The sequence below is a fragment of the Sphaerisporangium rubeum genome (genome assembly GCF_014207705.1).
In the GTDB taxonomy this organism is placed as follows: Bacteria; Actinomycetota; Actinomycetes; order Streptosporangiales; family Streptosporangiaceae; genus Sphaerisporangium; species Sphaerisporangium rubeum.
The window spans coordinates 4517940-4633282 of sequence record NZ_JACHIU010000001.1 but is presented as its reverse complement, the minus strand read 5'-3'; the positions used below and the strand labels follow the sequence as shown (position 1 = coordinate 4633282).

102 protein-coding genes, 1 tRNA gene and 1 riboswitch (2 of these 104 cut by a window edge) are annotated in these 115343 nt (G+C 72.4%); of the genes, 80 read left to right on the top strand and 23 right to left on the bottom strand.

Annotated elements, in window-relative coordinates:
• From BJ992_RS19895 to rpe, 7 genes are all read left to right on the top strand, one after another.
• A protein-coding gene (locus tag BJ992_RS19895) for a hypothetical protein (protein ID WP_184983174.1) crosses the window boundary here: on the top strand, positions 1–18 show its 3' end. It extends 1698 nt beyond the left edge of the window; the window shows 18 of its 1716 coding nt (coding positions 1699–1716); its start codon lies off the left edge, out of view; its stop codon occupies positions 16–18.
• Between the two features lie 81 nt (positions 19–99).
• Positions 100–1461 carry a hypothetical protein gene (locus tag BJ992_RS19890; protein WP_184983172.1) on the top strand — a complete coding sequence of 454 codons (1362 nt, stop codon included), beginning with the start codon at positions 100–102 and terminating at the stop codon, positions 1459–1461.
• 205 nt (positions 1462–1666) lie between these two features.
• A complete protein-coding gene (gene def / locus BJ992_RS19885) occupies positions 1667–2215 on the top strand; it encodes a peptide deformylase (RefSeq protein ID WP_184983170.1) in 549 nt (182 codons plus the stop codon).
• A gap of 4 nt (positions 2216–2219) precedes the next feature.
• The gene (fmt, locus tag BJ992_RS19880) at positions 2220–3155 is read left to right on the top strand and encodes a methionyl-tRNA formyltransferase (RefSeq protein WP_184983168.1); all 936 of its coding nucleotides are present in this window, start codon (positions 2220–2222) and stop codon (positions 3153–3155) included.
• Positions 3156–3252: 97 nt separating this feature from the next.
• On the top strand, positions 3253–4701 hold the full coding sequence (locus BJ992_RS19875) for an RsmB/NOP family class I SAM-dependent RNA methyltransferase (RefSeq protein WP_184983166.1): 1449 nt from the start codon (positions 3253–3255) through the stop codon (positions 4699–4701).
• 233 nt (positions 4702–4934) lie between these two features.
• On the top strand, positions 4935–5429 hold the full coding sequence (locus BJ992_RS19870) for a cupin domain-containing protein (RefSeq protein ID WP_184983164.1): 495 nt from the start codon (positions 4935–4937) through the stop codon (positions 5427–5429).
• Positions 5430–5728: 299 nt separating this feature from the next.
• Positions 5729–6391, top strand: a complete 663-nt coding sequence (gene rpe, locus BJ992_RS19865; protein ID WP_184983163.1) for a ribulose-phosphate 3-epimerase — start codon at positions 5729–5731, stop codon at positions 6389–6391.
• Positions 6392–6482: 91 nt separating this feature from the next.
• Here rpe and BJ992_RS19860 read toward each other — a convergent pair whose 3' ends face one another.
• From BJ992_RS19860 to BJ992_RS19840, 5 genes are all read right to left on the bottom strand, one after another.
• Positions 6483–7517: a dipeptide ABC transporter ATP-binding protein gene (locus BJ992_RS19860; protein ID WP_184983161.1), complete on the bottom strand. Its 1035-nt coding sequence runs from the start codon at positions 7515–7517 to the stop codon at positions 6483–6485.
• Positions 7514–8578 carry an oligopeptide/dipeptide ABC transporter ATP-binding protein gene (locus BJ992_RS19855; protein WP_184983159.1) on the bottom strand — a complete coding sequence of 355 codons (1065 nt, stop codon included), beginning with the start codon at positions 8576–8578 and terminating at the stop codon, positions 7514–7516. Before BJ992_RS19855 ends, BJ992_RS19860 begins: the two co-directional genes overlap by 4 nt.
• A gap of 33 nt (positions 8579–8611) precedes the next feature.
• Positions 8612–9592: an ABC transporter permease gene (locus BJ992_RS19850; protein WP_184983156.1), complete on the bottom strand. Its 981-nt coding sequence runs from the start codon at positions 9590–9592 to the stop codon at positions 8612–8614.
• A gap of 111 nt (positions 9593–9703) precedes the next feature.
• Positions 9704–11488 (bottom strand): ABC transporter substrate-binding protein, encoded by a 1785-nt coding sequence (locus tag BJ992_RS19845; RefSeq protein WP_184983155.1) that lies wholly within the window; start codon positions 11486–11488, stop codon positions 9704–9706.
• A 61-nt stretch (positions 11489–11549) separates the two neighbouring features.
• Positions 11550–12572: an ABC transporter permease gene (locus BJ992_RS19840; protein WP_184983153.1), complete on the bottom strand. Its 1023-nt coding sequence runs from the start codon at positions 12570–12572 to the stop codon at positions 11550–11552.
• Between the two features lie 417 nt (positions 12573–12989).
• Positions 12990–13120, top strand: a riboswitch (FMN riboswitch).
• 115 nt (positions 13121–13235) lie between these two features.
• Here BJ992_RS19840 and BJ992_RS19835 point away from each other — a divergent pair.
• The 5 genes from BJ992_RS19835 (at position 13236) to BJ992_RS19815 (ending at position 16849) form a co-directional block, all read left to right on the top strand.
• Complete coding sequence (locus tag BJ992_RS19835) at positions 13236–13844, top strand: riboflavin synthase (protein ID WP_184983151.1); 609 nt, start codon at positions 13236–13238, stop codon at positions 13842–13844.
• Positions 13841–14461 (top strand): nicotinamide mononucleotide transporter family protein, encoded by a 621-nt coding sequence (locus tag BJ992_RS19830; protein ID WP_184983149.1) that lies wholly within the window; start codon positions 13841–13843, stop codon positions 14459–14461. Before BJ992_RS19835 ends, BJ992_RS19830 begins: the two co-directional genes overlap by 4 nt.
• The gene (locus tag BJ992_RS19825; RefSeq protein ID WP_184983147.1) at positions 14458–15810 is read left to right on the top strand and encodes a bifunctional 3,4-dihydroxy-2-butanone-4-phosphate synthase/GTP cyclohydrolase II; all 1353 of its coding nucleotides are present in this window, start codon (positions 14458–14460) and stop codon (positions 15808–15810) included. The genes BJ992_RS19830 and BJ992_RS19825 overlap by 4 nt, the downstream gene beginning before the upstream one ends.
• A complete protein-coding gene (ribH, locus tag BJ992_RS19820) occupies positions 15807–16298 on the top strand; it encodes a 6,7-dimethyl-8-ribityllumazine synthase (protein ID WP_184983145.1) in 492 nt (163 codons plus the stop codon). The genes BJ992_RS19825 and ribH overlap by 4 nt, the downstream gene beginning before the upstream one ends.
• A gap of 95 nt (positions 16299–16393) precedes the next feature.
• Complete coding sequence (locus tag BJ992_RS19815; RefSeq protein WP_184983144.1) at positions 16394–16849, top strand: PH domain-containing protein; 456 nt, start codon at positions 16394–16396, stop codon at positions 16847–16849.
• 26 nt (positions 16850–16875) lie between these two features.
• Here the strand turns inward: BJ992_RS19815 and BJ992_RS19810 are convergent, their stop codons facing one another.
• Positions 16876–17106: a hypothetical protein gene (locus BJ992_RS19810; RefSeq protein ID WP_184983142.1), complete on the bottom strand. Its 231-nt coding sequence runs from the start codon at positions 17104–17106 to the stop codon at positions 16876–16878.
• 209 nt (positions 17107–17315) lie between these two features.
• Between BJ992_RS19810 and BJ992_RS19805 the strand changes: the two genes are divergently transcribed.
• The 5 genes from BJ992_RS19805 to BJ992_RS19785 are packed head-to-tail and all read left to right on the top strand — an operon-like array spanning position 17316 to position 22214.
• The gene (locus BJ992_RS19805) at positions 17316–18206 is read left to right on the top strand and encodes an AAA family ATPase (RefSeq protein ID WP_184983140.1); all 891 of its coding nucleotides are present in this window, start codon (positions 17316–17318) and stop codon (positions 18204–18206) included.
• Positions 18199–19365, top strand: coding sequence for a vWA domain-containing protein (locus tag BJ992_RS19800; RefSeq protein WP_343072766.1), 1167 nt, complete (start codon positions 18199–18201; stop codon positions 19363–19365). Before BJ992_RS19805 ends, BJ992_RS19800 begins: the two co-directional genes overlap by 8 nt.
• On the top strand, positions 19358–20479 hold the full coding sequence (locus BJ992_RS19795; RefSeq protein ID WP_184983138.1) for an XdhC family protein: 1122 nt from the start codon (positions 19358–19360) through the stop codon (positions 20477–20479). Before BJ992_RS19800 ends, BJ992_RS19795 begins: the two co-directional genes overlap by 8 nt.
• Positions 20442–21122, top strand: coding sequence for a nucleotidyltransferase family protein (locus tag BJ992_RS19790; RefSeq protein WP_184983136.1), 681 nt, complete (start codon positions 20442–20444; stop codon positions 21120–21122). Before BJ992_RS19795 ends, BJ992_RS19790 begins: the two co-directional genes overlap by 38 nt.
• Before the next feature lie 51 nt (positions 21123–21173).
• A complete protein-coding gene (locus BJ992_RS19785) occupies positions 21174–22214 on the top strand; it encodes an LLM class F420-dependent oxidoreductase (RefSeq protein WP_184983134.1) in 1041 nt (346 codons plus the stop codon).
• Here BJ992_RS19785 and BJ992_RS34360 read toward each other — a convergent pair.
• The gene (locus tag BJ992_RS34360) at positions 22195–22839 is read right to left on the bottom strand and encodes a TetR/AcrR family transcriptional regulator (protein WP_343072765.1); all 645 of its coding nucleotides are present in this window, start codon (positions 22837–22839) and stop codon (positions 22195–22197) included. The genes BJ992_RS19785 and BJ992_RS34360 overlap by 20 nt on opposite strands.
• A gap of 107 nt (positions 22840–22946) precedes the next feature.
• Between BJ992_RS34360 and BJ992_RS19775 the strand changes: the two genes are divergently transcribed.
• The 7 genes from BJ992_RS19775 to BJ992_RS19745 all read left to right on the top strand — a co-directional run bounded on the left by BJ992_RS19775 (position 22947) and on the right by BJ992_RS19745 (position 29583).
• Positions 22947–24572 carry an MDR family MFS transporter gene (locus BJ992_RS19775; RefSeq protein ID WP_343072764.1) on the top strand — a complete coding sequence of 542 codons (1626 nt, stop codon included), beginning with the start codon at positions 22947–22949 and terminating at the stop codon, positions 24570–24572.
• A 98-nt stretch (positions 24573–24670) separates the two neighbouring features.
• Positions 24671–25720, top strand: coding sequence for a M24 family metallopeptidase (locus tag BJ992_RS19770; RefSeq protein ID WP_184983132.1), 1050 nt, complete (start codon positions 24671–24673; stop codon positions 25718–25720).
• A gap of 45 nt (positions 25721–25765) precedes the next feature.
• Positions 25766–26326 carry an elongation factor P gene (gene efp, locus BJ992_RS19765; RefSeq protein WP_184983130.1) on the top strand — a complete coding sequence of 187 codons (561 nt, stop codon included), beginning with the start codon at positions 25766–25768 and terminating at the stop codon, positions 26324–26326.
• 1 nt (position 26327) lies between these two features.
• Complete coding sequence (nusB, locus tag BJ992_RS19760) at positions 26328–26738, top strand: transcription antitermination factor NusB (protein ID WP_184983128.1); 411 nt, start codon at positions 26328–26330, stop codon at positions 26736–26738.
• 233 nt (positions 26739–26971) lie between these two features.
• Positions 26972–27721, top strand: a complete 750-nt coding sequence (locus BJ992_RS19755) for a methyltransferase domain-containing protein (protein WP_343072763.1) — start codon at positions 26972–26974, stop codon at positions 27719–27721.
• Positions 27722–27792: 71 nt separating this feature from the next.
• A complete protein-coding gene (dinB, locus tag BJ992_RS19750; protein ID WP_184983126.1) occupies positions 27793–29037 on the top strand; it encodes a DNA polymerase IV in 1245 nt (414 codons plus the stop codon).
• 147 nt (positions 29038–29184) lie between these two features.
• The gene (locus BJ992_RS19745; protein WP_184983119.1) at positions 29185–29583 is read left to right on the top strand and encodes a DUF3040 domain-containing protein; all 399 of its coding nucleotides are present in this window, start codon (positions 29185–29187) and stop codon (positions 29581–29583) included.
• Positions 29584–29734: 151 nt separating this feature from the next.
• Here the strand turns inward: BJ992_RS19745 and BJ992_RS19740 are convergent, their stop codons facing one another.
• Genes BJ992_RS19740 through BJ992_RS19730 form a run of 3 tightly spaced genes read right to left on the bottom strand, consistent with a single transcriptional unit; the run spans position 29735 to position 34523 of the window.
• Entirely contained in the window at positions 29735–32230 is a 2496-nt protein-coding gene (locus tag BJ992_RS19740; protein WP_184983117.1) for a transglutaminase TgpA family protein, read from the bottom strand.
• The gene (locus BJ992_RS19735) at positions 32227–33528 is read right to left on the bottom strand and encodes a DUF58 domain-containing protein (RefSeq protein WP_184983116.1); all 1302 of its coding nucleotides are present in this window, start codon (positions 33526–33528) and stop codon (positions 32227–32229) included. The genes BJ992_RS19740 and BJ992_RS19735 overlap by 4 nt, the downstream gene beginning before the upstream one ends.
• A complete protein-coding gene (locus tag BJ992_RS19730) occupies positions 33525–34523 on the bottom strand; it encodes an AAA family ATPase (RefSeq protein WP_343072762.1) in 999 nt (332 codons plus the stop codon). The genes BJ992_RS19735 and BJ992_RS19730 overlap by 4 nt, the downstream gene beginning before the upstream one ends.
• A gap of 537 nt (positions 34524–35060) precedes the next feature.
• Between BJ992_RS19730 and mraZ the strand changes: the two genes are divergently transcribed.
• The 25 genes from mraZ to egtD all read left to right on the top strand — a co-directional run bounded on the left by mraZ (position 35061) and on the right by egtD (position 64006).
• Positions 35061–35492 carry a division/cell wall cluster transcriptional repressor MraZ gene (gene mraZ / locus BJ992_RS19725; protein WP_184983112.1) on the top strand — a complete coding sequence of 144 codons (432 nt, stop codon included), beginning with the start codon at positions 35061–35063 and terminating at the stop codon, positions 35490–35492.
• Positions 35493–35786: 294 nt separating this feature from the next.
• Positions 35787–36755 carry a 16S rRNA (cytosine(1402)-N(4))-methyltransferase RsmH gene (rsmH, locus tag BJ992_RS19720; protein WP_184983110.1) on the top strand — a complete coding sequence of 323 codons (969 nt, stop codon included), beginning with the start codon at positions 35787–35789 and terminating at the stop codon, positions 36753–36755.
• Positions 36752–37444, top strand: a complete 693-nt coding sequence (gene ftsL / locus BJ992_RS19715) for a cell division protein FtsL (protein WP_184983108.1) — start codon at positions 36752–36754, stop codon at positions 37442–37444. The genes rsmH and ftsL overlap by 4 nt, the downstream gene beginning before the upstream one ends.
• Before the next feature lie 401 nt (positions 37445–37845).
• Entirely contained in the window at positions 37846–39528 is a 1683-nt protein-coding gene (locus tag BJ992_RS19710; protein WP_484592962.1) for a peptidoglycan D,D-transpeptidase FtsI family protein, read from the top strand.
• A gap of 22 nt (positions 39529–39550) precedes the next feature.
• Complete coding sequence (locus tag BJ992_RS19705; RefSeq protein ID WP_484592955.1) at positions 39551–41095, top strand: UDP-N-acetylmuramoyl-L-alanyl-D-glutamate--2,6-diaminopimelate ligase; 1545 nt, start codon at positions 39551–39553, stop codon at positions 41093–41095.
• Positions 41096–41194: 99 nt separating this feature from the next.
• Positions 41195–42571: a UDP-N-acetylmuramoyl-tripeptide--D-alanyl-D-alanine ligase gene (locus BJ992_RS19700; RefSeq protein WP_184983104.1), complete on the top strand. Its 1377-nt coding sequence runs from the start codon at positions 41195–41197 to the stop codon at positions 42569–42571.
• Positions 42568–43626, top strand: coding sequence for a phospho-N-acetylmuramoyl-pentapeptide-transferase (mraY, locus tag BJ992_RS19695; RefSeq protein ID WP_184983102.1), 1059 nt, complete (start codon positions 42568–42570; stop codon positions 43624–43626). The genes BJ992_RS19700 and mraY overlap by 4 nt, the downstream gene beginning before the upstream one ends.
• The gene (gene murD / locus BJ992_RS19690; RefSeq protein WP_184983100.1) at positions 43608–45071 is read left to right on the top strand and encodes a UDP-N-acetylmuramoyl-L-alanine--D-glutamate ligase; all 1464 of its coding nucleotides are present in this window, start codon (positions 43608–43610) and stop codon (positions 45069–45071) included. Before mraY ends, murD begins: the two co-directional genes overlap by 19 nt.
• 5 nt (positions 45072–45076) lie before the next feature.
• Positions 45077–46459 carry a putative lipid II flippase FtsW gene (ftsW, locus tag BJ992_RS19685; RefSeq protein WP_343072761.1) on the top strand — a complete coding sequence of 461 codons (1383 nt, stop codon included), beginning with the start codon at positions 45077–45079 and terminating at the stop codon, positions 46457–46459.
• Entirely contained in the window at positions 46456–47544 is a 1089-nt protein-coding gene (gene murG / locus BJ992_RS19680; RefSeq protein ID WP_184983098.1) for an undecaprenyldiphospho-muramoylpentapeptide beta-N-acetylglucosaminyltransferase, read from the top strand. Before ftsW ends, murG begins: the two co-directional genes overlap by 4 nt.
• Positions 47541–48950 carry a UDP-N-acetylmuramate--L-alanine ligase gene (gene murC, locus BJ992_RS19675; RefSeq protein WP_184983096.1) on the top strand — a complete coding sequence of 470 codons (1410 nt, stop codon included), beginning with the start codon at positions 47541–47543 and terminating at the stop codon, positions 48948–48950. The genes murG and murC overlap by 4 nt, the downstream gene beginning before the upstream one ends.
• Positions 48947–49615, top strand: coding sequence for a cell division protein FtsQ/DivIB (locus BJ992_RS19670; RefSeq protein ID WP_184983094.1), 669 nt, complete (start codon positions 48947–48949; stop codon positions 49613–49615). The genes murC and BJ992_RS19670 overlap by 4 nt, the downstream gene beginning before the upstream one ends.
• Positions 49616–49876: 261 nt before the next feature.
• A complete protein-coding gene (ftsZ, locus tag BJ992_RS19665) occupies positions 49877–51346 on the top strand; it encodes a cell division protein FtsZ (protein ID WP_184983092.1) in 1470 nt (489 codons plus the stop codon).
• Positions 51347–51460: 114 nt separating this feature from the next.
• Positions 51461–52171 carry a YggS family pyridoxal phosphate-dependent enzyme gene (locus BJ992_RS19660; protein WP_184983090.1) on the top strand — a complete coding sequence of 237 codons (711 nt, stop codon included), beginning with the start codon at positions 51461–51463 and terminating at the stop codon, positions 52169–52171.
• A gap of 106 nt (positions 52172–52277) precedes the next feature.
• Positions 52278–52784 carry a cell division protein SepF gene (locus BJ992_RS19655; RefSeq protein WP_184983088.1) on the top strand — a complete coding sequence of 169 codons (507 nt, stop codon included), beginning with the start codon at positions 52278–52280 and terminating at the stop codon, positions 52782–52784.
• An 83-nt stretch (positions 52785–52867) separates the two neighbouring features.
• A complete protein-coding gene (locus BJ992_RS19650; RefSeq protein WP_184988541.1) occupies positions 52868–53155 on the top strand; it encodes a YggT family protein in 288 nt (95 codons plus the stop codon).
• A 50-nt stretch (positions 53156–53205) separates the two neighbouring features.
• A complete protein-coding gene (locus tag BJ992_RS19645; RefSeq protein WP_184983087.1) occupies positions 53206–54075 on the top strand; it encodes a DivIVA domain-containing protein in 870 nt (289 codons plus the stop codon).
• Between the two features lie 45 nt (positions 54076–54120).
• On the top strand, positions 54121–56595 hold the full coding sequence (locus BJ992_RS19640) for a hypothetical protein (protein WP_184983085.1): 2475 nt from the start codon (positions 54121–54123) through the stop codon (positions 56593–56595).
• Between the two features lie 674 nt (positions 56596–57269).
• Positions 57270–57872, top strand: coding sequence for an RNA polymerase sigma factor (locus BJ992_RS19635; protein WP_343072760.1), 603 nt, complete (start codon positions 57270–57272; stop codon positions 57870–57872).
• A 34-nt stretch (positions 57873–57906) separates the two neighbouring features.
• Positions 57907–58182, top strand: a complete 276-nt coding sequence (locus BJ992_RS19630; RefSeq protein WP_184983083.1) for a zf-HC2 domain-containing protein — start codon at positions 57907–57909, stop codon at positions 58180–58182.
• Positions 58183–58352: 170 nt separating this feature from the next.
• On the top strand, positions 58353–59636 hold the full coding sequence (locus tag BJ992_RS19625; RefSeq protein ID WP_184983081.1) for a DUF4142 domain-containing protein: 1284 nt from the start codon (positions 58353–58355) through the stop codon (positions 59634–59636).
• 98 nt (positions 59637–59734) lie between these two features.
• Entirely contained in the window at positions 59735–60940 is a 1206-nt protein-coding gene (locus BJ992_RS19620; RefSeq protein ID WP_184983079.1) for a glutamate-cysteine ligase family protein, read from the top strand.
• The gene (egtB, locus tag BJ992_RS19615; protein WP_184983077.1) at positions 60937–62238 is read left to right on the top strand and encodes an ergothioneine biosynthesis protein EgtB; all 1302 of its coding nucleotides are present in this window, start codon (positions 60937–60939) and stop codon (positions 62236–62238) included. The genes BJ992_RS19620 and egtB overlap by 4 nt, the downstream gene beginning before the upstream one ends.
• A 44-nt stretch (positions 62239–62282) precedes the next feature.
• Positions 62283–62990: an ergothioneine biosynthesis protein EgtC gene (gene egtC / locus BJ992_RS19610; protein ID WP_184983075.1), complete on the top strand. Its 708-nt coding sequence runs from the start codon at positions 62283–62285 to the stop codon at positions 62988–62990.
• A gap of 29 nt (positions 62991–63019) precedes the next feature.
• Positions 63020–64006, top strand: a complete 987-nt coding sequence (gene egtD / locus BJ992_RS19605; RefSeq protein WP_184983073.1) for an L-histidine N(alpha)-methyltransferase — start codon at positions 63020–63022, stop codon at positions 64004–64006.
• A 53-nt stretch (positions 64007–64059) separates the two neighbouring features.
• Here egtD and ileS read toward each other — a convergent pair whose 3' ends face one another.
• Positions 64060–67215, bottom strand: a complete 3156-nt coding sequence (gene ileS, locus BJ992_RS19600; protein WP_184983071.1) for an isoleucine--tRNA ligase — start codon at positions 67213–67215, stop codon at positions 64060–64062.
• Positions 67216–67531: 316 nt separating this feature from the next.
• On the opposite strand from ileS, the gene BJ992_RS19595 reads away from it, so the two are divergent.
• The 4 genes from BJ992_RS19595 to BJ992_RS19580 all read left to right on the top strand — a co-directional run bounded on the left by BJ992_RS19595 (position 67532) and on the right by BJ992_RS19580 (position 69869).
• On the top strand, positions 67532–67801 hold the full coding sequence (locus BJ992_RS19595) for a DUF167 domain-containing protein (RefSeq protein WP_184983069.1): 270 nt from the start codon (positions 67532–67534) through the stop codon (positions 67799–67801).
• A gap of 85 nt (positions 67802–67886) precedes the next feature.
• Positions 67887–68294, top strand: a complete 408-nt coding sequence (locus BJ992_RS19590; protein WP_184988535.1) for a TraR/DksA family transcriptional regulator — start codon at positions 67887–67889, stop codon at positions 68292–68294.
• Entirely contained in the window at positions 68267–68947 is a 681-nt protein-coding gene (gene lspA, locus BJ992_RS19585) for a signal peptidase II (protein WP_343072759.1), read from the top strand. The genes BJ992_RS19590 and lspA overlap by 28 nt, the downstream gene beginning before the upstream one ends.
• Positions 68940–69869, top strand: coding sequence for an RluA family pseudouridine synthase (locus BJ992_RS19580; protein WP_184983065.1), 930 nt, complete (start codon positions 68940–68942; stop codon positions 69867–69869). Before lspA ends, BJ992_RS19580 begins: the two co-directional genes overlap by 8 nt.
• Positions 69870–69890: 21 nt before the next feature.
• Here the strand turns inward: BJ992_RS19580 and BJ992_RS19575 are convergent, their stop codons facing one another.
• From BJ992_RS19575 to murA, 5 genes are all read right to left on the bottom strand, one after another.
• On the bottom strand, positions 69891–71513 hold the full coding sequence (locus BJ992_RS19575) for a serine/threonine-protein kinase (protein ID WP_184983063.1): 1623 nt from the start codon (positions 71511–71513) through the stop codon (positions 69891–69893).
• Positions 71514–71551: 38 nt separating this feature from the next.
• Complete coding sequence (locus tag BJ992_RS19570; RefSeq protein ID WP_184983061.1) at positions 71552–73312, bottom strand: protein kinase domain-containing protein; 1761 nt, start codon at positions 73310–73312, stop codon at positions 71552–71554.
• A 199-nt stretch (positions 73313–73511) separates the two neighbouring features.
• Complete coding sequence (locus tag BJ992_RS33860; RefSeq protein ID WP_184983059.1) at positions 73512–76085, bottom strand: serine/threonine-protein kinase; 2574 nt, start codon at positions 76083–76085, stop codon at positions 73512–73514.
• Positions 76086–76362: 277 nt separating this feature from the next.
• On the bottom strand, positions 76363–78879 hold the full coding sequence (locus tag BJ992_RS19560; RefSeq protein ID WP_343072758.1) for a transglycosylase domain-containing protein: 2517 nt from the start codon (positions 78877–78879) through the stop codon (positions 76363–76365).
• Between the two features lie 53 nt (positions 78880–78932).
• Positions 78933–80237 (bottom strand): UDP-N-acetylglucosamine 1-carboxyvinyltransferase, encoded by a 1305-nt coding sequence (gene murA, locus BJ992_RS19555; protein ID WP_184983057.1) that lies wholly within the window; start codon positions 80235–80237, stop codon positions 78933–78935.
• 262 nt (positions 80238–80499) lie between these two features.
• On the opposite strand from murA, the gene BJ992_RS19550 reads away from it, so the two are divergent.
• Complete coding sequence (locus BJ992_RS19550) at positions 80500–81171, top strand: hypothetical protein (RefSeq protein ID WP_184983056.1); 672 nt, start codon at positions 80500–80502, stop codon at positions 81169–81171.
• On the opposite strand, the gene BJ992_RS19545 is transcribed toward BJ992_RS19550, so the two are convergent.
• Both BJ992_RS19545 and ybaK read right to left on the bottom strand, forming a co-directional pair.
• The gene (locus BJ992_RS19545; protein WP_184983054.1) at positions 81168–82568 is read right to left on the bottom strand and encodes an amidase; all 1401 of its coding nucleotides are present in this window, start codon (positions 82566–82568) and stop codon (positions 81168–81170) included. The genes BJ992_RS19550 and BJ992_RS19545 overlap by 4 nt on opposite strands.
• Positions 82565–83068, bottom strand: a complete 504-nt coding sequence (gene ybaK / locus BJ992_RS19540) for a Cys-tRNA(Pro) deacylase (RefSeq protein WP_184983052.1) — start codon at positions 83066–83068, stop codon at positions 82565–82567. Before ybaK ends, BJ992_RS19545 begins: the two co-directional genes overlap by 4 nt.
• Before the next feature lie 100 nt (positions 83069–83168).
• Here ybaK and hisD point away from each other — a divergent pair, with 100 nt between their 5' ends.
• Genes hisD through hisF form a run of 8 tightly spaced genes read left to right on the top strand, consistent with a single transcriptional unit; the run spans position 83169 to position 88913 of the window.
• Positions 83169–84473, top strand: coding sequence for a histidinol dehydrogenase (gene hisD, locus BJ992_RS19535; protein WP_184983043.1), 1305 nt, complete (start codon positions 83169–83171; stop codon positions 84471–84473).
• Positions 84470–85630, top strand: a complete 1161-nt coding sequence (locus BJ992_RS19530; protein WP_184983040.1) for a histidinol-phosphate transaminase — start codon at positions 84470–84472, stop codon at positions 85628–85630. The genes hisD and BJ992_RS19530 overlap by 4 nt, the downstream gene beginning before the upstream one ends.
• Complete coding sequence (hisB, locus tag BJ992_RS19525; RefSeq protein WP_184983039.1) at positions 85627–86247, top strand: imidazoleglycerol-phosphate dehydratase HisB; 621 nt, start codon at positions 85627–85629, stop codon at positions 86245–86247. The genes BJ992_RS19530 and hisB overlap by 4 nt, the downstream gene beginning before the upstream one ends.
• Positions 86244–86399 carry a hypothetical protein gene (locus tag BJ992_RS33010; RefSeq protein ID WP_184989481.1) on the top strand — a complete coding sequence of 52 codons (156 nt, stop codon included), beginning with the start codon at positions 86244–86246 and terminating at the stop codon, positions 86397–86399. Before hisB ends, BJ992_RS33010 begins: the two co-directional genes overlap by 4 nt.
• Positions 86390–87022, top strand: coding sequence for an imidazole glycerol phosphate synthase subunit HisH (gene hisH, locus BJ992_RS19515; protein WP_184983037.1), 633 nt, complete (start codon positions 86390–86392; stop codon positions 87020–87022). The genes BJ992_RS33010 and hisH overlap by 10 nt, the downstream gene beginning before the upstream one ends.
• A gap of 59 nt (positions 87023–87081) precedes the next feature.
• Positions 87082–87420 (top strand): hypothetical protein, encoded by a 339-nt coding sequence (locus tag BJ992_RS19510; RefSeq protein WP_184983035.1) that lies wholly within the window; start codon positions 87082–87084, stop codon positions 87418–87420.
• A gap of 3 nt (positions 87421–87423) precedes the next feature.
• Positions 87424–88146 (top strand): bifunctional 1-(5-phosphoribosyl)-5-((5-phosphoribosylamino)methylideneamino)imidazole-4-carboxamide isomerase/phosphoribosylanthranilate isomerase PriA, encoded by a 723-nt coding sequence (gene priA, locus BJ992_RS19505; RefSeq protein ID WP_184983033.1) that lies wholly within the window; start codon positions 87424–87426, stop codon positions 88144–88146.
• Positions 88143–88913 (top strand): imidazole glycerol phosphate synthase subunit HisF, encoded by a 771-nt coding sequence (gene hisF, locus BJ992_RS19500; protein WP_184983031.1) that lies wholly within the window; start codon positions 88143–88145, stop codon positions 88911–88913. Before priA ends, hisF begins: the two co-directional genes overlap by 4 nt.
• Before the next feature lie 18 nt (positions 88914–88931).
• On the opposite strand, the gene BJ992_RS19495 is transcribed toward hisF, so the two are convergent.
• Together BJ992_RS19495 and BJ992_RS19490 are read right to left on the bottom strand one after the other, a co-directional pair.
• Positions 88932–89093, bottom strand: a complete 162-nt coding sequence (locus BJ992_RS19495) for a hypothetical protein (RefSeq protein WP_184983029.1) — start codon at positions 89091–89093, stop codon at positions 88932–88934.
• A 321-nt stretch (positions 89094–89414) separates the two neighbouring features.
• Complete coding sequence (locus tag BJ992_RS19490; protein WP_184983027.1) at positions 89415–90050, bottom strand: TIGR03085 family metal-binding protein; 636 nt, start codon at positions 90048–90050, stop codon at positions 89415–89417.
• A gap of 191 nt (positions 90051–90241) precedes the next feature.
• Between BJ992_RS19490 and BJ992_RS19485 the strand changes: the two genes are divergently transcribed.
• Together BJ992_RS19485 and BJ992_RS19480 are read left to right on the top strand one after the other, a co-directional pair.
• Positions 90242–92050: an ABC transporter ATP-binding protein gene (locus tag BJ992_RS19485; protein ID WP_246497395.1), complete on the top strand. Its 1809-nt coding sequence runs from the start codon at positions 90242–90244 to the stop codon at positions 92048–92050.
• Positions 92047–93822 (top strand): ABC transporter transmembrane domain-containing protein, encoded by a 1776-nt coding sequence (locus BJ992_RS19480; RefSeq protein WP_184983023.1) that lies wholly within the window; start codon positions 92047–92049, stop codon positions 93820–93822. The genes BJ992_RS19485 and BJ992_RS19480 overlap by 4 nt, the downstream gene beginning before the upstream one ends.
• Before the next feature lie 70 nt (positions 93823–93892).
• On the opposite strand, the gene BJ992_RS19475 is transcribed toward BJ992_RS19480, so the two are convergent.
• Positions 93893–94192 (bottom strand): hypothetical protein, encoded by a 300-nt coding sequence (locus BJ992_RS19475; protein ID WP_184983021.1) that lies wholly within the window; start codon positions 94190–94192, stop codon positions 93893–93895.
• A gap of 108 nt (positions 94193–94300) precedes the next feature.
• A complete protein-coding gene (locus tag BJ992_RS19470; protein WP_184983019.1) occupies positions 94301–95152 on the bottom strand; it encodes a helix-turn-helix domain-containing protein in 852 nt (283 codons plus the stop codon).
• A 285-nt stretch (positions 95153–95437) separates the two neighbouring features.
• On the opposite strand from BJ992_RS19470, the gene hisI reads away from it, so the two are divergent.
• The 15 genes from hisI (at position 95438) to pyk (ending at position 114636) form a co-directional block, all read left to right on the top strand.
• Positions 95438–95782 (top strand): phosphoribosyl-AMP cyclohydrolase, encoded by a 345-nt coding sequence (hisI, locus tag BJ992_RS19465; protein WP_184983017.1) that lies wholly within the window; start codon positions 95438–95440, stop codon positions 95780–95782.
• A gap of 33 nt (positions 95783–95815) precedes the next feature.
• Positions 95816–96466 (top strand): TIGR02234 family membrane protein, encoded by a 651-nt coding sequence (locus BJ992_RS19460; protein WP_184983016.1) that lies wholly within the window; start codon positions 95816–95818, stop codon positions 96464–96466.
• A gap of 327 nt (positions 96467–96793) precedes the next feature.
• Positions 96794–97216 (top strand): DUF2752 domain-containing protein, encoded by a 423-nt coding sequence (locus BJ992_RS19455; RefSeq protein ID WP_343072757.1) that lies wholly within the window; start codon positions 96794–96796, stop codon positions 97214–97216.
• A 187-nt stretch (positions 97217–97403) separates the two neighbouring features.
• The gene (trpC, locus tag BJ992_RS19450) at positions 97404–98234 is read left to right on the top strand and encodes an indole-3-glycerol phosphate synthase TrpC (RefSeq protein WP_184983014.1); all 831 of its coding nucleotides are present in this window, start codon (positions 97404–97406) and stop codon (positions 98232–98234) included.
• A 2-nt stretch (positions 98235–98236) separates the two neighbouring features.
• Entirely contained in the window at positions 98237–99472 is a 1236-nt protein-coding gene (trpB, locus tag BJ992_RS19445) for a tryptophan synthase subunit beta (protein WP_425503733.1), read from the top strand.
• A 37-nt stretch (positions 99473–99509) separates the two neighbouring features.
• Positions 99510–100316, top strand: coding sequence for a tryptophan synthase subunit alpha (gene trpA, locus BJ992_RS19440; protein ID WP_184983009.1), 807 nt, complete (start codon positions 99510–99512; stop codon positions 100314–100316).
• Between the two features lie 292 nt (positions 100317–100608).
• Complete coding sequence (locus tag BJ992_RS19435) at positions 100609–101172, top strand: DoxX family protein (protein ID WP_221474896.1); 564 nt, start codon at positions 100609–100611, stop codon at positions 101170–101172.
• A gap of 13 nt (positions 101173–101185) precedes the next feature.
• Positions 101186–101953 (top strand): DsbA family protein, encoded by a 768-nt coding sequence (locus BJ992_RS19430; protein WP_184983007.1) that lies wholly within the window; start codon positions 101186–101188, stop codon positions 101951–101953.
• An 11-nt stretch (positions 101954–101964) separates the two neighbouring features.
• Positions 101965–103161, top strand: coding sequence for a prolipoprotein diacylglyceryl transferase (gene lgt / locus BJ992_RS19425; RefSeq protein ID WP_184983005.1), 1197 nt, complete (start codon positions 101965–101967; stop codon positions 103159–103161).
• Positions 103162–103261: 100 nt separating this feature from the next.
• Positions 103262–104002: a hypothetical protein gene (locus BJ992_RS19420; RefSeq protein ID WP_184983003.1), complete on the top strand. Its 741-nt coding sequence runs from the start codon at positions 103262–103264 to the stop codon at positions 104000–104002.
• A gap of 29 nt (positions 104003–104031) precedes the next feature.
• The gene (locus BJ992_RS19415) at positions 104032–104685 is read left to right on the top strand and encodes a hypothetical protein (protein WP_184983001.1); all 654 of its coding nucleotides are present in this window, start codon (positions 104032–104034) and stop codon (positions 104683–104685) included.
• A gap of 272 nt (positions 104686–104957) precedes the next feature.
• A complete protein-coding gene (gene gltB, locus BJ992_RS19410; RefSeq protein WP_184982999.1) occupies positions 104958–109472 on the top strand; it encodes a glutamate synthase large subunit in 4515 nt (1504 codons plus the stop codon).
• A 16-nt stretch (positions 109473–109488) separates the two neighbouring features.
• The gene (locus BJ992_RS19405; protein WP_184982997.1) at positions 109489–110973 is read left to right on the top strand and encodes a glutamate synthase subunit beta; all 1485 of its coding nucleotides are present in this window, start codon (positions 109489–109491) and stop codon (positions 110971–110973) included.
• Positions 110974–111133: 160 nt separating this feature from the next.
• Complete coding sequence (locus BJ992_RS19400) at positions 111134–112885, top strand: S8 family peptidase (RefSeq protein ID WP_184982995.1); 1752 nt, start codon at positions 111134–111136, stop codon at positions 112883–112885.
• 317 nt (positions 112886–113202) lie between these two features.
• The gene (gene pyk / locus BJ992_RS19395) at positions 113203–114636 is read left to right on the top strand and encodes a pyruvate kinase (RefSeq protein ID WP_184982993.1); all 1434 of its coding nucleotides are present in this window, start codon (positions 113203–113205) and stop codon (positions 114634–114636) included.
• A gap of 58 nt (positions 114637–114694) precedes the next feature.
• Here the strand turns inward: pyk and BJ992_RS19390 are convergent.
• A tRNA-Leu gene (locus tag BJ992_RS19390) sits at positions 114695–114770 on the bottom strand.
• A 49-nt stretch (positions 114771–114819) separates the two neighbouring features.
• Between BJ992_RS19390 and BJ992_RS19385 the strand changes: the two genes are divergently transcribed.
• A protein-coding gene (locus BJ992_RS19385) for an ANTAR domain-containing response regulator (RefSeq protein WP_343072756.1) crosses the window boundary here: on the top strand, positions 114820–115343 show its 5' portion. The gene runs 67 nt beyond the window's last position; 524 of the gene's 591 nt are visible here — the first part of the coding sequence; its start codon is at positions 114820–114822; the stop codon falls past the right edge of the window.

Genomic DNA, 115343 nt, shown 5'->3' with positions numbered 1-115343 from the left:
TCCCGCGGCATCCACTGATCCGCCGGCCCTGCCTGAACGGTCTTGGTCAACGTCGGGCATGCGTCTTCGCGTGGGGCTGGTGTGGAGTAAGTTGCCTGAATGGCGAACAGCGGGGACGGCGGCATCTTCGATCTCGGTGAGTTGCGCAATCTCATCGACGAGCTGGGAAACGTGCCTGGTGAGGAGCGCGAGCACATGCTCGCGGAGCTGTCCGGCGGCGACGCCGGCGACGACCGTCCCGGCTCCCCGGCCGACGTCCTCAGCTTCCCCCCGGTGGAGCTCGCCGACCCGTCGCGGCTCGCCGCCGCGGTCCCGGACGTCCCGCTGGTCCGCGACGCCGTCCGCCTCGCCTCCTGGGCCGGCACACGTGAGGTGACCCCCGAGGGCCTGCTGCCGCCGCGCGACGCCGACCGCGCCATCGCCGAGCTCGGCATCGAACGCGGACGACTGCGCCTGGTGTGGATCGTCGCCGTCAACACCGGCCTGCTGCGTGTCACCCGCGCGGGGACGTCCCCCGGCGGAGGGCTGCCGCCGGAGCCGCTGGACTTCTGGGACGGCGTCGTCATGGACGTGCTCGACCGCACCGAGGAGGGCCTGACCGGTTCGGCGGTGGTCGACGAGCACCTGACCGAGATGCTCGCCACCATTTACGCCACCACCGACGGCATCACCTACGGCGCGCTGGTCGAGGGCATGCTCCAGGCGCACGAGATCGCCTGCCAGGCCCGGCCCGGTGAGATGCGGCGGCTGCGCGAGATCCTGCCGGGAGAGCTGGACGCCGCGCTCGGCCTGCTGAGGTACTGCGGCCTGTTCGAGCAGGAGGACGACGCGGTGCGCCTGTCGCCGCTCGGGGTGTGGGCCGTCCGGCAGGACCTGCTGCGTGAGGGCCACGACGCGCCGCTGCTGTCGGAGGTCGCCGAGTTCGCCGAGCTCAGCGCGGTCGAGCTGGTCGAGGCCATGCTGTCGGGCCGCGCGCCGTCCAGCGCTCCGACGCTGTGGGTGGAGCGGCGTGCCGCCGAGGACGCCGCACGCGAGCTGATCAAGGTCGCGGCGTCCGGCACCGCCGGCCAGCGCGGCGTCATCGGCACCGTGCTGGAGGAGATGGGCCCCGAGGCCGAGCCCGCCGTGCGCGAAGCCCTCGCCGAGCCCGCCATGTGGCGCCACGCGGCCGTGTGGCTCGGCGTGCGCGACCTCGACGCACCCGCGCTCACCGAGGAGGACGGCACCTGGCTCGCCGTCGACACGCTCGCCACCTTGCTGTACATCCCCGACGTGCAGGAGGCCATGGGTGAGTTCGAGGCCCTGGAGCCGGGGGAGGAACTGCTGCGTCTCATCGAGGACGTCAGCCGCAGCCCGCACCCCGACGCCGTCGCCGTCCTCGACCTGCTCGGCGCACGCCACCCCGACCCCGCCACCGCCAAGGCCGCACGCAAGGCGGCCATGAAGTCCCGCTCCCGCTGACCCGGGCCGTCCGCGTGCGACGTCCCGTCTCCCGGTCTCCCGGTGAGGTGGCCCTCCTGAGTGGAGCCCTAAGCGTGGCCGGACCGGCGGGGGCCCGGCCGGAGGGGCCTTTCCCGCGCGGAAGCCGCCGGAGCGCGACCGGGGTGGCGGCGATGACCCATAAACTGGTGGAGCCTTCCCCGTCCCGTCTGAAACGGAGTCGTCCGTGGCCATTCAGTCGATCCGCCTGTTCGGCGACCCGGTGCTGCGCACCCCAGCGGAGCCGGTCACGGAGTTCGACAAGGAGCTGCGCAAGCTCGTCAAGGACCTCACCGACACCATGATGGACGCGCCGGGGGCAGGTCTCGCCGCGCCGCAGATCGGTGTGGGGCTGCGTGTGTTCACCTACTACGTCGACGACGTGCTCGGCCACCTGATCAACCCGACCCTCGACCTCGGTGAGGACATCGACGAGGAAGGCGAGGAGGGCTGCCTGTCGTTCCCGGGCCTGGCCTTCCCGACGCCGCGTGCCATCAGGGCCGTCGCCAAGGGCTTCGACATGCACGGCGAGCCCGTCACCATCGAGGGCACCGACCTGCTGGCCCGCTGCGTGCAGCACGAGACCGACCACCTGGACGGCGTGCTGTTCATCGACCGCCTGGACGCCAAGCAGCGCAAGCTCGCGATGAAGGCGATCCGTGAGGCCGAGTGGAGCGGCCTGTCGGCCCCCGTGGTGAAGGTCTCCCCGCACGCCACTCAAGGCAAGGCCCTGTAGAGCCGTGCGCCTCGTCTTCGCCGGAACCCCGGAGACCGCGCTGCCGTCCCTGCGCGCGCTGCTGGAGTCGCCACGCCACGAGGTCGTGGCCGTGGTGACCCGTCCCGACGCGCAGTCCGGCCGGGGCCGCAAGGTGCACCCGAGCCCGGTCGCCGAGCTGGCCGCGTCCGCCGGCGTCGAGGTGCTGAAGCCCGCCAAGGCGGGGGACCCGGAGTTCCTGGCCCGGCTCGCGGCCATCGGCCCCGACTGCTGCCCCGTCGTCGCCTACGGCGCGCTGCTGCCGCAGCGCACGCTGGACGTCCCGAAGCTCGGATGGGTCAACCTGCACTTCTCCCTGCTGCCGGCGTGGCGTGGCGCGGCCCCCGTGCAGCACGCCGTGCTGCACGGTGACGCCATCACCGGCGCGGCGACGTTCCAGATCGTCAAGGAGCTCGACGCCGGCCCGGTGTTCGGCGTCGTGACCGAGGAGATCCGTCCCACCGACACCAGCGGCGAACTGCTCGCGCGTCTCGCCGAGTCCGGTGCCGGCCTGCTCGCCGCGACGCTCGACGGCATCGAGGACGGCACGCTCCAGGCGCGGCCCCAGCCCGCCGAGGGGGTGAGCCACGCGCCGAAGCTCGAGGCGGCCGACGCCAGGGTCGACTGGACGGCCCCGGCGATGCGGGTCGACCGGCTGGTCCGCGCCTGCACCCCGGCCCCCGGCGCGTGGACCGAGTTCCGCGGCACACGCCTCAAGCTCGGCCCCGTGCGGCCGGCCCCCGAGGCTGGCCCGCTTGCTCCCGGCGAGATCGCCGCGGTCAAGGACACGGTGCTGGCCGGCACCGCCACCCACCCGGTGCTGCTCGGCGACGTGCAGCCACAAGGCAAGCGCCTCATGACCGCCGGGGAGTGGGCCCGCGGCGTGCGCCCCTCCGCCGGGGAACGGCTCGGCCAGGCATGAGCACGACCACGACCGGGGGTGCGGGCTCGCGGGGTGTGCCGCTTCGCCGGGGGACGGCCCGGCCGGCCACGAGCACGATCACGACCTTGGGGGAACGTTGACCAGGGGGTCCCGGGCCGGCCGTGGCGCCGGTGCGCCGTCCGGACGTCAGAGCGGCCCGTCCCGTGGTTCCGGCCAGGGCCGTCAGAGCGGCGGCAGGCGCGGGCCGGTGCGGGACGAGGCGCGTAACGCGGCGTTCGACCTGCTGCGCGCCGTGGACGAGCGCGACGCCTACGCCAACCTGCTGCTCCCGACCTTGCTGCGTGAGCGCGGCCTGTCCGGCCGGGACGCGGCCCTGGCGACCGAGCTGGCGTACGGCTCGCTGCGCGGGCTCGGCACCTACGACGCGATCATCGGCGCGTGCAGCGACCGTCCGCCGGACGAGATCGACCCGCCGCTGCTCGACGCGCTGCGGCTCGGCGCGCACCAGCTGCTGCGCACACGGATCCCGCCGCACGCCGCGGTCAGCGCCACCGTCGACCTCGTGCGCCTGCGTGTCGGCGCCGGCGCCTCGCGCTTCGCCAACGCCGTGCTGCGCAAGATCGCGAGCAGGGACCACGACCAGTGGATGCCGATCGTCGCGCCGGACGCCGAGGAGGACCCGCTCGGTCACCTCGCCGTCGTGCACAGCCACCCCCGATGGATCGTCTCGGCGTTCCGTGACGCGCTCGGCGGCGACCTGCGCGAGACGGCCGAGCTGCTCGCCGCCGACAACGAGCGGCCGGGGGTGACCCTGGTGGCGTGGCCGGGCCGCAGCTCGGTGGGTGAACTGGTGGACGCCGGCGCCGTGTCCTCCCGTTTCTCGCCGTACGCCGCCTACCTTCCCGAGGGGGACCCCGGGTCGATCCAGGCGGTCGCCGACGGCAGGGCCGCCGTGCAGGACGAGGCCAGCCAGCTCGTCGCGCTCGCGCTGACCCGCGTGCCGGTGAACGGGTCCGACCGCGCCTGGCTGGACATGTGCGCCGGCCCCGGCGGCAAGGCGGGCCTGCTCGACGCGCTCGCCGTGCAGGAGGGCCGCAACCTGCTCGCCGCCGACCTGCGCTTCCACCGGTCGCGCCTGGTCTGGCGCGCCACCCGCCGCGCCGCCGTGATCACCGCGGACGGCACGGCCCCCGCGTGGCGCACCGGAGCGTTCGACCGCGTGCTGGTGGACGCGCCGTGCACCGGTCTCGGCGCGCTGCGCCGCCGCCCCGAGTCCCGCTGGCGGCGCGACCCGGCCAGTGTGCCGGAGTTCACCGCTCTCCAGCGCCGCCTGCTGACCTCCGCGCTCGACTCGGCACGTCCCGGCGGCGTCGTGGCGTACGTCACGTGCTCCCCCCACCTGGCCGAGACGGCCGCCGTCGTGGACGACGTCGTGCGCCGCACCGGCGCCGCCGAGGTCCTCCCGGCCCGCCGCTACCTGGACGAGGCCGGCGGCCTCGGCGACGGCCCCCACGCGCAGTTCTGGCCCCACCGGCACGGCACCGACGCCATGTTCCTGTCCCTGCTGCGCAAGCTCCCCGACTGACCGGTCCCTGAGAGGGGTCTCCCCGGCGTCCCCTCGTGACGTGATCGGCCGGAGGTGACTCGGTACGGGCCGGGGAGCCGTCCGGTGTTCCCCTCGCCATGATCGGCCGGGGTCCGGCATGACATGATCGGTGCTGGAGGGGTGAGCGGGCCGCGTGGCCCCGGGGACGGCCCAGCGGCCGTTCACGCGCGCCGGACGGCGCGGGTGTCACTCCGGTGAGCCAAGGGGGCGTGATGTCGTATCCAGCGGCGCTGTACTTCGGGGAGCGGGGGCTGCCGACGGCCGGGTACCGGCCCGCGGGGCAGGAGCCCGAGTTGCGCATCGGCGAGGGCGGCACCGAGGTGAGCTATTTGGCGACCGGTGCCACCACCGGTGGCCTGTTCGGGCTGTACCGGTGGGACATGGGGTCGCGGCCGAGTGGCCCGTCGGCGCACTACCACCGCACCATGGCCGAGTCGTTCTACGTGCTCACCGGCACGGTGCGCCTGTTCGACGGCGCGACCTGGATCGACGCGCGGCCGGGTGACTTCCTGCATGTGCCGCCGGGTGGCGTGCACGCCTTCCGCAACGAGTCCGGTGAGCCGGTGTCGATGCTGCTGCACTTCGCACCGGGTGCGCCACGCGAAGGGTACTTCGAGGAGCTGGCCGAGATCGCCGAGTCGGGCCGCACCCTCACCGCCGAGGAGTGGACCGAGCTGTACCGCCGCCACGACCAGTACATGGTCTGACCTGCCACACCGGTGTCACCACGCGTGCAGACAGGCAACTCCGGCCGGCCGGCAAGCCTCAACCCCGGCCTCGATCCCGTCCCAATCCACCCCCCAACTCCCGGCCGGCCTCCTGTTCCTCTTCACCGACCGCCTTCTTCACCCCACCATCGTGATGTGCTGAGGCGACACGGCGAGCGATGGGCCGTGACCGACACGGCACGTGAGGTAGGGGGTGTGCTTGGAGACGTGTCTCGGCGGTGTCGCTGCATACGGAACAGTGGGGGATGACCTGGCCAGGGTCGTAGACTGGCGGGATCATGCCTGCACAGATCTCTCCCAGCATTCTGACCGCCGACTTCGCGCGGCTTGCCGACGAGGTGGCCAAGGTCGCGCGTGTGGCCGACTGGCTGCATGTCGATGTGATGGACAACCACTTCGTGCCGAACCTCACGCTCGGGCTGCCGGTGGTGGAGTCCCTGTTGAAGGCCACCACGTTGCCGGTCGACTGTCACCTCATGATCGAGGACCCGGACCGCTGGGCCCCGGCGTACGCCGAGGCCGGCGCCGGCAGTGTGACCATCCACGCGGAGGCCGCCAAGGCGCCGGTGCGCACCCTGCGCCGCATCCGTGAGGCGGGGGCCCGGGCCGGGTTCGCGCTCAACCCCGGCACGGCGGTGCAGGACTACGAGGGGCTGCTCGGCGAGATCGACATGCTGCTGGTGATGACCGTGGAGCCCGGCTTCGGCGGTCAGTCGTTCCTCGACATCATGCTTCCCAAGATCCGCAAGGCCCGTGAGCTGATCCGCAAGCACGGCGGCGAGATCTGGCTCCAGGTCGACGGCGGTGTCTCGGCGGCCACCATCGAGCGCTGCGCGGAGGCCGGCGCGGACGTGTTCGTCGCCGGCAACGCCGTGTACGGCGCCGACGACCCCGCCGAGGCGGTCAGGTCCCTGCGGGCCCAGGCGGACCGCCTGCTGTGACCCTCGGTCCCGCACGGCAGGCGGCCGGCCTGCTGTGACCGTCCGGCCCGCGCAGCAGGGGTCCGCCTGCGCCGGCCGGAAGTGGCTGTGCTCAGGCGAGCGCGGGGTCGAGGATGACGTCCTCGCCGTGGGTGGTGGGGGCCTCGGGGAAGTGGCAGGCGGTGAGATGGCCCTCGTGGTTGCCGTCGAGGCGGACCAGCGGCGGCTCCTCCTGCGCGCACTTGTCCTGGGCCTTCCAGCAGCGGGTGCGGAAACGGCAGCCGGACGGCGGGTCGATGGGGGAGGGGACGTCGCCGGTGAGGCGGATGCGCTCGGTGGCGGGCTTGTCCTCGATGTCCACCTCGGGGACGGCGGACAGCAGCGCGTGGGTGTAGGGGTGGCGGGGACGTTCGTAGATGGACGTCCGGTCACCCACCTCGACGATCTTGCCGAGGTACATCACGGCGACCCGCTGCGAGAAGTGCCGCACCACGGCCAGGTCGTGCGCGATGAACAGGAACGCGATGCCGAGGTCACGCTGGAGCTGCTGGAGCAGGTTGACCACCTGCGCCTGGATGGACACGTCCAGCGCGGACACCGGCTCGTCGGCCACGATGAGCTTCGGCTCCAGCGCGAGGGCCCGCGCGACGCCGATGCGCTGCCGCTGGCCGCCGGAGAACTCGTGCGGGAACCGGTTGTAGTGCTCGGGGTTGAGCCCGACGATCTCCAGCAGTTCACGCACGCGCTTCTGCCGGCCGCCTGGCGGGTCGATGCCGTTGACCTCCATGGGCCCGCTGATGATGCCGCCGACGGTGTGCCGGGGGTTCAGCGACGAGTACGGGTCCTGGAAGATCATCTGGATCTCGGACCTGATCGGCTTGAGCTGCCGCCGGCTGGAGTGCGCGATGTCCCGGCCCCGGTAGAGGATCTTCCCCGCGGTGGGTTCGAGCAGCCGGGCCACCAGCCGTCCCGTGGTCGACTTGCCGCAGCCGGACTCCCCGACCAGGCCGAGGGTCTCCCCGGCCGCCACGGTCAGGTCGACGCCGTCCACCGCGTGCACCCGGCCGATCTGCCGTTTGACGATCAGCCCGCCGGTCACGGGGAAGTGCTTGGTCAGGCCGGACAGCTCCAGCAGCGTGTCACTCACAGGCGTTCCTTGATCTGGCCGTCGAAGATCTCCCGCTTCTGCGCGAGCGTCAGGTAGCAGGCGTCCCGGTGTCCTCCGGCGGGGGACAGCTCGGGCCGGTCGGTCGCGCACATGTCGCCGGGGACGAGGTCGCGGTAGTCGCAGCGGGGGTGGAAGGGGCAGCCGGACGGCGGGTTGAGCAGGCTCGGCGGGGTGCCGCGCACCGGCAGCAGCGGCAGGTCGACGTTGGAGTTCAGCCGCGGCATGGAGCCGAGCAGCCCCCAGGTGTACGGGTGGCGCGGCTCGCGCAGCACCTCGCGCACACTCCCTTGCTCGATGGCCCTGCCGGCGTACATCACGAGCACGTCGTGCGCGGTGCGCGCGACCACGCCGAGGTCGTGGGTGATCAGGATGATCGACGTGCCGAACTGCTGCTGCAGGTCCTTGAGCAGGTCGAGGATCTGCGCCTGCACGGTCACGTCCAGCGCGGTGGTCGGTTCGTCGGCGATGAGCAGGTCGGGGTCGCAGACCAGCGCCATGGCGATCATGACGCGCTGGCGCATGCCGCCGGAGAACTGGTGGGGGTAGTCGTCCACCCGGGTCTGCGCGTGCGGGATGCCGACCCGCCGCAGCATCTCGATCGCGCGGTCCCGCGCCTCGCGCTTGCTCGCGCCTTTGTGCTTGCGGTACGTCTCACTGATCTGCCGGCCCACCGTGTGGTACGGCGACAGCGACGTCAGCGGGTCCTGGAAGATCATCGCGATGCGGTCGCCGCGCAGCTTCTCCAGCGTGGCGCGCGGCGCGCCGACGAGCTGGCGGTCCTCCAGCCAGATCTCCCCGCCGATCGTGGTGACGGCGGGGTCGTGCAGCCCGAGGATGGTGAGCGTGGACACCGACTTGCCGGACCCCGACTCGCCGACGATGCCGAGAGTGGTGCCTTTCTCCAGGTCGTACGACAGCCGGTCGACGGCGTGCACGACGCCGTCCTCGGTGCCGAACTGGACCGACAGGTCCCGGACCGACAGGAACGGCCCGGGGCCGCGCGGCGCGGCCGGTTCGCGTTCCCAGGTCGCCGTGGTCACTCGGAGCTCCTTGAGGTGGTTCGCGGGGCCATGTCAGCTCAGCCGTACGCGGGGGTCGATGAAGGCGTACAGGACGTCCACCACGATGTTCAGTACCACGATGGCGAACGCACCGACCAGTGTCACGCCGAGCAGCATGGGAAGGTCGGTGTTCTGCACGGCGCGCACGGCGAGCTCGCCGATGCCGTGCAGGGTGAACGTCTGCTCGGTGATGATCGCGCCGCCGAGCAGGGTGGCGAGGTCCACTCCGAAGATCGTGACGATGGGGATCATCGCGCCGCGCCAGGCGAACCGCAGGAACACCGTGCGGCTGGACATGCCCTTGGCGCGCGCGGTCCGCACGTAGTCCTCGGCGAGCTGTTCCACCATGACCGACCGGGTCATGCGGGTGTAGTTGGCGGTGAAGATGATCGACAGCACCACCCACGGGATCAGCAGGTGCACGAACCAGCCGAACGGATCTTCGGTGAAGGGGATGTAGCTGGGCCGCGGCAGCAGGCCCATGCTGTCCACGATGAAGAACACCAGCAGCGGCCCCACGAAGTAGATCTGCAGCGACGCGCCGATCACCGACGACGTGCTGGCGATCTTGTCGAGTGGCTTGCCCTGCTGCCACGCCGCGATCATGCCGGTGATCACGCCGAACGACAGGATGACCACGGCCGCGCCGGCGGTCACCGACAGGGTGACGGGGAAGCGGTCCAGGATCGCCGAGAACACCGGCTCCTGCGTGGCGAAGGAGTAGCCGAGGCACGGCGCGTCGCACGTGCCGAACTGCACGAGGTCGCGGCCGGTGAAGATGCCCGCCAGCCAGTGCCAGTACTGCACGAACAACGGCTCGTCCATGCCCAGGTTGTGACGGATCAGCTCGAGGTTCTGCGGAGGGCAGATCTTGCCGCAGAACGCGCGGGCCGGGTCGCGGGGCACGGCGTAGAAGAGGAAGAACGTGACGGCACTGATGATCACCAGGATCACCGCGGCGCCGATGACACGGCGGAGGAAAAACCGGAACATTGGCCTCGGACTGCTTCTCCAGCCGGTGGGACCGGTGGTCGGAAGGGACAGGTGGCCTGCGGGCCGCCGTACCAGGCACGAGGCAGAGTGCGGCGGCCCGCGGACGCGGGACTACTTGACGTAGACGTTCAGCGGGTACTGCTCACCCGAGTTGGGGTCGAACTCGACACCGCCGAGCCCGGAGCCGTACAGGCCGAAGTACGTCTGGTAGTACTCGGGGACGATGGCCGCCTGCTCCATGATCATCTTGTCGATCGCGGCCCACGCCTTGCCGGCCTCGGTGGCGTCGGTGATGGCGTTGGCCTTGTCGATCGCGTCGTTGATCTCCGGCACGTTCAGGTGGCTGTAGTTGGAGCCGTTGTCGACGATCTGCCGGCCGTCGAACAGCGGCTGGATGGCGGTCGAGCCGGTCGGCCAGTCGGCGGCCCAGCCGCCCCAGTAGATGTCGAACTTGTTGTCCACCGGGCCGATGGCGTCGTAGTACGTCGCCGGGTTCAGCGGCTTGGCCACGACCTTGAAGCCGGCCTTGGTCAGCGCGTCCTTGATGGCGACGGTGATCTTCTCCTGGGTCGGCGTCTGGTTGTAGGCGTAGACCACCGTCGGGTTGGTCTGACCGGCCTCCTGGAGCAGCTTCTTGGCCCCCTCGGGGTCACCGGTCGGCTTCTCCCGCATGCCGTACAGGTCGAACGCCTCGTAACCGAGCACCGTCGGGCTCAGCACGGTCGTGGCGATCTGGCCGGTGTTGACCTCACCGCCGGCGATGAGCTGCACCTGCTTGGACGGCCAGGCCTTGATGATCGCCTGGCGGACCTTCACGTCGGTGATGCGCTTGGTGTTGATGTTGTAGAACGTGGTGAACGGCGTGAGGCCGCGCACCGAGCGCTTCATCACCTCGGCGTTGTTCAGCACCTCCTGCACCCGCTCGGCCGCCACCGCGTTGTGGAACGTCATCGCGGTCTTGTCCGGGCCGCTGTCGGCGAGGAACCGCTCGGTGGAGTTCTGCGCCTGCACGCCGAACTCCATGTGCCACTTGTCGGGGAAGGCGTTGCGGATCGGGTCGGTGTTGGGGTCCCAGTTCGGGTTGCGCTCCAGGTCCAGCGACTTGTCGGTGACGTGGCTCACGATCTGGTACGGCCCGGAGGAGAAGGGCTTCCTGTCGTACTTCTCCTTGGTGTCCTGCGCCTTCGGCACCGCGCCGTAACCGGTCATGGCCACGGTGAAGTTGAAGTCCGGGTGCGGCGCGGTCAGGGTGAACTCGACCGTCTTGTCGTCGGGGGTCTTGATGGCGTCCAGCGACTTGCCGCCGTACGGCCCCTCGTAGGCCTTGCGGTAGTCACCCTCGACCAGCCACTGCTGGACATAGGTCGGGCCCTCGGTGATGAACGGCGCGAACAGCCGCTCGAAGCTGTACTTGATGTCACCGGAGGTGATCGGCGTGCCGTCCTGCCACTTCAGCCCGTCCTTGAGGGTGAACTTCCAGGTCTTGCCGCCGTCGGTCGTGGTGCCGGTGTCGGTGGCGAGGTCGCCGACCAGCGTCATCTTGCCGTTCTCCTGCCGGTAGCCGGTGAGCTGCCGGGTGAACAGCAGGGAGACGGTGGAGTTGTAGTTCAGGTAGATGCGTCCGGGGTCGAGGTGCGAGAAGTCGTCCCGGTCGATCATGTTGACCGTGCCGCCGCGCTTGCTGCCGGGGACCTCAGGCGCGGGGCCCTTGGAGTCCTCGGCGGTGCCGACGGTGATGGCGCTGACCGCCTTGTTCTCCAGCGGCGTGCTGGAGGCGCCGGCGCCACCCTGCGAGGCCGCGGGGCCGCCGCCCCCACCCTTGGCGCAGCCGGACAGCGTGAGCGCACCGGTCGTGAGGATCACCACCGCGGCGGTGCTCCTGCGTGAGATTCTCATATCGCCCTTCCTGATTCCTTGGTTGCGCGGCCGTCCGGGGGGAGGACGGCGGGTAAGCGGCTCATCGCCGGGTCTTGGGGTCGAAGGCGTCCCGCAGGGAGTCGCCGAGCAGGTTGAAGGCGACCACGAAGATCACCATGGAGACGCCGGGGAACACCAGGTAGGTGATGTCCTGGTGGTAGACGTTGGAGCCGACCAGGAACATGCGTCCCCAGTCGGGGGTCGGCTCGGTCATGCCGACGCCGAGGAACCCGAGGCCGGCCTCGGCGCCGACGTACAGCGGGAGCGCGAGGGTGGACTGGATGATGATCGGCGTCCACAGGTTCGGCAGCAGTTCCTTGAAGATGACGCGCCTCGGGGAGGCCCCGGTGACCCGCGCCGCCTCGATGAACTCGCGTTCGCGCAGCGACAGCACCTGCGAGCGCAGCAGCCGCGAGATCGTGGCCCAGCCGAGCACGGTGAGCACCAGGCAGATGGACACGTACCGCAGCCAGACCGGCGTCTCCTCCTCGGGGGAGACGAACGCCGCCTCGATCACCGGCAGGAACACGATCAGGAACAGCTGGGACGGGAACGCCAGCAGTGTGTCGATGATCCGGCCGATGACGTAGTCGGTCTTGCCGCCGGCGTAGCCCGACCAGATGCCCATGACCACACCGATGAGCGTGGTGACGATGGTGACGATCACCGCGATGGACAGCGAGGTGCGGATGCCGTACACGAGCTGCATGAACACGTCGCGGCCGAGGCCGGGCTCCAGGCCGAACCAGAAGTCGCCGCTGACGCCGCCGTTCGGCAGGATCGGGTAGCCGTAGTCGTTGAGCAGCCCGGGGGTGTTCTGGCCGTAGGTCGTGTACGGGTCCTTGCCGTACAGCCACGAGATCACCGGCGCGAGGATCGCGACGAGGAAGAAGAAGGCCACGACGACGGCCGACGCGACGCCGGTGCGGTCGCGTCGGAAGCGCCGCCACATCAGCTGGGACGGCGAGCGTCCCACCGCTGGGGCGGTGCCTGTGCCTGGGGGAGGGGCCGCGCCGGTGAGCGCGGAGTCCGCCTCCGGCGTGGCGGGTGAGGGGAGAGTCATCGTGTGGCTGCCACCAGAAGATCGACCAGCAGGAAATCCTGACTTGAGGGAACCTTGGCAATTTATTACCCGCCGGTCAATGTTCTCGCCAACTCGCCTCAGCCTTTTCGAGGTTCGTTGTGGAATGTCAATCAGTTCGTGTCCGCATGCCTCTTGACCTGCGTTGATGCCGTGAGCGACACTACACATCGCTCATATTCGGCCTTGTCACGATTTTGTGACACAAGCATGACGCGGCCATGACGAAAACGCACGAATTTGACCATGGTTCGCATAACGGTAGCCGGATGGCGGCTGTTCGAACACAGGTGTGCATAAGGGGTGGCACCCCAGTCTTCGTGCCGGTCGCCGCCGTGCCGCTCACAGGGGTGTGGGGTTACGAGCTCTTTGCCGGGCGTGGCACACTGAGGTGCAGAGCAGCGTGCTCCGGGGTCGGTGTAATTCCGAACCGGCGGTGACAGTCCGCGACCCGGCCGAGTCCATCGGCCGGTTGACCTGGTGGAACTCCAGGACCGACGGTGAAAGTCCGGATGGGAGGAAGCGCGCGAGCGTCCGGCGACCCGTCGCCGGACGTGCACGTGGTGCGTCGCCGCACCCCGATCACCCCGGGGCTCGCCGTGGCTTTGAAGCTACTGGCGAGTAGAAGGGGCCGGGTGGGGCTGAATGTTCACCGGGATCGTCGAAGAGCTCGGGGAGCTCACCGAACTGCGCGCGCTGGACGGCGCGGCGCGGCTGTCCATCCGCGGCGCGGCCGTCGCCGAGGGCACCCGGCACGGCGACTCCATCGCGGTCAACGGCGTCTGCCTGACCGTCGCCGGGATCGACGGCGACGTCTTCACCGCGGACGTCATGAAGGAGACCCTCGACCGCACCGCGCTCGGCTCCCTGGCACCCGGCGCGCGGGTCAACCTGGAACGCGCCGTCCGCGCCGACCAGCGACTCGGTGGCCACATCGTGCAGGGCCACGTGGACGGCACCGGCGTCGTCGCCGGCCGCGAACCCTCCGAGCACTGGGAGACCGTGCGGTTCACCCTGCCGCCGGGCCTCGCGCGCTACGTCGTCGAGAAGGGCTCCATCGCCGTGGACGGCGTCAGCCTGACCGTCGCCGCGCTGCACGACGACGGCTTCTCCGTCGGCCTCATCCCCACCACCCTCAGCCTCACCACACTCGGCCGGCGCGCACCGGGGGACCTCGTGAACCTCGAGGTCGACGTGATCGCCAAGTACGTCGAGCGGCTCACCGAGGCCCACCGCACGCGGGCCGCCTCATGAACTGGACGCAGGCCGGGATCACCCTCCTCGGGCAGAAGGTCCTGTGGATCGACCTCGCCGGCAACGTCTGCGCGCTCGCCACCGTGTGGCTCGCCATCCGACGCACCATCTGGACCTGGCCGGTGCAGCTCGCCGGCTCGGTCCTGCTGTTCGCCGCCTCGGTGCAGGCCCACATCACCGGCAACGCGCTGAAGCAGGCGATGTTCGGCGCGCTCGCCGTGTACGGCTGGCTGCGGTGGCGGCGCGGCGCCAAGGACCCCGAAGGATTGGCCGTACGGCCCGGCGGGGCCCGCGAGCGCGTCGTCCTCGTCGCCGTCATGGTGGCCGCCACCGCGGCCGTCGCCGCGTTCTTCACCGCCACCGGCTGGTCGTGGGCCCCGCTCCCCGACGCCTACATCTTCGTCGGCAGCGCCGTCGCCACCTACGCGCAGGGCAAGGCCCTGATCGACTTCTGGTGGATCTGGGTCGCGGTCGACCTGGTGGGGGTCCCCCTGGCGTTCGCCTCCGGGCTGGTGGTGTCCGGCGTGGTGTACGGCATCTTCTTCGTCCTGGTCCTGCTGGGATTCCGTGAATGGCGCCGGCAGTACATGAGCCGGCTGGAGGTCGCGACCATATGAACGACATCAGGTTCGACTCGATCGAGCGGGCCGTGGAGGACATCCGCCGCGGGCTTCCCGTGGTGGTCGTCGACGACGAGAACCGCGAGAACGAAGGCGACATCATCTTCGCCGCGGCCAAGGCCACCCCCGAGCTGCTGGCCTTCACCATCCGCTACACCAGCGGCGTGATCTGCGTCCCCATGCTCGGCGCGCACCTGGACCGCCTCGGGCTGCCGCTGATGGTGCAGCACAACCGCGAACGGCTGCGCACCGCGTACACCATCAGCGTGGACGCCAGGGACGGCGTGACGACCGGCATCTCGGCCGCCGACCGCGCGCGGACCATCCGCACCCTCGCCGACTCCGCAACCGAGCCGTTCGAGCTGGTGCGGCCCGGCCACATCTTCCCGCTGCGCTACCACGAAGGCGGCGTGCTCGCCAGGCGCGGCCACACCGAGGCCGCGGTGGACCTGTCGCGGCTCGCCGGGCTCACCCCCGCCGGGGTGCTCGCCGAGGTCGTCAACGACGACGGCACCATGGCCCGGCTGCCGCAGCTGCGCCTGTTCGCCGACGAGCACGGCCTGGCGCTGGTGTCCATCGAGCAGCTCGTCGAGTACCGCCGCCGCAGCGAGCGCGTGGTCAGCCGGATCGCGGTCACCGACCTGCCGAACAAGTACGGCATGTGGCGCGCGTACGGCTACGCCAGCGGCATCGACGGCGGCGAGCACGTCGCGCTGGTGTTCGGCGACCTCGGCGATGGCGAGGACGTCCTCGTGCGCGCGCACTCCGAGTGCCTCACCGGCGACGTGCTCGGCTCGCTGCGCTGCGACTGCGGCGTGCAGCTCGACCACGCCATGCGGGCCGTCGCGAACGAGGGCCGCGGCGTCGTGGTGTACCTGCGGGGCCACGAGGGCCGCGGCATCGGGCTGATGGCCAAGCTCAAGGCCTACAGCCTGCAGGACGGCGGCAGCGACACCGTGGACGCCAACCTGCAGCTCGGCCTGCCGGTGGACGCGCGCGAGTTCTCCAACGCCGGCCAGATGCTCGCCGACCTCGGCGTCCGATCGGTCCGCGTGCTCACCAACAACCCGGCCAAGCTGCGCGGCCTGGACGGCTACGGCATCAGGGTCCTCGGCCGCGAGCCCATGCCGGTGGCCTTCAACGAGTTCAACATCCGCTACCTCACCGCCAAGCGCGACCGCCTCGGACACCACATGGAGGAACCGGCGATGGACGACGGACCGGCGAGGCCCGCGACGGCCGGCACGGTGAACGGGACCGGAGCGCCGGACGGGACCGTCCCCGAGGACGAGGCCGGCACGGTCGGCACGGCCGGCGACGTCGCGCACGCGGGAGGGAAGCGATGAGCGGGGAGGGACGGCCGGACGCCGCGCCGCTCGAAGCCGCCGGGCTCACCGTCGGCATCGTCGCGGCCCGCTGGCACCACGAGATCACCGACCGGATGGTCGGCCGCGCCGAGGCGGCCGTACGCGAGTGCGGGGCCGCGGCGGTCACGGTGCGGGTCGCGGGCTCACTGGAGATCCCCGTCGTGGCCCAGGCGCTGGCCAGGCGCTGCGACGCGGTCGTCGCGCTCGGCACGGTGATCCGCGGCGAGACGGCGCACTTCGAGTACGTCTGCGATTCGGTCACCTCCGGCCTCACCAGGGTGTCGCTGGACGAATCCACCCCCGTGGGCAACGGGGTGCTCACATGTGACAACCTTGATCAGGCCATCGACCGCTCCGGCGTGCCGGGGGGCCACGAGGACAAGGGCTACGAAGCCGCCCTCGCGGCCGTCGAGACGGCCCTGCTCCTGCGCGACCTCAAGGCCCGCGACGCCGGCGACCTCCCCTGACGGCCCGGGTCCCGGGGCCGCCGCCACCAGTGACCCGAAGGGAAAGACGCCAGTGCCGCGCCGAACGACCCGCCGCGCACGCGGGGGAGCCCTCCATGTCTGACCACGAGCCCCTGCCGGCGCTCCCCGTGGTCTGGCGTCCCCGCCGAGCCCGTGTCCTCGCCTACGGTTTCGCCGCCGTGATGGTCGCCGGCGCCGTGGTGCTGGCCGTCGTGCTGCCGCCTCCCTTCGGCCTCCCCGACAAGATCGGTGTGGTCCTGTTCGGCTGCCTGATCGCCGGCATCCTCCACCTGCTCGGCCGCCTGCGGGTGGAGGCCGACACCCGAGGAGTCACCGTGGTGAACGCCGTACGCGTCCACCGCTACGAATGGCCGGAGATCCTCGGCGTGACCCTCCCCGAAGGGGAACCCTGGCCGCGGATCGACCTCGCCGACGGATCCAGCGTCGGCGCCATGGGCATCCAGGGCACGGAGAGGACCCGCTCCCGGCAGGCCGTCGCGGAGCTGCGCTCCCTGATCCACCGTTACGGCGAGGCCCCGGACCGTTCCTGACCCCGGTCCCGGTGCCGGCGGTGGCGTCAGGACGGGGGGTAGCGGCTCTTGCGCCGGGACTCGGCCTGGTTCTGCTCGTCGAGCTGGCGCGCCAGGTCGTCCAGGTTGTCGGCGCCGACGACGTTGGAGACGCCGAAGCGGACGGCGGCCGACGACCAGGGCTGGCGGCGGTAGGCGATCCAGCCGCCGTAGAAGTCCATGATCTCCCAGCGCCTGCCGTGCAGCTCCTTCACCTGCGCGAGGCTGACGGTGGTCATGATCTCTCCCTCGCCGTGTGGGTGGCCATGCAACTTCCCTTCGCCGCGCGGGAGTTCTGTCAGCCTCGCACTTACCTGAAGTCAGGTCCATGTTCAAGGGTTCATTCGCATAGTTGCGCCGATTCGATGGACGACAGGGTGTCCAGGTGCGGCCAATCGGATGGGACGCGACGGGACGCGTGGGGGCGGAGTGGACGTAACCTGAGGGGGTGCCGCACAGGACAACCCGGTCGTCCGACGTCGGATCGCCGGCGGAGCTCGCCGCGCTGCTCGGTGAGCGCGGCTATCTGGCCGACGACGGGCTGACGACGGCGTGCTACCTCGCGCTGCGCATGGGAAGGCCGTTGTTCCTCGAAGGCGAGGCGGGGGTCGGCAAGACCGAGCTGGCCAAGACCCTGGCCGCCGTCCTCGGCGCGCCGCTGATCCGGCTCCAGTGCTACGAGGGCCTCGACGCCTCGCAGGCGCTGTACGACTGGGACTTCGCGCGGCAGTTGCTCCACCTCAAGGCCGCCGAGGCCACCGGCGCGACGGACGCCGCCACGCTTGAGGGGGAGCTGTACGACCGGCGGTTCCTGATCGCGAGGCCGCTGCTGCGCGCGCTGGAGACGCAGCCGAGTGTGCTGCTGGTCGACGAGATCGACCGGGCCGACGACGAGTTCGAGGCGTTCCTGCTCGAAGTGCTGTCCGACTTCACCATCTCGGTCCCCGAGCTCGGCACGATCAGCGCGCCGGTGCCGCCGGTGGTGGTCGTCACCTCCAACCGCACCCGCGACGTGCACGACGCGCTCAAGCGGCGCTGCCTGTACCACTGGCTCGAGCACCCGTCGTTCGAGCGCGAGGTCGCCATCCTGCTGCGCCGCCTTCCCGGCTGCACCGAGACACTGGCGGCCGATGTGGCGGACGCCGCGCGGCGGCTGCGCGGCGCGGGCCTGGTGAAGCCGCCAGGCGTCGCCGAGACCCTCGACTGGGCCGAGGCCCTGCTCACCCTCGGCGCTCGCGACCTGGACCCCGGCCTCGCCGCCGCCACCCTCGGCGCGGTGCTGAAGTACCGCGAGGACCAGCAGGCCGTCCTGCGCGACGGGGTGCTCCACCGTGCCTGACCCCGCGAACGCGGCGCCTCGCGAGCGCGACGACGCGGACGACCACGACACCAAGGGGAACGGCGCCGGCGGGTCCCGGGTGCTCGCCGCCACGATGACGGGTTTCGCGCGCACGCTGCGCGCCGCCGGGGTGGGGGCCGACCACCAGCGCACCCAGGGCATGCTGCGCGCGCTGCGGCACCTGGACGCCGCCGACCGCGAGCAGGTCTACTGGGCCGGCCGGCTCACCCTCTGCGCGGGGCCGGACGACATCCCGAGGTACGACCGGTGCTTCGCCGCGTACTTCGGCGGGGAGCGCGCACGGCCGTCCCGCGGCGCGCCGCCGGTCACGATCGTGCGCCACACCGTGACCCCCGGCGGCCCCGACGGCGGCGAGGGGGCCGACGGCCACGCGACACCGGCCACGGCGAGCCGCACCGAGGTGCTGCGCACCAGGGACGTCTCCCGGGTGACCCCCGCCGAACTCGCCGAGATCCACCGCCTCATGGCGCTGCTGCGCGTGCCGAGGGAACGCCGCAGGTCCCGCCGCTTCACCCCGGCCCACCGGGGCCGTCTCGACGTCGGCCGCACCGTCAAGGAGACCCTGCGCCAAGGCGGCGAGCCCGCACGGCTGCGCCGCATGACCCACCGCACCCGGCCGCGCCGCGTCGTGCTGCTCGCCGACGTCAGCGGGTCCATGGCGCCGTACGCCGACACACTGCTGCGGTTCGCGCACGCGCTGGTCCGCTCCGAGCCGCGGGCCACCGAGGTGTACAGCGTCGGCACCCGTCTCACGCGGGTCACCGCCGAGCTGCGCCACCGCGACCCCGGCGCCGCGATGCGCGAGGTGTCGCGCGTCATCCCCGACTGGAGCGGCGGCACCCGTCTCGGCGAGGAGCTCAAGGAGTTCCTGGACGGCGGGTCGGCGGCCCGCGGCGCCGTGGTCGTCATCGCCTCCGACGGGTGGGAACGCGGCGACCCCGCTCTGCTCGGCGCGCAGATGGCCCGGCTGTCCCGGCTGGCCCGCCGCGTGGTGTGGGTCAACCCCCACAAGGGCCGCGAGGGGTACCAGCCGCTGACCGGCGGCATGCGGGCCGCTCTGCCGTACGTCGACGCGTTCGTCGCGGGGCACAGCCTCGCGGCGTTCCAGGAGCTCGCGGAAAGGCTGTCCCATGCGTGACGTCCTGTCGCAGATCATGCGGTGGTGGGAGGCCGGTGAGACCTTCGGCCTCGCGACCGTGGTCGGCACGTTCCGCAGCGCGCCGCGTCCCCCCGGCGCGGCCATGGCGGTCCTCGGCGACGAGGTCGTCGGCAGCGTCTCGGGGGGCTGCGTCGAAGGCGCCGTGTTCGAGCTGGCCGGCGAGGTCGCCGCGCACGGACGTCCGGTGCTCCAGCGGTACGGCGTCAGCGACGACGACGCCTTCTCGGTGGGGCTGACCTGCGGCGGCATCATCGACATCCTGGTGGAGCCGGTGTCCAAGGCGACGTTCCCCGAGCTCGGCCGGGTCGCGGCGTCGGTACGCGACGGCGAGCCGGTCGCGGTCGCCACCGTCATGTCGGCGCCTGGCCGGCCGGGGGCCCGCCGCGTCATCTGGGCCGATGAGTCGTCCGGGTCGCTCGGCGTGCCGCGGCTGGACGCCGCGGTGGACGACGACGCGCGCGGCATGCTCGCGCAAGGACTGACCGGGGTGCGCCGCTACGGCCCGGAGGGGGAGCGGCGGCTGGACGACCTGCCGGTGTTCGTGCACTCGTTCGCGCCGCCGCCGCGCATGCTGGTGTTCGGCGCGATCGACTTCGCGGCGGCGGTGGCGCGCGTCGGCAAGTTCCTCGGCTATCACGTGGTGGTGTGCGACGCGCGGCCGGTGTTCGCGACGCCGAAGCGGTTCCCCGAGGCCGACGAGGTCGTCGTCAAGTGGCCGCACGACTACCTGTCGTCGGCGCACGTGGACGAGCGCACCGTGATCTGCGTGCTCACCCACGACCCGAAGTTCGACGTGCCGCTGCTGGAGGTGGCGCTGCGGACCCGCGCCGGCTACGTCGGCGCGATGGGGTCGCGCCGCACCCACGACGACCGCATGAGGCGGCTGCGTGAGGCGGGCCTCACCGAGGCCGAGCTGTCCCGGCTGCGGTCCCCGATCGGCCTCGACCTCGGTGCTCGTACCCCCGAGGAGACGGCCGTGTCCATCGCCGCCGAGCTGATCCGCCTGCGCTGGGGCGGCACCGGCCGGGCCCTCACCGACACCACCGGCCGCATCCATGCCGCCGACCAGCCGCCGCGCGGGACGCCGCTGTGAGCGCGGCGAGCGACCGGCCGCCGGTCACGCCGTGACGAGCGAGCCGGGATGCGCGGGCCTGCTGCTCGCCGCGGGGGCCGGCACGCGGTTCGGCGCGCCGAAGGCCGCCGTGGAGCTGGCGGGGGAGCGGCTCGCCGACAGAGGGGTGCGGCTGCTGCGTGACGGCGGGTGCGATCCCGTCGTGGTGGTGCTCGGCGCGGCCGACGTACCGGTGCGCGGCGCGTCGGTGGCGCGCAACCCGGACTGGGAGACCGGCATGGGTTCCTCGCTGCGCGCGGGCCTCGCCGCGCTGCCGCGCTCCGCGGCAGCCGTGGTGATCGCGCTGGCCGACCAGCCGCTCATCGGCCCGGAGGCCGTCCGCCGGCTCGTCGCCGCCTGGCGGGACGGCGCGAGCGCCGCCGTGGCGACGTACGGCGGCGCGCCGCGCAACCCCGTGCTCCTGGCGAGGGAACACTTCGCCGGGGCCGCCACGCTCGCCGTCGGCGACGTCGGCGCGCGCGCCTACCTGCGGTCCCGTCCCGGCCTCGCCGCCGAGGTCCCCTGCGACGACGTGGGTGACCCCGCCGACGTCGACACCCCCGCCGACCTCGCGCGCATCGCCGCGTCCGTCCTCCGGCTCGACCCGGGGACGGCGGATCGATAGCCTTCGGGTGGCCGGAACAAAGTTCGGTCGGGTGGAAGGAAAGGACGCGGGATGCGCATCGGCATGGCCCTCAACTACGCGGGAGGGTTCAAGGAGACCGTGGCCGAGCTGGCCGACTACGAGAAGGCCGGGCTCGACATCGTCTTCGTGGCGGAGGCCTACAGCTTCGACGCGGTCAGCCAGATGGGGTACATCGCGGCGCGCACCGAGCGGCTCCAGATCGCCTCGGGGATCCTGCCGATCTACTCCCGCACCCCGGCGCTGCTCGCCATGACGGCGGCGGGGCTCGACTACGTGTCGGACGGCCGGTTCGTCCTCGGTCTCGGCGCTTCGGGGCCGCAGGTGATCGAGGGGTTCCACGGCGTGCCGTACACGGCGCCGCTCGGCCGTACGCGCGAGGTCATCGAGATCTGCAGGAAGGTCTGGCGCAGGGAGCGGCTGACCCACCAGGGCAGGTACTACACGCTGCCGCTGCCGCCGGAACAGGGCACCGGGCTCGGCAAGCCGCTGAAGCTGATCAACCACCCGGTGCGCCAGGACATCCCGATCGTGGTCGCGGCCATCGGGCCGAAGAACGTCGAGCTGGCGGCCGAGCTGGCCCAGGGCTGGGAACCGATCTTCTACCTGCCGGAGAAGGCCGCCGGCGTCTGGGGGCCGTCGCTGGCCGCGGGCAAGGGCCGCCGCGATCCCGCGCTCGGCGAGCTGGACGTCATCGCGCAGGCGCCGCTCGCCATCGGCGACGACGTGGAGGCGATCCTGGAGCTCGGACGGCCGATGGCGGCCCTGTACATCGGCGGCATGGGGGCCAAGGGCAGGAACTTCTACAACGACCTGGCCCGCAGGTACGGCTACGAGGAGGTCGCCGAGCGCGTGCAGGACCTGTACCTGGAGGGCCGCAAGGACGAGGCCGCCGCGCTGATCCCGCGGGACCTGCTGGAGAAGACGTCCCTGGTCGGCTCCGAGGGGTTCGTGCGCGACCGGATCGCGGCGCTGAAGGAGTCCGGCGTCACCACGCTGAACGTCGCACCCATCGCGCACGGCCACGCCGAGCGGGTCCGGCTCATCGAGCGGATCAAGGAACTCGCCGCCTGAGCCGCCGGCCGGCCGCGCCGCCGGTGGGACGCGGGTCCTCGGCCTCGGCGGGAGGCCAGGGGGCCAGGCACGCGGTGAAGACGGCCGTGAGCCGGCACTCCAGGAACGCGGGGTCGCCGTCCGACGGCCAGTCCGTGCCGAGCACGCGGCGCAGGGATCCGCCGCCGAGGATGATCGACGTGGCGAGCACCGCGCGTTCCCTGGCCATCGGGCCGGGGAGCCGCTCGCCGAGCGGCCCGATGAGGGCCGACTGCACGCGCTCGCGCAGCACGGCGCGGATCTGCGGGCTGCCTCCCGCGCGGTCCACCGCGCGCACCAGGGGGTCGTCGCAGTCGGCGGCGGTGAGGCGGCTCGCCATGTGGACGGCCAGCCGCCGCGGCAGGCCCTCCAGGTCGCCGTCGATGACCGACTCCAGAGCCGACGCGCCGACCAGCACCTCGGCGAACAGCCGGGCCTTGGACCCGAAGTAGCGGTTGATCAGGGCGACGTTCGCCTCCGCCTCGGCGGCGATCATGCGAACGGTGACCTGGTCGTACCCGTGCTCGGCGAACAGGCAACTGGCGGCGTCGAGGATCCGGCGGGTGGTGGCCACCCGGTCCCGTGTCTGCGTGGAGGCGCCCTGCACCTGATGCTCCCTTCAGGCTCTACCGGCACTTTAGATGTTTGACAGGTAAACGGCCGTCTACTAAAAATGCCGGTAAAGGTGCCTTAAAAGGTGGGGGGCGCGCAGTGGTGGTGCGGGGAGAAACCCGGCAGGAACCACCCGACGAGCCCGGTCACCATGGTGACGCGCGCGGCGCCGGTGACCAAGAGGTGTACCGGACCTATTCTCACCGCGAGATCCTGCAGATTCTCTCCGGCCTGCTGATGGCCATCTTCACCTCCATGATCTCGACTTCTGTCATCGGCGTGGCCCTGCCGACCATCGTGGGGGAGCTCGGCGCGCAGGACCAGTTGTCGTGGGTCGCGGGGGCCACCTTGCTGACCATGACGGCCTCCACGCCGCTGTGGGGGAAGATGTCGGACCTGTTCGGCCGCAAGAACATGTTCCAGCTCTCGCTCGGCCTGTTCGTCGCGTCCTCGCTGCTGGCCGGCTTCGCGACCGACATGGGGCTGCTCATCTTCGCGCGCGCCGTGCAGGGCCTCGGCACCGGCGGCATGGCCGCGCTCACCCAGATCATCCTCGGTGACGTCGTCGCGCCACGGGAACGCGGCAGGTACTCCGGCTACATCGGCGCGGTCTTCGGCTTCTCCACCGTCGCGGGACCGCTGATCGGCGGCGCCATCGTGGACGCGCCGTGGCTCGGCTGGCGCTGGTGCTTCTTCATCGGCGTCCCCCTGGCGCTCGCCGCGATGGCCGTCGTCCAGCTCGTGCTGCGTCCCGGCCGCGAGGCGGGGGACGCCAGGGTCGACTGGTGGGGGGCCTTCACGCTCACCGGCGGCGCCTCGGCGCTGATGCTCGTGCTGTCCTTCGGCGGCAGCGCGTTCCCGTGGCACTCGGCGTGGGCCTACGGCCTCGGCAGCCTCGCCGTCGTGCTGTTCGGGTTCTCGATCATCGCCGAGCGGCGCGCACGCGACCCGATCCTGCCGCCGCGGCTGTTCCGCGACCGCACCTTCGTGCTCGCGGGCTGCGCGTCGCTGCTGGTGGGGGTCGCGATGTTCGGCGTGATGATCTACCTGCCGCAGTACCTCCAGATCGTCAAAGGCATGTCGCCGACGGTGTCGGGCCTGATGACCCTGCCGCTGGTGATCAGCCTGCTCGTGTCCGCCATCGTCGCCGGCAGGGTGGTGACCCGCACCGGCCGGTGGAAGGCGTTCCCCCTGACCGGCCTGGTGCTGATCGTCACCGGCACGGGCCTGATGTCGCTGCTCGGCAGCGACTCCAGCCTCCCGGTGATCGGCGCGGACATCGCCGTGCTCGGCGTGGGCCTCGGCATGAGCATGCAGATGCTCCTGCTCGCCGCGCAGAACGCCAGCCAGCGGCGGGACATGGCCGTCGCCACCTCGGGCATCACGTTCTTCCGCAGCCTCGGCGGTGCTCTCGGCGTCGCGGCGCTCGGCGCGATCCTCACCAACGAGGTGAACGACGAGATGACCCGCCTGCTGACCGGCACCCAGGCCGCGGCGGGGACCGGCGGCGCGCGGGTGCGCGACATCGGGCTCGGCACTCCCGAGGCCATCAACCAGTTGCCTCCCGCGCTGCACGACATCGTCGTCGAGTCGTTCACCCAGGCCATGCAGACGGTGTTCCTGGCCTGCGTCCCCATCGCGGTCCTCGGGTTCCTCGCGGTGCTCTTCCTGCGCGAGCTGCCTCTGCGCACCGCCCCGGCGTCCCCGGCCGCCGAAGAGACCGCCTGACGGCCGGTGGCACGGCCGGTGGCAGACCCCGTGGCCGGGCCGGCGCGTGCACCGGCCCGGCCGTACGGCCCGGTGGCGGCGCGCAATACAGTCGGGCCATGACCGCCACCCACCGATCCCGCCGCGAAAGGCTCGGCGCGCTGCTCGCCGAGCACGACGTCGACGCGCTCCTCGTCACCCGCGGGGTGAACGTCCGCTACCTGACCGGCCTGGTCAGCTCCAACGCCGCGGTCCTGGTGCGCGAGGACGGCTCGGCGGTGCTCGCCACCGACTCCCGCTATGTGGAGACGGCCGAGCGGGTCTGCCCCGACGTCGAGATCGTGCGGCGCCGCGACGTGGCGGCGGCCCTGGTGACCCGGGCCGCGCGGCCCGGCGTGGAGGCGCACGACATGTCGGTGGCCGCGTTCCGTGACCTCGGCGAGCACGTCGCCGTGACCGGCCGGCTGGTGGAGGCGGTGCGGGTGGTCAAGGACGAGCAGGAGATCGAGGCGCTGCGCACCGCGTGCGAGCTCACCGACCGCGCCTTCGCCGGCGTCGTCGAGACCATCACCCCCGGCATGACCGAGCGGCAGATCGCCAGAGCGCTGGAGATCCGCATGATGGAGCTCGGCGCCGACAAGCCCGCCTTCGACTCCATCGTCGCCTCCGGCCCCAACGGCTCGGTGCCCCACCACTCGCCCGGCGACCGGCCCGTCGCGCGCGGCGACCTGATCACCATGGACTTCGGGGCACTCCACGACGGCTACCACGCCGACATGACCCGCACGGTGGCGCTCGGCCCGGTCGCGGACTGGCAGCGCGAGCTGTACGAGCTGGTCGCCGCCGCGCAACTCGCCGGGGTCGGCGCGGTCGCGCCGGGGGCGGGCCTCGCCGAGGTGGACGCGGCGGCGCGCGACGTCATCGCGGCGGCGGGCCACGCCGACCGTTTCGAGCACGGGCTCGGTCACGGCGTGGGCCTGGAGATCCACGAGGACCCGTTCCTGCGTGCGTCGGGGGCCGGTAGACTTGAGGATCGGGTTCCGATCACCGTGGAGCCAGGGGTGTATCTCCCAGGCAGAGGCGGCGTCCGCATCGAGGACACTCTCGTGACGCGCGCCGGCGGCCCGGAGCTCCTCACCCGCACGACCAAAGAGCTGCTGGTCCTGTGACAGGGCCGTGGCCGAGCCGCGACATGACGACGCAGGAGTGAACGAGTGGCGACGACCAACGACCTCAAGACCGGCCTTGTGCTCAAGCTCGACGGCGGCGACCTGTGGAGCGTGGTGGAGTTCCAGCACGTCAAGCCGGGTAAGGGCGGCGCCTTCGTCCGCACCAAGCTCAAGAACGTGTTGTCGGGCAAGGTCGTGGACAAGACCTTCAACGCCGGCGTCAAGGTCGAGGTGGCCAACGTCGACCGCCGCGAGATGCAGTACTCCTACCTCGACGGCGACGACTACGTGTTCATGGACACCGAGACCTACGACATGCTGAACGTCCCGCGGGCCACCGTCGGCGACGCGGCCAACTACCTGCTGGAGAACACCCTCGCGACCGTCGCGGTCAACGAGGGCAACGTCCTGTACGTCGAGCTCCCCGCCGCGGTCGAGCTGACCATCGCCAACACCGAGCCCGGCCTGCAGGGCGACCGCTCCACCGGCGGCACCAAGCCCGCCACCCTGGAGACCGGCGCCGAGATCAAGGTCCCCCTGTTCATCACCACCGGCGAGAGGGTGAAGGTCGACACCCGCACCGGCGAGTACCTCGGCCGGGCCTGAGGTGTCGGCTCGCGGTAAGGCACGAAGGCGCGCTCTCGACATCCTCTTCGAGGCCGAACTGCGCGACCAGTCGGCCACTAGCGTGCTCGCCGAGCGCGTCGAGCGCGCCGAGCCGCCGGTCAACGAGTACACCACGACGCTCGTCGAGGGAGTGCACCGCAATCGCGCGCGCATCGACGAGCTGATCTCCACCTACTCCGAGGGCTGGACGCTCGACCGCATGCCGGCCGTCGACCGCAACCTGCTGCGGGCCGGCACCTATGAGCTGCTGTGGGCCGACCACGTGCCGGAGGCCGTGGTGATCAGCGAGTGGGTGCACCTGGCGTCGGAGCTGTCCACCGACGAGTCCCCCCAGTTCGTCAACGGTCTCCTCGCGCGTTTCAAGCAGCTCAAGCCGTCCTTGGCGCTGTGAGCCCCGAACCCGCCGGTCAGGCATGGACGTGAGCCGACCGGTACGAGTCGTCCGGCACGTCGAGGCCGTCGGCGCCGCCGTCCATGGACACCCGTGGCTCGTGGGTCGCGGGTGGGACCGGCGGCTCGGTTCTCCTCGGCGCTCCGGCTCCTCGTCCCCGGCCTGATCGGCGGGGGACGGCGGGCACCGCGTAGGCTGGGCCCGACGTCAACCCGCGAGGAGGCGAGCTGAACGTGGAGGCGACCCGCCAGGCCACAACCCCGGCCGTCCGCACCGCCGTGGTCTGGGACGCGCTGCGCGAGGCGCTCGGCGAGCGCGCCGCGGCCACCGGTCGCGACCGTCTCGGCATCGTCGACGCGGGTGGCGGCACCGGCGGGTTCGCCGTGCCGCTGGCCGAACTCGGCCACGTGGTCACCGTGGTGGACCCCAGCCCCGACTCCCTGGCGGCTCTCGAGCGCAGGGCGGCGGAGGCCGGTGTCGCCGTCAAGGGCATCCAGGGGGACGCGGCCGACCTGCGCGACCTGCTGGAGCCGCGCAGCGCCGACCTCGTGCTGTGCCACAGCGTGCTCGAATACGTCGAGGACCCCGCGAGCGCGCTGGCCGCCGTGGCGGGGGTGCTGATGCCGGGTGGCGTGATCAGCGTGCTGGCCGCCAACCCGGTGGCCACCGCCATCCATCGTTCGATCACCGGCCACTTCGACGACGCCAGGCAGGCGCTCGCCGACCCCTCGGGCCGGTGGGGGGAGCAGGACCCGACGCCGCGGCGGTTCGGCGGCGAGGCCCTCGCCGCGCTGCTGCGGCAGGCCGGTTTCACGCCGCGCGAGCTCAGGGGTGTCCGCATCTTCGCCGACCTGGTCCCCGGCCGCCTCCTGGACGGCGAGCCCGGCGCCGCGCGTGCGCTGATCGCGCTCGAACAGGCCGCCGCGGCCCACCCCGTGCTGCGCGACATCGCCACCCAGCTCCACCTGCTGGCCCATCGGTGACCCGCCGCGTGGCCGGCCGCGCCACCGGGCCGGGCCACCGGTAGAACGAGTGTTCGGGTTAGGATCGGAGAGTGTCGCGCAAGCAGGTGCTGAGAGGCGGCGGTGAGGCCATCCGCCGGGGTGTGGGGGACGACACCGGGTGCACGATCCTCCATGTGGACATGGACGCCTTCTACGCCGGCGTCGAGCTGCTGGAGCGTCCCGAGCTCAAGGGCCGGCCGGTGATCATCGGTGCGGCCGGCGCGCGGGGGGTGGTGCTCAGCGCCACCTACGAGGCCAGGGCCTTCGGTGTGCACTCGGCGATGCCGATGACCAGGGCCCGCCGCCTGTGCCCCCAGGCCGTGGTCATCCCGCCGAGCCACGGCAAGTACTCCGAGGTCTCCAAGGGTGTCATGGAGATCTTCCACGCGATCACCCCGGAGGTCGAGCCGATCGCCTCCGACGAGGCGTTCCTGGACGTGAGCGGCGCGCTGCGGCGGCTCGGCCCTCCGGCGCGGATCGCCGCCATGATCCGCGCGCAGGTGGCCGAGCGGCACGGCATCACCTGCTCGGTCGGCGTGGCCGGCAGCAAGTTCGTGGCGAAGCTCGCCTCGCGGCACTGCAAGCCTGACGGCCTTCTGGTGGTCCCGGTGGACAAGGTGGTGGAGTTCCTCCATCCGCTGCCCGTCGCGGCTCTGTGGGGCGTAGGGGAGCGCACGGAGCAGGCTCTGCTGCGGCTCGGCATCCGCACCGTCGGCGATCTGGCCCAGGTGCCGCCTGCCACGCTCCAGCGCGAGTTCGGCGCCGCCGGCGGCCACCTGGCCGCGCTCGCCTGGGGACGGGACGATCGCAGGGTCACCGCGCACGTCCCCGACAAGAGCATCGGCGCCGAGGAGACCTTCGCCTACGACGTCGACGACCCCGAGGCGATCCGCCGGGAGCTCCTGCGGCTGTCGGAGCGGGTCGCCGCGCGGCTGCGGCGCGGGGGTCACGTAGGCCGCACGGTCAGTGTCAAACTGCGCCGCGCGGACTTCACCACGATCACCAGATCGCGTACGCTGCGGGAAGCCACAGATGTGGCGAAAGAGATATATGCCACTAGTTGCGATCTGTACGCGGCGGCCGGACTGGAGCGCGTCCGGCTCCGGCTCGTCGGCGTGCGGGTCGAAAATCTCCGTCCCGCGGGCTCCGCGACGCGTCAGCTCGGGCTCGGAGAACGGGAAACAGGCTGGCGGGAGGCCGAAATGGCCATGGACAGAGCCGCGCGGAGGTTCGGCCCGGAGGCCGTCCGTCCGGCCTCGTTGGTTCGCCCGCCGTTCGATGGAATGGATCTATGACGTCACCTCCGGTTTGGTCCACGTTGGACGTTTTCTTTCGCCTGCGTCTACAGCCTCGTATTCTGGGGATAACCGACCGCGAGGTCCGGGCACCCTCGGGTGTCCGCTGCCGTTTTCCCCGACAAGGGGCTGTCCTTGGGAGGCGCCGTGCCGCTCTCTGAGCACGAGCAGCGCTTGCTCGAACAGATCGAGCAGGCCCTCTACGCCGAGGACCCGAAGTGGGCCAATACCGTTCGGATCAGTGATCCACGCAACCATTACAAGCGCCGTCTGGTGAAGGCCTCCATCGGCTTCGTGCTCGGTGTGGTGCTCCTGATGGTCGGCGTGGTTGCACCGATCATCCCACTCGGTGTGGGTGGCTTCGTGGTCATGCTCGCCGCGTGTCTGTGGGGCTTGTCAAGCTGGAAGAGGATGAACGGTTTCGGGGGTGACAACACCACCGCACGCCCCGGCCAGGCCGCACAGCCGGAGCGCCGCCGCGCGTCCCGTCCGAGCTTCATGGAACGCATGGAGGAACGCTGGCGCCGCCGCGGCGAAGACCGCTGACCTGAGCGAAGCCTGAACGGCTCAGCCGGCCCCCCGGCTGAGCCGTTCAGGCTTTCCCTCATGCCTCCGTGAAGCTTTCATCGGCCGGGCCGTCCGGGACGCGAAACGGCGCACGACCCCTGTGCGGGGCCGCGCGCCGTCCGGTGCCAGGTCAGCGTGAGCCTGTGGAGGTCAGGTCACGGTCGCCGGCCGGGGTCGTGTCCGGACGCCTGCGGGGCCACAGCCGGAGGGTCTCCAGGTGGTCGAAGGCGTCGAGGACGGTTTCTCCCGCGCCGCGCAGGCGCAGGAGTGTGGAGGCGGGCAGCAGGGTGGCGCGCAGGCGGCGGCCACGGGAGACGGTGGCGCGCAGGGCCTGCCGCGCCGTCCTCAGGTCGGCGGCCAGTGGGGTGATCTCGCCGGGGGTGCGCGCGTAGCGCAGGCGTTCCTCGGCGGTGGCGATCCGCGTGACGGCCGCCGCCGGGCCGGTGCCGAACTCGTAGTGCTCGACGAGGCGGCGGGCCAGCGCGCGCGGCGTCTCGCTCGGCGAGTAGCCGATGCCGAGGTCCACCAGCGTGTCGGTCAGTTCCCGCCACGACGCGTACACCGCGCGCCTGAGACGTCCGTCCCCCGCCGTGCCTTCCGGTGTGCCTTCCCTCGCTGTGCCGGTCCGCGCGTCGGGCCAGGGCCCGGACGCCACCGGGGCGGCGGCCACCCGCGACCAGGCGCGGCGCCTGCGGTGGCCGGTCACCAGGCGCAGGGCCGCCGGGACGAGCGCGAGCAGGAGCAGGCCACCCGCGGCGATGCCGATCTTGGCGGGGAGGCCCATGCTCTGGTCGAGGTCGAGCGGGTCGGTGCCGGCACCGGGATCGGGGTCGCGCGGGTCGCGCCGGGGCCCGAGAGGCGTGTCGGCGGCGTCGGTCTCGGCCGGAGCGGCGCTCGGCTCGTTCGCGGCGGCGTCACCGTCACCGGACTCGGAGGACGGCCGGGAGTAGTCGGGGACCCGGGCCGTGGCCTGGCCGAGCCCGCCGGAGGGGGTGGGCTCGAACCGCAGCCAGCCCGCGCCTTCGAAGTACAGCTCGGGCCAGGCGTGCAGGTCGTGCGTGCGCACCTGCCACACGCCGTTGATCTTGGTGCCGCCGGTGTACCCGATGCCGACCCGCGCGGGGATGCCGACGGTCCGCGCCATCACCGCCATGGCCGCGGCGAACTGCTCGCAGTACCCCGTCCGGTTGCGCAGGAAGTCCAGCAGCGCCTCGCTGCCGTTGCCCTGCGTGCGCAGGCTGTAGGTGAAGTCGCCGGTGGCGGTGAACCACTCCTGGAGCTTCACCGCACCCTCGTACGGCGTCTCGGCGTCGCGCACCAGGTCGGCGGCCATGCCCCTGATCTGCGGCGGCAGGTCCGGCGGCAGCGAGAGGTACCGGGAGTCGCCGCGGTCGGGGGAGACCCCCTGCGCCGTCGCCAGCGACCGGGGTGTCGGCTGCGGCTCCCAGCCCTCCACCTGGTAGGGCTGGCCACCCGCGGTGTCCTGCGTGGAGAACACCATGAGCGTGCTCTGGTCGGCACGCCAGTCGCCCTCGATCCGCACCGCGCTCGCCGGGTAGGGCAGCGGCAGGAAGCTCATGCCCTCCACCCCGTCGCTGACCACGACCTGGGTGGAGACCTTCTTCAGCGGCGCGGTGAGCGACAGCCCCGGCGCCGGCGGCAGCGGGTTCTCCGACACGCGGTCCTCGGGACGGCCACGCGGCTGCGACATGGTCCACTGCGATCCGTCGAAGGTGTCGAGCGAGTACATCCGCAGGTACCGCGGCACGTCGTCGTTGTTGGTGTAGGTGAGCACGGTGGCGTTGGCCGGCTGGCTGAGCTGGCCGCGCAGGCTGGCGATCGGATTGGGGATGGTGATGGTGTTGCCGGGTTCACCGCCTGACCCGACACCGAAGCCGAACAGCGGGTTCGGGCTCAGCGTGGGAAGCAGCGCGGGAAGCGCGATGGCGAGCGCGATGGCCGCCACCCCGATGCGCCTGCCTGACGGCGACAGCGGCGGCGTCTCGGCCACCCGCACCGCGGCGCCGGTGATCTGGGAACGGCGCGTGAGCACCGCGCGTCCCCACCGGCCGAGCCGCTCGCGTCCGTCGGCGGCCAGCAGCGCGACGTACCCGAGCGCGGCGACGACGAACGCGGGCCACCCGATGGGGTCGGGCATCACGGCGGCCGGCACGGTGTACAACGTGAGCAGCGGCAGCCCGGCGAGCGCGGCCCGTCCGAGCCGTACGGCCAGCAGATCGGTCAGCACGGCGATCAGCCCGATGCCACCGGCGGTGAGCACCAGGATCCCGGGTTCCACGGGAACGGGGGCGGCGTAACTCTGGATGTCGTCGAAGCCGTCGGCGATCAGCCCGGCGAGCGACCGGAGCGAGCCGGTGTTGGGGATGAACCCCCACCAGGCGTCGTTCGGCACGAACACCGCCGTCAGGAACACCACCAGCACGGCGACCTCCGCCGGCGGGCCGAGCCAGCGGGGCACCGACCGCAACGTGGTGAGGACGGACGCGGCGGTGACGAGCATGACGGCGCCGAGGCCGACCCAGAACCACGGGCCGTCCTGGAAGAGGGGATAGAGGGTGAGCGACGCGGCGGCGGTGGCCAGGCCCGCCGCGATCGGGACTCTCATGCGGCGTCTCCTGCCGTGATCGTTTCCTCCACGGTCTCCTGCGCTCCGGCGTACCGGCCGCTCTGGCCGCCGGCGTCCTGCCAGACGGCCGCGAGCGACCGGCCGGCGGGCAGGCGGACGATGCGCCACCCGGCGTCGGCGAGCACGGCGCGCGACCGCTCGGCGGCCTGGCCCGCGGCGTCATCGCGGCCGTGGTGCGACGGCACGGCCTGCCAGGTCGCGACGTCCAGCATGACCGCGACCCCGGTGATGCCGCCGTGCCGCAGCCGGGCGAGCGCGCGGGCCTCCTCGGGGTCCAGGTCGCCGAGCACGGCCACGATCAAGCCGTCCCCGCCGCCCTGCCGCAGCGCCGCGACGCCGGACTCCAGCGACCGCGCCGTGCTGTGCCGCACGACGGCGAGCGCGTCCACCAGGGAGTGGCCCGCGGCCGAGTCGGTGAGCTGGCCCTGGTCGGTGACCAGTCGCAGGCCGAGGCCGTCGTGCGCGAGGTGCGTGCCGATGGAGGCCGCCGCGGACACCGCGACCTCGAACGACGAACGCGGGCCCTCGCCGCGGTGCGCGTGCCTGCGGGTGTCGAGCAGCAGCGCGCCGCGGCTCTGCCACTGCTGTTCCTCACGGCGCACCATCAGCTCGCCGTACCGCGCGGTGGAACGCCAGTGCACCCGGCGCAGGTCGTCACCCTGGCGGTACTCGCGCGGCCCGATGTCGTCCTCACCGGCGGCGGCCGCCGTGGCGGTGCGGCTGTCGCCGCCACCGGTCCACTCACCCGACAGCCGGACCGGCGGCAGCCGCACCACCTCGGGGATCACCATCAGCGTGTCGGTGGCGTTGAACGCACGGGTCAGCTCCACAAGGCCGAACGGGTCGGCGATGCGCACCGACAGCGGCCCGATGGGGAACCGGCCGCGCAGGTCGGAGCGCACCTTGTAGTCGATCTCCCGGATGCCGCGCGGCTCCACCCGGTCCAGCACGAACCTCGGCCGCGCGCCGACGGCGTACGGCACGGTGTCCTCGATGAGCAGCAGCCCGGTCGGCAGCCGGGTGACGTTCTCCAGCCGCAGGGTCACCGTGCTGTCGTTGCCGACCTGGACCCGTGCCGGGTCGAGCCGCCGCGCGCAGCTCAGGCGGTAGCGGGTGCGTGCCACCACCAGCGCCGCCAGCAGCGGAAGCATGATGACGAGCACCGCGATGCGCAGCAGGTCGTGCTCACCGAGCACGAACGCGCACAGCAGGGCCGCCACGCCGGAGGCGAGGAACGAGCGGCCCCGTGATGTGAGCGCTCTCAGCCCGGAGATCACCGCCGGCCCGCTCCGTCTTCCTTCCCGCGGTTCTCCGGCACCGGCACGCGCCGCACCAGGTCGGCGACGACGTGCTCGGGACGGCGGCGCTGACCCTGCGCCTCGAGGCTCGGCAGCAGCCGGTGCGCGAGGACGGGCACCGCGAGCTCCTGCAGGTCGTCGGGGATGACATAGTCGCGGCCCGCCAGCGCGGCGTGCGCGCGTGCGGCGCGGATCAGGTGGAGCGTGGCCCGCGGCGACGCGCCGAGCCGCAGGTCGGGGGACTTGCGGGTGGCGTCGACCAGGTCGACCGCGTACCGCTTGATCGGCGAGGAGACGTACACCGCGCGCACCGCCTCGATCAGGGCCCGCACCTCGGCGGTGGTGGCGACCGCCTCCAGCTTGTCCAGCGGCGAGGCGGCGCCGTGTACGTCGATCATCTCCAGCTCGGCGGAGGGCTCGGGGTACCCCATCGCGATGCGCGCGGTGAAACGGTCGCGCTGCGCCTCGGGAAGGGGATAGGTGCCCTCCATCTCGATGGGGTTCTGCGTCGCGATCACCATGAAAGGCGTCTCGAGGAGATAGGTCGTGCCGTCGACGGTGACCTGGTGCTCCTCCATGCATTCGAGGAGGGCGGACTGCGTCTTCGGGGACGCGCGGTTGATCTCGTCGCCGACCACGATGTTGGCGAACACCGGGCCCGGCTTGAACTCGAACTCGCGTGACTGCTGGTTGAAGGCGCTGACGCCGGTGATGTCGCTCGGGAGCAGGTCGGGGGTGAACTGGACCCGCCGTACGGGGCAGTCGATGGAGCGGGCGAGCGCCTTGGCCAGCATGGTCTTGCCGACACCCGGGACGTCCTCGATGAGGAGGTGGCCCTCGGCCAGCAGGACGGTGAGCGTGAGCCGGATCACGTCCCTCTTGCCTTCGATCACCGATTCGATCGCCTCACGGATCCGATGCGCCGCGGCGACCAGACCCTCCACGTCCTGTCCGACATCGTGGGTGATTCCCACAGGGCCTCCATCAGGGTGTGGCAACCCCCCGCGAGGATCGTTGTGCGGGGGGTTCTGTGTTTCCTTTTTCATTGTGTCTACCGACACTACGGTGCGGTTGGTTCCGGAGCGACTTTCCAGGACATCGCGGATGAACAGCCCTCAGTGTTCTTCCGGCTGATCGCGGTCCTGTCCCGCCGGTGTGCGAATCCCGTGACATTAGCGCCGCGGGACGTGGTAGAGCGCGTGGCGTTCCGCTCCACTTTCCCCCACCGGGAAGATCCGCCGTGCCTCATTGGCCGCATTCCGTGACTTCCCGCGTCTCCCGTCACGTGGCCAGGCGCGGGGAAACGACTCGCGACACGCCGGTGCACCCTTAGGGAGCCTCGGCGCGCTCCACTTTGCTCCACCCCGGCTGAGCTGGGGAAACGCACGAGAAATCGCGCGCGAACTCCGAATGAATCAGTTGACGGTGGGGAGAAGTGGAGTATGGTGGTGCGCAGTGGAGGGCTGAGGTGACAGCGTCAGTCGTTCCATGCGGCACGGGAGGTGGGGCCGGTGTTTCTCGGCACCCATCAACCGCGGCTGGACGAGAAAGGACGACTGTTCCTGCCGGCGAAGTACCGTGAGGAGCTGGCGGAGGGTCTTGTGATCACCAAGGGCCAGGAGCGCTGCCTCTACGTGTTTCCCGTCGAGGAGTTCCGGCGCATCACCGAGGCGCTGCGCACGGCGCCAGTGACCGCCAAGGCGGTCCGTGACTACAGCCGCGTCCTGTTCGCCAGCGCCTCCGACGAGACCCCCGACAAACAGGGACGCATCACCATCCCCCAGAGCCTGCGCGAGTACGCGGGCCTCCGCCGCGACTGCGTCGTCATCGGCGCCAACACGCGGCTGGAGATCTGGGACGCCTCGGCCTGGGACACCTACCTGGCCGACCAAGAGCAGGCCTTCTCCGACCTGTCCGAGGAGGTGCTGCCAGGAGTCCTTTGACAAGTGGTCGACTCGTCGGTCCAGACGTCGTTCGGCGAGGTCTCCACCCGCTCCCGTGGTGCCGGGCACGACCCGGCTCCGCCGTCCCGCCGCCAGCTGATGCACCTTCCCCGGTGTCAGGTGGCGCGGCGACGCAGAGGGGACGCGGATGGGGACCTGGCCGGGCGAGACGTCCACGGGGGTGGGCGAGGCCCATCGGCGTGTCGGCGTGTACAAGCCGCGCATCCGCGAGCGAGGACGTGTCCCGGGGCAAAGAGGACACATTTCCTGAGGCGGCGTAAAGGGGGTACGACCATGCATGTCAGCGATGCCGAACCGGGCGGGCACGTCCCGGTGATGCTCTCACGTGTCCTCGAGCTGTTCGTCCCCGCGCTCGCCGTCCCCGAGCCCGTGCTCGTGGACGCCAACCTCGGTCTCGGCGGCCATGCCGAGGCGCTGCTCGCGGCGCATCCGGCGCTCCACCTCATCGGCGTCGACCGCGACCCCGTCGCGATCGAGCGGTCCACCGCGCGTCTCGCGCCGTACGCCGATCGCGTCACCCTGGTGCGCGCGGTCTCCGACGAGCTCCCCGAGGTCCTGGCCGAGGCCGGCCGGGAACGGGTCCACGGCGTCCTGTTCGACCTCGGGGTGTCCTCACCCCAGCTGGACGAGGCGGCACGCGGGTTCGCCTACTCCTACGACGCGCCGCTCGACATGCGGATGGACACCGATCAGGAGCTCACGGCCGACGTCGTGGTCAACACCTACTCCGAGGGTGAGCTGATCAGGATCCTGCGCGACTACGGCGAGGAGCGCTTCGCGCCGCGCGTCGCGCGGCTCCTCGTGCGCGAGCGGGAGGCCGGCCGCATCACGTCCACCAAGCGCCTCGCCGACATCGTCCGCTCGGCCATCCCCGCGGCCACCCGCCGCACCGGCGGGAACCCCGCCAAGAGAACGTTCCAGGCATTACGTATCGAGGTGAACGGGGAGCTGACCGCCTTCGAGCGGGCACTGCCCGCGGCGCTCGACGCACTGGTGGTCGGGGGGCGCGTGGTCGTGCTCGCCTACCACTCACTGGAGGACCGCCTCGCCAAGCGGATCCTCACCGCGAGAACCAGGGACACCGGCCCTCCCGGGCTGCCTGTCCCGCTGCCGTCCCACCAGCCGAGGTTCCGTCTGGTCACGCGGGGAGCCGAGCTCCCCGGCGACGACGAGCTGGCGCGCAACCCGCGTGCCGCCTCGGCCAGGTTGCGGGCGGCGGAGAGAATCCGGGAGCCGGAATGAGCATCGACGACACAAGGCCAGACACCCTGGGCGGCGCCACCACCGCCGCCCCCGACCGTCCCGTCCGCCGCACGCCGCGACCGCGGCCGGCCTCCGACCGTCCGCTGGACCGCGACGGCCGCACCGCCGTGCTCCGCGAGCGCACCGCACGGCCCGCCGGCCGTGACGCGGCCGGCCAGGACGGCGGGACCGCCGTGCGGCGGCCGGACTCCGCCGCGCGCGGCGTCCAGGTGGCGCCGGGGCCCGTGCGCGTCCCCCGGCGTGAGGAGCCGCGGCCGCGGAAGGCCGCCGGGTCGCCGTCGCGCGCGCCGGCGCGGGCCGCCGGCCGGCGGCGCACCGCGCCGCGCACGCCGTTCGTGCTGCTCGTGCTCGGGCTGCTCGGCGGCGGGCTGGTGACCCTGCTGCTGCTCAACACCGTGCTGGCCCGCGACTCGTTCCTGCTGTCCGACCTGCGGGACCGCAACAAGGCACTGAACGAGCAGCGGCAGGACCGCGAGAAGGACCTGCTGCTGAAGAACCAGCCGGGTTCGCTCAGCGAGCGCGCGCTCAGCCCGACCTACAAGCCCGACCCGGGTGCCCCCGAGTTCCTCGACCTGGACGGCGGCCGCTCGGGCCGGCCCGCCGGCCTGGACCAGACCCCGCTCGGCACTCCGCCGGAGGGCGAGGCCACGGAGGTCGCACCGAGGTGAGGGAAAGCGGCGGCCGCCCGCCCCGCGGCGGCCGCGGCGGCCCGGACGGTTCGCGGCGGCCTCCGGCGGCCGGCTCCGGGGAGCGCGCCGAGGGAATGTCCGCGCCGCGCAGGCCTTCCGGCCCCAAACGCGAAGGACCCGCCGTCCGGCGCACGCGGACGCCTGGAGCGGACGGTCACACCGGCAGGGCGCCGGGGCCGGACGGCGCGCAGCCGCGGCACGGGCCGGGGAACGGGCCGGCGCGGCGGCGTCCGGACGGCGCGCGGCACGGGGACGGGCCACCTGGCGACGGGCCGCCGTGGCGGCGGTTCCGGCCGCCCGGGCCGCCGCGGCCGCCGCGGCCACCGGTGCCGTTGCGCCTCGGGAACCCGGCGCGGCGGATCAACATCGGGCTGGCCGGCATGGCCGTCGTGCTGTCGTTGTTCGCCGGCAGGCTGGTGCAGTTGCAGGGCCTGGACTCCAAGGTGTTCGCGGCCAAGGCGGCGTCGCTGCGGGTGCGTGAGGAGAAGCTCCCGGCCCGCAGGGGCTCCATCACCGACGTCAACGGGCACCCGATGGCCGTCACGGTGGAGGCGCGCCAGATCTCCGCCGACCCCGAGAAGATCCCGGCGGACAAGCGCGACGAGGTGGCCGGCCGGCTGGCCGCGGTGCTCGGCGTCCCCAAGGACGGCATCGCCGGCAAGCTCGCCAAGACCGGTACCCGCTACGCGCTGCTCGCGCGCGACGTCCCGCTCGGCGTCGCGAGCCGCGTCATGGACCTGGACATCGACGGCGTCAACTCCACGCCGCACTTCCAGCGCCTGTACCCCGGCGGCGACCTCGCCGGCGGCCTCATCGGCTTCGTCGGCGACGACGGCGACGGACTGACCGGGGTCGAGCACACCTACGACACGCAGCTTTCGGGCAAGGACGGCCGCCAGACCATCGAGATCGGCGGCACCGGCCAGCGCATCCCCATGACCCGCAGCACCCGCCAGGAGCCGGTCGCCGGCAAAGGCGTGCGGCTGACCATCGACCGGGACATCCAGTGGGCCGCGCAGCAGGCCATCACGCGCCAGGTGAGGACCACCGGCGCGCGCAGCGGCAGCGTGATCGTGCTGGACGTGCGCACCGGCCAGGTGCTCGCCATGGCCAACGCACCCGAGGTGGACCTGCGCGACTGGCGCTCGGTCCCGCCGGCCGGGTGGGGCAACCGCGCGGTGTCGGAGGTGTTCGAGCCCGGCAGCACCGGGAAGGTCGTGACGGCCGCCGCGGCGCTCCAGACCGGCGCGGTGCGTCCCGAGACGGTGTTCGAGGTCCACGACAAGTACCGCTGCGCCGACCGTGTGCTCGGCGACGCGCACCCGCACCCCCCCGAGCGCCTGACGTTCACCGGCATCATCGCCGAGTCCAGCAACGTCGGCACGATCATGGCGGCCGAGCGCGTCACCGACCAGAGCCTTTACACCATGCTCCGGTCGTTCGGCTTCGGCGCGAGGACCGGCTCCGGCGCGTACGGCGAGGAGGCGGGGCTGCTGCCGAAGCGCGAGACCTGGTCGGGCAGCCAGCGCTGCACCATCGCCTTCGGCCAGGGGGTCTCGGTGACCGCGCTGCAGATGGCCGGCGTGTACCAGGCCATCGCCAACGGCGGCGTGCGCGTCGCGCCGCGTGTTGTCGCGGGCACCACCGGTGCGGACGGCGGGTTCGTCCCGGCCCCGGCGCCGAAACGGACCCGGGTGATCAGCGAGCGCACGGCCAGGGACATCACGACGATGCTGGAGGCGGCCGTCGCCGCCGAGGAGGGCACCGGCTCGCTCGCCGCGATCGACGGCTACCGCGTGGCCGGCAAGACCGGCACGGCGCAGCGGTACGACGAGCGCTGCCGGGGGTACTGCGGATACACCGCGACGTTCGTGGGCTTCACACCGGCCGACGCGCCTCGCCTGGTGGCCCTGGCCGTCCTGCAGGCGCCGGAGAACGGCCACTTCGGCGGTGAGATCGCCGCCCCCGTCTTCAAGGAGGTCATGACGTTCGCGCTGAAGACCCGGAAGATCCCGCCGACCGGCACCACGCCGCCGTCGGTGCGCATGGGCACCGACGGGTGACGGGGAAGGGTACGCTCTCGCCGTGCGTCCCGCGTCGTCTCCGCGTCCCGCGAGCAGTCCCGTCCGCCCCCTTTCCGGCCTGGCGGCCCTCATCGGCGTGCCGAGAGGCGGCGCCGGCTCAGGCGGCACCCCGATGGGGGTGGTCACCGGCGTCACCATCGACTCGCGGCAGGTGTGCCGCGGCGACCTGTACGTCGCGATGCCGGGTGCCACCACCCACGGCGCGTCGTTCGCCGCGCAGGCCGTCTCCGCGGGTGCCGCGGCGATCCTGACCGACGAGGCCGGCCGGGCCGAGGCGACCGCCACCGGCGTCCCCGTGCTCGTGGTGCCGGACCCGCGGGCCGTGCTCGGCCGGGTCGCGTCCTGGGTGTACGGCAGGCCCGCCGAGGGCCTGATGCTGCTCGGCGTCACCGGTACCAGCGGCAAGACCACCGTCACCCACCTGCTGGAGGCCGGACTGCGCGCCGCGGGCCACCGCACCGGCCTGGTCGGCGGGGTGGAGATCCGCGTCGGCGATCTCGGTTACCCGCCGGCGCTGACCACCCCGGAGGCCACCGACCTGCAGGCGCTGCTGGCGTTCATGCGCGAGCAGGGGGTGACCGCGGCGGCCATGGAGGTCTCCAGCCACGCGCTGGCCCTCGGCCGGGTGGACGGCGTGTTCTACGACGTCGCGATGTTCACCAACCTGTCGCAGGACCACCTCGACTTCCACCGCGACCTCGACGACTACTTCCGCACCAAGGCCCGGTTGTTCACCCCCGAGCTGACCCGCGTCGGCGTGGTCAACGTGGACGACCCGCACGGCCGCGAGCTGACCGGCATCGCCAAGGTCCCCGTCACGACGTTCTCCGCCGAAGGCGCGCACGAGGCCGACTGGCGCGCCGAGGACGTGCGCGCCGGCGCCGACGGCAGCACGTTCCGGGTGATCGGCCCCGGTGGCGTGGAGGCCGACGTCGCGGTGGCCCTGCCCGGCCGGTTCAACGTCGCCAACGCGCTCGGCGCGATCGTCACCCTGGTCGAGGCCGGCCTGTCCCTGCAGGCCGCCGTGCACGGCGTGGCCACCGTCACCGGTGTGCCGGGCCGCATGGAGCGCGTGCCAGGTGGCCAGGGCTACCAGGCCATCGTGGACTACTCGCACAAACCCGGCGCCGTGGAGTCGGTGCTGCGCGCGCTGCGCGGCGTCACCCAAGGGTGCCTCACGATCGTGGTCGGCTGCGGCGGCGACCGCGACCGCGGCAAACGTCCCCTGATGGGGGAGGCGGCGGCCCGCCTGGCGGACGTCGTCGTGCTGACGAGCGACAACCCGCGCTCGGAGGACCCGCTGGAGATCCTGCGCGCCATGCTGGACGGCGCGCTCCAGGTCGCCGAGCACGACCGCGCTCATGTGATCATGGAGCCCGACCGCGCGGCGGCCATCGACCTGGCCATCGCGCGGGCCCGTCCCGGCGACGTCGTCGTGGTGGCGGGCAAGGGCCACGAGCAGGGCCAGTACGTCGGCGGCGAGGTGCTGCCGTTCGACGACAGGCGCGTGGTCGCCGAGGCGATCGGCAGACGTGGGCACACCTGACCCGCCGCCTTGTGCGAGGCTGATGCGCGTACCGGGGCAGGGGGCCGCCGGTCCGTGCGAACACCCACGAACGGCTTGTAAGAGAGTAGGGATAGACGAATGATCCCGTTGCCGCTGGCAAGGATCGCCGAGATCACCTCGGGTGCCCTGACGGGCATGGCAGATCCCGGCGCCGTGGTCCGCGGGCCCGTGCTGATCGACTCGCGGGCCGCCGAGCCCGGGTCGTTGTTCGTCGCGATCCGCGGCGATCGCGCCGACGGCCACGACTTCGCCGCGAAGGCCTGCGAGGACGGCGCGGTCGCCGTGCTCGCCGCGAGGCCCGTCGACGCGCCGGCCGTCATCGTGGGGGACACCGTGGCCGCGCTCGGCGACCTCGCCGCCGCCGTGCTCGCCGAGCTGCCGGAGACCACCGTCATCGGTGTCACGGGGTCGGCCGGCAAGACCACCACCAAGGACCTCCTGGCGGGGCTCACCGCGCTCGCGGGCCCCACCATCGCCCCACCCGGCTCGTTCAACAACGAGATCGGCCACCCCCTCACCGTGCTGCGCGCCACCGAGGACACCCGCTACCTCGTGCTGGAGCTCAGTGCGCGCGAGGAGGGCCACATCGCGCACCTGGCGCGGATCGCCCCGCCGAAGATCGGCGTGGTGCTCAACGTCGGCACCGCGCATCTCGGGGTGTTCGGCGGCCGCGACCGCATCGCCAAGGCCAAGGGTGAGCTCGTCGAGGCCCTCCCCGCCGACGGCACGGCCGTGCTCAACGCCGACGACCCCTACGTCCGCGACATGGCGGGCCGCACCGACGCCGCGGTGCGGTGGTACGGCCGCGGCCCCACGGCCCAGGTGCGTGCCGTGGACGAACGGCTGGACGAGCGGGGCCGCGCGTCGTTCACCCTGGTCACCCCGTCCGGCCGTGCGCCGGTGACGCTGCGGCTGCACGGCGCGCACGCGGTCGACAACGCGCTCGCCGCCGCCGCGGCGGCCTACGAGCTCGGCATCCCGGTCGCGGCGCTCGCCGCCGAGCTGTCGCGGGCCGAGCCGCGCAGCCGCTGGCGCATGGAGGTCACCGACCGGGCCGACGGCGTCACCGTGGTCAACGACGCCTACAACGCCAACCCCGACTCCATGCGCGCCGCCTTCGGCGCGCTCGGCGCGCTGGCCGGCGGCCGCCGCACGTTCGCCGTGATCGCCTCGCTGCGCGAGCTCGGCGACGAGAGCGACGCGCTGAACGAAGGCGTGGGCCGTCTCGCCGCCTCGTCCGGCCTCGCCGGGCTGTGGGTGGTCGGCGAGGACGCCGGGCCGATGCTGGCCGGTGCCAAGGACCAGCGGGGCCTGCGGCACGTGCCGGACGCCGCCACCGCCGCCGCCGAGCTCGCCGAGACGCTGCGTCCCGGCGACGTCGTGCTGGTCAAGGGACCGCGCGTCGCGGGCCTCGAGAAGGTCGCCGCGGCGCTGCTGGGTGGTGACGCCGCATGAGGGACATCATCGTCGCGGCCGCCGTGGCGTTCGTGCTGTCGATGCTCGGCACGCCGCTGGCGATCCGCCTGTTCAGCCGCCGCGGCTACGGCCAGAACATCCGCGAGGAGGGGCCCTCGGGGCACCACGAGAAGCGCGGCACCCCCACCATGGGCGGCACGGTGCTGGTGATCGCGGCGCTCATCGGGTTCACCTGCTCCCACCTCGCCACCTGGACGCCGCCGACCGCCTCGGCGCTGCTGGTGCTGTTCCTGATGACGGGACTCGCCACGGTCGGCTTCCTCGACGACTTCATCAAGATCTACAAGCAGCGCAGCCTCGGCCTGCGCAGTGGCGCCAAGGCGCTCGGCCAGCTCGTCGTCGGCGCGGTGTTCGCCGTCCTGGTGGTGCGGTTCCCCAACTCCTACGCCATCACCCCCGCCGAGACACGGTTGTCATTCCTGCGGGACTTCGGGCCGTCGGTCGGCATCGTGATCTTCACGATCTGGGTGCTCATCATGATCGTGGGGTTCTCCAACGCGGTGAACCTCACCGACGGCCTCGACGGCCTCGCCAGCGGCGCCACCGGCGTGGTGCTCGCCGCCTACGTCCTGATCGGCAACTGGCAGCTGCGCAACAGCTGCCTGAACCAGCTCGGGCCCAACTGCTACTGGGTGCGCGACCCGCTGGACCTCGCGGTGGTCGCCGCCGCCGTGCTCGGCGGGCTGTTCGGCTTCCTGTGGTGGAACGCGCCGCCTGCCAAGATCTTCATGGGGGACACCGGCTCACTGGCTCTCGGCGGTGTGCTGGCCGGGCTCGCGATCACCACCCGCACGCAGTTCCTGCTGTTCATCCTGGCCGGGCTGTGCGTCATCATCACCGCCTCGGTGATCATCCAGGTCGGCTTCTTCAAGATGACCGGCAGACGGGTGTTCCGCATGGCGCCGCTCCAGCACCACTTCGAGCTGGCGGGCTGGGCCGAGACCACCATCGTGGTCCGCTTCTGGCTGATCGCGGCCCTGTGCGCGGCCGCTGGGCTCGGCCTGTTCTACGTCGAATGGATGCCGAAGACGTGACGCGCCACGGGGACACCGGCCCCGGCGCACCGGCTCCGGAGGGCCCGGCGCGGAAGGACACCGTCTGCGTGGCGGGGCTCGGGGTGTCCGGGGCCGCCGCGGCGCGGGTGCTCGCACGCGACGGCCACCGTGTCGTGGTCGTGGAGACCGGGGACGGGCCGCGGCAGCGGGCCGCGGCGGCCGAGCTCCAGGCCGAAGGGGTGGAGGTCCGGTTCGGCGGCGGCCTGCCGCCGGAGGCCGGGCTCGTGGTCACCTCGCCGGGCTGGCGGCCGGACACGCCGCTGCTCACCGAGGCGGCCGGCCGCGGCGTCGAGGTGATCGGCGAGGTCGAGCTGGCCTGGCGCCGCAGACCGGCCGGTGCCGCGCCGTGGCTCGCGCTGACCGGCACCAACGGCAAGACCACGGCGGTGCGCATGCTCACCGCCATGCTCACCGCCGCCGGGTACGACGCCGCGGCCGTCGGCAACGTCGGCACCCCCGTCGTCGAGGCCGTGGCGGACAAGCACGACGTCCTCGCCGTGGAGCTGTCCAGCTTCCAGCTCCACTGGTCCGCCACACTGGCCCCCCACGCCGCCGCCGTGCTGAACGTCGCCGACGACCACATCGACTGGCACGGGTCGCTGGAGGAGTACGCACGGGTCAAGGGCCGCGTCTTCGAGCGCGCCGGCGTGGTCGTGTACAACGCCGGCGACGAGATCTCCACTCGTCTCGCGGCCCCCTATCTGGAGCGCTCCGGCGTGCGGGCCGTGGGCTTCACGCTCGGGGTGCCGGGCCCCGGCATGCTCGGCGTGGTCGAGGACCTGCTGGTGGACCGCGCCTTCACCGGCGACCCGGCGACACAGGCGGAGGAGCTGGCCACCCTCGCGGACGTGCGGCCGTTCGCGCCGCACAACGTCGCCAACGCGCTCGCCGCGGCGGCACTGGCCCGCGCCTACGGTGTGCCGCCGGACGCGGTGCGGCGGGGCCTCGCGGAGTACGTGCCGGACCCGCATCGCATCGCGCTGGTCGCGCGGGTCGGCGAGGTCGACTACGTCGACGACTCCAAGGCCACCAACCCGCACGCCGCGGCGGCGTCCCTGGCGTCCTACCTGTCGGTCGTGTGGGTCGCGGGAGGCCTTCTCAAGGGTGCCGACGTGGACGACCTGGTGCGCGGCGCCGCCGGACGGCTGCGTGGCGCCGTGCTCATCGGCGCGGACCGGGAGCGGATCCGGCAGGCTCTGGCGCGACACGCGGCGGATGTTCCCGTGGTGGAGGTGCCGGGGCAAGACACTGGGGTCATGGACCGCGTCGTCGCCGAGGCCGCGAGGCTCGCCGCACCGGGGGACACCGTGCTGCTCGCCCCCGCGGGTGCCTCCATGGACATGTTCGTCAACTACGGCGCGCGCGGCGACGCCTTCGCCGCCGCCGTCGGCCGCCTGGCCGCCGGCGCGGCCACGGGAGCGTGAGGCCCGTGCGGGAGGCGCCGGCGGGCCCCGCGGGTGACGGCCGTGCCGTGCGGGACCGTGCCGTCAAGGAGCGCGCGGCCACCGGCGCGGGCCAGGACTCCGGGGGGGACACCTGGTGGCGCAGGGAGCGGCTCACCGGGCTCGGCGACCTGCTCAACCGGCCGCTCACCTCGTACTACCTGATCCTGGCGTGCAGCGGCCTGCTGCTCACGCTCGGGCTGATGATGGTGCTGTCCGCATCGAGCATCGAGGCGCTGCAGAAGACCGGCAGCCCTTTCTACTGGTTCATCAAGCAGTCCTTCTCGGTGGCGCTCGGGCTGCCGGTCATGTGGCTGTGCTCGCGGCTGCCGCAGCGGTTCTTCCGGCTCGCGGGGAACCCGTTGATGGTCATCGCCATCCTCGGGCTCATCCTGGTGATCTTCATCGGCGAGGCCGAGCTCGGCGCGCAGCGGTGGATCTACATCGGCGGTCTCACCGTCCAGCCGTCGGAGCCCGCCAAGCTCGGCCTGGTGATCTGGGGGGCCGACCTGCTGGCCAGACGGGCCAAACGCGGCCGCATCGAGTGGCGGCAGCTCCTCATCCCGCTGATGCCGGGTACGGCCCTGCTCGCCGTGCTCGTCATGATCGGCAGCGACCTCGGCACCACGCTCGTGCTCATGATGATCTTCCTGGCGCTGCTGTGGGTGGTCGGCGCGCCGCTGCGGCTGTTCGGCGGCATCCTCGCCGTCGCCTCGCTCGCCACCGTCATCATGATCAGCGTCGAGGGGTATCGTTCCGCGCGCATCCAGGGCTGGCTCGACGTGTGGGGCAACGCGCAGACCTCGGGCTACCAGGCGGCGCAGGGCCAGATCGCCATGGGCTCCGGCGGCTGGTTCGGCCTCGGCCTCGGCAGCAGCAGGCAGAAGTGGAGCTGGGTGCCGCACGCCGAGAGCGACTTCATCTTCTCGATCATCGGCGAGGAGCTCGGCCTGATGGGCACCCTGCTCGTCGTGGCCCTGTTCGGGCTGCTCGGTTACGCGGGCCTGCGGGTCGCGACCCGGGTGAAGGACCCGTTCGTCCGGCTCACCTCCTCGGCCGCCGTGGCGTGGATCTGCGGCCAGGCCATCGTGAACATCGGCGCGGTCATCGGCGCGCTCCCCATCACCGGCATCCCCTTGCCGCTGGTCTCGTACGGCGGTTCGGCGCTGCTGCCGACCCTGGCCGCGCTCGGCATGCTGCTGTCGTTCGCCAAGCGTGAACCCGGCGCGGCGGAGGCGCTCGCCGCTCGGGGCCCCGGCCCCGCCGCGCGGGCTCTAAGCTGGCTTGGCCTGGGTCGCCCGGCGGGGGGGATCCGCCGTCCGCGGCCCGGTCCAGACAACGAGGCACGCGGAGTGAAAGGACCGACATGAGGGTGGTCCTCGCAGGCGGCGGAACGGCCGGCCACATCGAGCCCGCTCTGGCGCTCGCCGACGCCCTGCGCAGGATGGATCCCGGCATCGGGATCACCTGCCTCGGCACCGAGCGCGGGCTGGAGACGAGGCTGGTGCCCGCGCGGGGGTACGAACTGGCGCTCGTCCCGGCGGTTCCCCTGCCGAGGGCGATCACGCCGCAACTGCTCACCGTCCCCGGCCGGCTGGCCGGGGCGATCAACGCGGCGGCAGGCGTCATGGATCGCGTCCAGGCCGACGTCCTGGTCGGATTCGGGGGATACGTCGCCACACCGGCCTACCTCGCCGCCAGGCGGCGCGGACTGCCGATCGTGGTGCACGAGGCCAACCCGCGGCCCGGCCTCGCCAACCGCCTCGGGGCCCGGCTCACCGACCACGTGTACACCGGCCACCCCGACACCCCGCTGCCACGCGGGAAGTACGTCGGCATCCCGCTGCGCGAGGAGATCGTCGCCCTGGACCGCCTCTCCACCGGAGACAAGGCGAGGTCCTACTTCGGGCTGGAGAACGACCGGCCGACGCTGCTGGTCTTCGGCGGATCCCAGGGTGCGCGCGCCATCAACGAGGCCGCGCTCGCCGCGGCCCCGGCGCTGCGTCAGTCGGGTGTGCAGGTGATCCACGTGGTCGGCCCCAAGAACACGATCGAGGTGGAGCCGCCTCCCGGCGACCCGCAGTACGTCGTGCTGCCGTACGTCGACCGCATGGACCTCGCGTACGCCGCGGCCGACTTCGTGCTGTGCCGCAGCGGAGCCATGACCTGCGCGGAGCTGACCGCCGTGGGGCTGCCGGCCGCGTACGTCCCGCTTCCGCACGGCAACGGCGAGCAGCGGCTCAACGCCGCGCCGATCGTGCAGGCCGGGGGAGGCCTGATGGTCGACAACGCCGACCTCACCGCCGACTGGATCATCCAGACGGTGCTGCCGGTCCTGCGCGACCCCGAGCGTGTCGTCGCGATGTCGGAGGCCGCGGGCCGCATCGGCCGCAAGGACGCCGACACGGTGCTGGCCCGCGAGGTCATGGGCATCGTGGCCGGAGGCCGCCGATGAGCCTGGTGAAACTCGTGGCGCCGGTGGCGGCACAGGATCTCGGACGTGTCCACTTCATCGGCATCGGCGGGGCCGGCATGTCCGGCATCGCGCGCATCCTGGTCAAGCGCGGGGTGGCGGTGTCCGGCAGCGACGCGCGTTCCTCCCCCATGGTGACCGAGCTGCGTGAGCTCGGCGCCACCGTGTACGTCGGCCACGCCGCCTCCCACATCAAGAACGTCGACACCGTGGTGGTGTCCACCGCCATCCGCGACTCCAACCCCGAGCTCGGCGAGGCGCTGCGCCAGGGGCTGCGGGTCATCCCGCGCGCCGCCGCGCTGGCCGCGCTGATGGTGGGCCGCACCGGTGTCGCGGTGGCCGGCACCCATGGCAAGACCACCACCACTTCGATGCTCACCGTGGCGCTGCAGAAGTGCGGCCGCGACCCGTCGTACTGCGTCGGGGGCCAGCTCGTCACCACCGGGCTCGGCGCCGACGAGGGGGCCGGCGAGGTGTTCGTGGCGGAGGCCGACGAGAGCGACGGGTCGTTCCTGATGCTGGCGCCGCGCGTCGCGGTGGTGACCAACGTCGAGGCCGACCACCTGGACAACTACGGCGATCCGCAGGCCGTGTACGACAGCTTCGCGAGGTTCGTGGAGCGCGTCTCGTCGGTGCTGGTGGTGTGCGCCGACGATCCCGGCGCGATGGAGCTCGTCGCGCTCGGCCGGGCCCGGGGCCTGCGGGTGCGCACCTACGGCAGGGCCGAGCACGCCGACCTGCGGGTCGATGGCATCGCACCGGACGGGTTCGGCGTGCGGTTCAGCGTGGAGGGTCACGGCGACGTCCGCCTGGCCGTGCCGGGGCGGCACAACGCGCTGAACGCCACGGCCGCGCTCGCGGTGGCCCTGGAGCTCGGGGTGCCGTTCGACGAGTTCCGCGACGGGCTCGCGGAGTTCACCGGGGCCAAGCGGCGGTTCGAGTCCAAGGGTGAGGCCGCGGGGGTGGCGGTGTTCGACAGCTACGCGCACCACCCCACCGAGCTCGCCGCCGACCTGCGGGCCGCGCGCGACGTCGTGGCCACGTTCTCCGGGCCCGGGGGCCGCGTCATCGCGGTGTTCCAGCCCCACCTGTACTCCCGCACGCGGTTCTTCGCCGACGACTTCGGCGCCGCGCTCGGGCTGGCCGACGAGGCCATCGTGCTCGACGTCTACGGCGCGCGTGAGGACCCCGAGCCGGGTGTCTCAGGCGCGCTGGTGGCCGGCAAGGTGCGGCTGCCGTCCGACCAGGTCGTCTACGTGCCCGACCGGACCGCCGTGCCGGCCATGGTGGCCGACCGGGCCCGGCCGGGGGACGTGGTGCTGACCATGGGGGCCGGCGACGTGACCGAGCTCGGTCCCCACATCATCGCCGAGCTCGCCGCGCGGTGAGCACCCCCTGGCGCACCGGCCTGGCCGTCCTGCTGTTCTGCGGGGTGGTGGCGGCCGCGGCGTGGCTGGTGTTCTTCTCGCCGGTGCTCGGCGTGCGCCAGGTCGCGGTGTCGGGCAACCAGACCCTGTCGGCGGAGGCGGTGCGCAGCGCCGCCGCCGTGCCGTCCCGCCAGCCGCTGGCGGCCGTGGACGTCGAAGGGGTGCGGCGGCGGGTCGCGGCGCTGCGCCAGGTGGAAGCGGCGGCGGTCGAGCGGGTCTGGCCGGGCACCTTGCGCATCAAGGTCGACGAGCGGCGGCCGCTGGCCGCGGTGCCGGTGGCCGGCGGCGCGGCCGTGGTCGACCGGCACGCGATGGTGATCGAGACCAGGGAGGCCGTCCCGGTGGGGCTGCCGCTGCTGCGGGTCGGCAGGTTCGCCGCCGACGACCCCGCCACCATGGCGGCGCTGGCCGTGGTGCGCGGGCTGCCGTGGGAGCTGTCGCGGCGGGTGCGGGAAGTGCGCGCCACGACGGGCCGTGATGTTTCCCTCCGGCTGGCCGACGGCCGTACGATCATGTGGGGTGACGCGGGACGTACCCGCGACAAGGCGCGCGTCGCGCTCGCGCTGCTGCAACGCCCCGGTGACGCCTACGACGTGAGCACACCGGACGTGGTGACGGTGAAGTGACGTGGCCCGCCGCTCCGCGCGGGCCCGCTCCGCTCACCGGTGCGCCATGCCACTCAGGAGCGAAAGGGACACGCCGGACGTGCTTGCGGCGCGGTGAGTTGACCCTGGGGGAGGGGCAACCCTACTGTCCGTATCATTCCTCAGGTTGACATAACTCTAAATCTCAACTTGAGGGTGAGAGTTAAACAATAAGGCCCGGCGACTTCCGGGCTTCACGTAATGCAAGTAGAAGCAAGTAAACGAGCGGAAAGGCCCCTCGTCGTGGCAGCACCGCAGAACTACCTCGCGGTCATCAAGGTCGTCGGCATCGGCGGCGGCGGAGTGAACGCCGTGAACCGGATGATCGAGGAGGGACTCAAGGGCGTCGAGTTCATCGCCATCAACACCGACGCCCAGGCGCTGCTGATGAGTGACGCCGACGTCAAACTGGACGTGGGCCGCGAGCTCACCCGGGGTCTCGGTGCGGGGGCCAACCCCGAGGTCGGCCGCAAGGCCGCCGAGGACCACCGTGAGGAGATCGAAGAGGTCATCAAGGGCGCCGACATGGTGTTCGTCACGGCGGGCGAGGGCGGCGGCACCGGCACAGGCGGCGCGCCTGTGGTCGCCAACATCGCGCGATCGCTCGGCGCGCTGACCATAGGAGTCGTCACCCGGCCGTTCAGCTTCGAGGGACGGCGCAGGGCCATGCAGGCCGAGGCCGGCATCGAGACGTTGCGCGACGAGGTCGACACCCTGATCGTCATCCCCAACGACCGGCTGCTGTCCATCTCCGACCGCCAGGTGAGCGTGCTCGACGCGTTCAAGGCGGCCGACCAGGTGCTGCTGTCCGGTGTGCAGGGCATCACCGACCTCATCACCACGCCGGGTCTGATCAACCTCGACTTCGCCGACGTGAAGTCCGTGATGTCCGGCGCCGGGTCGGCGCTGATGGGCATCGGGCACGCGCGCGGGGACGACCGGTCGGTGGCCGCCGCCGAGATGGCGGTGTCCAGCCCGCTGCTGGAGGCCAGCATCGACGGCGCGCACGGCGTGCTGCTGTCCATCGCCGGCGGGTCCGACCTCGGCCTCTTCGAGATCAACGAGGCGGCCCAGCTCGTGTCCAACGCCGCGGCCTCCGACGCCAACATCATCTTCGGCACGGTCATCGACGACGCGCTCGGCGACGAGGTCCGCGTCACCGTGATCGCCGCCGGGTTCGACGAGCCCGACGAGAAACCGGCGCCGGCGCAGCCGGTCTCCCGGCCACAGCCCGCCTCCCGTCCGGCGGCCGGCTCGCAGGCACAGGGGACGGCCGGCACGGCCACGGCCGCGGGCACGCAGTCCGCGCCGGCGGCGCCGCAGCCCCGTCCGTCGTCGTTCACCGCGCCGCGGGCCGAGCCCGCGCGCACCGAGTCCCGGCCCGAGTCCCGGCCCGAGCCTCCGCGCGCCGAGCCCTCCCGCGCCGAGCAGCGACCGGCCCCCGTGCGTCCGTTCCCGCCGGCGTCCGCGCAGTCCGCCACACCGGCGCCGCCGGCGCAGCAGCCCTCGGCGGCCGCGGCCGATCCGGTCACGCCGCGTGAGACGGCGGTGGCGCGCGACGCCGACGACGACCAGGCGCCGCTGACCATCCCGCGGCCCACCCCCGAGCCCCCCACTCCCATCACCTCCCGCGTCACCGACCCCAACCGGCGCCGCCAGGTCGTGTTCGAGGACCAGGAAGAGGAACTGGACGTTCCCGACTTCCTCAAGTGACACCGGTCGTGACGCCGGCGCCGTGAGCACTCCCCCCACCCGGGCCACGCGGCGGTCCCGTTACGCTGGGCCCGCTATGAGCCATGGCGAGATCACGGAGCGGGCGGGCCGTACATGACCGATGTGAGCACCGCGCGGCGCGAGGAGATCGCGGCGGGCCTGGCACAGGTGGAGCGGCGGATCGCCGAGGCGTGCGCCGCCGCCGGCCGGCCACGCGAGGAGGTCACGCTCGTCGCGGTGACCAAGACCTACCCGGTGTCCGACATCCGGATCCTCAGCGGGCTCGGGGTGCGCGACATCGGGGAGAACCGCGACCAGGAGGCCGCCGCCAAGGCGCGCGACTGCGCCGGCCTGCCGGTGCGGTGGCACTTCGTCGGTCAGCTCCAGACCAACAAGGCCCGTTCCGTGGCGTCCTACGCCGACGTGATCCACTCGGTGGACCGGCCGAGGCTCGCCGCCGCGCTCGGCCGGGGGGCCGTGGCCGCGGGACGGCTGGTCACCTGCCTGGTCCAGGTGGCACTGGACGACGACCCCGGACGCGGCGGCGTCACACCGGACGGCGTCCCCGCCGTGGCGGACGCCGTCGCCGAGCAGGAGGGACTCGTGCTCGGCGGCGTCATGGCGGTGGCACCGCTCGGCACGAGCCCGGCCCCGGCGTTCGCGCGCCTGCGCGAGGTGGCGGAGGCCCTGCGCGCGGCGCATCCACGAGCGTCGATGATTTCCGCCGGAATGAGCGGAGATCTGGCGGAGGCCGTCGCACACGGCGCGACACACGTGCGGGTCGGTACGGCGTTGCTCGGCCGCCGGACGCCCTTCGTCAGGTAATGTCCCCCCGAGTGGACCTTGATGTCCATGTATCCGAGCAGAGGTCGACAGCGGTGCCTTAGGTTGCCTTGGGTGCGGCGACCATGAGCAGGAGGACGACGGAGCGATGGCCGGCGCGATGCGCAAGATGGCGGTCTACCTCGGTCTCGTGGAGGACGACCGCTACCCCGACTACGGCGGTTACGCCGACGAGGACGATTATCCCGACGACTACGCCGACCGCCGCCGCGACGAGCGCGGCACCGGCGCGCCGCAGGAGGGCCTTGAGGAGCCCGAGAGCCCGGTGCCCGCCCCCCGGTCGGGGGTGCCCGTCGTCGAGCGCCGTACGACCGATCTGGCGCGGATCACGACACTTCACCCTCGCACGTACAACGAGGCCCGCACGATCGGGGAGCACTTCCGCGAAGGCACCCCTGTCATCATGAATCTGACAGAGATGGTCGACAGCGACGCGAAGCGGCTGGTCGATTTCGCGGCAGGTCTGGTCTTTGGCCTACATGGCAGCATTGAACGTGTTACCAACAAGGTGTTCCTGTTGTCCCCTGCCAATGTCGAGGTGACCGCCGAGGACAAGGCCCGAATCGCGGAACGCGGGTTCTTCAACCAGAGCTAGAGTTCCACCTATGAACAGTGAACGGCCACACCTGGCCCGCTCGGACCGTGGCAGGCACGTCGGTGGGGAGGCGGGGCACGACCGTGGGGATCATTAGTGACATCCTCGTCGGGATCCTCGCGATCTACCTCGTCCTGCTGATCGGCAGGATGATCTTTGAGACCGTGCAGGCGTTCGCGCGCTCCTGGCACCCCACCGGGGTCGTCCTGGTGCTCGCGGAGGCCACGTACACGGTGACCGATCCGCCTCTCAAGTTCCTCCGCCGTTTCATTCCCCCGCTCCGGTTGGGTACGGTGGCCTTTGACCTGAGCTTCACAGTGCTGTTCATTGTGGTCTTGCTCATGATCAACATTGTGTCCGTGCTTCGTTAGATCGGGTACCGTCCTGTCGGACCGACTCCGAGCGCGCCAAGGAGACCGAAATGCCGCTGACGCCCGCTGATGTGCGGAACAAGCAATTCAGTACCACCCGGCTGCGGCCGGGGTACGACGAGGAAGAGGTCGACGCCTTCCTCGATGAGGTTGAGGCCGAGCTGGACCGCCTCATCCAGGAGAACGAGGAACTGCGTGCCAAGCTGACCGAGTGCCTGCGCGGCAAGGTCCCCGGTGGCATGGGCATGGCGATGGCCCCCGCGCCGGTCGCCGAGCCCAAGCCCGAGATGATGATGCCGCAGCCGGAGCCCATGAAGCAGCCGGAGCCGATCAGGCCCGAGCCGGTGCCGGTCGGGATGGGGATGCCTCCCGCCGAGGACAACATGGACACCGCGGCCCGCGTGCTCGCGCTCGCACAGCAGACCGCCGACCAGGCCATCGCCGACGCGCGCCGCGAGGCCGACGAGACGGTCACCCGTGCGCGCCGCGAGGCCGACGAGATCCTCGGCAAGGCACGCCGCCAGGCCGAGCAGATCATCGGCGACGCGCGCGGCCGCGCCGAGACGCTGGAGCGTGACGCGCAGGAGCGGCACCGCCAGGCGATGGGTTCCCTCGTGCAGACCCGCGACGAGCTGGAGCGCAAGGTCGACGAGTTGCGCAGCTTCGAGCGTGAGTACCGCAGCCGGTTGAAGCTCTACCTGGAGAACCAGCTCGCCGAGCTGAACGTCGCGGCCGAGGGCAGCGGCGGGTTCCCCGTGGTCGGCGGCCAGATGGGTGGCGCCCCCGCCATGTCCCACGCCGGCGCGCCTGGTGGCCCCCAGCAGATCCAGGGTGGCCAGAGCAACCCGTTCGGCGCTCCCGAGCCGGCGCCGCACTCCGGTGCCTTCCCGGTTGACGCTCCGCACACCGACCGGCGTTAAGGTAAAGGTCAAGGGTTTACGCCGACCCGCGACTGGGAGTTCTCCGTGATCTACCTCAGCGCCATTCTGGTGGTCCTCGCCTTCGGCCTCCTGGTCGCGGGCGTGGTGACCGGAACAGCGGTCCTGGTCATGTGGTCGATCGTGGTCAGCGTGCTGTCCGCGGTCTTCCTGATGATCGGGGCACTGCTGCGACGCCATCACCTGTTCCCCTCCGGCGGTGGGAAGGCGGCCATGGCGCCGCCGATGCCGCCGGTCGGTGCCGGTGCCGGCACGATGGCGAGACCCGGAGCCATGGCCGGCGCGGCCGCTCCCGCTCGTGGTGCATCCCCCACCCTGACCCGGCCGGTGTCCACGCCTGCGGCGGCCCACCCCGCCACGGCGCGAACCACCGCCGCGCAGGGTCCGACCGGGGCCTTCGCCGCCTCCGGCGGGCCACGACCGCCCGCCGGCGCACGGCCGTCCCCCGACACCATCGTGCTCGTCATCCCCGGCCGCAGGCGTTTCCACCTGCCCGGGTGCCGCCAGCTCGCGGGGCGTGAGCACGAGGAGCTGACGTACGAGGAGGCGCGCGAGGAAGGCTTCTCCGCCTGCACCACCTGCCTCCCGGCGACCACGGCCGACCCCTCGGCCCGTCCGCCATCCCCCGGTGCCACCGTCCGTTCCGTCCCCGAGACGGCCCGCACCGCGTCCCCGTCCCCCCCGTCCTCCCGCGCTCTCCCCGCCGCACCCCACCCGTCCCTGCCTCCCGCCGACCCCCCGGCCCTCCCCCCGGCGACGACCGGCCCCCTGAAAGTTTCACCCGCCACCCCCCGTCCCGCCTCTTCTCGACCGCCGGTGCCTAACCGGCCGGACGAGAGAGACCACACGGACGCGGACCCGTCCGACCCCCTGAGACGACCCGCCTCCCCGTCCCGGCCCGAGACCCCGGCATGGTCCAGGGAGCCAGGACGACCGGAGGACTTCAGGCGCACGCAGGACGACAGACGACCGCCGGCCGGCGAACGGCCCGAGCGTCCCGCACGACCTGCCGACCCCACGCGACCCGCCTCCACGTCCCGGTCCGGCGACCCCGCGCGATCCGGAGCCACGTCCCGGTCCGGCGACCCCGCGCGGCCCGGAGAGACTGATCGCCACCGGGATCCGGCACGGCCTGGGGAGGCGGTCTGGCCGCGGGACGCGGAACGGTCGGCGGACCCCGCACGATCCACGGAGGCGGTACGACCGCGCGACGCGGCGAAGCCCGGGGACTCCGCACGGCCCGGAGAGGCGGTACGGCCGTGGGACGCGGAACGGTCCGCGGAGGGACGGCGGCCCTCTGGGGACGTGGAACGTCCCACTGACGCCGACCGGTCGTCCGACGCCACCGTGGCCGGACGGCTGCCGCGCACCGGATCCGGCTCCTCGGGTCGCACGGCCGACACATGGTTCACCGGAAGGTCCGCCTCCACCGGGTCCACGCCACCCGGCGGCACCGGCACCCCGCCGGTCGTCCCGTCGAAGCCCGTGGTGCTCCCCGAGGCGGTCAGCCCCTTCGAGGCCTTCAAGCGCCCCGGCACGGCCGCACAGCCCGCTCCCGCCGTCCCGGACGGCGAGCGCGAGACCCGGTCACCCGAGCGCGATCGGGCCACCGATGAGACCCGTGCGGCGGATTCCCCGAGGAAGACCACCCCCGGTGCCCCGGCCGGTACCGAGCAGGCCGGCGGCCGGCCCGCCGAAGCCGGGGCCACGTCTCCGGCCGCCAGGACCGGGCCAGGCGAGACGAAGCCGGCGCGACCTGACTCCGGCGCGAACCCCGCCAAGGCGGAGGCCTCCACGACGGGACCCGCCAAGGCTTTCGCCCCCGAAGGTCAGCGCGCCAAGCCCGACGTCACCGGCCCGGAGCCCACGAGGACCGGCTCTGAGCCCACCAGGTCCGGGACGGAGCCGGTCAAGGCGAAGCCTCCTGGGTCCAGGCCCGCCACACCGCAAGACCCCGCAGGCAGGCCCGCCAAGCCGCAGACCTCCGGAACGGACCCGGTCAAGGCGGAGACTTCATCGGCGGAGCCGAGCAGAGAGAGAATCTCCAAGCCGGAGCCTGCCAAGCCGGAGAGCGCCAAGTCGGAGCCTGCCAAGTCGGAGCCCGCGAAGTCGGCGAGCATCGGTCCGGAGACCGCCAGCCCGGCGAGCGGCAGGCCGGAGACCGCCAGGCCGGGGAGCGTCGGGTCGGCGAGCGCCGAGTCAGAGTCCGCCGAGTCAGAAGCCGCCAAGTCGGAGAGCACCGGGTCAGAGCCCGTCAAGTCGGAGAGCGCCGGGACCGGTGCGCCTGAGTCGGCGAGGGCCGGCGGGGACGGGGACAGGTCGGTCACGGCGCAACTCCGCCGTCCCGGCATGGTCAAGGTCATCTCGGGCACGCGCCGCTTCCACAGCTCCAACTGCCCGCTGATCAAGGGCTCCGATCCCGGCTCGCTGGAGACCATGTCCCGCGCCGACGCCGAAGCCGCAGGCCTCACCCACTGCTCGGTCTGCGACACCGACCGCTGACACCTCCACATCGGGCTCACGCACGTGAAGCAGTCACCGCCGAGGGCCCGACACGACCTCCGTCGTCGTGCCGGGGACCGTGGCCGGCACCTTCGGCGTCTCGTTCCCAACCTGAAGGGGTCACCGCCGAGGGCCTGACACGACCTTCGTTGTGGTGCTGGGGACCGTGGCCGGCACCTTCGGCGTCTCGTTCCCAACCTGAAGGGGTCACCGCCGAGGGCCTGACACGACCTTCGTCGTGGTGCTGGGGGCTGTGGCCGGCACCCCCGGCGTCTCGTCCAACACTTGGCTACCTGGTAAGGGTGCGCGGACTGTTTGACAGGCTCACGGCATCGTGTCGGCGCTCCAGGGAAGAGATGGCAGGCCCGGTGTGCGGAGACCTTCGCTGCCGCAGATGAGGTGGTGCCGGGTTTCGGCCGCGTGGGGGAGTGGTTCACGGCGACCACGCCACCACGGCCGACGCCGCCATGGCACCCTTCGCGGCGGTCCGGCGACTCGACAGGTGGCTCCGGACACCCACCGGCTGCGTTCGTCAGCCCCGGACACGCACTCGACAGGGCCGATGTGTCCACCGGCGGCCGTCGGCTTATGTGGCGGTTCCGGCAGGGAACGACTGTTCGAGACATGGGTGGAATGATGTCCGGGTATGACGCCTTGACCGGGAGGAGACGATCGTGGCGTTGCCTCCGGACGACGTCGTCGTCGCGGCCCTGAGGGCTGGGGACGAGGCGATGTTCGCGGCGGTGCTGGACGCCTGGTCGCCGGGCATGCTGAGAGTGGCCCGCGGCTATGTGTCCACATCCGAGTCCGCAGAGGAGGTCGTGCAGGACACCTGGCTGGCTGTCGTCGGGGCCGTCGACGACTTCGAGGGGCGGTGCTCCCTGAGGACGTGGATCTATCGCATCGTGGTCAACACCGCGGTCAAGCGTGGTGTGCGCGAGAGCCGCAGCGTTCCGTGGAGTGCGGCGTTCGGTGACGCCGGTGGGCCGCCGGAGATGCCGTCCGGTGTGTGGGACTCGCCGGGACGGTGGCCGACGCCTGAGGGGGAGGCGCTGGCCGCGGAGGCGCGGATCACGATCGCGGCCGCGCTGGCGGACCTGCCGGCGCGGCAACGTAGCGTGATCATGTTGCGGGACGTGGAAGGATTCACCTCGGAGGAGGTCTGCGAGATCCTTGATCTCACCCCGGCCAATCAGCGTGTCCTCCTCCATCGGGCCCGCACCACCGTGCGTGGCCGTCTGGCGGGTTACTTCGCTACCGTGAAGCGAACGGAGTAGTGAAACGGTTCAGAGAGCAAAGGTCGAGGCGGTCGTGAAAGTGAAGCGTTTCAGTTGCGAGGACTTCGGGGAACTCACCCCGCTCTACCTCGACGACGCCCTGGACGCCGCCACCCGCCAGAACTTCGACCGCCACCTCACCGCCTGTGCGTCCTGCGCCGAGTACCTCACCGAACTCCGCGCCACCGTCACCGCACTCGGCGGCCTCCCCGCACCCGCGCTCTCCTCCCGCGTCCGCTCCCGCCTCCTCGCCGCCTTCCGCGCCTCCCGCGTCCCTGACCGGCCTTCTCCCGACCCCCGCCGTCCCTGACCGGCCCTGTCCCGGATTCGACCGGTCATGGCCGGGGTCACGACGACCCGGCCATGACCTCGCGACGCCACCGGCGGCGCCGGAGGTGAACCGTCTGTGGCGGCCGGCCGTACCTTCCGGTGACGCCGAGCGCGAGCCAGGCCTCGGCCACGCGGGAAGGGGCGGAGTCCATGCGGTACGCGGGTGGCAGGATCGCGGTCACGGCGGCGAGCGGGCTCGTCGTGCTTCAGCTCGTCGGCGCGTGCGCGGCGCCGGAGGGAGCGCGGCCCGACGGCGACGTGCCGGCGTTCGTGGCGGCCACCGGGACCGCGGGGCCCGCGGCGGCTCCGGCGGCGGCAGGGGACTTCGTGGACACCGAGTGGGGGCCGTTGTCCCCGGCGGACCGGGTGTTGTTGATGAAGGTACGGCTGGCGGGGCTGTGGGAGATCCCGGTGGGCCGGGAGGCCAGGACCAAGGCGGCGCGTCCCCGGACGAGGACCAACCTCGGGGAGATGGCACGGCAGCATGTGCTGCTGGACGCCGACGTACGGGCCGTGGCGCGCAAGCTGCGGGTCACGCTGCCGGACACCCCCACCGACGAGCAGCTCGGGTGGATCGCGGAGATCTCCGGCAAGTCGGGCACGGCGTACGACCGCACCGCCGTGAAGCGGCTCCGCCAGGCGCACGGCACCGTCTTCCCTGTGATCGCGCAGGTGCGCGCCACCACCCGCAACACGCTGGTGCGTGACTTCGCCGAGCTCGCGGCGCGGTTCGTCAACGCGCACATGGACCTGCTGGAGGCCACCGGTTTCGCCGACTCGGCGGCGATCCCCGCGCCGCCGGACGCCGGCCCTCCGCCGGAGGTCGTCCCTCCCGGCGAGCCGGCCCCGGTCGCGCCACCCGCGACCAAGCTGCTGGACCAGAGCCCGCGTGACACCGGCCCGCTGAGCCCCGCCGACATCGACCTGCTCGTCAAGGTGCGCCAGGCCGGACTGTGGGAGATCCCCGTGGGACGTGAGGCCGCGGCCCGAGCCGTGGGGGAGAAGACCCGCAAGAACCTCGGCGAGATCGCGCGGCAGCACGAGCTGCTGGACGCGGACGTCCGCGCGGTCGCCGCGCGGCTCCGGGTGCCGCTTCCCGACGAGCCGACCGACGAGCAGCAGGGCTGGATCATGGAGATCTTCCTCAAGACCGGCGAGGAGTTCGACCAGACCGCCGTGACCCGCCTGCGCGTGGCGCACGGCAAGGTCTTCCCGGTCATCGCGCAGGTCCGCGCGACCACGCGGAACTCCGCCATCCGCGACTTCGCCGACCTCGCCGCGCGTTTCGTCCGCACCCACATGTCCCTGCTGGAGGGAACCGGCCTCGTGGGGGAGACGTCCCTGCCGTCCGCCCCGGAGGTGACGACGGCCCCGGAGCCGGTCCCCGACGACCGTCCCGCACCGAGCGCGCCACCGGCCACGTCCTTGCTGTGAGCCTGGTGTCGTCCGCGGGTTGATTCGCCGTCGGGCTGTAACGCCTGACGTCCTCAAGGGTCTGTGTATCCGTACGCCGACGCTGTGGGGGGCACGGGATGACGAGCGGGCTGACGCAGGACGTGCTGATCCGGGACGCCGCGGGGGTCGAGGAGTTCGCGCGGGAGTGCTTCGCCGCGGTTGCGGGGGAGGAGCGCGTCGGGGCCGAGCTGGAGTTCCTGGTGTACGACCGGCGGGACCCCGCGCGGCCGGTGCCGGTCGGCGAGGTCGTGGCGGCGCTTCCCGAGCTGCCGGGGGGGAGCAGGGTGACGTTCGAGCCGGGGGGGCAGCTCGAACTGTCCGGGCCACCGGGGACGCTGACCGGCGCGGTGCGGCGGCTCGGCGCGGACGTGGAGGCGGTGAGGGCCGCGCTGCTGGACGCGGGTCTGGCGCCGGCGGGGGTGGGCCTGGATCCGGTGCGGCCGCCGGTGCGGCAGCTCACCGAGCCGAGGTACGAGGCGATGGCGAGGCACTTCGGTGCGCCGTACGGGCCGCTCATGATGTGCTCGACCGCGTCGATCCAGGTCAACCTGGATCTCGGTGCGGCGCCTGAGGTCCGCTGGGAGCGCGCGCACCTGCTCGGGCCGGTCCTGGTCGCGGCCTTCGCCAACTCGCCGCTCGGGGCCCGCGGGCCGACCGGCTGGATGTCGGGCCGGCAGGAGGTCTGGGAGAACCTCGACCGGACCCGCACGGCCCCGGTGCCCGCCGCGGCGGACCCGGCCGCCGCGTGGGCCGCCTACCTGCTGGACGCGCGCCTGATGGTCCTGCGGGACGGCGACGGCCGCTGCCGGCAGGTGCGCGACGGTACGACGCTGCGGGACAGGATCGCCGCGACCGGCGTCACGAAGGCCGAGGTGGCCTACCACGCCACCACCGTGTTCCCGCCGGTGCGTCCACGGGGCTGGCTGGAGATCCGCTACCTCGACGCGCAGTCCCCGGCCGTGTGGCCCGTCTGCGTGGCCGTCACCCATGCCCTGATCACCGACGACAAGGCGGCCGGGGCCGCCTGCGCCGCCGCCGAGCCGTGCCGCGGCCTGTGGCGGACCGCGGCGCGGGACGGTCTGGCCGGTGCGCCGCTGCGGCGCGCGGCGCAGGAGTGCTTCCACGCCGCGCTCGACGCGCTGCCTCGTCTCGGCGCGCACCCCGGCCTGATCCGCGCGGTGGCGGACTTCGCCGACCGTCACGTCACCCCGGGCCGGTCCCCGGCCGCCGCGCTCCTCGACGGGCCCCCGATCGGGACCCGGCTGATGGAAGGACACCTGTGAACGACCTGAAGGAACGGATCGCCGCGCAGCTTCAGGCCGTGCGCGACCGCTCGCTCACCTACACCGACGCCGAGGACGACCTGCTGACCCGTCAGCACTCACCGCTGATGTCCCCCCTGGTGTGGGACCTCGCGCACGTCGGCAACTACGAGGAACTGTGGGTGCTGCGGGCCGCCGGCGGCATCGAGCCGGTCCGCCCCGAGATCGACGACATCTACGACGCCTTCAAGACCCCCCGCAAGGACCGTCCCTCCCTGCCGATGCTCCGGCCCGCCGAGGCGCGCCGCTACATCGAAGGGGTGCGCGGCCGGGTGTTCGACGTCCTGTCCGCGGTGGACTTCGACTCGCCCGACCCGCTGCACCGGCAGGGCTTCGTGTTCGGCCTGGTCATCCAGCACGAGCACCAGCACGACGAGACCATGCTGGCCACGCTTCAACTGTCCGGCGAGCCGGGCCTGGTGCGTGACGCCGCGCTCCCGCCGGGACGGCCCGGCGGCCCCGAGGAGGTGTTCGTGCCGGCGGGGTCGTTCCTCATGGGGACCGACACGCAGCCGTGGGCCTACGACAACGAGCGGCCCGCGCACCGGGTGGACCTGCCGGCGTACTGGATCGACCGGTTCCCGGTGAGCAACCAGGCCTACACCGCGTTCCTCGACGCCGGCGGCTACGACGACCCCCGATGGTGGACCCCCGAGGGGTGGCGCTGGCGCACGGAGACCGGCGCCGTGGCCCCGCTGTTCTGGACCAGGGACGGGGACACCTGGTGGCGCACCCGCTTCGGCCGTACCGAGCCGGTGCCGATGGACGAGCCGGTGCAGCACGTCTGCTGGTACGAGGCCGACGCCTACGCGCGCTTCGCCGGCCGCCGCCTTCCCACCGAGGCCGAGTGGGAGAAGGCCTGCGGCTTCGATCCCGGGACCGGCCGGACCCGCACCTACCCCTGGGGGGAGGACGACCCGGGACCCGGCCGGGCCAACCTCGGTCACCGTGCCGCGCGGCCCGCGCCGATCGGCGCCTACCCCTCCGGTGCGAGCCCCTGCGGCGCCGAGCAGATGGTCGGCGACGTCTGGGAGTGGACCGCCTCGACGTTCCAGCCCTACCCCGGGTTCCGCAGCTTCCCCTATCCGGAGTACAGCGAGGTCTTCTTCGGCTCCGGATACCGGGTGCTGCGCGGCGGCTCCTGGGCCGCCGACCCCGCCGCGGTCCGCACGACGTTCCGCAACTGGGACCACCCCATCCGCCGGCAGATCTTCTCCGGCTTCCGCTGCGCGCGTTCCGCCACCCCGGAGCAGGCCTGATGCGGCCCGCCGGCCCGTCGCGCGGGCCCCGGGGGTGCGCGTAGATGTGCCGTCACGCCGCCTGGCTCGGCGCACCTCGCGCGCTCGCGTCCCTCATCGGGGAACCGGAGCACGGCCTGCTGACCCAGTCGTACGCGCCGCGCATGCAGCGCCACGGCCGGGTCAACGCCGACGGCTTCGGCATGGGCTGGTACGACCCGGCCCGCGCCGAGCCCGTCAGGTACCGCAGGACGATCCCGATCTGGTCGGATGCCAACCTGCCGGCGCTCGCGCAGGTCGCGCGCTCGGGCTGCCTGCTGGCCGCCGTGCGGTCGGCCACCGCCGGCATGCCGATCGAGGAGACCGCCACCGCGCCGTTCACCGACGGCCGCCACCTGCTCAGCCTCAACGGCCGCGCCGCCAGGGACGCCGTGCGTTGCCTGGCCGCCGACGCCGAGAGCACCTGCGACGCGGCCTGGCTGGCCGCCGGTGTCTTCGGCCTGCTCCAGGCCGGCACCTCTCTCGGCGCCGCGCTCGCCGAGACGGTCACCAGGACCGGGGGCAAGGACCCGGAGGCCCGGCTGAACCTGCTCGCCTGCGACGGCGCCACCGTCGCGGCCACCACCTGGGGCGACACCCTCTACCTGCGCGCGGACCCCGACGGCGTCCTGGTCGCGAGCGAACCGCTCGACGACGACCCCGCCTGGCGTCCCGTCCCCGACCGCCACCTGCTTGTCGTCACCGGCGACGGCGTGCGCGCCGACCCTCTGTGACCCGACCGTCAACGAACCGGGAGACACCCGTGCCTGTCAGCCGTTCGCCTGTCTCGTCCGTGCGCCTCGTCGACCACCTCGGCGAGGACCATCTGCGCCGCGCCTTGGAGCACGACGTCCGCACCGGCCTCACCGCGACCCCCAAGCACCTGCCGCCGAAGTGGTTCTACGACGCGCGCGGCAGCGACCTGTTCTCCCGGATCACCCGCCTGCCGGAGTACTACCCCACCCGCCGTGAGACGGCGATCCTGCGTGAGCACGCCGGCGACATCGCCGCGCGCGCCGCCGCCGGCACCCTGGTGGAACTCGGTTCGGGTACCAGCGAGAAGACCACTCTGCTTCTCGACGCGCTCACCGCCAAGGGCCTGGCCGCCTACACCCCGGTGGACGTCGACGCCACCACCTTGCTGTCGGCGGCCCGCCGCCTCGGCATCCGCTACCCCGGGCTCACCGTCCAGCCGGTGCGCGCCGACTTCGAGCACCAACTCGCCGGCCTGCCGAGATCGACCCCCCGGATGACGGCCTTCCTCGGCGGGACCATCGGCAACCTCGACCCCGCCGCGCGCCGCGCGTTCCTCGGCGCGCTGCGCGCCACGATGAGCCGCGGCGACACGTTCCTGCTCGGCGCCGACCTGGTCAAGGACACCGGCCGCCTGGTCGCCGCCTACGACGACGCGGCCGGCGTCACCGCCGAGTTCAACCGCAACGTGCTGCACGTCATCAACCACGAACTCGACGCGGACTTCGTCCCCGATGACTTCGCGCACGTGGCCCGGTACGACGAGACCGCCGGGTGGATCGAGATGCGGCTGCGCGCCACCCGGCCGATGCGGGTCCGCGTGCGCGCGCTCGGGCTGGAGGTGTCCTTCGCGGACGGCGAGCAGATGCGCACCGAGATCAGCGCCAAGTTCCGCCTCCCCGGCCTGCGCGCCGAGCTCACCGCCGCCGGCCTCGCCGTCGACCACATCTACACCGACCCCGCCGGCGACTTCGCTCTGGTGCTCGCTCGCGCCTGACTTTGTAAAGGGCCCCGGCGGGATCATCCGCCGGGGCCCTCGACGCGGAACCGTCAGCCGGCCAGGCTCACGTGGAACGTGAGGCCGAGCTCGGCGTCGTGGTGTGCCGGCAGGTCCGCCGGAGGCGCGCCTTCGCTGATCGTGGTGGCGAGCACCTCGTCCGCCACGTGGCCCGCGCCGTCGCGCAGAGCCTCGGCGAGGTCGCCGTCCGCCGTCCACCACAGCGAGATCCGGTCGGTGATCTCCAGGCCGGTGGCCTTGCGTGCCTCCTGCACCAGGCGGACGACGTCACGGACCAGGCCCGCGCGGTACAGCTCCGGGGTGACCTCCAGGTCCAGGGCCACGGTCTCACCCGAGCCGGTGCCGACCGCGCCGGTCTCCACGGCCCAGCCGGCCTTCGGGTGCTCGGTGACGATCAGGTCGTCCGCGCCGAGCGTGACCTTCTCGCCGGACACGACCACCGTCGCGGTGTCGCCGGCCCGGATCGCCGCGGCCAGCGTCGCCGGGTCGGCGGCGGCGACCGCTGCGGCGACCGCCTTGGTGCCGGCGCCGAACCGCTTGCCGAGCGCACGGAAGTTCGGCTTCACGGTGAACGACACCAGGTCCGCCGAGTACGCCGACAGGTCCTCCAGGGACCGCACGTTGAGCTCGTCGGCGATCAGTTCACGCAGTGACGCGGGCAGCGAGGACCATCCGGCGGCGCCGACCAGGGCCCGCGCCAGCGGCTGACGGGTCTTGACGCCGCTGCCGGCCCGCGCGGACCTGCCGAGCTCCACCAGCCGGCGCACCAGCGCCATGCGCTCCGACAGGGCCGGGTCGAGAAGCTCGTGCTCGACCTGCGGCCAGGAGGCCAGGTGGACCGACGACGGCGCGTCCGGCGCGCGCAGCACGTCCCACACGTAGTCGGTGACGAACGGCACCAGCGGCGCCATCAGCCGCGTCACCGTCTCCAGCGCGCCGTACAGCGTGGCGAACGCCGACACGTCGCCGGACCAGAACCGGCGCCGGGAACGGCGCACGTACCAGTTGGACAGGTCGTCGAGGAATTCGGTGATCCGCCGGCCCGCGCGCGCGGTGTCGAACACCTCCATGGCGTCGGTGACCTCGGCCACGGTGCGGTTCAGCTCGGCCAGGGCCCACCGGTCGATCAGCGGCCGGTCCGCCGGCGCGGGGGCTTGCGCCAGCCGCTCCGGCGACCACGACTCGGCGTTGGCGTACAGCGTGAAGAACGAGGTGGTGTTCCAGTAGGTCAGCAGGACCTTGCGGACGATCTCCTCAAGGGCCGCGTGGCCGACCCGGCGCGGCGACCACGGCGAGCCGGAGGTCGCCATGAACCACCGCAGCGCGTCGGCGCCGTGCTGCTCCATCAGCGGCACCGGCTGCAGCACGTTGCCGAGGTGCTTGCTCATCTTGCGGCCGTCCTCGGCCAGGATCAGCCCGAGGCACAGCACGTTCTCGTACGACGACCGGTCGAACACCAGCGTGCCGACGGCCATCATGGAGTAGAACCAGCCGCGGGTCTGGTCGATCGCCTCGCAGATGAACTGGCCCGGGTAGGCCCGCTCGAAGACGTCCTTGTTCACGTGCGGCGCACCCCACTGCGCGAACGGCATCGCGCCGGAGTCGTACCACACGTCGATCACGTCCGGCACGCGGCGGGCCTCGTCGCCGCACACCGGACAGGCGAAGGTCACGTCGTCGACGTACGGCCGGTGCGGGTCCAGCGCGGTCAGGTCGCGGCCCGCGAGGTCCCCGAGCTCCTTGAGTGACCCCACGCACGTCACGTGGGACTCGTCGGCGGTGCACACCCACAGCGGCAGCGGCGTGCCCCAGTAGCGCGACCGCGACAGGGCCCAGTCGACGTTGTTGCGCAGCCACTCGCCGTACCGGCCGTCCTTGATGGTCGCCGGGAACCAGTTGGTGCCGGCGTTCTCGGCCAGCAGCCGGTCCTTGACGGCCGTGGTCCTGATGTACCAGGAGGGGAGCGCGTAGTACAGCAGCGGCGTGTGGCACCGCCAGCAGTGCGGGTAGCTGTGCTCGAAGTGCTCCCCGCGCAGCAGCAGGCCCCTGGCCCGCAGGTCCTCGGTCAGCCGCTCGTCGGCGTCCTTGAAGAACACCCCGCCGACCATCGGCACCTCGGCCGTGAACCGGCCGTCCGGGCCGACCGGGTTGACCACCGGCAGGCCGTACCGCTTGCAGGTCGTCATGTCGTCGGCGCCGAACGCCGGCGCCTGGTGCACCAGCCCGGTGCCGTCCTCCACGGTGACGTAGGAGGCGAGGACCACGAAGTGCGCGCCGGGGATGTCGACCAGCTCGAACGGCCGGGAGTACGGCGTGTGCTCCAGCTCGGTCCCCTGGACGTGACCGGTGACCGTCCAGCCCTCGCCGAGCGCCGCGCCGAGCAGCGGCTCGGCCACGATCACCGGCCGCTCGCCGTCCTTGGCCGCGACGACGTACGTCACGTCGGGGTGCACCGCGACGGCCGTGTTGGACACCAGGGTCCACGGCGTGGTGGTCCACACCAGCAGATCGGCGCCCTCGAAACGGCCGGAGGTCACCGGCATGCGCACGTACACCGACGGGCTGCGCACCGTCTCGTACCCGCCGGGCTGGCCGAGCTCGTGGTCCGACAGGCCGGTGCCGCAGCGCGGGCAGTACGGCGTGATGCGGAAGTCGCGGAACAGCAGCTCCTTGTCCCAGATGACCTTCAGCGACCACCACACCGCCTCGACGTAGGCGGGGTCCATGGTGCGGTAGGCCTGGGTCATGTCGACCCAGTAGCCCATGCGCTCGGTCATCTCCTCGAACGCGTCCACGTGCCGCAGCACCGACTCGCGGCAGCGCTCGTTGAACGCCGCGATGCCGTACGCCTCGATCTCCGGCTTGCCGGAGAGGCCGAGCTCCTTCTCCACCGCCACCTCGACCGGCAGGCCGTGGCAGTCCCAGCCGGCCTTGCGCGGCACGGAGAACCCGCGCATCGACTTGTAGCGGGGGAACACGTCCTTGAACACCCGGGCCTCGACGTGGTGCACGCCTGGCATGCCGTTGGCCGTCGGCGGGCCCTCGTAGAACACCCAGGAAGGGCCGCCGGAGTTCTGTTCCAGGGAGCGCTCGAAGACCTTCCCGTCACGCCACCGGGTGAGCGTCTCCTGCTCGAAGGCGGGAAGATCGACCCGCGAGGGGAGCGGGCGGAAGTAGGGTGAAGTCATCGTCGGGACCGGTCCTCCACGCGAAAGATTGCTGGTCTGCGTGAAGGGACGAGGCGCGGGGCCCCGCGGTACCACCCTCCTTGACCACGATCGCGGAGAATCTCCCTGATCGAGGCCCACTCTTGTCTTCGTGGCCGGGTCTACTGGGCCGTGGCGGCCGTTCTTCCGGCGGCTCCGGGGTGATCTTCCCTCCGGCCTCGCCCCGGGCTCACACCGTCCCCGGGTCGCTACGGCGAGGGGTGCGGAGGTACTCGTCCCCATCAACGCCTTGCAATCTGAAACGATATCTCACCGGCAAGGAGGCTCGGTACCGGATATGCGGCTGGTGATCAGGGTGAAGCCGGGCTCGGCCCGCGAATCGGTCGGCGGCGCGTACGGTGAGGACGCCGTCGTGGTGAGGGTCGGCGCGCGCGCCGTGGACGGCAAGGCCACCGAGGCCGCGCTGCGCGCGGTGGCCGCGGCGTTCGGGGTGCGCCGGGGAGACGTACGGCTGGTCAGCGGGGCGACCAGCAGGGACAAGGTCATCGAGATCCTGGGAGATCACCAGGAATTGACCGAAAGGGCGGCGGCGTTACGGATGACGTAAACGGTCGGCGCGTCGGTTGTTCTTCCGAAATGGCCGACCTAAGCTTCCCGCACTGCTCAAAGGCGTGATCGGCGAGGAGGCCTGCATGGCCGGTGTGGCGCGGGCGGGTAAGCCCGCCACTCAGATTGACGGCGGCGGCTGGACCGGCGAGGAACTGTCGGCGGTCCGGCACCGTCTGCAGGGGGAGATCGAAGAGCTCAACGCCGAGATCGCGCGGGCCGAGTCCCAGATCGCCTCCGGGGACATCAGCGACAGCGCGGGGGACGATCAGGCGGACGCCGGCGCCAAGACCTATGAGCGGGAACGCGAGATCGCCCTTACCCTGAATGCGCGGGACCTGGTCGCGCAGAACGAGCGGGCGATGGCCCGCATCGACTCAGGAACTTACGGAGTGTGCGAATCGTGCCACAAGCCGATCGGCAAGGAGCGGCTGCGGGCGTTCCCGAGGGCGACGCTGTGCGTGTCGTGCAAGCAACGGGAGGAGCGCCGCTGAACGACCCGGCGGCGGGGTCCGCCGGGGACGCCGGAGCCTCGGACGCCGGCGCCACAGGGGAGCCCGCCGTCGTGCGGCGGGGTGCGCGCCGCATGGGCCTCCTCGTCGCGGTCGCGGTCGCGGTCTACGTGCTCGACCTGATCAGCAAGACCGTCGTGGTGTCGGTGCTCGAAGGCGGAGACCCGGTCACGGTGATCTCCGAGGTGCTGCGGCTGCGGGTGATCCGCAACCCCGGCGCGGCGTTCAGCATCGGGACCGGCATGACCGTGATCTTCACCGTCATCGCCGCCATCGTGGTCGTCGCCATCCTCCGCACCGCGCGCCGGCTGCGCAGCCTGCCGTGGGCCCTCACCCTCGGCCTGCTCCTCGGCGGTGCCCTCGGCAACCTCACCGACCGCGTCTTCCGCGCACCCGCGCCGCTGCAGGGCCACGTCGTCGACTGGATCGAGGTGTTCCCCGCCACGGGCTTCCCTGTGTTCAACGTCGCCGACTCCGCCATCGTGTGCGGCGGGATCATCGCGGTGTTCCTCGCGTGGCGCGGCTACCAGATGGACGGCACCCGGGCCGGCGCCGAGACGGAGCCCTCCGGCACCTCGCCTGGACGGCCCGCCGCCGGCGGCGGCGACGCCGGGTCCGGTGAGTCACATGGGTGACCTGCGCAGCCTCCCCGTCCCCGACGGCCTTGAGGGGGAGCGGCTCGACGCCGCGCTCGCGCGGCTGTTCGGCTTCTCCCGCACCCGCGCCGCCGAGCTGATCTCCGCCGGTGACGTGCAGCTGGACGGCGCGACCGCCGCCAAGTCCGACCGCGTGCACGCCGGCGCCTGGCTGGAGGTCGTGATCCCCCCGCCGCCGGCGGCCCCGGTCCCCGTCGCCGAGCCGGTTCCCGGCATGCGGGTGCTGTACGAGGACGACGACATCGTGGTGGTGGACAAACCCATCGGCGTCGCCGCGCACCCCACTGTGGGCTGGACCGGACCGACCGTGCTCGGCGGGCTCCTCGGCACCGGCCACCGGGTCGCCACCAGCGGCGCCGCCGAGCGTCAGGGCATCGTGCACCGCCTGGACGCCAACACCACCGGCGTCATGGTGGTCGCCAAGAGCGAGGTCGCCTACTCACGGCTCAAGCGCGCCTTCAAGGAACGCACCGTGGACAAGCGCTACCACGCCTTGGTCCAGGGCCACCCCGACCCGCTGCGCGGCACCGTCGACGCACCCATCGACCGCCACCCGGCCGGCGACGGCCGGTTCGCCGTGGTCGCCGGTGGCAAGCCGTCGGTCACCCACTACGACACCGTCGAGGCGTTCCGCGCCGCGTCCCTGCTGCACATCCGCCTGGAGACCGGCAGAACCCACCAGATCCGCGTCCATATGTCCGCCACCCGCCACCCCTGCGTGGGGGACCTCATGTACGGCGCCGATCCTCGCCTCGCGGCCCGCCTCGGCCTGACCCGCCAGTGGCTGCACGCCGTGTCGCTGTCGTTCGAGCATCCGGTCACCGGCGACCAGGTCACCTTCACCAGCGAGCATCCCGCCGACCTCGCGCGCGTGCTCGACACGGTCCGCGCCGAGTCCTGACCGCCGTCCCCCTGGCGGCGGTCAGACGTCGTGCGTCAGGAGCGGCGTGGAGGCCTCCTCGTTCGCGTTCACCGAGTGCAGCGGTGCGTTCACGCCGCCACCCGGGCCGCCCTGGTTCCCGTTCTTCGGGCCGCCGTGCTTCGGTGAGCCCTGCTCGGCGTGGCCCGGCGGGATCTCGCCGGCGCCGCTGCTGTCCTCGGGCTCCGGAGACTGGCTCTTCGGCGGCCCGGAGGGCTTGCCGCTCTTGCCGCTGTCGTCCTTCGGGCCCTTGTCCTTGGGCTTGGGACCCTTGTCGTCCTTGGGCGCCTTGTCGGCCGGTCCTTTGTCGTCGGTCTTGTTCTCGCCGCCGCCGGTCCGCTTGGCGGACGGCACGACCGGGGGAGCCTGCGAGTACGAGGGACGGCCGCCGCGGCTGACGGGTTCGGTGGCGGGAGGCGGCGTGGGGGTGACCGACACGGTCACCCGCACCGTCGGGGACACCGTCGGCGTGGTCTGCCGGCCGTCCATCTGGGCCATCATCCAGGCGGCGCCGCCGGTCACCAGCGCCACCGACAACACCAGAGCGCCGAGCCCGGCGAGCGCCATGCCACGGCCGCCGCCTCCGGCACGCGCGGGGGGCTCCGTGGCGGGGCTGGTGTCGGCGGGGTGCACGTCTCCGGTCACCGGGACGGCGCCGACGGCGAACGGGCCGTGCCGGGGGCCGTCCGCGGCCGGCCGGTGGGCCGGCGGGGTGGGGGCCGCCGCGACGGCCGCCGCCGAGTCGGGGCCACGACGCTGCGCGGGGACGGCGGGGGCCGTGGCCTCCGGCGCGAGACCCGCTGCCACCATCCGCAGGTACGTCTCGGCGTCGGCGGCGCTCAGCCGCTGCTCCGGGTCCTTGTGCAGCAGTCCTTCGAGCAGCGGGGCGAGCGGCCCGGCGTGGCGCATCGGCTCCGGCGGGTCGTGCATCACGGCGCCGAGCGTCGCCAGCGGATTGCCGCGGTGGAACGGCGAGCGGCCCTCCGCCGCCACGTACAGCGTCACCCCGAGGGACCACAGGTCCGACGCGCGGGTGGCCTGGCCGCCCGCGGCACGTTCCGGCGCGATGAACGCCGGGGTGCCGACCAGCATGCCGGTCCTGGTGACCGGCGAGTCGTCCTCGAGTGTCGCGATGCCGAAGTCGGTGAGCACGGCACGGCCGCTGCCCTTGGCGAGCAGCACGTTGTCGGGCTTGACGTCCCGGTGCAGCACCCCGGCCTGGTGCGCGGCGCGCAGCGCGGCCAGCACCTCCAGTCCGATGCGGGCCACCCGCACCGGCGGCAGCGGCCCGTGGTCGCGGACGTACGCGCCGAGGGTGTCCGACGGGACGAGCTGCATGACGAGCCAGGGGTGGCCGTTCTCCTCGAACGCGTCGTAGACCGTGGCGACGCTCGGGTGGCTCACCCGTCCCGCGGCCCGCGCCTCCCGGAACGTGCGCACCGCGAAGACCTCGCGTTCCTGGTCGGTCAGTTCTGGGGGTGCGATGACCTCCTTGACCGCGACGTCGCGGCCGAGGACCTCGTCACGGGCACGCCACACCGTGCCCATCCCGCCTCGGCCGATTCGTTCGAGCAGGCGGTAGCGGCCTGCTACGACTTGCTCTGTGACCTGGGAGGATTCCGGCATGGAGATGTGGCTACCCCCAAAAAGTGGTCACATTCCCTTCAGAGAGGATCAGGCCGAAAAGTACCGGCGAACCTCACGAAACGGGAATATTCCGCTTCCCATGACTCATCAGAGGTGTGCCAGTAGAGCGCGTACTGCCGTCCGTCCGGCGTCACGAACGCACGGTCCATCACATGCGCCGTCCCGGTCTTCATGCGCCAGGTGAACTCCCAGTCCGCCGCCTGCCACCCCATGAACGACCCCGCCGTCAGCCCGACCAGCCGGTACCCCGGCAGCCAGCCCCGTGCGGTCGACTCACGCGCCACCGCGCGCAACGCGTCCACCGGCCGCTCGGCCGTCCACGGCGTGGTGTCCACCAGCAGATAGGTCCCCGAACCCGGTTCCCGGAACGTCACCCGTGTCTTCTGCCGCGTCGTCTCCACCCACCGCGGCGGCAGCGCGATCGTGAACCCCAGCCGGTCCTCGTGCAGGCGCCACCCCGGCGGCACCACCACGGGCCGCGCCGACGGCTGTCCCGTCGGCTTCACGGACGGGCTCACCGAGGGCCTCGCCGACGGTTCCGCCTGCGGGGACGCACCGGTCGGCGCAGTGGTGGGAGACGTCTCCGCGGAGGCGGTCCCGGAAGGCACCCCCGGCGTGCCGGCCACCCCGCCGGTCACTGAAAGCCGCTGGTACCCGTAGTACCCGGCGGCGCCGAGCCCCGCCACCAGCGGCAGCACCAGCGCCGTGACCACCGCGGCCCGGACCCCGCGTCTCGGTCCGGCGGGCCGCCGGGACACGCCGTCCGGCCCTGTCGCATGCCGGTACGCGTCCCCCGGCCCGGTCCCGTGAGGGCCCGGAGGCACGGGGGTACCGGGTCGTGCGGCCGGTGGGCCGGTGGGGGAGTGCTCGGAGGCGTCGCGCCAGGCGCGGCCGTCCGGCAGGGTGAGGCCGGGCGCCGCGTGGCCGCCGTGCGGCGCGGGGCCGCGTGGGTCCGCCGACGGCCCGCTCGCGGCCACCCGGTGCAGGGCCTGCGCCGCGTCCGCGGCCGTCATGCGCAGGTCGGGTTCCTTGCGCAGCAGACCTTCCAGCACCGGGGCGAGCGGTCCCGCGCGCCGGACCGGCGCGGGGTCGTCGCTGAGCACCGCGGCCATGGTCGGCACAGGAGCGCCTCGGTCGAACGGCGGACGGCCCTCCACCGCGGCGTACAGCGTCGCGCCGAGCGACCACAGATCGGACTCCGGCACCGCCGGATGACCTCGCAGCCGCTCCGGCGGCATGAACGCGGGTGTGCCGGTCAGGTTGCCGGTCGTGGTGAGCCCGGCGTCCCGCGTCATCGTCGCGATGCCGAAGTCCGTCAGCACCACCCGGCCGCCTTCGGTGAGCAGCACGTTCTCCGGTTTGACGTCCCGGTGCAGCACCCCCGCCGCGTGTGCCGCGCGCAACGCGTCCAGCACGTTCGCGCCGATCCCCGCCACCGTGTGCGGGTCCAGTGGTCCCTGTTCCTTCAGCACCTGGCCGAGGGAACGCGACCGCACCAGTTGCATGACGATCCACGGCCGTCCGTCCTCCTCGACGACGTCGTGCACCACCACGACCGACGGATGATCGAGCCGTCCGGCCGCGCGCGCCTCCCTGATGGTCCGCCGGTTGAACGCCTCACGATCGGCGTCCCCCACCCCCCGGTACACGACCTCCTTGACGGCCACCCGCCGGTCCAGCAGCTCGTCGTGGGCCACCCACACGACCCCCATGCCGCCACGGCCGATCTCCTCGACCAGCCGGTACCGGCCCGCGACCCGCCGCCCCTGCGCCGTCACCCGATCCAGTCCCTCCCACGGCCCCCGGCCGCCCCCAGGCACGCTTGCGATGACGGCGGTCCGGTATCACCCGTGTCCACAGGGACACGCCTGCCGTTCCCGTCACCAACGGCATCGTCGCACAGCCCGCGTGCTCCGCAGGCCCGCCGGCCGGACACCGCGTCCGGCGTCCGCGGACACGATCCGCGCGACGGTACGGCTATTTGGCGGGCTTGAAAGTCGCGGTGAAGGTCTCGAAGAGGTCGTACATCTTCTTCCAGTCCTTGTCGGCCGTCTTCCAGTAGATCGCGTAACCGTGCTTCTTGCTGGTGACGAACCCGCGGTTGACGACATGCGCGCGGCCGCCGCCGGCACTGTAGGTGAACTCCCAGTCGGCGGCCGTCTTCCAGTAGTCCACCTCCTTGATCTTGATCAGCTTGTAGCCGGGGAAGCGTCCGCGCGCGGCGGGCTCCTGAGCGCGCCAGTCCTTGGCGGCGTCGGACTTGGGACTGCCGGTGTGGTCGATCATCAAGAAGGCGTCGGTACCCGGCTTGCGGAAGTAGATCTGGGTGCCCTTGGTCTCCGCGCGCTTCCACCCCTTCGGCAGCGCCAGCGAGAACCCGGTGCCGTCCTTGTACCGGTGCCACCCGTCCGGCACGTCGGCGGGGCTGGAACCGGTGGGCTTCGGCGTGGGGGTCGCCGTGGGGGTGGGGGTGGGAGTAGTGGCCTGCGACGGCGGCGCGGCGGTCGACACCGCTCCTGAGGAGTCCTGCGACGCGCCGGGTGAGGCGGCACCGCTCGCGCCGGTCTCGGCCGACGGCGTGCCGCCGGCCCCGGCCCGCGGATCCTGCGGGGTCTCCTCCGCCTGCCTCATCCCGATCCACAGCGCGACCGCCGCCACCACGAGCACGACCGGCACCGTGAGCAGCACGATCCGCCGCACCGGCAACGAACGTCCCGGGCCCTCGCCCTCACCGCGGGCCCACCAGTCGTCGTTCCCGAGTACGGTCTCGCCTCCGCCGGGATGCGCGGTCACGGTCGCCCCGGCCGGATCCTCGACCGCGCCGGCACGACGCTCGGCGGCGGCCGCGCCGGTCACATCGGCACGGCGCTCGGCCGCACCGGCCGCGGCGGCGGCCACCGGCTCGGACGCGGCGGGCCGTCGTTCGACGGCCTGCGCGGCAGGCATCTGCGGCGCCACATAGGGCTCAGGATCCGCCGCGGCCGCGCCGTAGGGACGCCGCCGGTTGTCCGGACGGCCCTCCGGCCGGGTCTCGCCACCCGGAGGCCTTCCCGGCCGCGGCACGCGCGTCGGCCGGTGCGCCTCCGCCTCCTGCGGGTCCTTCGCGTTCTCCGCGTTCCGGCCCTCTGCCGCGTCCCCGCCGTCGCGGCCGTCCTCCGCGGGGTGCGCCTCGGCCACGCCTGCCTCGGCCGCCTCGTCACGTCCGTCCTCGGCGGCCTGCGGCGCGGCGGAGTCCGGGGTGGCGGCGGCGTCCGGCGTGGCGGGGCTCTCGGAGGCGGCGGGATCGCCGGATGCGCCGGGCCGTGCCGCGGGCTCCGGCGTCGCGGCGCCGTCTTCGGCCGCACCGGCGGCGGATGTGGCCGGGGCCGGGGTGGGGGCGGCGACCGGGCCGTCGTCCTCAGGCGGGGACGCGGCGACCGGGGGCTCCTGCTTCCCGGGCCTCGCGACGGCCTCTATCTGCTTGCCGGTCGCCGGGATGCCGTCGCCGTCACCGGACGGTCCGGCCGCCGGCGCGGCCTTCGGCGCCGGGGGGCCGGGGACGGCAGAGGCCGCTCGGCCGGGTGCGGCGGAAGGCGGGGACGAGGAGACGGGGGGAGGCGGGGACGGGGAGGCGGCCGGCCGGGGGGAGCGGGAGGGTTTGCGGGGTGGGGAGGTCGCCGGCGCGGGGAGCGGAGCCGAGGGGAGGGTGTGCTGGTGGGACGTGGGGGTGGCGCTGCGGTCCTCCGCGATCGCGCGGAGCATGCGTTCGGCCTGGTCGGGGGGGAGCCGGCGGGCCGGGTCCTTCTCCAGCAGGCCCATGAGGACGGCGCTCAGCCGGCCGGCGCGCGGGGCCGGTTCCGGCTGATCGTTCAGCACCGCGTGCATGGTCGCCATGGCCATGCCCTTGTCGTGCGGGGGACGGCCCTCGACGGCGGCGTACAGCGTGGCGCCGAGCGACCAGAAGTCGGACTCGCGCTGCGCCGGGTAGCCGCGCAGGCGCTCGGGTGCGATGAAGGCGGGGGTGCCGACCAGGCCCGTGCGGGTCATGGTGGTGTCGGTCTCCATGCGCGCGATGCCGAAGTCGGTCAGCACCACCCGGCCGTCGTCGGTGAGCAGGACGTTCTCGGGCTTGACGTCGCGGTGCAGCACCCCGGCGGCGTGCGCGGACCGCAGGGCCTCGATCAGCCGCAGGCCGATCTCGGCGACCATGCGCACCGGCAGCGGGCCGTCGTCACGCAGCACCTGGCCGAGGGACCGCGAGTCGACGAGCTGCATGACGATCCACGGCCGGCCGTTCTCCTCGATGACGTCGTGCACGACCACGACGTTCGGGTGCGTCAGCCGGCCCGCGGCCCGTGCCTCGCGCAGCGTGCGGCGGTTCAGCTCGGCGATCTCGTCGTCCTCGGGGTCGCCGGGGTAGCGGACCTCCTTGACGGCGACCGCGCGGTCGAGCAGCTCGTCGTGGGCCCGCCAGACGATGCCCATGCCGCCCCGGCCGATCTGCTCCAGGAGCTGGTAGCGGTCGGCCACGCGGCGTCCCTGCTGTCGCTTCCCCGGCCGTGCTTCCGACATCACCCGGCGCTACCCCCTTTCAGGCGAAAGAATCGTCCCATAGCAGCAGGCACGCGCAAACGCGGGAAGGACAGGAGTGGTCCGCGATCCGGGACGCGACATCCACATCGTGGACATCCCAAAGCCCGCCACCCCGATGATCAGGCATTTCATGGCCCCGGCCCGGCGGAGTCCGGCGCGAATGTGATCACCCGATCCGATTCCACCCCAGCTCGTCCGCGGTTTCCGCACGGCCGCGCGCCGACAGGAGGCCGCGCCGCTCAGCGTCCCGGGACGGTCACCACCGGACCGGCGGCTGGCGCCGGTACCTCAGGTACGGGTCGTACGGTTCGCCGCGTCCGTAGCGATCGTGCCGCGCGTACGGTTCGCCGCGTCCGTACCGCCCGTACCGCTCGTACGGCTCGGCCCGGCCGAAGCCGTCGTACCGCTCGTACGGGTCGCGGCGGCGCGGCGCGGGGAGGCCGCTCTCCCAGTCCTCGAGCAGGTCGTGGCTCTGCGGGTAGGGACGGAAGGGACGGTCACCGGGGTACCAGTGGCGGCGCAGGCGATTCGCGCGTGGACGCTCCCCGGCCCCGTCCTCCTCGTACCGCTCGCCGTCCCGGTCGCGGCGGCCGTCACGCTCCTCACCGGGCCGGCGTCCGGCGACCAGGTCCTCGGGCTTCAGGCCGGGGGTGGTGCCGCCGCCGAAACGCGCGTGGTCGGGGGCCGTGAAGTCCGTCGAGGGGACGTCACGCAGCGCGCCTTCCATCGACGTCACCCAGATCGGGCCGGGAAGGGTGGCACCCTGGATGCCGCCGTAGGAGCGGCCGCCGATCTCGACGCCGTCCAGGGGGTGCTTGTAGGCGCCGCGGATGTCGCCGAGGCTGACGGCCGCGGCGAGTTCGGGGGTGTAGCCGGCGAACCACGCGGAGGTGTACTCGTTGTTGGTGCCGGTCTTGCCGGCGGCGGGCCGGCCGATGCCCTGGCCGCGCATGGTCCCCTGCGTGAACACCCCCGACAGCACGAAGTTGACCGCGTCGGCCACGGCCTCCTCGATCGGCGCGGAGCAGCTCGGCGCGACCGTGGTGTGCCGGCCGCGGCGCTCGGTGATCGCCAGCACCGCCATCGGCCGGCAGTACCTGCCGCGCGCGCCGAACGTCGCGAAGGCCGCCGCCACCGTCACCGGGTCCATCTCGTTGACCCCGAGGGTGAACGTCGGCACCTCCTTCAGCGGCTTGCCGTCCGCGCGGGTGACGCCGAGCGACCGCGCGGTGCGGACCACGTCGCACAGGCCGACGTCGCGTTCCAGCATCATGTAGAAGATGTTCACCGACTGCCAGGTCCCCGTGGCCAGGCTGTACGGCCCGCCTTTCCCCTCTCCGCCGGCGTTGTGCACCACCGCGTCCGGCACGCTGACGTTCTTGCCGGCGCAGTCGCGGTACCCCGAGGACGGCGAGAAGGCGCCGGGGGTGTCGAAGCCCTGGTCGAACTTCCAGCCCTTGGCGAGCGCGGTGGCCAGGGTGAACACCTTGAACGTCGAGCCGGCCTGGAAGCCTTGACCGCCGCCGTGCGCGATGTCGGCCGCCAGGTTGAAGGTCGTGTGCGCACCCTGGTCCTTGCCGCCGGGGTTGAGGCCGTACTTCTTGCTGGCGACCAGCGCGCGGATGCGTCCGGTGCCGGGCTCGACCATGGCCTCGGCGGCCACCTGGTGGTCACGCGGATGCACGTATTCGGAGACGGCCTTCTGCGCGGCCTCCTGCATGCGCCGGTCGAGCGTCGTGGTGATCTCCAGCCCGTCGCGGTACAGCCGCCGCTCCCGCTCGGCCCTGGTCTGGCCGAACGCCGGGTTGGCCGCCACCTCGCGCTGCACGTACAGGCAGAAGAACGGGTACTCGCTCTCGGCGCACCCCCCGGGTTCCGGCCGCAGGTCCAGTCCCAGCGGCTCGGTCCTGGCGGCCTGGGTCCGCGCGGGGGGCACCATGCGCAGTTGCGTCATGCGGTCGAGCACGAGGTCGCGCCGCGTCCGCAGCCGCCGGCGCTGCTCGGGGCCGAGCGTCGGGTCGGTGAGGGACGGCGTGCGCACCGCGCCGGCGAGCGTCGCGGCCTGCGCCAGCGTCAGCGACGCCGCCGAGGTGCCGAAGAACCGCTGCGCCGCGGCCTCCACCCCGAACGCGCCGCCGCCGAAGTACGCGATGTTGAGGTACCTGACCAGGATCTGGTCCTTGGAGTACTTGCGTTCCAGCCCCATCGCGTACCGCAGTTCCTGCAGCTTGCGGCGGATGCTCGGCGCGCGGGCCGAGTCGCGTTCGCCGTCGGAGCGCGCGTTCTGCAGCAGGATGTTCTTCACCAGTTGCTGCGTCAGCGACGACCCGCCCTGCCTGATCTCCCCGGCCCGGGTGTTGGTGATCACCGCGCGCAGCGTGCCGCGCAGGTCGAGACCCGCGTGCTCGTAGAACCGCGCGTCCTCGATGGCGACGATCGCCTTCAGCATCACCGGCGCGATCCGCGTGATGTCCACCGACCGGCGGTTCTGCACGTAGAACTGCGCGAACTGGCGGCCGTCCTTGTCCAGCAGGCGGGTGCGTTCCGGCAGCGGCGCCTCACGCAGCGCGGACGGCGTGTCGAAGAAGTTCCTGGAGACGTCCCTGGTGAACACCCCGGCGCCGCCGACCGCGGGGAGCGTGAGACCGGCGACGAGCACACCGCCGGCCACCCCGGCGAGGCCGAGCGCGGCGAGGCACGCCGGCACGGGACGCTCACGCCGCCGCGCGGCGTCGCCGCCGGTCACGCGTCGGCCGTCGGATCCCGAGCTCACGGGATAGAAAGTGCGACCGCCGGAACGTCGGGAAACGTCCGCCGTGCGAAACTTTACGGTTCCCTGCTGATCTTCATCCCAAGTGAGGTGAACTGGTCGTATACGCGGTGGTAGCCGCGTTCGATGTGGTTGACCCCACGCAGAGTGGAATTGCCGTCCGCGACCGCCGCGGCGAGCACCGCGGAGAACCCGGCCCGGATGTCCGGCAGCGTGACGTCGGCGCCACGCAGCTTGGACACGCCGCGCACCACCGCCGAGTGCCTGGCGTTGGTGTCGTGGTACCGGCACGCCGGGCCGCCGAGGCACACGTCGAAGATCTCGATCTCGCAGCCCATCTTCTGCAGCGCCGGCACGTACACCAGACGGTTCTCGAACACCGTCTCGTGCAGCACCGACATGCCTTCGGCCTGCGTGAACAGCACCATCAGCGGGGTCTGCCAGTCGGTCATGAACCCCGGATGGGTGTCGGTCTGCACCGCGGCGGCACGCAGGCCGTCCGGCGCGGACGCGGTGAGCCAGTCGTCGGTGATGTCGAACTGCGCACCCATGCGGGCCAGCGTGGTGATGGCGGTGACCAGGCGGTCCTGCGGACAGCCGTGCACCCGCACCTCACCCTTGGTGATGAGCCCCGCCACCAGGTAGGAGAACGCCTCGATGCGGTCGCCGGCGAGCCACGTGGACGCGCCGCGCAGCCGCTCCACACCCTCGATGACGATGCGGCGGTCCGGGCTGAGCTCGATGCGGGCCCCCATGCGCTGCAGGAACAGCGCCAGCTCGACGACCTCGGGCTCGGTGGCGGCCCCCTTGATGACCGTCTTGCCCTCGGCGAGCACCGCCGACAGCAGGATGGTCTCGGTGGCGCCGACGCTCGGGTACGGCAGCTCGATGCGGGTGCCGCGCAGCCGGGTGGCCTTGGCGGTGATGCCGGCGTCGCCGACCTCGACCTCGGCCCCCATCTGGCGCAGCGCCTCGACATGGAAGTTGACCGGCCGCCGGCCGATGGGGTCGCCTCCCACCAGCGGCACGAACGCCTCACCGGCCAGGTGCAGCAACGGCCCCAGCATCAGGATGGGGATGCGGTTGAGGCCGGTGAACGCCTCAGGCACCCGCGGCCGGATCTCAGGCCCGCGCTCCAGCGTTATCTCGCGGCCCGAGATGTCGACCTCGATGCCGAGCGCTCCGAGCATGGCGGCCGTGATGCCGACCTCACCCACCTCGGGAGCGTTGTGCAACGTGCTCGGCCCGCTGCCGAGCATCGCGGCCACCATGTGCTTGGACACGGCGTTCTTTGACCCGCGTACCTCGACGTCCCCCCGGAGAGGCCCGGACGGCTCGATCAGCCATACCTCTTCACTCACGGGGAACAGCCTAACCGGGTGACACGAATGGCCGGGGGCGGCCGTCCTCGACCGGTATGGACCAGGCCGTACGCGAGTGTCGTGGGATGTTCGGCGGCGACGGTCACCCGTGTGGAGCACGTCGCGCGAGAAGCCGGGGATCTCGTCGCCGGCAGGACCGTGCCGTGCGAGGTGTCATCGAGGGCTTCAGCGGCAACAGTCATCGGTAGCATTGTCGGGGCCCGCGTGCCGGTGCGCGGCGCGCGGCGGGCGAGGTGATCGGGTGCGGCAGCTACGGGACTTCTTACTGACCGTGGGGGTGCTCGCCGTGCTCGGCGCAGCCGGCGGCCTGCTCTGGTCGGCGGTGGCCCCCCGCACGCCGTACGTCGTCACCGCGGCGGGCCCGAGGCTCACCGACCCGATGACCCAGTCGCTCATCGCCGCCGACGGCTGGTTCGCGCTGATCACCGGGGTCGCCGGGCTGGCGTCCGGTGTCGCCGCCTACCTGCTGGCCCGCCGCGGCCGGCCCCTCGCGCTGCTGACCGGGCTCGCCGCCGGCGGCCTGCTGGCCGGCCGTCTCGCGCTCACCGTCGGCACGTCCGTCGGCTCGGCCTCGGTGCAGGCCGCGGGCCCCGGCTCCGCGGCCGTGGGCTCGACCGTCGGCGTGCTCACCGTCACCGCCGCCGGCGTGCTGCTGTGCTGGCCCCTGGTCGCCGTCGCGGTCTTCGGCATCCTGGAGTCCACCGACGGCTACCGCGACTCGCCACTGCGCCGGCCGCACGCCGGTGAGGACGGCGGCCCGCCGGGGCCCGGTCACGGCGTCCCCGGCCCCCCACTTCCCGGCACCGCCGTCCACGGCCCGCCGCCTCCCGGCCCGGAGTTCGCCGGACCGGGTACGGACGCCGCCGGTCCGCCGGCGCCGGGGAGGGAGGCCGGCGGGCCGCCGCCGCGCTAGCCGAGCGGGGGCCGCCTCTCGCCGTGCCGGGTGGCGCGTTCGAAGGCGTGCGCGGCGCGCAGCACCGTGAGGTCCTCGAACGGCCGCGCGATCATCTGCACCCCGACCGGCCACCCCTCGGGGGTGAAACCGCAGGGCACCGACGCGGCAGGCGCGTGCAGCACACTGATCCAGTACGCCGAGCGCATCCACGCGAGGTAGTCGGGCATCGGGGTGCCGTCGATCTCGGTGACGTAGGGGTCCTCCACCGGGAACGGCGGCACCTGGCTGACCGGCGCGATCAGCAGGTCGTAGGTGTCGAAGAACCTGCTCATCCTGTGGAACAGCCGGGTGCGCAGCCGCTCGGCCCGCGCGAGGTCCGCCGCGGTGACCTTCCTGCCCTGCTCGACGTTCCACCGCACGTTCGGCCCGACCAGGTGATCGTCCAGTTCGCCGTACGTCGCGGCGTACTGCCACGCGCGGTAGGTCCGGAAGGCGTCCTCGGCGTCGGACAGGTTCAGCTCCACCTGCTCGACCGTGGCGCCGAGCCCGGTCAGCACGGCCGGGGCCCGCGCGGTGACCTCCGCGGTCCGCGGGTCCACCGGCAGCCCTCCGAGGTCGGGACTCCACGCGATCCGCATGCCTTCGACCCCCGGCTGGAGCGGCCCGGCGAACGCCGAGCCGTCCTCGCGGATCGCGAACGGCGAGGTCGGCGCGAACCCCGCGATGACGCTGAGCAGCAGGGCCGCGTCGGCCACCGTGCGCGCCATCGGCCCCGGCACACCGAGGGTGAACCACGCCGCGGCGCGCGAGAAGTCCGGGACCCGGCCGGGAGTGGGCCGCAGCCCGACCACGTTGCAGAACGACGCGGGGTTGCGCAGCGATCCCCCCATGTCGGAGCCGTCGGCGAGCGCCGTCATGCCGCAGGCCAGCGCCGCCGCGGCGCCGCCGCTGCTGCCGCCGGCGCTGCGCGTGAGGTCGTAGGGGTTGCGGGTGGCGCCGAACACCTCGTTGACGGTGTGCGAGCCGGTGCCGAACTCGGGGGTGTTGGTCTTGCCGAGCGTCACGGCCCCCGCCGCGCGCGCACGTTTCACCACCAGAGCGTCCTCGCGCGGCACATACTCGGCGAACAGCCGCGAGCCGTACGTGGTGCGGATGCCGACGGTGTCGGTGAGGTCCTTGAACGCGATCGGCAGGCCGTGCAGCGGCCCGCGCCAGACGCCGCGCGCGAGGTCGTCGTCCAGCCGTCTCGCCTCGTCCATGGCCCGGTCGGCCGACAACGTGACGACGGCGTTGACCTGGCCGTTGACCTCGTCGATGCGCCGCAGGTGCGCCTCGGTCAGCTCGGCGGCGCTGATCTCGCGCGCGCGCAGCAGGCCGAGCATCTCGGTGGCGGACAGGTGGACCGGCTCGGTCACGCCGCCTCCTTGCCGATGGGGGCGGTGACGGCGCGGGTGAGGCGCACCAGGTCGGCGGGGGCCGCCTCGATCTGCAGGCCGCGCCGACCGGCGGAGAAGTAGATGGTCGGGAAGTCCAGCGCCGAGGAGTCCACCACGGTCGGCAGGGCCTTGCGCTGGCCGAGCGGGCTGATGCCGCCGACCACGTACCCGGTGACCCGCTCGACCTTGGCGGCGTCGGCCATGGCGGCGCGTTTGCCGCCGAGCGCCGCCGCCAGCGCCTTCAGGTCGAGCTTGCCGGCCACGGGGACCACCGCGACCGCGAGGCCGCTCTCGACCTCGGCCACGAGCGTCTTGAAGATGCGGTCGTGCGGCACGCCGAGCGCGTCGGCGGCCTCCTCGCCGTACGCCTGCGCGTTCGGGTCGTGGTCGTAGGGGTGCAGGGTGAACCCGGCCCCGGCCTTGGTCAGCGCCACGGTCGCGGGGGTGCTCTGGCCGCCCTTGCTCTTCGTCTTGCTCACGGCGCAAGCTTAATGCCGAACTAAAATCTACAATGTAAAGGCATCGTCCGAATGGCGGACGGACGCCGGAACGCCTCGCCACCCTCCGTAGACTGGTCCGGTGATAACCCGTATCGACCTGCGCGGGTCACTGCCGTCCGATCCGCGAGACCTGCTGCCCCGTGCCGACCTCGACGTCGAGGCCGCCCTCACCGCCGTGCGCCTTCTGTGCGACGACGTGCGCCATAGGGGAGCGGCGGCCGTGCGGGAGCTCACCGTGCGCTTCGACGGCGTCGAGCTCACCTCCACTCGGGTCCCGGTGGCGGCGATCTCCGCCGCGCTCGAGGCGCTCGACCCGGCGGTGCGCGCCGCGCTCGAGGAGTCGATCCGCCGCGCGCGCCTGGTGCACCGCGACCAGCGCAGGCAGGACGTCACGACCCAGGTCGTCCCGGGTGGCACGGTCACCGAGCGCTGGGTGCCGGTGGACCGCGTCGGGCTGTACGTCCCCGGCGGCCGCGCCGTCTACCCCTCCAGCGTCGTGATGAACGTCGTGCCGGCGCAGGAGGCCGGTGTGCCGTCGCTGGCCGTCAGCTCGCCGCCGCAGGCCGAGCACGGCGGACTGCCGCACCCGTCGATCCTCGCCGCGTGCGCGCTGCTCGGCGTGGACGAGGTGTACGCCGTCGGCGGCGCGCAGGCCGTGGCGATGTTCGCCTACGGCACCGAGGAGTGCCCCCCGGTGAGCATGGTGACCGGCCCCGGCAACATCTGGGTGGCCGCCGCCAAGCGCCTGCTCAAGGGCCGCGTCGGCATCGACTCCGAGGCCGGGCCCACCGAGATCATGATCGTGGCCGACGACACCGCCGATCCCGCGCACGTCGCCGCCGACCTGATCAGCCAGGCCGAGCACGACGTCATCGCCGCCGCCGTGCTGGTCACGCCGAGCGAGCGCCTCGCCGACGCCGTCGAGAAGGAACTCCCCGGCCAGGTCGCCGCGACCCGCCACTCCGAGCGCATCGCCGAGGCCCTGTCGGGGCCGCAGTCGGCGATCGTGCTGGTGTCCGGCGTCGACGACGCGCTGCGGGTCGCCGACGCCTACGCCGCCGAGCACCTGGAGATCCAGACGGCGGACGCCGCCGGGGTCGCCGCGCGGGTGCGCAACGCCGGCGCGATCTTCATCGGGCCGTACGCGCCGGTGTCGCTCGGCGACTACCTCGCCGGGTCCAACCACGTGCTTCCCACCGGCGGCTGCGCCTGCCACTCCTCGGGGCTGTCGGTGCAGACGTTCCTGCGCGGGGTGCACGTCGTCGACTACACCCGTGAGGCGCTGGCGCAGGCCGCGCCACACGTCTACGCGCTGTCGGAGGCCGAGGACCTCCCGGCCCACGGCGCGGCGGTGCGCGCGCGCTTCCCGGAGGGAGACCGATGAGCGGCGACCGTGTCCGGCTGGACGATCTGCCGCTGCGCGACGATCTGCGTGGCCGCACGCCGTACGGCGCGCCGCAGCTCGACGTGCCGGTGCGGCTCAACACCAACGAGAACCCCTACCCGCCGCCGCCGGAGCTGGTGGACGACCTCGCCGAGGCGGTGCGTTCCCAGGCGAGCGTCCTCAACCGCTACCCCGACAGGGACGCCGTGGCGCTGCGCGAGGACCTCGCGTCCTTCCTCGGCCACGGCGTCGTCCCGGCGCAGGTGTGGGCCGCCAACGGGTCCAACGAGATCCTCCAGCAGATCCTCCAGGCCTTCGGCGGGCCGGGCCGCGGCGCGATGGGGTTCGAGCCGTCCTACTCCATGCATCCGATCATCACCACCGGCGCGTCCACCCGGTGGATCTCCGGTGCGCGCGAGGACGACTTCGGGCTGGACGCCGACCGCGCGGTGGCCGCGATCGAGGAGCACCGTCCCGACGTGGTCTTCCTGACCAGCCCCAACAACCCCACCGGCACGGCGCTGCCGCTGGAGGTGGTGGAGCGGGTCGTCAAGGCCGCGCCTGGCATCGTGGTCGTGGACGAGGCCTACTACGAGTTCGCGCGCACCGGCACGCCGAGCGCGCTCGGGCTGCTGCCTGGCAATCCGCGGCTGATCGTCACGCGCACCATGTCCAAGGCGTTCGCCATGGCCGGTACGCGCCTCGGTTACCTCGCCGCCGATCCCGCGGTGGTGGAGGCGCTGCTGCTGGTGCGCCTGCCGTACCACCTGTCCACGCTGACCCAGGCCGCGGCCCGGGTGGCGCTGGCGCACCGCGCCGCGCTGCTCGGCACGGTCGACCGGCTGCGGGCCGAGCGCGACGACGTGGTGGCGTGGCTGCGCGAGCACGGACTGACGGTGGCCGACTCCGACGCCAACTTCGTGCTCTTCGGCCGGTTCGCCGACCGCGGCGCCGTCTGGCAGGCGCTGCTCGGCCACGGGGTGCTGGTCCGCGAGGTCGGCCCCCCCGAGTGGCTGCGCGTCTCGATCGGCACCGCCGGCGACATGGCGGCGTTCCGCCACGCCATGGCCGCGGTGCTCGCGGACCACCCCCCGATCGCGCACTCAGGCGACACCCCGGATCACCGGAACACCGACGACCTCGAGGAGACCTCGTGACCAGTCCCGCCGCAGCCGAGCCCAGGCAGAGGACGGGCCGCGTCGAGCGCACCACCAAGGAGACCTCGGTGCTGGTCGAGGTCGATCTCGACGGCACCGGACGCGTGGACGTCGCCACCGGCGTCGGGTTCTTCGACCACATGCTCGCTCAGCTCGGCAAGCACGGCCTGTTCGACCTGACCGTGAAGACCGACGGCGACCTGCACATCGACTCCCACCACACCATCGAGGACACGGCGCTGGCACTCGGCGCGGCGTTCCGCGAGGCCCTCGGCGACAAGTCCGGCATCCGGCGGTTCGGCAGCGCGTCCTGCCCCCTGGACGAGGCCCTCGCCGAGGTGACCGTGGACCTCTCCGGCCGTCCCTACCTCGTGCACAGCGAGCCGGACGGCATGGCCCCGATGATCGGCCCCGAGTACGACACCACCTTGACCCGGCACATCCTGGAGTCCTTCGTGGCCCAGGCCGCCGTGTGCCTGCACGTGCGGGTGCCGTACGGCCGCAACGCGCACCACATCGTGGAGGCGCAGTTCAAGGCGCTGGCCAGAGCGCTGCGCGCGGCCAGTGAGCGCGACCCGCGCGCGACCGGGGTGCCGAGCACCAAGGGGGTGCTGTGAGCTCCAACTGGACGGCCCCGGTGATGATCTTCATCGGGTTGTTCCTCATCGGCGGCGTCGTGTCGTTCGCCAAGCAGGGCCTGAGGACCGCCGCCGTGGTGGCCGGCGTCGGCGCGGCGATGGCCATCGGAGCGGGGGTGCTGTGGTGGTGAACGTCGTCGTCCTCGACTACGGCTCGGGCAACCTGCGGTCCGCCGAGCGCGCGCTCGCGCGTGCGGGGGCCGAGGTGACCGTCACCGCCGACTTCGACGCGGCGCTCGCCGCCGACGGCCTGGTCGTGCCGGGGGTGGGTGCCTACGGCGCCTGCATGGCCGGGTTGCGGGCCGTGCGCGGCGAGCAGATCATCGGCCGCCGCCTCGCGGGTGGCCGGCCGGTGCTCGGCATCTGCGTCGGCATGCAGATCCTCTTCGCCGAGGGGGTGGAGCACGGCGAGCACCACGAGGGCTGCGGCGAGTGGCCCGGCGTCGTGGAGCGCCTCGACGCACCCGTGCTGCCCCACATGGGGTGGAACACCGTCCAGGCCCCCGACGGCTCGGTGCTGTTCGAGGGTCTCGACCCGTCCACCCGCTTCTACTTCGTGCACTCCTACGGTGTGCGCAGGTTCGAGCCGCTCGGCGGCGACGGCTTCCGCGCGCCGCTCGTCACCTGGGCCGAGCACGGCGTGCCGTTCGTGGCCGCGGTCGAGAACGGCCCGCTCATGGCGACGCAGTTCCACCCGGAGAAGTCCGGGGACGCCGGTGCGCTGCTGCTGAAGAACTGGCTGGCCACGCTGTGAACCTCTTGGCGGCGTGAGCGCGGCATGAGCGAGGAGCGTGTGGACGGCGTGAGCCCGGCATGAGCAAGGAGCGTGCGAAGCGCCGCGCCGAGCGTGAGGCCGAGCGCGCGCGGCAGGAGGCGCTGCGCGCCGCCAAGGACGCGCGCCGCGCCAGGTGGCGTGAGCGCCGCGAGCGGGTGGCGTCGCTGGCGCCGCGGCCGGTCCGGGTGGCGCGCCAGGGTGGGCTGATCGCCAGGCGCCGCCGCGTGCAGAACGCCGTGATGGTGCTGCTTTTCGTGCTGGTCCAGGCCGGCGCGTGGCTGCTGCTCAGTGGGTGGGCGGCACGCCTCGGTGTGCTGGTGCTGTCGTTGTTGTTGTTCCCGGTGCTCGTCACCGTCGCATTCGACCGGAGGTCGTAGATCATGTCGCTGGTGCTGTTGCCCGCGGTGGACGTCGCGGACGGTCAGGCCGTCCGGCTGGTGCAGGGTGAGGCCGGGACGGAGACGTCGTACGGCGATCCGCTGGCCGCCGCCTTGGCGTGGCAGGAGGCGGGGGCCGAGTGGGTCCACCTCGTGGACCTGGACGCCGCCTTCGGCCGCGGCTCCAACCGTGAGCTGCTCGCCTCGGTGGTGAAGGCGCTGGACGTCCAGGTGGAGCTGTCCGGCGGCATCCGCGACGACGCCTCCCTCGAGGCCGCGCTCGCCACCGGGTGCCGCCGCGTGAACATCGGCACGGCGGCCCTTGAGGACCCCGCCTGGTGCGCCAAGATCATCGCCGAGTACGGCGACCGCATCGCCGTCGGCCTCGACGTGCGCGGCACCACCCTCGCCGCACGCGGCTGGACCCGCGAGGGCGGCGACCTGTGGGAGGTCCTCGACCGCCTGGAGGCCGACGGCTGTCCCCGTTACGTCCTCACCGACGTCACCAAGGACGGCACGCTGCGCGGCCCCAACGTCGAGCTGCTGCGCCAGGTCTGCGCGCGCACCGACAAGCCGGTGATCGCCAGCGGCGGCGTGTCCTCCCTTGACGACCTGCGTGTCCTCGCGGACCTCGTGCCGGAGGGCGTCGAGGGGGCCATCGTCGGCAAGGCCCTGTACGCGCAGGCGTTCACCCTGCGGGAGGCGCTCGCGGCGGTCCGCTCATGACGGTGGCCGTGCGGGTCATCCCCTGTCTGGACGTCGACGCCGGCCGGGTCGTCAAAGGCGTGAACTTCGAGAACCTGCGGGACGCCGGCGACCCGGTGGAGCTGGCCCGCCGCTACGACGCCGAAGGCGCCGACGAGCTGACGTTCCTCGACATCACGGCGTCCTCCGGCGACCGCGCCACCATGTACGACGTGGTGAGCCGCACCGCCGAGCAGGTCTTCATCCCGCTCACCGTCGGCGGCGGGGTGCGGTCGGCCGACGACGTGGACCGCCTGCTGCGCGCCGGCGCCGACAAGGTGGCGCTCAACACCGCCGCCATCGCGCGTCCTGAGTTGCTCACCGAGGCGTCCCGCCGGTTCGGCGCGCAGTGCGTGGTGCTGTCGGTGGACGCACGCCGCGTCGTGGACGGCCCGCCGACCCCCTCGGGCTTCGAGGTGACCACCCACGGGGGCCGCCGCGGCACCGGCATCGACGCCGTCGAATGGGCCCGCCGCGGCCAGGAGTACGGCGTGGGGGAGATCCTGCTCAACTCCATGGACGGCGACGGCACCCAGGGAGGCTACGACCTGGAGATGATCCGCGCCGTGCGCAAGGCCGTGACCGTCCCGGTGATCGCCAGTGGCGGCGCCGGCGCGCTCGACGACTTCCCGCCGGCGGTGGACGCCGGCGCGGACGCCGTGCTCGCGGCCAGCGTCTTCCACTTCGGCACGCTCGCCATCTCCGACGTCAAGGACACCTTGCGCCGGTCCGGCCACCCCGTGCGCTGAACCGGCCGCCAAGGACGGTCAGCCGAGGAGCTCGGAGAAGAACAGGGCGAGCCGCGAGGCGCCGTCGCCGATGCCGTCCATGAGCCCGCGCACGGCGTCGGCGGCGTCGGCGGGCCGGGAGTAGAGGTAGAAGACGAAGAAGGCCACGGCCAGGTAGACGAGTACCTTTTTGCCCTTCATCGGCATGTGCCTTTCTTGCGTGTCCGCCGGAGTTCCGGAACTCCGGCGGACCAGGTCGCCGACCTTGGGGAACGCCGGTCGGCCGCCTCAAACGATCATTTTGGGGGGTTGTGGCCGCCTCAAGGCGACATGAACGGATCTATCTAACTGTTCCGGGAAGCTGAACGCCTGGCGGCACGCCGGGGTTCCGGGCCGTCCGAATATCGTCCCGGCCGTGGACGCGAAGCACTGAGCCGATTCTGGGCCGATTCTGGGCCGATCCGGGCCGATTCCGGTCCTCCAGATGCGCGGTGCCGGCTCGGCGGCCGTCGAAGCCCTCGCTCAGAGGCCGAGGGAAGCCGACCGCACGCGGGAGACCGACGTCTCGTCGCCTTCGTAGGAGACGCGCGCGTGGTCCTGGCGGCCGAAGGCGAACAGCAGCAGCTCGGCCGGCGGGCCCGTCACCGTGACGCGGGGGCCGGGCCCCGCCGCGGCGCCGGCGGTGCGGCCGTCGGGGTGGCGCAGCACGATCGGCACCGGGGAGCGGCGCAGCATCAGGCGCGCGCCGCCTGCCACCCGCTTCCAGATCTCCTCCTGCTGCGCGGCCGGCAACTCACGCGGCTCCCACCCGGGCTGCGCGCGCCGTACGTCCTCGTGGTGCACGAACAGCTCCAGGTGGTTGACCAGGCCGTCCACTCCGGGCAGACGGTACGGCGACCACAGGGGCGGGCCGGTGCGCACGGTGTCCACCAGCGCGGGCCAGCTCCGGCTCTTCTTGATCTTGTCCTGCACCGACGCGGTGTACCCGGCGAGCCCCTTGATCAGGATGCCGCCGGCGGCGTCGGGCCGATGCTCGCGCAGCACGAGGTGAGCGGCGAGGTCGGCCGTCGTCCACCCTTCGCACAGGGTGGTGGCGTCCGGGCCGAGGTGACCGAGCAGGTCCGACAGTGCGGCGCGCTCGGCTGCTGCGTATGTCACCTGATCACTGTAACCGCCGCCGCGTGCCGCGCCGCGTGCGCGGTGATACGGCACGCTCGGAGACGGGAATAAACCGCTTGCCGCGAATGATAGGGATTGAGGCGGGCCGTTTCCCCAGAGGCCCGCGCACCGGTCGTCCCGACGAAAGGATCCCCCGCGTGCCGACCGAGCAGGAGCACCAGCCGAGCGTCATGCGTGAAGGGTTCCGCGTCATCGGCCACGCCGTGCGCGGCGAGCCCGGGATCTTCGCCGGAGCCGTCCTCGGCAGCGCCGTCTACGGCGTGATGACCGTCGGAGCCTCCTGGGCCCTCGGCAAGGCGACCGAGGAGGTGGTGCTCCCCGCCTTCCGCGACGGTCACGCCACCACCGGCGCGTTGCTGGCCGCCGCGCTGCTCATCGTCGGCGTCGCGGTGCTCAAGGCCGCCGGCGTGATCGCGCGCCGGGTGCTGGCCGGCATCATGCAGTACCGCATGCAGGCCAGGTCGCGCCGCGACGTGACCCGCCAGTACCTGCGCCTGCCGCTCGCCTGGCACCACCGCCACCCCACCGGTCAGCTGCTGTCCAACGCGGGCTCCGACGTCGAGGCCGCCTGGGGGCCGCTCGCGCCACTGCCGATGGCGGTCGGCGTGGTCGTGATGCTGGTGACCGCCGCCGTCGCGATCGTGCTGGTGGACCCGGTGCTCGCGCTCATCGGCTTTTTGATCTTCCCGGCCATCGCGGTGCTCAACTTCGTGTACCAGCGCAGGCTGTCGCCGCTGGTGATGAAGGCGCAGCAGTTGCGCGCCGAGGTCAGCGAGATCGCGCACGAGAGCTTCGACGGCGCGCTGGTCGTCAAGACCCTCGGCCGTGAGGACGACGAGGCCGCGCGCTTCCAGGCCAAGGCCGCGCGGCTGCGCGACGCCAACATCGCCGTCGGCCGGATCCGCGGCATGTTCGACCCGCTGCTTGAGGCCCTCCCCACCCTCGGCGTGCTCGCGGTCCTCGGCTTCGGCGCGCTGCGGCTGTCGTCCGGCGGCGTCACCGCCGGCGAGCTGATCCAGGTGGCCTACCTGTTCACCCTGCTGGCCTTCCCGATCCGCGCGCTCGGCTGGGTCCTCGCCGAGCTGCCGCGCAGCGTGGTCGGCTGGACCCGCGTCCAGGCCGTGCTGTCGGCCACCGGGTCCATGGAGCACGGCGCCGCGCGCCTGACGGGCTCAGGCGGGGCCCGGGTGGAGGTCCGCGACGTGCGGTACGGCTACGTCCCCGGTGTCCCGGTGCTGTCCGGCGTGACGTTCGGCGTGCGGCCCGGCCGCACCGTCGCCGTCGTCGGCCCCACCGGTTCCGGCAAGTCGACCCTCACCCAGCTCCTGGTCCGGCTCGTCGACCCCGACGAGGGAGCGGTCCTGCTGGACGGCACGGACCTGCGTGATCTGGCCCGCGGCGAGATCAGCGCCGCCGCCGCGCTCGTGCCGCAGCAGACGTTCCTGTTCGACGACACCGTGCGCGGCAACCTGACCCTCGGCACCGGTGACGTGCCGGACGAGCGGATCTGGGCCGCGCTGCGGCTCGCGCAGGCCGAGGGGTTCGTCAGCGCGCTGCCGAAGGGCCTGGACACCCGCATCGGCGAACGAGGCGCCACACTGTCCGGCGGTCAGCGGCAACGGCTGGCCCTCGCCAGGGCCCTGGTGCGCGAGCCACGGCTGCTCATCCTGGACGACGCCACCTCCAGCGTGGACGCGCAGGTGGAGGGACGCATCCTGCGGGGGCTGCGCGAGGGCTCCGGCGGGTCGACCGTGGTGGTGGTCGCGTACCGGATGGCCACCATCGCGCTGGCCGACGAGGTGGTGTACCTGGAGCACGGCGCCGTGGCCGACCAGGGCACCCACGAACGGCTGCTGCTGCGCTGCGCCGGGTACCGCGACCTCGTCACCGCGTATGAGCGCGAGGAGGCCGAGCGCGCGGCGCTCGGCGAGGACGTACGCGATCTCGAGGACCTGCCCGGCGAGGAGGTGTCGGCGTGACCACGCTGCGGGTGGAGGAACGCTCGGCGCTCGGCACGCTGCGGCGGGGCCTGGAGCTGTCACCGGAGTTCCGCGTCGGGCTGCCGGTGACGCTGCTGCTCGCGGTGCTCGCCACCGCCGGGAAGATCATCGTTCCGGTCGCCGTCCAGCAGGTCATCGACCGCGGCCTGTCCGGCGGCGTCCCCGACGTGCCGTTCATCAGGAACGCGGTGCTGCTGTGCGGCGTCGCGGTGCTGCTGACCGCCTTGTGCGGCTACCTCATGAACGTCCGGCTGTACCGCTCCACCGAGTCGGGCCTCGCGACCCTGCGCGGCAAGGGGTTCCGGCACGTGCACGACCTGTCGGTGCTCACGCAGAACACCGAGCGGCGCGGCGCGCTGGTCTCCAGGATCACCGGTGACGTCGACCAGATCAGCACGTTCATGCAGTGGGGCGGGCTGATGGTGATCATCTCCGTCGGCCAGCTCCTCATCGCGAGCGTGCTGATGGCGGTGTACTCCTGGCAGCTCACCCTGGTCGTGTGGGGATGCTTCGTCCCGCTGGTGATCGCGCTGCCGCGCTTCCAGCGCTGGGTGGCCCGCGCCTACACGCAGGTGCGCGAACGCGCCGGCGACATGCTGGCCGCCATCAGCGAGTCGGTCGTCGGCAGTGCGGTGATCCGCGCGTACGGCTCGGAGGACCGCACCGCGCGGCGCATCGACGAGACCGTGGACGCGCACCGGGCCGCGCAGACCCGCGCACAGAAGATCATCGCGTTCACCTTCCCCATCACCGAGCTGGCCGGCGCGGTCGCCATCGCCGCCGTCGTGGTTCTCGGGGTGCGGCTCGGCCTCGACGGCGACCTGACCGCGGGCCGCCTGGTCGCGTTCCTGTTCCTGATCACCTTGTTCATCAGCCCACTGCAGACCGCCACCGAGGTGCTCAACGACGCGCAGAACGCGGTCGCGGGCTGGCGCCGCGTGCTCGGGGTGCTCGACACCCCGGCCGACGTCGCCGACCCCGGCCCCGAAGGGGAGGCACTGCCGCGCGGCCCGATCACGGTGTCCTTCCGGGACGTCGGGTTCGCCTACCCCGGCGGGCCGCCGGTGCTGCACGACGTCTCGGTGGACATCGCGCCACGCACCCGGATCGCCGTGGTGGGGGAGACCGGGTCGGGCAAGACGACGTTCGCCAAGCTGCTCACCCGGCTGATGGACCCCACCGAGGGCCGCGTGCTCGTGGACGGCGTGGACCTGCGGCGCCTGCGGTTCTCCTCGCTGCGCGAACGCATCGTCATGGTGCCGCAGGACGGTTTCCTGTTCGACGGCACCCTCGCGGACAACATCCGCTACGGCCGGCCCTCCGCGACCGACGACGAGATCGCGCGCGCCGTCGGCGAGCTCGGCCTGGCCGACTGGGTCGCGGGCCTCGCCGCCGGGCTCGCCACCCCCGTGGGACAGCGCGGCGAGTCGCTGTCCGCCGGCGAACGCCAGCTCGTGGCCCTGGCCCGCGCCTACCTCGCCGACCCCGACCTGCTCCTGCTCGACGAGGCCACCTCCGCCGTGGACCCCGCCACCGAGGTCCGCCTCGCGCGCGCGCTCGACGGGGTCACGCGCGGCCGTACCGCCGTCTCCATCGCGCACCGCCTGTCCACCGCCGAGGCCGCCGACGAGATCCTCGTCTTCGACCACGGCCGCATCGTGCAGCGCGGCCCGCACGCCGAGCTGGTCGCCGTGGACGGCGTCTACGCCGACCTGCACGCCTCCTGGGCCGCCGGCCGGTCGTCGGCCTGAGCGGCCCGCTCCCCGGCCCGCCGCGCGGCGGGCCGGGTGCGGCGGCGACGGTGCCGCGGGCCGGGGTGCTTCAGCGCCTGCGGGTGCCTGACGCGGCGAACAGGCGGCGGATCCGGGTGATGGCCGTGGTCAGATCGTTGACGGGGGCGATGGGTTCGGCCCAGGACCACCAGAACCACCAGGTGCCCGCGCGCTGCGCCGCGTACACGACCTCCGACCAGCTCGGCAGTGCCGTGCGGACCAGGATGAGCTGGGGGAGGCCGCTGCGGGTGAGCGCCACCCGCACATGCAGGTCACAGGTCTGCAGATGGTCGGCCAGTAGATGCAGATGGCGGGAGGCCGCGGCCGGGACGGTGTCAGGTGTCGTCATGAGATGCTCCGCGTCAATCGCAAGTCCGACATATTCCGATAAATGTGTCGTGCGCCGCGTCCTCTGCGACGCTAGGCGCTCAAGTTCCACGTGATCAACGATGTTGCGTCATGTTTCGCGCAGCGCGCTCGACCTCGCCTCGATGAGGTCGCGCGCCGCCTTCCCGTACACCGCGACTCCGGCCAGAGCGGTGAACGCCTTCTCGTACAGCGCCACGTCGGTAGGAGCTTTGATCCGGAACTGTCCCGGTATGGTGTCCACTCTGACTTGATTGTCGTCATAGATCCAGAAGTTTTCCGGCGGCATGATCGGCGGCGACGTCCCCGAAGGGATCACACCGAAGCTGAGTTGCGGAACGTTGGTCGTGATCTCGGCCAGCCGCTCCAGCTGCGTCACCATCTCGGCCGTGCCGCACACCGGGGTGCGCAAAGCCTGCTCGCCGATGACGAACATGAATCTCTTGCCTCCTCCCCCGGTCAGCACCTCCTGCTGCCCGATCCGCGCCGCCACCGCCGACTCCAGGTCGTCGGGGATGCCCCGGAAGTCGATGACGGCCCTCAGGTGCGCACGCGCGTACCCCGGCGTCTGGAGCAGGCCGGGCACCGCCGAGTGCTGGAACACGCGGAACTGCCGGGTTCCCTGGTAGAGCCGCTGGAACGACTCCTGCACATGGCGCAGCCCCGTGCTCTCCAGCCGCCGCCACTCGGTGTACATCGAGTCGATGTTGCGTACCGCCGCGATGAGGTCCACGACGTACTCGTCGGCGTCGCAGACCCGGCACCAGGTCCGGATGTCGTTCTCCGCCGGCGTCTGCACCGCGTGCTCGATCTTGGAGACCTTGGAGAAATGCCAGCCGGCCTCCGACGCGAGACTCCTGGCCGTCAGCCCGGCCTCACTGCGGATCTCGCGCAGCCGCGCGGCCAGGATCCCCTTGGCCTCGCTGATGCGGGTGGGGGGCATGGGTCACCTGCTCGTGGTCGGGGAAAGCGGTCGGGGGAAAATGCACTTCCCAGAAGGTAGTGCGAGCACTACTCGTGATACCTCCGTGTTGCGCGAAGTTGCGCACCACTTTCCTCCCGCTCACCCCAAAGGTCACGACGATCGCAGGGAAACTACGGAAAGGTGGCTCCGAAGCCAGAGGCGGTCATGAGCCGGTGCCGTGGTGGTGCCGTGGTGGTGACGTGGCGGCGCACGTCACCACGGGGGGTGACCTGGGGCTGGGAGTGGTTGCGGCAGAATTGCCGTATGCCTCTTGATCCGAAGGTCGCGGACCGGCTGAAACGCGACGCGCAGGGCCTGGTACCCGCCGTCGTCCAGCAGTACGACACCGGCGAGGTGCTGATGATGGCCTGGATGGACGACGAGGCCCTGCATCGCACCCTCACCACCGGCCGCGCGACCTACTGGTCCCGCAGCCGCCGCGACTACTGGGTCAAAGGCGAGACCTCCGGCAACGTCCAGTTCGTCCGGCACGCCGCACTGGACTGCGACGGCGACACCATCTTGCTCAAGGTCGACCAGACCGGTGGCGCCTGTCACACCGGTGACCGCACCTGTTTCGACGCCGACGTCCTTGAGGTCTCCCGATGAGGGCCGCACGATGACAGGCATGAGGCGCGCACGATGACAGGCGACCCGCCGGTCGCGCGCAGAGCGCTCGCGGTCTTCGTGCCGGCCGGCGCCGCCGGGGCCGCGGCGGCACTGATCGCGGGGGGCCGCACCTGGGCCACCGTCCAGTTCCACGGCGCGCCGGCGGTGCGGGCCGCTCCGGTGGAGGTCACGGGGAACGACCTGGTCCCGGCGCTCGGCCCGCTCGCGCTCGCGGCCTTCGCCGCGGTCGTCGCCGTGCTCGCCACGCGCGGCGTCTGGCGGGCCATTGTCGGCGTGGTCATCGCGCTGTGCGGCGCCGCCGTCGCCGTGACCGCGTTGCGCGGCGTCTCCACCGGCCAGGTCGTCGCGGTCGCGCGCGAGCGGGTCACCCTCGCCGCCGGCGACCAGGCCGCGGTGACCGCCACCTGGTCCTGGCCCGCTCTCGCCGCACTCGGCGGAGCCGTCCTGGCCGCCGCCGGCCTCACCGCCGTACTTCGCGGCCGTCACTGGCCCGGCATGTCCACCCGCTACGACCGCCCCACCGGCACCACGCCTTCCACCGAGGCAAGCAGGTCCGCCACCCCCCGCGACGCGGACCGGGGAATGTGGGAGGCGCTCGACAGAGGCGAGGACCCGACGGCGGAGTCCGAGGCGGCGGATCGGAAGCCGCACGGGAAGAGCTGACCGGCTCCAGAAGGATCGATTCCGGGACGGCGGGCCTGCAGGGCCGCGGAGCGCCGGTACGGCACGGAGGTCGTGCGAGGTGCGGAGATCGTCGATCCGGAACAGTGAGTGGGCAGAGGTGCGAGAGGGCCGGTACGGCGCGGAGGTCGTGCGAGGTGCGAAAAGCGTCGAACCAGGACGAGCAGAGTGTCCGACGTGCGGGAAGGGGTGACAATCGATGTCATCGGGTGACACCGGCGGGGAAAGTGCCGGTCCGGCGTGGTCATTTCGACGGGTCGCAGGCCTGATTTCTGATTTGTCGGCTATTTCATGAGATATCACTCAGAAGTGCGTGCGCCGATGGGGTCCCGGGTCGCGATGTGGTCCCGGGTCGCGCCACTCGGCGTGGCCGCGCCGGCCGCGGCCGGGGTGGCCTATGTCGGTGCGGTGGACCCGGGTGTTCCGGGTCACTACCCGCCGTGTCCTCTTCTGTGGCTCACCGGGCTGTACTGTCCGGGTTGCGGGGGGTTGCGGGCTCTGCACGCGCTCACCCATGGGGACGTCGTCGCGGCGGCGGGGCTCAATCCGCTGCTGCTGGTGACGATCCCTGTGGTGGCGGTGGTGTGGTCGGTCTGGGCCGTGCGGGCCTGGCGTGGCCGGCCGCAGCGGTGGGGGCCGCGATGGTCGGTGGTGATTTGGGGGTACCTGGTGCTGATGATGGTCTTCGGTGTTGTGCGAAATCTGCCTTTCGCGGCTTTCCTCGCCCCCTAAGTTTCCCCGGGTGGCCACCCCTGTGGCGAGGCGACGGTGATTAGCCCGATACCATCGGCAGGGCAAGGCCGGGTGAGGATCAGGCCCCCGAGTCGATCGAGCCGATCGAGCGGCGCGGCGTCCTCGGCCCGCGCAAGTCGACCGGGAGGGACCCTGATCGGGTGAGCGAGCCAAGCGAGGAGATCAAGTGAGCGTGCTCGACGAGATCTTGGAAGGGGTGCGGGCCGACCTCGCCGAGCGCGAGAAGTCCGTGTCGCTGGCGGAGCTCAAGGACCGCGCGCGGCTGGCCCCGCCGGCCAGGGACGCCTACGCCGCGCTCGGCGGCGACAGGGTGTCGGTCATCGCCGAGGTCAAGCGCTCCAGCCCGTCCAAGGGCGCGCTGGCCGCCATCGCCGATCCCGCCGCGCTCGCCGCCGACTACGAGGCCGGCGGCGCTCATGTCATCAGCGTGCTCACCGAGGGCCGCAGGTTCGGCGGCAGCCTCGCCGACCTCGCCGCCGTGCGCGCCGCCGTCGACATCCCCGTACTGCGCAAGGACTTCGTGGTCAGCTCCTACCAGCTGTGGGAGGCGCGGGCCCACGGCGCCGACCTCGCGCTGCTCATCGTGGCGGCCCTCGACCAGAACGCCTTGGTGTCGCTGATCGAACGCGCCGAGTCGATCGGCCTCGCGCCGCTCGTCGAGGTGCACGACGAGGAAGAGCTGGCCCGCGCGCTCGACGCCGGCGCCAAGATCATCGGAGTGAACGCGCGCGATCTGAAGACACTTCAGGTCGACCGCGAGATATTCTCCCAACTGGCGCCGAAGATCCCGGACGGCGTCATCAAGATCGCCGAGTCCGGCGTCCGCGGCCCGCACGACCTGCTGGCCTACGCCAGGGCCGGCGCCGACGCGGTGCTCGTCGGGGAGAGCCTGGTGACGGGCAAGGACCCCAAGGCCGCGGTGGTCGACCTGGTCACCGCCGGCGCGCACCCCGCGTCCCGACTCGACAGCGGACCAGGACCCGAGAGGCAGCAGTGACCATCGCAGAAGGCACCCTGATCACCGCGGCCGGCCTCGGCGGCGGCCCCGTGGCGAACGACCCCGACGAGCACGGCCGCTTCGGCGTGTTCGGCGGCCGTTTCGTCCCCGAGGCCCTGATCCCGGCCCTGGACGAGGTGGCGCGCACCTACGCCGAGGCCAAGGCCGATCCTGCCTTCCTGAGCGAGTTCGAGCACCTGCTGCGCACCTACGCCGGCCGGCCGACCACCATCACCGAGGTCCACAGGTTCGCCGAGACCGCCGGCGGCGCGCGGGTGATCCTCAAGCGCGAGGACCTCACCCACACCGGCGCGCACAAGATCAACAATGTGCTCGGCCAGGCGCTGCTCACCAAGCGCCTCGGCAAGACCCGCGTCATCGCCGAGACCGGCGCGGGCCAGCACGGCGTGGCCACCGCCACCGCCTGCGCGCTGCTCGGCCTGGAGTGCGTCATCTACATGGGCGAGGTCGACTGCGAGCGCCAGGCGCTCAACGTCGCGCGCATGAAGCTCCTCGGCGCCACGGTCGTCCCGGTCGGCAACGGCAGCCGCACCCTCAAGGACGCCATCAACGAGGCGTTCCGCGACTGGGTGACCAACGTCGACTCCACCCACTACCTCTTCGGCACCGTCGCGGGCCCGTCCCCGTTCCCCGAGATGGTCCGCGACTTCGCGCGCATCATCGGCGTCGAGGCGCGCAGCCAGGTGCTCGAGCTCACCGGCCGCCTCCCCGACGCCGTGTGCGCGGCCGTCGGCGGCGGCTCCAACGCGATCGGCCTGTTCCACGCGTTCATCGGCGACAAGGACGTCGCGCTGCACGGCTACGAGGCCGCCGGCCACGGCGTGGAGTCCGGCGAGCACGCCTGCACCCTCACCGAGGGCTCGATCGGCGTGCTCCACGGCTCACGCACCTACGTCCTGCAGGACGACGAGGGCCAGACCATCGAGTCCCACTCGATCTCCGCCGGCCTCGACTACCCCGGCGTCGGCCCCGAGCACGCGTGGCTCAAGGACTCCGGCCGCGCCACCTACCACGGCGTCACCGACGACGAGGCGATGGAGGCGTTCGCCCTGCTCGCCCGCACCGAAGGCATCATCCCCGCCATCGAGTCGGCGCACGCGCTCGCCGGCGCCGCGAGGCTGGGCCGCGAGCTCGGGCCCGGGGCCGTCATCCTGGTCAACCTCTCCGGCCGGGGCGACAAGGACATGGGCACCGCGATGAAGTACTTCAACCTCTGATTCCGCTGATTCCGCGCCGGCCACAGGACGATCCGACATGACCAATCTTCAGACGGTGTTCGAGAAGACGCGCGCCGACCGCCGCGCCGCGCTGATCGGGTACCTTCCCGCCGGCTTCCCCACCAAGGAAGGCGCCGTCGCCGCCGCCACCGCCATGGTGGAGGCCGGATGCGACGTCATCGAGATCGGCCTGCCGTACTCCGATCCGCTGATGGACGGCCCCACCATCCAGGACGCCGTGCACCGTGCCCTCACCAACGGCACCCGCATCGCCGACGTGATGCGCACCGTCGAGGGAGTCGCCGCGTCCGGCGCCGCCGTGCTCGTCATGACCTACTGGAACCCGGTCGACCGCTACGGCGCCGACCGCTTCGCGCGTGAGCTCGCCGACGCCGGCGGCGCCGGCGTCATCACCCCCGACCTCACCCCCGAGGAGTCCGGCCCCTGGTGCGACGCCGCCGCCTCCGCCGGCCTCGGCACCGTCTTCCTGGTGGCACCCAGCTCCACCGACGACCGCATCCAGGCCGTCGCCGGCTGCTGCACCGGCTTCGTCTACGCCGCCTCCCTGATGGGTGTCACCGGCGCGCGCACCAGCGTGAGCGCCGCCGCCGAAGGCCTGGTGAAGCGCACCAAGGCCCACACCGACCTCCCTGTCTGCGTCGGCCTCGGCGTCGGCACCGGCTCCCAGGCCGCCGAGGTCGCCGCCTACGCCGACGGCGTCATCGTCGGCTCCGCCTTCATCCGCCGCCTCCTCGACGCACCCACCGAGTCCGAAGGCCTCACCGCCGTCCGCGCTCTCGCCGAGGAACTCGCCACCGGCGTCCGCACCCGTCAGGAAGCCTGACGTCCGGCCCCCGGCGCGAACCGGTGGCCCCGGCATGAGCGACTCACCGCCAGGACACCTGCCCGTGCTGCGCCGGGCCGTTCCCGGGGCCGCTCGGCGCTGACCGCGCGCGGACGTCGTTTACCCGCCGCTTATCGAGGCCATGATGTGGTGGTCAGCCGGTAGCCTACGGCGACGGCGCCTGGTGCGGTGGCGCCGGGCCGGGGGGAGTGCTCCGTGCGCGGTGGCGGCGGTCCTCGGACGGGACATGGGTGAACAAGGAGATGCCGATGCGAGCGGGAAGAGCGTGCCGATGATGTCACGGAGTGTGCGGGACGCGGTACCCTGGGTGACGACAGCCGCCAGGCTCGTGGTGGCCGGGGTGCTCATCGTCGCGGGCTGGTTGAAGATCGGCACGCCGGCGTTGTCCGTCCAGGCCGTCAAGGCCTACGAGCTGCTGCCGGAACAGGTCGCCACCGCGGTGGGTTACGGCCTGCCGATCGTCGAGATCGTCGTAGGGGTGCTGCTTGTCATCGGGCTGCTCACGCGCGCGGCGGGTGCGGTGTCCGCGCTGCTCATGCTGGCCTTCGTGGTCGGCATCGCCTCGGCGTGGGCACGTGGGCTGCGCATCGACTGCGGGTGCTTCGGCGGCGGCGGGCAGCTCGGCGCGGGCCAGGAGCCTGGCTACTTGTGGGAGTTGCTGCGCGACGCGGGACTGTTCCTGCTCGGCGGCTGGGTCATGTGGTTCGGCCCGGGACGCCTCTCCCTCGACTCGGCCCTCGGCCTGGCCACCCCGCGCGGGGTCGGTGACGTGGACGGCGACGGCGGTGCCGAAGGTGTCGAAGGCGACGAGCTGGGGGCGCCCAGCACGGTGTGAAGGAGAACGCCACATGAGCAAGGCCGCGCGAGAGCTCTCCGCCCGCGAGCGCATCAGGTCTCAGCGTGAGGCCGACCGCCGCAGGGACCGCCGCAGGCGGCTGGTCACAGTGGGGGCCGTCGCGGCCGTGGCGTTCGCGACGATCGGCGGCGGCTGGTGGTACGTCCAGGCGGGCCGTTCGGAGACCCCCGGCGGCGACCTCGCGCCGGTCACCATGCAGGCCGACGGCACGGTCGCCATGGCGCGGCCCGGTGTCACCAAGCCCGTCCTCGACATTTACGAGGACTTCCAGTGCCCCGCCTGCCAGGCGTTCGAGCGCGCCAGTGCCGCCACCGTCAAGAACCTCGCCGCCGAGGGCAAGGTCAAGGTCGTCTACCACCCGGTCACCATCTTCCGCGACGAGCCCGCGGGCCCCAACTCCATGCGGGCCTCCGCCGCGGCCCGCTGCGTTCCCGGTGGCAGCCAGTGGGTCGCGTTCCACGACCGGTTGTTCAAGGAGCAGCCGCCGGAGACCGCGAGCGGCTTCGCCGCCGCCGACCTCGTCAAGTGGGGCAAGGAGGCCGGGGTGACCGAGCCGGGGTTCGCCTCGTGCGTCACCTCCATGAAGAACGCGCAGGCACAGGCCGCGTACACCAAGAAGGTCATCGACGCCAAGCTCCTCACCAAGGGCACCCCCACGGTGCGCCTGGACGGCGCCGAGCTCGAGAACAGGATCGCCTTCTCGCCTGCGGCGCTGCGTGGAGCGGTCCTTGATGCCGCGAAGCGCGCCGGGACGCGGTAACGTCACCTGACATGCCCCTGGCCTCCATTCCCAGCCCGCCTGAAGGGGTCTGGTACCTCGGACCGATCCCTCTGCGGGCCTACGCTCTTTGCATCGTGCTCGGCGTCATCGTCGCCGTCTGGATGGGCGAGCGCCGCTGGCGTGCCCGCGGCGGTGTGCCGGGCACCATCACCGACCTCGCCGTCTGGGCCGTGCCGTTCGGCCTGGTCGGCGGCCGGCTCTACCACGTCATCACCGACTGGCAGCTCTACTTCGGGCCTGACGCACCCAACCGGCCGATCGACGCCTTGTACATCTGGCACGGCGGCCTCGGCATCTGGGGTGCCATCGCGCTCGGCGCCGTCGGGGTGTGGATCGCCTGCCGCCGCCGCGGCCTGTCGCTGTCCGCCGTGGCCGACGTCTGCGCTCCCGGTATCGCCGTGGCCCAGGGCATCGGCCGGCTCGGAAACTACTTCAACCAGGAGCTCTTCGGCGGGCCCACCACCCTGCCGTGGGGCCTGGAGATCGAACCCGGCCGGCCCGGCACCGTCCCCGGCGTGGCCACCTACCACCCGGCGTTCCTGTACGAGTTGCTGTGGGACTTCGCGCTCGCCGGCGTTCTCATCTGGATCGGCAGCCGGTTCGCCATCAGGCACGGCCGCCTGTTCGCGCTGTACGTCGCGGGCTACACGCTCGGCCGGTTCTGGATCGAGGGCCTGCGGGTGGACCCGGCCCACGAGATCCTCGGCCTGCGCCTCAACCAGTGGACGTCCATCGTCATCTTCATCGGCGCACTGGTGTACTTCTACCTCACCAGAACCAAGGACACCCCGGAGATCATCGTCCCCGAGGCCGGCCCGGGTGAGGACACCCCCGACCAGGCCCACGGCGCCGACCAGGCCGACGCCGACGAGATCGAGCAGGTCAGGCTCGCCACCGCCGACGCCGAGTCGCCGCCTGCCACCGAGGGGGACGACACCCCGGAGGACGGCCCATCCGCGGCCGTCGGCACGGTGACCGCCGGTTCCACCTCTCCGGCCGACGGTGCGGACGCCACGGCCTCGGCGCAGGCCACGGACGGTGGTGCCGCGGCGGAGGTCCCCGCCAAGCCCGTGGCCGTCCCGGTGTCCGGGGACGGCGAGGCCGCCGATCCGGCGCATCCGGCCGACCAGGCGGACGCCGGTGAGGTCGCGGCGCGTGCGGCGGGCCCGGAGGCGGGTGGCCGATGACGCGGGGTGACGCCGGGAGTGCCGGCGTTCTGTGAGCACGCGGAGTAAAAAGCGTAAATCCTCGTTCGAGGTCCCCGCTCTGTCGGAGCGGGGACTGAGCGTGGGCCAGCAGCGCCTTCTGACGGCGGTCGGGGTGGTGCTCGCGGTGCTGATCGGCGGCGCGGGCCTGACGTACGTGGTGAGCCGGGTCGGCGTGCACGAACCGCCGGTCGAGCAGGGTGGTTCCGCCGCCGACATCGGCCTGCCGCACCCCGAGGAGTACCAGGCGTGGCCGTCGCCGGCGCTGTTCGGCCCGATCGCCGACCGCGCGGCCGACCGCACGCCGCTGCGCGCCGAAGAGGTCTTCGCCGTGCGCACCGTCAAGAGCGACAAGCTCACCCTGAAGCTCCTGAACCGCCGCCTGGACGACTGCGCACCCGCCATGTGGGGCGGCAGCGCGCTCGCGAGCCTCGCCGGGACGGGCTGCACCCAGGCGGTCCGCGGTCTCTACCTCAGCGCCGACCGCCGGTACGTCGCGCAGTACACGTTGTTCAACATGGCGGACGCCAAGAAGGCCGCGGAATTCGTGCAGCACATGGCGACGCTCTACCGAGGTGGGGGCTGGGTGCGCGCGCTGGAGTCGGACGCCGCGACGTTCGCCGTGGACGGCTACGCCGAAGGCAGCGGCTACGCGATGGGGCACTACGCCGGTTTCGTCTGGGTGGCCCGGGCCGACGGCCAGGAGCCGACGGTCAAGGACGATTTCGTGTCCCTGACCCTCGCGGCCCGCGCGGCCGAGAAGGTCGTCTACCGGCGTGTGGTCGCCGTGACCGGCCCGTCCCCTGCTCCGGCGGCCGGATAAGGACGGTCGCCGGTGACAGGGGGAAGCCGGTGAGCCGGCTGTGGGTCGTCGTGGCCGCTGTGGTGGTGCTGGCCGGCGGCGGGGTGGCGGCGTTCGTGCTGACCAGGCCGGAGACCGGGCCGAGCCCGGCGGTGTACCGGGGGGAGCCGACGTCCGCGCTGTACGAGCCCATCGCGACCCGTGCGGCCGGCTCCCGGCCGCTGACCGTGCAGGAGGTGTTCACCACTGAGGAGGTGCGCGCCGAGGGGGTCACTATGGCGCGCCGCGGCACGGAGGCGTCGGACGACTGCGGGAGCGCGCTGTGGGGGAGTGGCGTCGCGGAGGCGGCCTCGGGGTGCGCGCGGGTGGTGCGCGCGGGGTACGAGAGCGGCGACGGCCGGGTGTGCGGGCAGTACGCGGTGTTCGACCTGCCGGACGGGGCGGCGGCCGACCGCCTGGTCGCGGCGCTCGAGCCGGCGCGGCGCGGCGGCTTCCTGCGTCCCGCACCCGGCCCGGCGTGTCTCGACGCGGCGCACAGCCGTGCGCAGGCCCGCGCTCTCGGCCATTTCGTGGTCGTCAACTGGGTGGGTGCCGCGACGGGGGCCGGTGAGGTGGATCTGGCGTTCCCGCAGCTCGCCCTGGAGTCGCTGGCCGGTTTCGCGCAGCGCCGGGTGCTGGAGGCGGCCGACGGCGCGGGTCCTTGACCGACAATCGACCGAATTATTGAGGGTTAAGCACCAAGCACGGTGGAATAACGTTCATCCGGGGTTCGTTCCATAGTGCGGCCGGGGACGCATGATGGGGCCACCAGGGCGCCCATCCAGTGGTGAATGTTCGCGATTCCCCCCTGGCGGGCACTATTCCGGCAGGGTGCGGTAGTCTCTACACACCTCATACAGCAGCAGGGCCAACGTCGTCCCTCTTGCCTGCACTCGCCATTCCAGACGAAGCAGACGAAGACGACGGGAGGGATTCAATGCCTGCTGCCCGCCTCGGTCTCCCCGAGCCTCAGGGCCTGTATCACCCCTCGCAGGAGCACGACTCCTGCGGTGTCGCGATGGTGGCCGACGTCCAGGGACGCCGCAGCCATGACATCGTGGCCAAGGCACTGACGGCCCTGTGCAACCTCGACCACCGGGGGGCCAAGGGTAGCGAGCCGGACACCGGGGACGGTGCCGGCATCCTCACGCAAATACCGGACGCGTTCCTGCGCGAGAGCGTGCCCTTCACCCTGCCGCCGGCCGGTTCGTACGCCGCCGGCATCGCGTTCCTCCCCATGGACGCCGAGGCCCGCGCCGTCGGCGTCGGCATGATCGAGGAGATCGCCGGCGAGGAGGGCCTCACGGTCCTCGGCTGGCGTGAGGTCCCGATCGACACCGCGCACGCCGGTCCGAGCGCGCGCGCCGTCATGCCGTCGTTCCACCAGCTGTTCGTGTCCTCGCCGGGTGGCGAGACCGGCCTCGACCTGGACCGCCTGGTCTTCTGCCTGCGCAAGCGCGCCGAGCACGAGGTGGATGTCTACTTCCCCTCGCTGTCGAGCAGGACCATCGTCTACAAGGGCATGCTGACGACGCCGCAGCTGGAGCCGTTCTTCCCCGACCTGTCGGACGAGCGGTTCACCAGCGCCATCGCGCTGGTCCACTCGCGTTTCTCCACCAACACCTTCCCGTCGTGGCCGCTGGCGCACCCGTACCGGTACGTCGCGCACAACGGTGAGATCAACACGGTCAAGGGCAACCGCAACTGGATGCGGGCCCGCGAGGCCATGCTGGACACCGACCTGATCCCCGGTGACCTCGACCGGCTGTTCCCCATCTGCGACCCCGACGCCTCCGACACCGCGTCCTTCGACGAGTGCCTGGAGCTGCTGCACCTCGGCGGCCGTTCCCTGCCGCACGCGGTGCTGATGATGATCCCCGAGGCGTGGGAGAACCACGCCGAGATGGACCCGGCGCGGCGCGCGTTCTACGAGTACCACTCCACCTCGATGGAGGCCTGGGACGGCCCGGCGTCCATCACGTTCAGCGACGGCACCCTGGTCGGCGCGGTGCTGGACCGCAACGGCCTGCGTCCCGGCCGGTTCTACGTGACCGTGGACGGCCTGGTCGTGCTGGCCTCCGAGGCCGGCGTGCTCGACATCGAGCCGTCCAAGGTGATCCGCAAGGGCCGCCTGCAGCCCGGCAAGATGTTCCTGGTCGACACCTCGCGTGGCACGATCATCGAGGACGACGAGGTCAAGGCCGAGTTGGCCGCCGAGCACCCGTACGGCGAGTGGCTGCACGCGGGCCTGGTGCGCTTCGAGGAACTCCCCGAGCGCGACCGTCCCATCGTCACCCACGAGGCGCTGGTCAAGCGGCAGCAGACCTTCGGCTACACCGAGGAGGAGCTGCGGATCATCCTCGCGCCGATGGCGAAGGCCGGTGCCGAGCCGATCGGCTCCATGGGCACCGACTCGCCGGTCGCCGTGCTGAGCGACAAGCCACGGTTGCTGTTCGACTACTTCAGCCAGCTGTTCGCGCAGGTCACCAACCCGCCGCTGGACGCGATCCGCGAGGAGCTCGTCACCTCGCTGCAGACGACGATCGGCCCCGAGGGCAACCTGCTGGCCCCCGGCCCGGCGTCCTGCCGGCGGCTCGTGCTGCCGTACCCGGTGATCGACAACGCCGAGCTCGCCAAGATCATCCACATCAACGACGAAGGCGCGCTCCCCGGCTTCCAGCCGCACGTCGTCTCCGGCCTGTACGAGGTCGCGAGCGGCGGCGAAGGGCTGCTGCGGCGTCTTGAGGAGATCTGCACGGAGGTGTCGCAGGCCATCAGGGACGGCGCGCGCATCATCGTGCTCAGCGACCGCGGCTCCGACTCCCGCATGGCTCCCATCCCGTCGCTGATGCTCACCGGCGCGGTGCACCACCACTTGATCCACGAGAAGTCCCGCACCCGCGTGGGCCTGGTCGTGGAGACCGGCGAGGCCCGCGAGTGCCATCACATGGCGCTGCTCATCGGGTACGGCGCCTCCGCGGTCAACCCGTACCTCGCCATCGAGACCGTCGAGGACATGACGGCCAGAGGCGAACTGAGCCTGCCGCCGCGCACCGCGGTGCGCAACCTCATCAAGGCGTACGGCAAGGGTGTCCTGAAGGTCATGTCCAAGATGGGTGTGTCGACGGTGGCGTCGTACACCGGCGCGCAGATCTTCGAGGCGCTCGGCCTCGGCCAGGACGTCATCGACGCCTGTTTCTCCGGCACCACCTCGCGGCTCGGCGGCGTCGGCTTCGACGTGCTCGCCGAGGAGGCGCGGCTGCGGCACCTGCGCGCGTACCCGAGGGCCGAGAACGCGCACCGCCGGCTGGACGTCGGCGGTGAGTACCAGTGGCGCCGCGAGGGTGAGCCGCACCTGTTCAACCCCGAGACGGTGTTCCGTCTGCAGCACGCCACCCGCACCCGCAGGTACGAGATCTTCAAGCAGTACACCGGCCTGGTGGACGGCCAGTCGGAGAAGCTCATGACCTTGCGCGGCCTGTTCCGGCTGCGTGAGGGGGTGCGGCCGCCGGTGCCGATCGACGAGGTCGAGCCGGTCTCCGAGATCGTCAAGCGGTTCTCCACCGGCGCCATGTCGTACGGGTCGATCTCCCGCGAGGCCCACGAGACCCTCGCCGTGGCGATGAACCGCCTCGGCGGCAAGTCCAACACCGGCGAAGGCGGCGAGGACCCCGACCGGCTGCACGACCCGGTGCGGCGCAGCGCGGTCAAGCAGGTCGCCTCCGGCCGGTTCGGCGTGACCAGCGAGTACCTCGTCAACGCCGACGACCTGCAGATCAAGATGGCGCAGGGTGCCAAGCCCGGCGAGGGCGGCCAGCTCCCCGGCCACAAGGTGTACCCGTGGATCGCCAAGACCCGGCACTCCACCCCCGGCGTCGGCCTCATCTCGCCGCCGCCGCACCACGACATCTACTCGATCGAGGACCTGGCCCAGCTCATCCACGACCTGAAGAACTCCAACCCTCAGGCGCGTGTGCACGTCAAGCTGGTCGCCGAGGTCGGGGTCGGCACCGTGGCCGCCGGTGTCAGCAAGGCCCACGCCGACGTCGTGCTGATCTCCGGCCACGACGGCGGCACCGGCGCCTCGCCGCTCACCTCGATCAAGCACGCGGGTGCGCCGTGGGAGCTCGGTCTCGCCGAGACCCAGCAGACCCTGCTGCTGAACGGCCTGCGCGACCGCATCGTGGTGCAGGCCGACGGCCAGCTCAAGACCGGCCGTGACGTGGTCATCGCCGCGCTGCTCGGCGCCGAGGAGTTCGGTTTCGCGACCGCGCCGCTGGTGGTGTCCGGCTGCGTCATGATGCGGGTCTGTCACCTCGACACCTGTCCGGTCGGCGTGGCCACGCAGAACCCCGAGCTGCGCAAGCGGTTCGCCGGCAAGCCCGAGTTCGTGGTCAACTTCTTCGAGTTCGTCGCCGAGGAGGTCCGCGAGTACCTCGCGGCGCTCGGCTTCCGCTCGATCGAGGAGGCCGTCGGCCACGCCGAGTTCCTCGACACCACGGCCGCCGAGGAGCACTGGAAGGCGGCCGGCCTGGACCTGTCGCCGATCCTGCACATGCCGTCCCTTCCCGAGGGCACCCCGCTGCACCGCACGGTCGCGCAGGATCACGGCCTGGACAAGGCGCTGGACAACACGCTGATCCAGCTCGCCGAGGGTGCGCTGAAGTACGGTGACCGGGTGACGCTGGACCTGCCGATCCGCAACGTCAACCGCACGGTCGGCACCATGCTCGGCCACCAGGTGACCAAGCGGTACGGCGGCGCCGGCCTGCCGGACAACACGATCGACGTGACGTTCACCGGTTCGGCGGGCAACTCCTTCGGCGCGTTCCTGCCGAAGGGGGTCACCCTGCGGCTCACCGGCGACGCCAACGACTACCTCGCCAAGGGCCTGTCCGGTGGCCGGGTCACGGTGCGGCCGCACCCCGACGCGCCGTTCAGCGCCGAGACGCAGGTCATCGCCGGCAACGTCGGCCTGTACGGCGCCACGTCCGGCGAGGTGTTCGTCCGCGGCGTGATGGGTGAGCGGTTCTGCGTGCGCAACTCCGGCGCCACCGCCGTGGTGGAGGGTGTCGGCGACCACGGCTGCGAGTACATGACCGGTGGCCGGGTCGTCGTGCTCGGCACGACGGGACGCAACTTCGCGGCCGGCATGTCCGGCGGCATCGCGTACGTGCTGGACCTGGACCCGGTGCGGGTGAACCGCGAGATGGTCGCCGTCGAGGAGCTCACCGAACAGGACTCGGAGTTCCTGCGCGACATCGTGGAACGCCACCTGGCCGAGACGGGCTCCACCGTCGCCAAGGCGCTGCTGGACGACTGGGACGGCACACTGGTGCGGTTCGGCAAGATTATGCCGACCGACTACAAGAGGGTGCTCAAGGCCGCCGCCGTGGCGCGCGCCGAGGGCAGGGACATCGACGAGGCGGTCATGGCCGCCTCCAACGGCTGACGAGGGAGGTACACCGATGGCCGACCCCAAGGGTTTCCTGGCGCACCCGCGCGAGCTGCCGGCGCGCCGCCCGGTCGACGTCCGCATCCGCGACTGGCGTGAGGTCTACGAGGACTTCCCCGCACCCGCGCTCAACCGGCAGGCGGCACGCTGCATGGACTGCGGCATCCCGTTCTGTCACAACGGCTGTCCGCTCGGGAACCTCATCCCCGAGTGGAACGACCTCGTGTACCGGGACGACTGGGCCGAGGCGATCGAGCGGCTCCACGCCACCAACAACTTCCCCGAGTTCACCGGCCGCCTGTGCCCCGCGCCGTGCGAGTCGGCGTGCGTGCTCGGCATCAACTCCGACCCCGTGGCGATCAAGCGGGTCGAGGTCGAGATCATCGACCGGGCCTTCGCCGAGGGCTGGGTGACCCCGCGTCCGCCGGCCGTGCGCACCGGCAAGCGGGTCGCCGTCGTCGGCTCGGGGCCCGCGGGTCTCGCCGCCGCGCAGCAGCTCACCCGGGCCGGGTACGACGTGGTGGTGTTCGAGCGCGCCGACCGTGCCGGGGGGTTGCTGCGGTACGGCATTCCCGAGTTCAAGATGGAGAAGCGCCACGTGGACCGGCGCCTCGACCAGATGCGCGCCGAGGGCACCGAGTTCCGTACCGGCGTGAACGTCGGCGTGGACGTCACGGCGGCGCGGCTGCGTGAGGAGTTCGACGCGGTCGTGCTGGCCGGCGGCGCCACGGCGTGGCGTGACCTGCCGGTGCCGGGCCGCGAGTACCACGGCATCTACCAGGCCATGGAGTACCTGCCGCTGGCCAACAAGGTTCAGCAGGGCGACATGGCCGACTCGCCGGTGTCGGCCGAGGGCAAGCACGTGGTGGTGATCGGCGGCGGTGACACCGGCGCCGACTGCATCGGCACCGCGGTGCGCCAGGGTGCGGCCTCCATCACGCAGCTGGAGATCATGCCGAAGCCGCCGGGCCTGCGGCCGGACGCGCAGCCGTGGCCGACGTACCCGATGCTGTTCAAGACCGAGAGCGCGCACGAGGAGCTCGAGGCGGGTCTCGGCGACCGGGTGTACGCGGTGTCGACCACCGGGTTCGTCGCCGACGACGAGGGCCGGGTGCGCGCGCTGAGGCTCGTGGACGTGGAGGGCCCGGCCGCCGGGTTCGCGCCGGTGCCGGGCAGCGAGCGGGAGATCCCCGCCGAGCTGGTCACTCTGGCCATGGGCTTCCTCGGACCGGAGAAGGGCCCGCTGCTGAACGACCTGGCGGCGCAGTCGGCCGACCCGGAGACGTTCTTCGACGCGCGCGGCAACGTCGTACGCGACAAGTCGTACATGTCCGGCGTGCCGGGTGTGTTCGTCGCCGGTGACATGGGCCGCGGCCAGTCGCTCATCGTGTGGGCCATCGCGGAGGGCCGGTCGGCCGCCGCCGGGGTGGACCGCTACCTCACCGGCCAGAGCGCGCTCCCCGTCGCCATCCCGCCGACGGCGCGTCCGCTGGTCTGATCAGGAACTTACTCGGCGTTCGGTCGTTTATCGCATGGCTTGTCACGACACATGTGTATAAAGGACCGGACGCCGGAGGATTCTTGCCTGACTTGCTTTGATCCTCGTTCCGAAGAATGATGCTTCCTCGACCAAGATCGAGGAATTGAGGAGAGGGTCGATGCTGCGGGGGTACAGGCGCGCCGTGCGCGCCGCCGTTCCGATCGTGACGGCGGGTGCGCTGATCGCAGGCGCGGTGACACCAGGCTCCGGGATCATCGCGTCCCCGGCGTCGAGCACCGACGTCGAGCAGGGGGCCACGGCTCCGGAGACCGGCGACTACCTGGTCTTCTACGCGCCGGGACGCCAAGGCGACGCGCTGCGTGCCGTCCAGGCCGGCGGAGGCGAGGTCACCGGCGCCGACCCGCGCCTCGGGTACGTCGTCGCGCGCGGCCCCGGTGCCGCGTTCGCCACGCGGGTCGGCGCCGACCCGTCCGTGGCAGGCGTCACCGCCAACCGCCGGGTCGGCTCGGCCGCCGCGCTGACCTCCGCGCAGCTCGCCGCCGCACCTGAGACGCTCCCCATCCTCCCCGCCGAGGTGTCCACGGGCACCGCGGCGACCGCCGCGGTGACGTCCACGGCCTTCGCCGCGTCCGCCGCCGGCGAGCCGATGGCCGGCCGCCAGTGGGACATGCGCATGATCGGCGCCACGCCGAGCGGCTCCTACGCCAAGGCGCGCGGTTCCAAGAAGGTGCTGGTCGGCATCATCGACACCGGCGTGGACGGCTCGCATCCCGACATCGCCGCCAACTTCGACCGGGCCCGCAGCCGCAACTTCGTGGTGGACCGGCCGCTCGACCCCAAAGGCAAGACCCTCGACGGCCCCTGCGAGTACAAAGGCTGCAAGGACCCCGCCGACGTGGACGACGACGGCCACGGCACCCACGTCGCCGGCACCATCGGCGCGCCGATCAACGGCATCGGCATGGCAGGCGTCGCGCCGGGGGTGAGCCTGGTCAACATCAGGGCCGGCATGGACTCGGGGTTCTTCTTCCTCAAGCCCGTGCTCGACGCGCTCACCTACGCAGGCGACGCCGGCATCGACGTGGTCAACATGAGCTTCTTCGTGGACCCGTGGACGTTCAACTGCACGAACAACCCCGCCGACTCGGCCGCCGAGCGGCAGCAGCAGGCCGGCATCATCACCGGCGTGCAGCGCGCGCTCGACTACGCCAGGGCACGCGGCGTCACGCTGATCAGCGCGCTCGGCAACGAGTCGACCGACCTCGGCCACCCCGTGACCGACGAGAGCAGCCCCGGCTACCCCGAAGGGTCCGAGCGGAAGCGCACCATCGACAACTCCTGCGTCAACGTGCCGGCCGAGTCCCGCGGCGTCATCTCGGTGTCCGCCGTCGGGCCGAGCAAGCGCAAGGCCTGGTACTCCGACTACGGCACCGAGCAGACCGACATCGCGGCCCCCGGCGGCGACCCCACCGACACCGGCACCGCGCTCAAGGGCGCGGCGCGCGAGATCCTCGGCCCGGCCCCCACCCGCGCGCTGAAGGCCCAGAAGCTGATCGACGCGTCCGGCAGGCCCAAGACCTCCGCGGTGCTGCGCGAGTGCCACCACGGCTCGTGCGCCTACTGGCAGTACCTGTCCGGCACCTCGATGGCCTCGCCGCACGCCGCGGGGGTCGCCGCGATCCTCGTCTCCCGCTTCGGCAAGCCCGGCAGAGGCGGCCTGACCCTCGCCCCCGCCAGGGTCGAGAAGCTGCTGTACGCCACCGCGACCCGCACCCCCTGTCCGGGGACCGGTTCCACACGCTACGCCGCCACCGAGGAGACCCACGTGTGCGCCGGCGGCCCCGCCAAGAACGGCTTCTACGGCCACGGCATCGTGAACGCCGGCCGTGCCGCCACCACCAAGGGCTGACGCGGCCACGAACCCGGCCCCCACCTGGGGCTGGCGCCACCCGGCCGGTGACGGCCGGGTGAACGGCCCGAGGCGGTCTGGGGGACCCGCCGCACCGCGGCCCCCGGGACGTTTATCCTGAGAGGCGCACGAAACGAACGCGGACCCGAGGCGCCTGACCGCACCGGCCGTCACCTGGTCCGCCGGCGTCCCCCACGGCAGCGCCGCCGCGCCAGGACGCCATCGGGAGGCGTCAGGGGATCAACCGGGGGTGTCCCGGCCGGTCGCCGGCCCCTTCCGCCTCCATCCAGTGGTCTGTACCAATTAGGGTAGGACTTGTGAGTCGTCGAGCGAAGATTGTCTGCACACTGGGGCCCGCCACCTCCTCCCCGGAGCGCCTGCGCGAACTGATCGCCGCGGGCATGGATGTCGCGCGGTTCAACCTCAGTCACGGGAGCCACGAGCTCCACAAAGAGGTACACGGACGGGTGAGGGAGGCCGCCGCCGAGCTCGGCAAGGGTGTCGGGGTCCTCGCCGACCTCCAGGGCCCCAAGATCCGGGTGGGCCGGTTCGCCGAGGGCCCGGTGCGGCTCGGATTCGGTGACGTCTTCACCATCACCACCGAGGACGTCCCCGGCGACCGCGACCTGGTGTCCACCACCTACGACGGGCTGCCGGGCGACGTGGGGCCCGGTGACCGCATCCTGGTCGACGACGGCCGCCTCGTGCTGGAGGCCACGGCCGTGGACGGGCCGCGGGTCGTCACCAAGGTCATCGTCGGCGGCATGATCTCCGACAACAAGGGGCTCAACCTCCCCGGCGCCGCGGTGTCGGCCCCCGCGCTCACCGAGAAGGACGAGGAAGACCTGCGCTGGGCCCTGCGCACCGGCTTCGACCTCATCGCGCTGTCGTTCGTGCGCAGCCCCGACGACGCCGCGCTGGTGCGCCAGATCATGGACGAGGAGGGTGTCCACCTGCCGCTGCTCGCCAAGATCGAGAAGCCGCAGGCCGTGGATCGCCTGGAGGAGATCGTCGACGCCTTCGACGGCATCATGGTGGCCCGCGGCGACCTCGGCGTGGAGCTGCCGCTGGAGCAGGTGCCGATCGTGCAGCGCCGCGCCATCGCGCTGTGCCGCGAGAAGGCCCACCCGGTGATCGTCGCCACCCAGATGCTCGACTCCATGATGGGGGCCCAGCGTCCGACGCGCGCCGAGGCCTCCGACGTCGCCTTCGCCGTCATGGACGGCGCCGACGCCGTCATGCTGTCCGGCGAGACGTCGGTCGGCAGCTACCCCATCGAGTCGGTGGCCACGATGGACCGCATCGCACTGGCCGCCGAGGCCGAGTACCTGCAGTCCACCCACACCTTCGACCGGATGCCTGAGACCACCGGCGGCGCCATCGCGCGCGCCGCCGCCGAGGTCGGCGCCATCGTCGGCGCGCGGGCCCTGTGCGCATACACGATGTCGGGGGAGACGGCGCGGCGCCTCGCGCGCTACCGTTCGCCGATCCCGCTGCTCGCCTTCACCTCCGCACCCGAGGTGCGCGGCCAGCTCGCGCTCACCTGGGGTGTCGAGACCTACGAGGTGCCGTTCGTGCACCACACCGACGACATGGTGCGCCAGGTCGAGTCGGCGCTGCTGTCGGCCGGCCGCTGCGAGAAGGGCGACAAGGTCGTCATCGTGGCGGGCTCACCTCCCGGCACCCACGGCTCCACCAACGCGCTGCGCGTGCACACCATCGGCTCGGCGGTGTCGTCCAGCAGCGTCTGAACGCCATCCTCACGACGACGGCCACCCGCGGGAGCTCCCGCCGGTGGCCGTTCTCGCGTGGTGCCCCGAGTGGGATTCGAACCCACACTTGATGGATTTTGAGGCCATTGACTCTGCCGTTGGTCTATCGGGGCGGTCGCCGCGCGTGTCCCTAATCTAGCGGACGTCGGTACTCTCTTGGTCGTGAGTACGCAGCGGCGAGTGGTGATCGCGGAAGACGAGGCCCTGATCCGCCTCGATTTGAAGGAGATGCTGGAAGAGGAGGGGTATGCCGTCGTCGGTGAGGCCGGTGACGGCGAGACGGCCGTCAAGCTGGCTCTGGAGCAGCGGCCCGACCTCGTCATCCTGGACGTCAAGATGCCGATCCTGGACGGCATCTCGGCGGCCGAGCGCATCGTGTCCGAGCGGGTGGCCCCCTGCCTGATCCTGACCGCGTTCTCCCAGCGCGACCTGGTGGAGCGGGCCAGGGACGCCGGTGCCATGGCCTACCTCGTCAAGCCGTTCACCAAGTCCGACCTGGTCCCGGCGATCGAGATGGCCGTCAGCAGGCACGAGGAGATCTCGGCGCTGGAGCGCGAGGTCACCACGCTCGGGGAGCGGCTGGAGACCCGCAAGCTCGTCGAGCGGGCCAAGGGCCTGCTGATGGCCCAGCACGGGTGGACCGAGCCGCAGGCGTTCCGGTGGATCCAGAAGGCGTCCATGGACCG

Coding starts and splice junctions, on each gene's coding strand:
- BJ992_RS19890 (WP_184983172.1), top strand. CDS start 100: ATGGCGAACAGCGGGGACGGCGGCATCTTCGATCTCGGTGAGTTGCGC.
- BJ992_RS19870 (WP_184983164.1), top strand. CDS start 4,935: ATGTCGTATCCAGCGGCGCTGTACTTCGGGGAGCGGGGGCTGCCGACG.
- rpe (WP_184983163.1), top strand. CDS start 5,729: ATGCCTGCACAGATCTCTCCCAGCATTCTGACCGCCGACTTCGCGCGG.
- BJ992_RS19850 (WP_184983156.1), bottom strand. CDS start 9,592: ATGTTCCGGTTTTTCCTCCGCCGTGTCATCGGCGCCGCGGTGATCCTG.
- BJ992_RS19845 (WP_184983155.1), bottom strand. CDS start 11,488: ATGAGAATCTCACGCAGGAGCACCGCCGCGGTGGTGATCCTCACGACC.
- BJ992_RS19840 (WP_184983153.1), bottom strand. CDS start 12,572: ATGACTCTCCCCTCACCCGCCACGCCGGAGGCGGACTCCGCGCTCACC.
- BJ992_RS19835 (WP_184983151.1), top strand. CDS start 13,236: ATGTTCACCGGGATCGTCGAAGAGCTCGGGGAGCTCACCGAACTGCGC.
- BJ992_RS19830 (WP_184983149.1), top strand. CDS start 13,841: ATGAACTGGACGCAGGCCGGGATCACCCTCCTCGGGCAGAAGGTCCTG.
- BJ992_RS19825 (WP_184983147.1), top strand. CDS start 14,458: ATGAACGACATCAGGTTCGACTCGATCGAGCGGGCCGTGGAGGACATC.
- ribH (WP_184983145.1), top strand. CDS start 15,807: ATGAGCGGGGAGGGACGGCCGGACGCCGCGCCGCTCGAAGCCGCCGGG.
- BJ992_RS19815 (WP_184983144.1), top strand. CDS start 16,394: ATGTCTGACCACGAGCCCCTGCCGGCGCTCCCCGTGGTCTGGCGTCCC.
- BJ992_RS19810 (WP_184983142.1), bottom strand. CDS start 17,106: ATGACCACCGTCAGCCTCGCGCAGGTGAAGGAGCTGCACGGCAGGCGC.
- BJ992_RS19795 (WP_184983138.1), top strand. CDS start 19,358: ATGCGTGACGTCCTGTCGCAGATCATGCGGTGGTGGGAGGCCGGTGAG.
- BJ992_RS19790 (WP_184983136.1), top strand. CDS start 20,442: ATGCCGCCGACCAGCCGCCGCGCGGGACGCCGCTGTGAGCGCGGCGAG.
- BJ992_RS19785 (WP_184983134.1), top strand. CDS start 21,174: ATGCGCATCGGCATGGCCCTCAACTACGCGGGAGGGTTCAAGGAGACC.
- BJ992_RS19770 (WP_184983132.1), top strand. CDS start 24,671: ATGACCGCCACCCACCGATCCCGCCGCGAAAGGCTCGGCGCGCTGCTC.
- BJ992_RS19740 (WP_184983117.1), bottom strand. CDS start 32,230: ATGAGAGTCCCGATCGCGGCGGGCCTGGCCACCGCCGCCGCGTCGCTC.
- rsmH (WP_184983110.1), top strand. CDS start 35,787: ATGCATGTCAGCGATGCCGAACCGGGCGGGCACGTCCCGGTGATGCTC.
- ftsL (WP_184983108.1), top strand. CDS start 36,752: ATGAGCATCGACGACACAAGGCCAGACACCCTGGGCGGCGCCACCACC.
- BJ992_RS19710 (WP_484592962.1), top strand. CDS start 37,846: ATGGCCGTCGTGCTGTCGTTGTTCGCCGGCAGGCTGGTGCAGTTGCAG.
- BJ992_RS19700 (WP_184983104.1), top strand. CDS start 41,195: ATGATCCCGTTGCCGCTGGCAAGGATCGCCGAGATCACCTCGGGTGCC.
- mraY (WP_184983102.1), top strand. CDS start 42,568: ATGAGGGACATCATCGTCGCGGCCGCCGTGGCGTTCGTGCTGTCGATG.
- murD (WP_184983100.1), top strand. CDS start 43,608: ATGGATGCCGAAGACGTGACGCGCCACGGGGACACCGGCCCCGGCGCA.
- murG (WP_184983098.1), top strand. CDS start 46,456: ATGAGGGTGGTCCTCGCAGGCGGCGGAACGGCCGGCCACATCGAGCCC.
- murC (WP_184983096.1), top strand. CDS start 47,541: ATGAGCCTGGTGAAACTCGTGGCGCCGGTGGCGGCACAGGATCTCGGA.
- BJ992_RS19660 (WP_184983090.1), top strand. CDS start 51,461: ATGACCGATGTGAGCACCGCGCGGCGCGAGGAGATCGCGGCGGGCCTG.
- BJ992_RS19655 (WP_184983088.1), top strand. CDS start 52,278: ATGGCCGGCGCGATGCGCAAGATGGCGGTCTACCTCGGTCTCGTGGAG.
- BJ992_RS19645 (WP_184983087.1), top strand. CDS start 53,206: ATGCCGCTGACGCCCGCTGATGTGCGGAACAAGCAATTCAGTACCACC.
- BJ992_RS19625 (WP_184983081.1), top strand. CDS start 58,353: ATGCGGTACGCGGGTGGCAGGATCGCGGTCACGGCGGCGAGCGGGCTC.
- BJ992_RS19620 (WP_184983079.1), top strand. CDS start 59,735: ATGACGAGCGGGCTGACGCAGGACGTGCTGATCCGGGACGCCGCGGGG.
- egtC (WP_184983075.1), top strand. CDS start 62,283: ATGTGCCGTCACGCCGCCTGGCTCGGCGCACCTCGCGCGCTCGCGTCC.
- ileS (WP_184983071.1), bottom strand. CDS start 67,215: ATGACTTCACCCTACTTCCGCCCGCTCCCCTCGCGGGTCGATCTTCCC.
- BJ992_RS19595 (WP_184983069.1), top strand. CDS start 67,532: ATGCGGCTGGTGATCAGGGTGAAGCCGGGCTCGGCCCGCGAATCGGTC.
- BJ992_RS19590 (WP_184988535.1), top strand. CDS start 67,887: ATGGCCGGTGTGGCGCGGGCGGGTAAGCCCGCCACTCAGATTGACGGC.
- BJ992_RS19580 (WP_184983065.1), top strand. CDS start 68,940: ATGGGTGACCTGCGCAGCCTCCCCGTCCCCGACGGCCTTGAGGGGGAG.
- BJ992_RS19575 (WP_184983063.1), bottom strand. CDS start 71,513: ATGCCGGAATCCTCCCAGGTCACAGAGCAAGTCGTAGCAGGCCGCTAC.
- BJ992_RS33860 (WP_184983059.1), bottom strand. CDS start 76,085: ATGTCGGAAGCACGGCCGGGGAAGCGACAGCAGGGACGCCGCGTGGCC.
- BJ992_RS19530 (WP_184983040.1), top strand. CDS start 84,470: ATGAGCGGCGACCGTGTCCGGCTGGACGATCTGCCGCTGCGCGACGAT.
- BJ992_RS19510 (WP_184983035.1), top strand. CDS start 87,082: ATGAGCAAGGAGCGTGCGAAGCGCCGCGCCGAGCGTGAGGCCGAGCGC.
- priA (WP_184983033.1), top strand. CDS start 87,424: ATGTCGCTGGTGCTGTTGCCCGCGGTGGACGTCGCGGACGGTCAGGCC.
- hisF (WP_184983031.1), top strand. CDS start 88,143: ATGACGGTGGCCGTGCGGGTCATCCCCTGTCTGGACGTCGACGCCGGC.
- BJ992_RS19495 (WP_184983029.1), bottom strand. CDS start 89,093: ATGAAGGGCAAAAAGGTACTCGTCTACCTGGCCGTGGCCTTCTTCGTC.
- BJ992_RS19485 (WP_246497395.1), top strand. CDS start 90,242: ATGCGTGAAGGGTTCCGCGTCATCGGCCACGCCGTGCGCGGCGAGCCC.
- BJ992_RS19475 (WP_184983021.1), bottom strand. CDS start 94,192: ATGACGACACCTGACACCGTCCCGGCCGCGGCCTCCCGCCATCTGCAT.
- BJ992_RS19470 (WP_184983019.1), bottom strand. CDS start 95,152: ATGCCCCCCACCCGCATCAGCGAGGCCAAGGGGATCCTGGCCGCGCGG.
- hisI (WP_184983017.1), top strand. CDS start 95,438: ATGCCTCTTGATCCGAAGGTCGCGGACCGGCTGAAACGCGACGCGCAG.
- BJ992_RS19460 (WP_184983016.1), top strand. CDS start 95,816: ATGACAGGCGACCCGCCGGTCGCGCGCAGAGCGCTCGCGGTCTTCGTG.
- trpA (WP_184983009.1), top strand. CDS start 99,510: ATGACCAATCTTCAGACGGTGTTCGAGAAGACGCGCGCCGACCGCCGC.
- BJ992_RS19435 (WP_221474896.1), top strand. CDS start 100,609: ATGATGTCACGGAGTGTGCGGGACGCGGTACCCTGGGTGACGACAGCC.
- BJ992_RS19430 (WP_184983007.1), top strand. CDS start 101,186: ATGAGCAAGGCCGCGCGAGAGCTCTCCGCCCGCGAGCGCATCAGGTCT.
- lgt (WP_184983005.1), top strand. CDS start 101,965: ATGCCCCTGGCCTCCATTCCCAGCCCGCCTGAAGGGGTCTGGTACCTC.
- gltB (WP_184982999.1), top strand. CDS start 104,958: ATGCCTGCTGCCCGCCTCGGTCTCCCCGAGCCTCAGGGCCTGTATCAC.
- BJ992_RS19405 (WP_184982997.1), top strand. CDS start 109,489: ATGGCCGACCCCAAGGGTTTCCTGGCGCACCCGCGCGAGCTGCCGGCG.
- BJ992_RS19400 (WP_184982995.1), top strand. CDS start 111,134: ATGCTGCGGGGGTACAGGCGCGCCGTGCGCGCCGCCGTTCCGATCGTG.